Raw genomic sequence first — 112,798 nt, forward strand, 5'->3', positions numbered from 1 at the left:
AGCCCACCCTGCTGCGCGACGTGCCCAAGGACGCGCGGGCGGTGCGGGAGGAGATCTTCGGCCCCGTGGCCCCGGTGGTGACCTTCTCCGACGAGGACGAGGCGGTGGAGCTGGCCAACTCCACCGAGTACGGGCTGGCCTCCTACGTGTTCACCGAGAACATCTCCCGCGGTCTGCGGATCGGGGACCGGATCGAGTTCGGCCTGATGGGCCTCAACGTCGGGGTGATCTCCAACGCGGCGGCCCCCTTCGGCGGGGTCAAGCAGTCCGGGCTGGGCCGGGAGGGCGGGGCCGAGGGCCTGGCCGAGTACACCACCACCCAGTACATCGGCATCGAGAACCCCTGGAGCCAGGTCACGGCCTGACCAGCGGGAGAACTCTGCCGGGAGAGCAGGGCCGAGGCGCCGTCCGGATGGTCTCCGGACGGCGCCTCGTCGTGATCCTGCCGTTGCGGACGCGGCGACGATCCTCGCCGTCGCGGTGGACCGCCCCGACCGTGAGGCGCATCATGGTCGGGGCGCGCCCCGTTCGTCCCGCCGCCCAGAGAGGCACCCCGATGGACCTCACCGCCTCCTTCAAGGACGCGCCCATGACCCCGTTCCAGGTCAGGGCCGTCGTCATCTGCCTGATCCTGATCATGATCGACGGCTTCGACGTCCTGGTCATGTCCTTCGCCGCTCCCGCGGTGTCACGGGACTGGGGCATCGAACCGGTCCTGCTCGGCTACCTGCTCAGCGCCGGCCTGTTCGGCATGGCCTTCGGCTCGATCTTCCTCACCCCGCTCGCGGACAGGATCGGCCGGCGCCGGCTGACCCTCATCTGCCTCGTCGTCATCTCGGTGGGCATGACGTGGTCCTGCGTCGCGTGGGACCCGATGTCCCTGCTGGCCTCCCGCGTGCTGGCGGGCATCGGCATCGGCGGGATGATCGCCAACCTCTCCGTGATCGTCTCCGAGTACTCGAACCGCCGGCGGGCCGGGCTCGCCATGGGCATCTACACGGCCGGCTACCCCATCGGCGCCACGGTGGGCGGCTTCCTCTCCGGGTTCCTCATCCAGGAGTTCGGCTGGCGCGGCGCGTTCGTGCTCGGCGCCGCCATGACCGTGGTCATGCTCGTCGTGTGCTTCTTCCTGCTCCCGGAGTCCTTCGAGTACCTCATCGAGAAGCGGGACGCGAAGTCGCTGCCCCAGCTGAACCGGATCATGGCCCGCATGGGCCGCGAGCCGCTCTCCGAGCTGCCCCCCGCCCCCGTGCACGAGGGCGCCGAGAGCGTGGTCGGCGAGGTGTTCGGCGCCCGGGTCCGGTCCCAGACGGCCCTCGCGTGGATCGGCTACGCCACGCTCATCGCGGCCTTCTACTTCGCCAACACCTGGACCCCGAAGATCCTGGCGGAGGCCTCGGGGGACCCGCAGACAGGCGTCACCGCCGGTGTGCTCGTGAGCCTGGGCGGCATCATCGGCGCCGTCGGGTTCGGGGTCGTCTCCACCTGGTCCCGTCCCCGCTACGTCCTCACGACGGCGCTGCTCCTGGCGGCGGTGGCCTACGTGGTCTTCGCCTCGTCGTTCGACCGGATCGGCCTCGCCCTGGTCGTGGGCGTGTTCCTGGGCATGCTGACCAACGCGGGGGTCTCCGGCTACTACACCGTGACCCCGCCGATCTACACCGCCAAGGCCCGGGCCTCCGGGTTCGGCTGGATGATCGGCGCCGGACGCCTCGTCTCGATCATCGCGCCCATCATGGTGGGCTACCTGCTGGCCGGCGGCATGCGGCCGACCTCCATCTTCTACCTGTTCGCGATCCCGCTCGTGCTCTCCGCGGTGTGCGGCTTCCTGCTCGGCCCCGCCCTCCGCCGGCGCGACGCCCGGGACGCCCGGGCCGGCCGCAGGGGGACGGTGGAGGTGCGCTGAGCCCCCTGGGCTGCCGTCCGCCGCCGGGCATGTCCGGGTGGCCGGCGGCGGACCGGACGTAACATTCTGCTGCGCCCCAGCTCACTGTGCTACGTCATGTGACCTGCTCGTGGATCCGACGACCCGGGCGTGCGTAGGGTGCTTCGGTGCTCATCTCAGGTCTGATCATCGGCGCCGCTCTCGGGTTCGTCCTCCAGCGCGGCCGTTTCTGCGTCACCGGCGCGTTCCGCGACATCTGGATCGCGAAGAACACCTGGTGGCTGTCCGCCTTCTTCGTGGCCATCGCGGTCCAGTCGGTGGGGGTGTGGGTGCTGGACGCCCTCGGCGTGATCACCCTCTCCGCCTCCGACTTCCCGTGGCTGGCCACGATCCTCGGCGGCTTCATCTTCGGCTTCGGCATCGTGCTCGCCGGCGGCTGTGCCACAGGCACCTACTACCGTGCGGCCGAGGGGCTCGTGGGCTCCTGGTTCGCGCTGCTCTTCTACGCGCTCTTCGCCTCCATCTCCAAGTACGGCCCCCTCGGGAGCACCACCGAGGCCCTGCGCGGGATCACCGTCGAGGGCCAGGGCACCCTGCACGAGACCTTCAACGTCTCCCCGTGGCTGCTCGTGGCGCTGCTCGTGGTCGGCACCACCCTGTGGGCCCGCCACCACATCACCAAGCCCCGGCTGAAGTTCGCGACCCTCCCGCCGGAGAAGACCGGCCTCGCCCACGTCCTGTTCGAGAAGGCGTGGAACCCGTTCGTCACCGCCGCGGTCGTGGGCCTCATCGCGATCGCCGCGTGGCCGGCCAGCTGGGCCACCGGGCGCGAGTCCGGCCTCGGCATCACCACCCCCTCCGCGAACATCGCCACCTACCTGACCACCGGCGACGTCGAGCTCGTCGACTGGGGCGTCTTCCTGGTCCTCGGCATCTTCGTCGGCTCGCTGATCGCGGCCCTCGGCTCCGGGGAGTTCAAGCTCCGCGTCCCCGACGCCCAGACCATCGTGCGGTCCATCGCGGGCGGCGCCCTGATGGGCGTCGGCGCGGCGTGGGCCGGGGGCTGCACCATCGGCAACGCGCTCGTGGGCACCTCCACGTTCTCGTGGCAGGGCTGGGTCAGCCTGGTCGTCATGATCCTCGGCACCGGCGTGGCCGCGAAGCTGTTCATCGCCCCCCGCAAGAAGACCGCTGCCCCGGCCCAGGTGCCGGCCGGCGTCTGATCCCCGCACTTCTCCCAGGAGGTAACCCCATGGCACAGCACATCCTCGAGACCGACGGCCTGGTCTGCCCGTTCCCCGTGGTCGAGGCCAAGGCCGCGATGGCCGAGATGCCCGCCGGTGACGAGCTCGTCATCCACTTCGACTGCACCCAGGGCACCGAGGCCATCCCGCGCTGGGCGGCCGAGAACGGCTACCCCGTCACGGACTTCACCAAGCGCGGCGCGGCCGAGTGGTCCATCACCGTGCAGAAGGCCTGATCCGGCCCGTCCGTCCTCCAGCACCCCGCCGTCCCTCCCGGACGGCGGGGTGCTGCGCTGTCCGGGGCCGCCGGGGTTGACTCTGTGGAACACGTCACGTCCAGGTCTTCTAAAATGAATGTCAGTCATTTAGGGTTGACGGCAACCGTGCACCTGACCCCAGAGAGGACCCAGCATGAGCGAGCTGCTGCAGAACTTCGTCGACGGCGCCTTCGTCGACGCCCACGGGACCGCCCGGATCGACGTCGTCCACCCGGCCACGGGGACGGTCGTGGCCGTCTCCCCGGTCTCCGACGCCGAGGACGTCGACGCCGCCTTCGCCGCCGCCAAGAAGGCCCTCCGGGCCTGGCGGCGGACCACCCCGAGCGAGCGCCAGCTGATGCTGCTCCGCCTCGCCGACGCCCTCGAGGCCCACAGCGCCGAGCTCGTCGAGGCCCAGCACCGCAACACCGGCCAGCCGAGGCGGCAGATCGCCGACGAGGAGGTCGCCGCCGGCGCCGACAACCTCCGCTTCTTCGCCGGCGCCGCCCGCACCCTCGAAGGCAAGGCCGCCGGGGAGTACCTGGGCGACCACACGTCCTACGTGCGGCGCGAGCCCGTCGGCGTCGTCGCCCAGGTCACGCCCTGGAACTACCCGCTGCTCATGGCGATCTGGAAGCTCGGTCCCGCGCTGGCCGCCGGCAACACCGTGGTGCTCAAGCCCTCGGACACCACCCCGGAGTCCACCCTGGTGCTGGCCCGGCTGATCGGCGGGATCTTCCCCGCCGGCGTGGTCAACGTGGTCCTGGGGGACGCCTCCACCGGCGCGCTCATGACCGGGCACCGGGTCCCGGCCATGCTCTCCATCACGGGCTCCGTGCGCGCGGGCCGGGCCGTGGCCCTCGCCGCGGCGCAGAACCTCAAGCGCGGCCACCTGGAGCTGGGCGGCAAGGCGCCCGCCGTCGTCTTCGCGGACGCGGACCTGCCCGCCGCGGCCAGGGCCCTCGTGGAGTTCGGCACCTTCAACGCCGGGCAGGACTGCACCGCGGTGACCCGCATCCTGGTCCAGGACAGCGCCCACGACGAGTTCGTGCGGCTGCTGGCCACCGCCGCCCGCGAGATCGTCACCGGCGACCCGGACGAGTCCAAGAACTTCTACGGCCCCCTCAACAACGCCGACCACTTCGGCACCGTGTGCCGGAAGCTGGCGGAGCTGCCCGAGCACGCCACGGTGGTCACCGGCGGCAAGCCCGTCGAGGGCACCGGGGGGTTCTTCTTCGAGCCCACCGTGGTGACCGGCGTGCGCCAGGACGACGCCCTGGTGCAGGAGGAGACCTTCGGACCGGTGCTGACCGTCCAGTCCTTCGCCACGGAGGAGGAGGCGCTCGAGCTGGCCAACGGCGTCGACTACGCCCTCGCCTCGAGCGTGTGGACCACCGACCACGGCACCGCCATGCGGGTCTCCCGGGACCTCGAGTTCGGCTGCGTGTGGGTCAACACCCACGTCATGCTGACCTCCGAGATGCCCCACGGGGGATTCAAGAGCTCGGGCTACGGCAAGGACCTCTCGCTCTACTCGGTCGAGGAGTACACCCAGGTCAAGCACGTGATGCACGCGCTCGACGTCTGAGGCCGCGCGGCGGGCGGCCGGGCGGGCTCAGCCCCGCGCGGCCGCCAGGCGGGCGCGGAAGCCGTCCAGCATCGCCGTGAGGGCGACGTCGAAGGCCGCGTCCGCGGCGGCCCTGGCCTCCGCGGGGCGCGCCCGGACGGCCTCGCTGAACACCGGGGCGAGCTCGGCGAGGTCGCCGGGGTCGAAGATGTCGGCGGGGGCGGTGGCGTCGTAGGCGGCGCCGAAGACCAGGGACTCGACCGCCACGATCGTGTTGACGATCCAGGCCTGCTCGAAGCCGGCGTCGGCCAGGCCGCGGGCCACCGTCTCGTACATCTGCAGGGTGTGCGGGGAGTTCGCGACCGGCAGCACGGCCATGATGGGGATCATCGCGGTGTGCTGGGCGTAGCAGTTCCGGTAGGACCGGGCCCAGCGCTCCAGGGCCTCGTCCCACGGGAGGGTGCCGAAACCGGAGCAGTCGATGCCCCGGTTGATCCGGTCCTGCACCCGGATCAGCACCTCCCGCTTCGAGGGGGCGTGGTTGTACAGCGCGGACGCCGAGACCTTCAGCTCCCGGGCCAGCTCCGTCATCGTGAGGTGGGGATAGCCCCTGGTGGTCACGATCTTGATCGCGGCGTCCGTGATCCGCTCCGGGGACAGGACGGGCTGGGTGGGGCGGCCGCGCCGGCGAGGAGCGGTTCTGGCGGGGGCCATGGACGGGTCCTCCTGGGGTGGCTCGGGGGTGGGGGCAGGTGCTCCGAGTCTAGGGGGGAGGACGGTCCTCCGGGTCTTGACGGAAGCGCCTCCCGTCCCTCTTAATGAATAGCATTCATTTCTTTGTGAAGGAGAGCACAGTGACAGATCAGCGAACCCTGGGCAGCGAGACCGCGATCGAGCGGGACGTCGTCGTCGTCGGAGCAGGCCCCGCGGGGCTCATGGCCGCCCGCACGCTCGCGGCCGCGGGGAAGTCCGTGGCCGTCCTGGAGGCCCGGGACCGGGTGGGCGGGCGCACGTGGTCGAAGACCGTGGACGGGGCCTTCCTGGAGGTCGGCGGGCAGTGGGTCTCGCCGGACCAGACCGAGCTGCTCGCCCTGGTCGACGAGCTCGGCCTCGAGACCTTCCAGCGCTACCGCGAGGGCGCCTCCGTCTACATCGCCCCCGACGGCACCCGCCGCACCTACACCGGCACCGTCTTCCCGGCCGGGGAGGCCACCGTCGCCGAGACGGAGCGGCTCATCGGGCTCCTGGACGGGCTCGTGGCGGAGGTCGGCGCGGCCGAGCCCTGGGCGCACCCCCTGGCGCGGGAGCTCGACACCGTCTCCTTCCACCACTGGCTGCGGGCCCGGTCCGCGGACGAGGACGCCTGCACCAACATCGGCATCTTCGTGGCCGGCGGGATGCTCACCAAGCCCGCCCACGCGTTCTCCGCGCTGCAGGCTGTGCTCATGGCCGCCTCCGCCGGGTCCTTCTCGAACCTCGTGGACGAGGACTTCATCCTGGACCGCCGCGTGGTCGGCGGCATGCAGTCCGTCTCCGAGGCCATGGCGGCGGAGCTGGGCGAGGACGTCGTGTTCCTGGACACCCCGGTGCGCACGATCCGCTGGGGTGAGGAGGGTCAGACCTACGCCGAGCACGTCCCGGGCACCCCCGTCACGGTCTGGTCCGACCGGCTGACCGTGGTCGCGCAGGACGTGGTGGTGGCGGTCCCGCCGAACCTGTACTCCCGGATCTCCTTCGAACCTCCCCTGCCGCGGCTGCAGCACCAGATGCACCAGCACCAGTCCCTGGGCCTGGTCATCAAGGTGCACGCCGTCTACGAGACCCCCTTCTGGCGCGCGAAGGGCCTCTCCGGCACCGGCTTCGGCGCGAACGAGCTCTCGCAGGAGGTCTACGACAACACCAACCACGGGGACACCCGCGGCACCCTGGTGGGCTTCGTCTCCGACGAGAAGGCCGACGAGGTCTTCGCCCTGCCCGCCGAGGAGCGCAAGCGCCTGATCCTCGAGTCGATCTCCCACTACCTCGGCGAGGAGGCGCTGGAGCCGGTGGTCTACTACGAGTCCGACTTCGGCTCCGAGGAGTGGACCCGCGGCGCCTACGCCGCCAGCTACGACCTCGGCGGCCTGCACCGCTACGGCGCCCACCAGCGCACCCCGGTGGGGCCGATCCGCTGGGCGTGCTCCGACCTCGCGGCCGAGGGCTACCAGCACGTCGACGGCGCCCTGCGCCAGGGCCGGCTCGCCGCCGCCGAGGTCCTCGGCGCCGGCTCCCCGGCGACCGTGCTGCAGGGCGCGGGGCGATGACCACCGCCGGCCGCCGCTACGTCGTCGGCTACAGCGGCGACAAGCGCAGCAAGGACGCCCTCCGGCTGGGCGTCGCGCTCGCCCGGGCGTCCAGGGGCGAGCTCGAGCTCGTCCACGTCGTCCGCACCGACGACCCCTTCCAGCCGGTCTACCCGCCGGTGGGCGACGTCACCCCGATCATCCGCCGACAGGCCCGCACCCGGCTGGAGGAGGCCGCGCGGACCGTCCCCTCCGACGTCGTGGCCCGCACCCACGTGCGCGAGCACGAGTCCGTGGCCGCCGGTCTCGTCGCCGCCGCCGAGGAGCTCGGGGCCGGCCTGGTGGTCGTGGGCGCCGGCGGCGGCGCCGGCCGCTTCGCCGTGGGGCCCGTGGTCGGCGCCCTGCTCCACAGCTCCACGGTGCCGGTCGCCCTCGCCCCGCGCCGCTACCGGGGGGACGCGCCCCTGACCCGGCTCTACGCCGCCGTGGGCACCCGCCCCGGTGCCCATCTCGTGATCGACGAGGCCCTGGCCGCCGTGGAGCGCTCCGGGCTGGAGCTCGTGCTGATCTCCTTCCTGTCCGGCGAGGACGGGGAGGACGACGGCGCGGCGCGGCGCGCCGTCCAGGAGCACCTCGAGCGTGCGGCCGCCGAGGCCCGCCGCCACCAGCCGGTCACCGTGCACGTCGCCGCCGGCCGCACCCTCAAGCAGGCCGTCCGGGACGTGGACTGGGTGCCCGGAGGGCTGCTGCTCATCGGGTCCTCCCGCCTCGCCCGGGGCCGCCAGACCTTCCTCGGCACCACCGCCGCACGGCTGCTCAAGCACATCCCGGTCCCGATGGTCGTCGTCCCGCGACCGGCCCGCACGGAGGAGAACTGATCGTGAACGCAACCGACATCCAGGCGCCCGCCCAGCGGGACACCGACAAGGGCCTCAGCAAGGGCTCCGTGGGGCTGCTCGGCTCCGTGGTCATCGGCGTCTCCTGCATCGCCCCCGCCTACACCCTCTCGGCGGCCCTGGGCCCCACCGCCGCCGAGGTCGGCACGCGCCTGCCGGCGATCTTCCTGGTCGGCTTCCTCCCCATGCTCCTCGTGGCCGTGGGCTACCGGCAGCTCAACCGGGCGATGCCCGACTCCGGCACCACCTTCACCTGGGTCTCCAAGGCCTTCGGGCCGTGGCTCGGATGGATGGGCGGCTGGGGCCTGCTCGCCGCGACCATCCTCGTGCTCTCCAACCTCGCGGGCGTGGCCGTCGACTTCCTGTACCTGGCCCTCGCCCAGATCACCGGCAACGACGCGATCGCCGAGCTCGCGGCCAGCGTGCCGGTCAACGTGGGGACGTGCCTGGCGTTCGTCGCGGCCGCCGCCTGGATCTCCTACCGGGGCATGGAGACGACCAAGGTCGTGCAGTACGTCCTCGTCGCCTTCCAGCTGCTCGTCCTGCTGTGGTTCTCCGCCGCCGCCTTCGGCCACGTCGCCGCCGGCACCGCGTACGAGGGGCTGACCGTGCGCGCCGAGTGGTTCAACCCGTTCGGCGTCGAGTCCTTCTCCGCGTTCGCGGCGGGGGTGTCGCTGTCCGTGTTCATCTACTGGGGCTGGGACGTGGTGCTGACCATCAACGAGGAGACCCGCGGGGCGGCCACCACGCCGGGCCGCTCGGCCATCGCCACGATCCTCGTCATCGTCACCCTGTACATGACCATCGCCCTGGCCGTGCTCAGCTACTCCGGGGTCTCCGACCAGGGCTACGGCATGGGCAACGAGGAGATCCAGGAGAACATCTTCGCCGCGCTCGCCGGACCCGTCATGGGGCCGTTCGCGATCCTGATGTCCATCGCGGTGCTCTCCTCCTCGGCGGCGTCCCTGCAGTCCACCTTCGTCTCCCCGGCCCGCACCATGCTGGCCATGGGCTACTACGGGGCGCTGCCGGGGAAGTACGCCCGGGTCACCCCGCGCTTCCAGTCCCCGGGCTACGCCACGATCGCGGCGGCCGTCATCGCCTCCGGCTTCTACGCGGTGATGCGCGTGGTCTCGGAGAACGTGCTGTGGGACACGATCACCACGCTCGGGATGATGGTGTGCTTCTACTACGGGGTCACCGCGCTGGCCTGCGTGTGGTACTTCCGGCGCGAGGCGTTCCGCGGGGTCGGGTCCTTCCTCACGAAGTTCCTGGCGCCGCTGCTCGGCGGGATCCTCCTGCTCGTCTTCTTCGTCCAGACGTCCTACGACTCGATGGACCCGGAGTACGGCTCCGGGTCGGCGATCGGCGGGGTGGGCCTCGTGTTCGTCCTCGGAGTGGGCATCCTGCTGCTGGGCGTCGTGATGATGCTCCTGCAGTACCGGCGCAACCCGTCCTTCTTCCGGGAGCGCTTCGAGACCACGGAGCTGCCGGTCCTCGACTGAGGCTTCCGCCCCGCGCGTCCGGTAGGGGACGCGGCCGCCGGCCCCGCCACGCCGGTGACGTCACAGAGCGGGCGGTGCTCGGCGCCGTGGTCCTCCTGTTCCAGGATGAGCCCACGGCGTCGCACCGGCATCGCACCGGCGGCAGCCGGAGGCCAGTCGAGGAAGGGGGGGCGCATGCGCCACGAGGACCCGCTCCCACCGCCCGCCGCCCGGCGCGCGCGGGGGGAGGCCCGCAGGCCGATCGGACGGCGGGCCGCCCTGGGGCTGGGCGCGGCGCTGGGCGTGCCGGCGCTCCTGGGCGCGTGCGGGGCGCTGCCGGGTCCGCGGCCGCGGGAGGCGGGGGAGCCCGTCCGGGTCCCCTACGCCCGGGCCTCCGCACGGCAGTTCGGCCACCTCCACCTCCCGCCGGGGACGGGCGAGGACAGGACGCGTCCCCTGCTCCCCGTGGTCGTCGTGGTCCACGGCGGCGGCTGGTCGAGCGGCTCCCACCTGACCGGGACCACCGACATCTCCCGGGACCTCGCCTCGCACGGGGCCGCGGTCTGGAACATCGAGTACCGGGGGGACAGCGGCTTCGGCAGCTGGCCGCGCACCTACGAGGACGTGGCCGCGGCCGTCGACTTCGTCCCGCTGCTGGGCGCGTTCGCCCCCTTCCGGCCCGACGTGGGTTCCGTCCACGTCACCGGCAACAGCGCCGGCGGCAGCCTCGCGGCGTGGGTGGCCTCCCGCACGGCCCTGCCCGCGGGCGCGCCCGGGGCCCGGGTCCGGCAGCGGGTCCACAGCTGCGTGCCCCTGTGCGGGGTGTACGACCTGGCGCTGGCGTACCGGGAGGGCGACCGGTACGTCCGCAGCCTGCTCGGCGGGACGCCCGAGGAGCGTCCGCTGGAGTACCGGCTCGCCTCCCCGGCGGCCCACGTCCCCACCGGCATCCCGGTCACAGTGCTGCACGGGCGGGAGGACGACGTCGTGCCGGTGCGCCAGGCGGAGACCTACGCCCGGGCGGCGCGCCGCGCCGGCGACCCCGTGGAGCTGGTGCTGATGGACGGGGTCGGCCACGGCGGCTGGACGGACCTCGGCTCCCCGGTCTGGGAGGCGTCCCGGGCGGCGATCCTCGGCCACCTCCGGCGGTGACCGGCCCGCCGGCCTACCAGATGTGCACGCGCTCCTCGGTCGCCAGCCACAGCCCGTCCCCGGGCCGGGTGCCGAACGTGGCGTGGAAGGCGTCCATGTTGCGCACCACGCCGTTGCAGCGGAACTCGTCCGGGGCGTGCGGGTCCGTGGCCAGGCGGTTGACCAGCTCCTGCTCGCGGGCGGTGGAGCGCCACAGCGCCGCGTACGCGTAGAAGAACCGCTCCCGGCCCGTCAGCCCGTCGAGCACCGGGGCGGTCTCCAGGTCCAGGCCCTGCTCGAGCAGGGACATCCGGTACGCCACCAGGGCGATCTCCAGCCCGCCCAGGTCCCCGATGTTCTCGCCGACGGTGAAGGCGCCGCTGACGTGGTGCTGCGCCGGGTCCAGGCCCTGGGGGACGCAGCCGTCGTACTGGGCGACGAGGGCGGCGGTGCGCCGGGCGAACTCGGCCCGGTCCTCGTCCGTCCACCAGTTCGCCAGGTGGCCCGCGGCGTCGTACTTGGCGCCCTGGTCGTCGAAGCCGTGGCCGATCTCGTGGCCGATGACGGAGCCGATCGCGCCGTAGCAGACGGCGTCGTCGGCCGCGGCGTCGAAGAACGGCGGCTGCAGGATCCCGGCGGGGAAGACCACCTCGTTGAGCACGGGGTGGAAGTAGGCGTTGACCCAGTGCGGGTAGAGGAACCACTCGCCGCGGTCCACGGGCGTGCCCAGCTTCCCCACGGTCCGGTCGTGCTCGAGCGCCAGGCCCGCCCGGACGTTGCCCAGCAGGTCCGCGGGGTCCAGGCGCAGCGACGAGTAGTCCCGCCACGCGTCGGGGTAGCCGACCTTGACGGTGAACGTGGACAGCTTCTCCAGGGCCCGGGCCCGCGTGGCCTCCGACATCCACTCCAGGCGCCCGATCCGCTGCCGGTAGGCGGCCAGCAGGTGCTCCACGAGCTGCTCCACCCGCGCCCTGTGGGCCGGCGGGAACCAGCGGGCCACGTAGGCGCGCGCCACGTCGTCGCCCAGGACGCGGGTGACGAGGAACTCCGCGCGCTTCCAGCGCTCCCGGGGGCGGGTGATCCCGGACAGCGCGGTGCTGTAGAAGCGGAAGTTCTCCTCGACGAACGGCCGGGGCAGGAAGGGCGCCCGCTTGGAGACCACGCGCCAGGACTGCCAGATCCGCACCTGCTGCTCGGTCCACTCCTGCCACAGCGCCCCGAGGCCGGCCACGAACGAGGGCTGGCGCACGATGATCCGGTCGAAGACCTCCGCCCCGCGCCCCGGGGTGGTGCCCTCGAGCCACGCCCGCCACGGGAAGCCGGGCGCCATGGCCTCGAGGCCGGGGACGTCCACGGGGTTGTACATCTCCTCGACGTCCCGTGCGGCGACCGGGTCCCAGTGGGCGGCGGCCAGCTGCGTCTCCATGGCCGCCACGGTGGCGGCGGCCTCCGCGGCCGGCACGCCCCAGCGCTCCGGGAGGCCGGCGAGCTCGAGCATCGCCGCGACGTGGTCCGTGAACGCGCTGCGCAGCCGCTCGTGCACGGGGTCGGTGTAGTAGGACTTCGCGGGCAGGGACAGCCCGTCCTGGCGCAGGAAGAAGGAGTAGCGGGAGGAGTCGCGCGAGTCGTTCTCCACGAAGAAGGACAGCGGCCCGTCCACGCCGGTGCGGTGCAGGGCCGCGCAGGCGCGGGCGAGGCCGTCCTTGCCGTGCGCGGTGTCGAGCACCGCGAGGTCCGGGTCCAGGGCGGCGAGGCCCCGGCGCTCGACCTCCTCCTCGGCCATGAACGACCGGTACAGCGCGCTCATCCGGGACCCCTGCGGGGCCTCCTGGACGATCCCGTGCACCCGCTCGGTCGTGAGGTCCGTGAGGATCGCGGACGCCCCGTCGAAGGCGCGGTCCTCCGGCAGCCGGTGCGCCTCGATCCAGCCGCCGTTGACGTGCCGGTAGAGGTCGTCCTGCGGGCGGACCGCGGGGTGGACGTGCTGGAGCTCGAGGCCGGAGGAGGTCGTTACTGGCTCATCCGTCACGGGCTCATCCCCTGTCGTCGTGGGCGTCGTGCCCGCCGCGGGACCGGCGCCGGCCCCGTGCCCAGCCTACGGACGGCGACGCCGTGGCCCGCCTCGCGCGGGCCACGGCGTCCGTGGCGCTCGTCACACCGCCCGGCGGTGTGCGGGCCCCGGCCCTCGGCCGGCTCAGCCCTCGGTCGGCTCGACGCTCGCCGAGCCCGCGGCCTCCCCGGTGCCCAGCCACTTCGCCTCGAGCTCCTCGAGGGTGCCGTCCTCGCGCATGGATGCCAGCGACTCGTTGACCTGGTCCAGCAGCGCGGTGTTGCCGGTCTTCACGGCCAGGCCCAGCTGCTCGCCCGTCTCGATCTCCTCGACCAGCTTCAGCTCGGGGTTGTCGGTGATGGCGGGGCCCGTCACCGAGATGTTGCCGATCACGGCCTCGACGTCGCCGGTGTTGAGACCCTGGATCATCAGCGCCGAGTCCTCGTACTGCACGACCTCGGCGCCGTTCTCCTGCGCCTGGGTCTCGCCCGTGGTGGCCTGCTGCACGCCCACGCGCTTGCCCTGGACGTCGGCCACCGACTGGATGTCCGAGTCGGGGGAGACCAGCAGGGCGAGGTTGTCGTCGAGGTACGGCTCGGAGAAGTCCATGACGGACTCGCGCTCCTCGTTGATGGTCATGCCCGAGGCCGCGAGGTCGCACTGGTCCGAGTCCAGCGCCACGCCCGACTGGATGCCCTCGAAGGCGGTGCGGATGAACTCCGTCTGCACGCCCATGTCCTCGGCGATGCCGTTCACCAGGTCGATGTCGAAGCCGACGGTCTCCCCCTCCTCGGTGTACTCGAAGGGCCGGTAGGGGATGTCGGAGCACACCGTGAGGACGCCGGGCTTGATCAGGCTGACCTCCCCGCCGCCCGCCTCGCCGCCGGACTCCTCGCCGCCGCCGGTGCTGGTGCACGCGCTCAGGGCCAGCGCGGAGACGGCCAGCACGGACAGGGTGGCCGCCCCGTGGAACCTGCTCTTCATGGATCTGTCCTTCCCTCGGGCGAGGCCGGCCGGCGCGCCCGGCACGGCGACGTGCCCGGGCGGTCGGGAGGCCGCTGAATGTGCCTCAGTGTAGGGGCAAAACCGTTACCGCTGTGTTGCAGGCCACTCGTCGGTAGCAAATTACGGGCAGCGCGTTCTGCGTCCCCTCCGGCATCCGGGCGGGGACCCTGCGGCGGGGGTCCGGCACAATTTCGGCACAATGGAGCGCATGACCCGGACCGACGACCCCCAGAGCCAGGCGGCCTCCCCGCGCGCCGCCGCGCCGGCGGACGGCGGCGACGCCGTCCGCCCGCTCCACCCGCGGTGGGCGGCGTGATGGCCGCGGCGGCCCCCGCGAGCGTGCGCGTGGACGTGTGGCTGTGGGCGGTGCGCGTGTTCAAGACCCGCTCGGCGGCGACCACCGCGTGCCGGGCGGGGCACGTGAAGATCGACGGGGTCTCCGTCAAGGCCGCCCAGCCCGTCCGGCCCGGCCAGCGCGTCGCCGTGCGCCGGCCCGGCCACGAGCAGGTCCTGGAGGTCGTGCAGCTGCTGACCAAGCGCGTGGGCGCGCCCGTGGCCCAGGCCGCCTACGTGGACCACAGCCCGCCCCCGCCCCCGGCCCAGCACGCGGCGGTGCCCCGCCGGGACCGCGGCGCCGGCCGGCCCACCAAGAAGGACCGGCGCGAGATGGACCGCCTCCGCGGTCTGTGACACGCCACCCCGACCTGCGTTCCGGGTGGTCTCCCAGGAAGCCGCAGAATAATCCCGAGCGACGATGTGTCGCAGGTCACCGCCCCGGGGCGGGGCCGCGCCCGGGACGAAGGAGAACGATCGATGGCACTGCTCGACTCACCGGTGTGGACCGGCAAGATCTATGTCAACGGATGGCGTGAGGGGCGCGGCGGCACCGAGGACGTGAAGAACCCCTCGACGGACGAGACGATCGCGCAGATCGGCTTCGCCTCCCCGGAGGACGTCTACGAGGCGGCGGAGAGGGCCGCGGCGGCCCAGAAGCTGTGGGCCGCGCTGAAGCCCTCGGAGCGGGCCGGCGTGCTGCGCCGGGCCGGCGACCTGTTCCAGGAGCACACCGAGGAGGTCATGGACTGGGTGGTCCGGGAGAGCGGGGCGATCCAGCCCAAGGCCGGGCTGGAGGCCTCGGTCGCCGTGGCCGAGTGCTACGAGGCCTCGGCCCTGCCGACCCACCCGCACGGGGAGTACCTGCCCTCGGACGCCCCGCACTGGTCGCTGTCCCGCCGGGTGCCGGTGGGCGTGGTCTCGGTGATCTCCCCGTTCAACTTCCCCCTGATCCTCTCCATCCGCTCGGTGGCCCCGGCCCTGGCCCTGGGCAACGCGGTCCTGCTCAAGCCGGACCCCCGCACCTCGGTGTCCGGCGGGGCGCTGATCATGCGCGTGTTCGAGGAGGCCGGCCTGCCCGAGGGCGTCCTGCAGCTGCTGCCCGGCGGCGGGGACGTCGGCGCCGCGACGGTCGAGGCCCCGCAGGTCCGGGTGGTCTCCTTCACCGGCTCCACGGCCGCCGGCCGCCACGTGGGCGCGGCCGGGGCCCAGCACCTCAAGCGCGTCCACCTGGAGCTGGGCGGCAACAACGCCGTGATCGTCCTGCCCGGCGCGGACGTGGACCTCGCCGCCGGGGTGGGGGCCATGGGCTCCTTCTTCCACCAGGGCCAGATCTGCATGACCACCGGGCGGCACCTGGTGCACGAGGACCTGCACGACGAGTACGTGGAGAAGCTCGCGGCCAAGGCCGAGGCCCTGGTCGTCGGGGACCCCTCGGCGGGCCAGGTGCACATGGGCCCGATCATCGACGAGCGCCAGCTCAAGGCCATCGACGCGATCGTGCAGGAGACCGCCATCGCCGGGGCCCGGGTGGTCGCGGGCGGCTCCCACGACGGGCTGTTCTACCGGCCCACGGTGCTGTCCGACCTGACCCACGAGATGTCGGCGTGGAAGGACGAGATCTTCGGCCCCGTCGCCCCGGTGATGAAGGTCTCCTCGGCCGAGGAGGCCGTGGAGATCGCCAACGCCTCCGAGTACGGTCTGTCGGTGTCCATCATCGGCGACGTCGGGGAGGCCATGAAGGTGGCCGACCGGATCAACTCCGGCAAGATCCACATCAACGAGATGACCGTCGCGGACGAGGCCAACGCCCCCTTCGGCGGCACCGGCTCCTCCGGGACCGGCTCGCGCTTCGGCGGGCCGACGGCCAACATCGACGCGTTCACCGAGACCCAGTGGATCACCATCAGCCCGGACGTCCCGCGGTACCCCTTCTGAGCGGCCCCCGCTGAGCCGCCGCGGCCGGCGGGGGGACGTCGGTAGCCTGGTCCGGTGACGACGACCTCCCGCCCCCGCGACCTCAACCGGCAGATCCTCGCCCTGGCCGTCCCGGCGTTCGGGGCGCTCGTGGCCGAGCCGCTGTTCCTGCTCGCGGACTCCGCGATCGTCGGGCACCTGGGCACCCCGCAGCTGGCCGGCGTCGGCGTGGCGGCGACCGTGGTGCAGACGGTCGTGGGTCTCATGGTCTTCCTCGCCTACTCCACCACCCCGGCGGTGGCCCGCCACCTGGGGGCCGGCCGGCTCGCCGAGGCCGTGGCCGTGGGCCGGGACGGGCTGTGGGTCGCGGCGGGGCTGGGCGTCCTCCTCTCGGCGGCCGGCTGGACGCTGGGCCGGCCGCTGCTGGAGCTGATGGGCGCCCGCGGCGAGGTGCTCGAGCACGCCACCACCTACCTGTACTGGTCCCTGCCCGGGCTCACCGCGATGCTGCTGGTCCTCGCCGCCACCGGCGTGCTGCGGGGCCTGCAGGACACCCGGACCCCGCTGCTCGTCGCGGCGGCCGGCGCGGCCGCGAACGCGGTGCTCAACCTGGTGCTCGTCCACGGCGCGGGGCTCGGCGTGGCGGGCGCGGCGCTCGGCACCTCGGCCGTGCAGTGGACCATGGCGGGGGCGTACCTGCTCATGCTGCGCCGGCTCGCCCGCGCGCACGGCGTGGGCGCCGCGACCTCGCGGGCCCGGCTCCGCGGACACCTCACCGTGGGGTCGTGGCTGATGCTGCGCACCCTGTCCCTGCGCGTGGCGATCCTGGCGACCGTCCTCGTGGTCACCGCGCAGGGCGCCCAGAACCTCGCCGCGCACCAGCTGGTGATGACGGTGTTCAACTTCCTGGCGTTCGCCCTGGACGCCCTCGCCATCGCCGCGCAGGCGCTGCTGGGCCGGGACATGGGCGCCCGCGACCTCGCGGACCCCGCCGAGCGGCGGGCGATCCGCGGGCTCGTGGACCGGCTGGTGGCGTGGGGCCTGGGCTTCGGGGTGGCCACGGGCCTGCTCGTGGGCGTGCTGGTCGCCCGGCTGGGCTTCCTGCTGAGCCCCGACCCGGCGGTGCAGCGGCTGTTCGCCGCGGCCCTCGTCGTCGTGGCCGTGGGGCAGCCGCTCGCCGCGTACGTCTTCGTCCTCGACGGCGTCCTCATCGGCGCCGGCGACGCCCGCTACCTCGCGGTGGCCGGGGTGCTGAACCTCGTGGTCTACCTCCCCCTCCTGGGCCTCGTCGCGGCGCTCGCCGGCAGCGGGACCCCGGGGCTGGTGTGGCTGTGGGCCGCCTACGCCGGCGGCTACCTGGGGGCCCGGGCGCTCACCCTCGGCCTGCGCGCCCGGGGCGACGCCTGGCTGGAGATCAAGGCGCGGTAACAACCGCGATTCCCCGGGGCAACGTGGTCTGCATCACCTACGATTCGAGTATGAACAGTGAGCTCCGCACAGAGAACCAGCCCGCTGACGCCGCCGAGGGGCACGATGTCGTGCTCGTCGGCATCGACGGCTCCGACCAGGCCCGGCACGCCCTCGAACGGGCGATCGGCGAGGCCAAGGCGCAGAACCTCCGGGTCCGCCTGATCGGGGCCTATCCCGTCATCGGGGTCGGGGACCCGGGTCTCGAGATGCGCTTCACCGAGGCCGTGATGAAGGAGAACGCCGAGCACCTGGCGGAGGCCCGGCAGACCGCCGAGGCCGCGGGCGTGCAGGTCGAGGTCGTCGAGGCCGCCGGCGACGCCGCGAAGGCCGTCGTCGAGCAGAGCGCCGACGCCAAGCTGATCGTCATGGGCAAGCGGGGGCGCGGCGGCGCGCTGCGCGGCCGCCTCGGCTCCGTGTCCGCGGCCGTCGCCGCCCACTCGAAGTGCCCTGTGATCATCGTCCCCGACACCGCGGAGGCCCGCCACACCGAGCGCCAGGGGGGCGGCTCGACCGACTTCGCGCTCGAGGCGGAGGGCCCGGTCAAGGCGAGCGAGATCGACTTCACCGGCCGTGTGGTCGTGGGCCTGGACGCCCTCGGCTCCCGCAACCCCGCCCTGTGGAAGGCGGTGGAGTACGCGCAGCAGCACGGGCGCAAGCTCGCCCTCGTCTCCGTCAACGGCGTGCTGTCCGGGACCCCCAGCTGGTTCCAGGACGAGTTCAACCAGGCGCGCTACTTCCGCGAGGCGGACGACAAGCTCACCTCGATCTCGGACGAGATCGCCGCCGAGCACCCCGAGCTGGTCGTCGAGCACCACATCTTCGTGGGCCGCCCGGCCCGGATCCTGATGAACGCCTCCCCCGCGGCGGAGCTCGTCGTGGTCGGCTCCCGCGGCATCGGCGGGTTCCGCGGGCTGCTGCTGGGCTCGGTCTCCCAGGCCGTGCTGGAGAACGCCGCCGGCCCCGTCATGGTCGTGCCCTCCGCCCGCCGCGACTGAGCCCGCACCGACAGCACGCGCCCGACCGCACGGGAGGAAGCAGCACAGCACATGGCAGAGCAGATCGTCGTCGGCTACGACGGCTCCGAGTTCAGCGACCGCGCCCTCGACTGGGCGGTCCAGGAGGCGGCCGCGCTGTCGGCGGACCTTAAGGTGGTCGTGTCCACCGGCCGGCCCGTCGCCGTGGACCCCAGCCTCTACGGGCCCTTCCTCGAGGCCATCGAGGAGGAGGCGGACAAGGTGGCCGAGACCGCCGTGGCCCGGGCCCGGGAGCACGGGGTCCAGGCCGTCGGGCTCGTCGAGCGCGGCGACGCCGCCGGGGTGCTCGTCTACGAGTCGGAGCGCGCGTCGGTGCTGGTGCTCGGCAAGCGCGGCCACCACGGCGTCCGCGGGCGCGTGGGCTCGGTCTCCGCCGCCGCGGCGGCCCACGCCAAGTGCCCCGTGGTCGTGCTCCCGGACCGGTGGGACCCCCGGGCCCGGGAGGGCCGCACCGACGGGGGGACCTTCGCGGGGCGCGTGGTGGTCGGCGTCGACAAGCTGGGCAGCGACAACCCGGCGGTGCTCGCGGCCGCGCAGTACGCCGAGCGGCACGGGCTCGGCCTGGGCCTGATCACGGTGGTCCCGGAGGCCAGGAGCGTGCCCACGGGCTCGGCCGAGCTCGACCGCGCGGTGCGCGAGCAGCTCACCGGGCCCGCCCAGGCCATGGTGGAGAAGGTCGCGGAGTCCGTCCGGGCCGAGCACCCGGGCCTGGCGGTCGAGGCGCACGTGCTCTCCGGGATCCCGGCGGACCAGCTCGTCGAGGCCAGCCGCTCCGCGGAGCTCGTCGTGGCCGGCAGCCGGGGCTACGGCGGGTTCCGGGGCCTGCTCATGGGCTCCGTGTCCCAGGCGGTGCTCAACGAGGGCGAGAGCCCCGTGATGATCGTCCCCACGCGGAAGAAGGACTGACGCCCGTTCCGCAACGCGGACGGACGCGAGACGGTCCCGTGCCGCAGGGCACGGGACCGTCTCGCGTCCAGGTGCGGGGCCGGCTCAGGCGGGCAGGCTCCGCCGCGCCTCGGCGAGCTGCAGCAGGCGCTCGTGCACCGTGGTCTCCCCGGTCAGCTCGGGGTGGAACGAGATCCCGATGACGCTGCCGCTCGCCACCGCGACCACCACGCCCCGGTGCCGGGCGAGGACCTCGACGCCCTCCCCGACCCGGGTCACCACCGGGGCCCGGATGAACGCGGTGCGCACGACGGCGCCGTCGTCGCCCCACGGCAGCGTCACCTCGGCCGAGTCGACCTGGGAGCCGAAGGCGTTGCGGGCGACCGTGACGTCCAGGACCTCCAGGGTCTGCTGGCCCGGGGCGGGGTCCTCGATCCCCGAGGAGAGCAGGATCAGCCCCGCGCAGGTCCCCAGGGTGGGCAGCCCGCCCAGGATCGCGTCCCGCAGCGGGTCCCGGAGGCCGAACAGGCGCAGCAGCCGGTCCAGGGTGGAGGACTCCCCGCCGGGCAGGACGACGGCGTCCAGCCCGGCGAGGTGCTCCGGCGTGCGCACGAGCACCGGCTCGGCACCGAGCTCCCGCAGCATGGCCGCGTGCTCGGCGACCCCGCCCTGCAGGGCGAGGACGCCCACGCGAGGGGCGGGGGAGGGGTTCACCAGCCGCGCTCCGCGAGCCGGTGCGGGGCGGGGAGGTCGCCCACGTTGATCCCGACCATGGCCTCGCCCAGGCCTCGGGAGGCCTCGGCGATCCGGGCGGGGTCGTCGTAGAACGCGGTGGCCTTGACGATGGCCTGCGCGCGGGCCGCGGGGTTGCCGGACTTGAAGATCCCGGAGCCCACGAACACGCCGTCGGCGCCGAGCTGCATCATCATGGCGGCGTCCGCGGGGGTGGCCACGCCGCCCGCGGTGAACAGCACGACCGGCAGCTTCCCGGTGCGGGCGACCTCGAGCACGATGTCGTACGGCGCCGCGAGCTCCTTGGCCTTCACGTAGAGGGCGTCGGGGGAGACCTTGTAGACGGCCTGCAGCTCGGCGATCTGGCCGCGGATGGTGCGGATGTGCTTGGTGGCCTCGGAGACGTCGCCGGTGCCGGCCTCGCCCTTGGAGCGGATCATGGCCGCGCCCTCGGCGATCCGGCGCAGCGCCTCGCCCAGGTTGGTGGCCCCGCACACGAACGGGACGGTGAAGCGCTGCTTGTCGATGTGGTTGACGTAGTCGGCGGGGGAGAGGACCTCGGACTCGTCGATGTAGTCGACCTTCAGGTGCTCGAGCACCTGCGCCTCCACGAAGTGGCCGATGCGCACCTTCGCCATGACGGGGATCGAGACGGCGGCCTGGATGCCCTCGATGAGGTCGGGGTCGGACATGCGGGCCACGCCGCCCTGCGCGCGGATGTCCGCGGGCACGCGCTCGAGGGCCATGACGGCCACGGCGCCGGCGTCCTCGGCGATGCGGGCCTGCTCCGCGGTGACGACGTCCATGATGACGCCGCCCTTGAGCATGTCGGCGAGGCCGCGCTTGACGAGCGGGGAGCCGGTGAGAGGGGTCGCGTCGGAGGCCGTGGGCTGGGCAGGGGTGGTCTGGAGATCGGTCATGGACTCCATCCTCCGTCCCGCCGGTGGACCAGCAACAGGTCCACCGGCGATAGGATTCGTTGGACCACTTCCGGAGCCGAGGAGGGAGGAGGGCCGTGCGCCACCCCCAGGACGTCGAGCTGCCCGTGCGCGTCGACCGCGCCGACCCCGCGCCGCTGCCCGCCCAGCTCGTCCGGCAGCTGCGCGCCCTCGTGGTCTCCGGGACCCTCCGCCCCGGGGACCCGCTGCCCTCGACCCGCGCCCTCGCCGCCCGGCTGGGGATCTCGCGCGGCTCCGTGGTCACCGCCTACGACCAGCTCCACGGCGAGGGCTACCTGCACGCCACCCGCGGCGCCACCGTGGTCCACCCGGACCTCGCCCGCACGCGGGCCGAGCACCCGGCCGGGCGGCCCGGCGCCCCGCGCCCGGCGGCGCCCCGGCGCGCCCCGCGGGGGCGGCCCATGATCGACCTCACCCCGGGGCGGCCCGACACGGGCCGCCTCGCCGGCCCCCAGTGGCGGGCCGCGTGGCGGGACGCCGCGGCCGCCGCCGGGACCGCCGCGCCCCCGCCACAGGGCTCCGCCGCCCTGCGCGAGCAGATCGCCGAGCACCTGCGGCTGATGCGCGGCGTGGTCCGGGACCCCGACGACCTGTTCGTGACCGCCGGCGCGCGCGACGGGCTCCAGCTGCTGCTCGCCGTCCTCCACGGCCACGCCGGCCGGCCGCTGCGGATCGCCGTCGAGGACCCCGGCTACCCCTCCCTGCGCCGGGTGCCGGAGCGGCTCGGCCACGAGGTGCTGCCCGTCCCGATCGACGACCACGGGCTGGACCCCGCCCGCCTGCCCTCGGGGGCGTGGGCGAGCGCGGGGCACTGGGAGGTCGAGCGGGCCCCGGACGCGGTGGTCGTGACCCCGAGCCACCAGTACCCGCTGGGCGCGTCGATGCCCGCGGCCCGCCGGCTGGAGCTGCTGGGGTGGGCCCGGCGGCACGACGCCCTGGTGGTCGAGGACGACTACGACTCCGAGCTGCGCTACGTGGGCGAGCCGCTGCCCGCCCTCGCCTCCCTCGACCGCCCGCCCGGGACGGACCCGGCCCCGCCCTCGCCCGGGCGGCTGCTGGGCCACGGCGGGCACGTGGCCACGCTGGGCTCCTTCACCAAGGTCCTCGCGCCGGGCCTGGGCGTCGGCTACCTGCTGGCCCCGCCCGCGCTCCGCGAGGACCTGCTGCGGCTGCGCACCGACCTCGGCAACCCCGCCTCCGCGGTGGTCCAGGACGCGATGGAGCGCTTCCTCGCCGGGGGCGGGCTGCGCCGGCACACGGCCCGGATGCGGCGGGAGTACCGCCGCCGCCGGGACCTGCTCACCGCGACCCTCGAGGGGGTGCCCGGGGTGCGGGCCGTGCCGATGGACGGCGGGCTGCACGCGGTCCTGGAGTTCACCGGCGAGGTCCCGCTCGAGGAGGGGGACGTGGTGGCGCGGGCCGCCGCGGCGGGGGTGAAGGTGGCGGCGCTGGGCTCCTACTGGGCCCAGGGCGCCGAGGGCGGGCGGCGCGGCGTCGTCGTCGGGTTCGGCGCGACCGGGACGGCCCGGCAGCCCGACGCCCTGCCCGACGCCCTCGAGGTCCTGGCCCGCGTGCTGGGCGAGCAGGGGCCCGACGGCCGGGCCGCGTCCAGGCCCGGTCGCTAGACTGTCCCCGGCCTCCGAGCCCCCGCACCCCTCCCGAAAGGCGCATCGTGCACCCCGACCCGAGCACCGGCATCCACCGCGACCTCTTCGCACCCACGCTGGTGCGCGCTCTCGTGGCGCTGGTCTTCGCCGCCGTGACCATCTTCTGGCAGGAGCCCTCGCTCACGGTCGTGGCGTGGGGCGTGGGCCTGTACCTGCTGCTCACGGGAGCCGCGAGCGTCTTCCTGCAGCTGCGGCTCAACGGCAACGACCACGTCGACATGGGGCCCAGCCGCCAGGTCCCGCAGTCCTACGGAGTGCTCTACATCCTCGGCGGGGTCTTCACGGTCCTCGGTGCGGACAGCCCCTCCTGGCTCGTGGTCTACGCGGCGTCCGTCATGGGCCTGGCGGGGATCACCGAGCTGGCGCTCGGGCTGAAGTTCCGCACGAGCTTCCCGCTGGGCCGGGACTGGACCATCGCGGGCTTCGTCACGGTGCTGGCCGCCACCGGCCTGGTGCTCGTCGTGGACCTCGGCGCCAAGGCGCTCTTCGGCGTGGTGGGCGGGGCCGCCGTGGTCATCGGGGTGACCCACCTCCTGGCGGCGCTGACCCTCCGGCACGAGGACCGGCGGGGCCGGGCGCCCGCGCCGACCGCGTAGACTGGACCATCGCACGGCGGGGCCCGTCCCGCCGGCGACCACCTGCTCACGAGGAGGACGAGTGGCACAGCGCAAGGGTTCGCGAGACGGCTTCCGGGCCGACGTCAAGGGACCCCTCATTCTCTCCGCGGTGATGGCGGTGGTCGCGTTCGTGGCCGTGGCCGTCTTCGCCAGCGGCGGCACCGCCAACACCCTCCGCCTCGACCTCGCCTTCATCGCCGCCGGCGTGGTGTTCATCGTGACCGTGGTCGTCAGCGCCACCCTCATGATCGTCGAGAAGCCCAACGACACCCACCTCGGCGAGGGCACCGGCGTCAACCGCTCCTCCGCGAAGCTCTACGCCGAGGCCCGCGCCAAGCGCCAGGCCCAGGCTCAGGCTCAGCGCACCGACGAGGCCGAGTTCGGCCAGCGCGTCCGCCCCGACACCGAGGGCGAGGACCTCCTCGGCCGGCGCTCCCCGGCGGACGGAACACCCGACGACGGGCCCGCCGCACCGCGCGCCTGACCCGGCGGGCACCCTCCCCGACCGGACCCCTTGGCCGCCGGTCGGCCGGTCAGTAGATTGGACCCGTCCGAGCAACAGGAACGGACCGCGCCCCGCGCGGGACCGGATGACGGGAGCCAGCATGAGCAACCAGTCGACCCCACCCACCGACTCCTCCGGTCAGCCGGAGGGCATGGACGCCGAGGGCTTCGAGCAGGCCGTCGACCGGCGCCTGGGCGAGCAGCACGACGGGCAGGAGACCACCGGCGGCGAGGTGGCGCAGGAGGAGAACAAGACGGAGCTGCCCCGGCTCGAGGAGCAGGAGGACAGCCCGGCGACCCCCGGCACCGCCGACGCCTGAGCCGCGCCCCGCAGACCGCGACGCAGACCACGACGCCCCGGGAGAGACCGCATGTCTCTCCCGGGGCGTCGTCCGTCGCCGGGGTGCGGGTCAGCGGCCGAAGCCGCGCAGCCGCAGGGAGTTCAGCACCACGAACACGGAGCTGAAGGCCATGGCCGCCCCCGCGATCACCGGGTTGAGCAGGCCCGCGGCGGCCACGGGGATGGCCACCACGTTGTAGGCGAACGCCCAGAACAGGTTGGACTTGATGATCGCCAGGGTCCGCCGGGACAGGGCGATCGCGGTGGGGACCGACCCGACGTCGTCGCGCACGATCGTGATGTCCGCGGCCTCGATGGCCGCGTCCGTCCCCGAGCCCATGGCGATCCCGAGGTCCGCCTGGGCGAGGGCCGCGGCGTCGTTGACGCCGTCGCCCACCATGGCGACCACCCGGCCGTCGTCCTGGAGGTCGCGCAGCACGGCGACCTTGCCCTCCGGGGACACGTCGGCGACGACGTCCTGGGCCGGGATCCCGACCTCGGCCGCCACGGCGCGGGCCACCGGCTCGTTGTCCCCGGTCAGCAGCACGGGGCGCAGCCGGAGCTCCCGGAGCCGGGTGATCGCCTCGCGGGCGCCGTCCTTGACGGTGTCCCGCAGGTCCACGAAGCCGGCGAGCACGCCGTCCACGGCCACGAGGATCGTGGTGAACCCGCCCTCCTGGGCGCGGCGCAGCGCCTCCCGCTGGTCGTCGTCCAGGCGCACCCCGTTCTCCGTCAGCCAGGTGGTGCGCCCCACCACGACCGAGCGGGAGCGCATCCCGTCCGCCACGTTCGCGCGGACGCCGCCGCCCGGGGCGGAGACGAAGCCGGTGGTCGCGAAGCGGTGCGGGGTGGCCGCCGCGACCGCCCGGGCGATCGGGTGCTCGGAGTACTGCTCCACGGAGGCCGCGAGGTCCAGGACCTGGTCCTTCGAGTACGCGGACACCGCGGTCACGGCGACCACCGACAGCTGCCCGCTGGTGACGGTGCCGGTCTTGTCGAGCACCACGGTGTCCACGGTGCGGGTGTCCTCGAGCACCTCGGCGCCCTTGATGAGGATGCCGAGCTGGGCGCCGCGGCCGGTGCCGGTGAGCAGGGCCGTGGGCGTGGCCAGGCCCAGGGCGCACGGGCAGGCGATGACGAGCACGGAGACGGAGGCCACGAAGGCCGCGTTCACGTCGCCGGTGAGCACGAGCCAGCCGATCAGCGTGAGCAGTGCGACGCTCATGACCACCGGGACGAAGACCCCGGAGATCCGGTCGGCGAGCCGGGCCACGGGAGCCTTGCTCGCCTGGGCGCGCGAGACCGTCCGGCCCATCTGGGCCAGCGTGGTGTCCGCGCCCACGCGGGTGGCCTCGACCAGGAGCCGGCCGTTGGTGTTGATCGTGGCGCCGGTGACGGCGTCGCCGACCTCCACGTCCACGGGCAGGGACTCGCCGGTCAGCAGGGAGGCGTCCACGGCGGAGCGGCCCTCGACGACCACGCCGTCGGTGGCGATCTTCTCGCCGGGGCGCACGACGATGCGGTCCCCGGGCTGCAGATGCTCCGCGGGGACCCGGACCTCCGCGCCGTCCCGCAGGACGGTCGCGTCCTTGGCGCCGAGGTCCAGCAGGGCGCGCAGCGCCTCCCCGGACCTCGCCTTGGCGCGGGCCTCGAGCCAGCGGCCGAGCAGCAGGAACGTGGTGACGAGCGCGCCGGCCTCGAAGTACAGCTGGTGCCCGCTCATGTCCATGGCGTGGCCGAGCATGGCGCCGCCCGTCATGCCGGGGTCGCGGAGCAGGTTCCACAGCGAGAACAGGTACGCGGCGGAGACGCCCAGGGAGACGAGGGTGTCCATCGTGGAGGTCAGGTGCCGGGCGTTGACGGCCGCCGAGCGGTGGAACGGCCACGCCGCCCACGTCACGACCGGCAGCGCCAGCAGCGCGGCCGCCCAGCCCCAGTGCGGGAACTGCAGGCCGGGGACCATCGAGATCAGGAACACGGGGAGGGAGAGGACGGCGGCCACCAGGAGCCGCCTGCGCAGGGCCTCGGGCGAGCGCAGGGACGAGGCCTCCCGGCCCGCGACCCGCTCCATGGCGGCGGAGCCCTCCGCGGCGGGGGCCCCGTCGTCGGCCCGGGGGCGGGGGGCGTTCTTGAGGACCGCCCCGTAGCCGGCGTTCTCGACGGTCCGGACGATCTCCTCATCGCTCACGCCCTCGGGGACCCGGACGGTCGCGGACTCGAGGGCGAGGTTCACGGAGGCGTCGACGCCGTCGAGCTTGCCCAGCTTGCGCTCGACCCGGCTGACGCACGAGGAGCAGGTCATGCCCGTGATGTCGAGCTCCAGGGTGCGCAGGGGGCCGGCGACCTCGGCCGGGACGGCGGTGCGGGTCTCAGGCAACCGAGTACCCCGCTTCCTCCACGGCCTCCGCGATCTCCTGCTCGCCCAGCTCGCGGGAGGAGGTCACGGTCACGGGGGAGACGCCGCCGGCGACCAGCTCGACGTCGACCGACTCGACGCCCTCCAGCTCGGTCAGCTCCTCGGTGACGGAGGCGACGCAGTGGCCGCAGGTCATGCCGGACACGTTGACGGTGGTCTTCACGGTGTTCTCCTCGAGTGGTTCGGTGGTGCGGTGCTGGAAGATGGTGGTCAGCTCTTGAGCAGGCGGGCGATCGCGGCGGACGCCTCCTGGAGCTTGTCGTCGATGCGTGCGGTGTCCCCGGACTCCTGGGCCGCCTCGACGGCGCCCGCCACGCAGTGGCCCAGGTGCTCGTCGAGCAGGCCGAGGCTCACGGCCTTCAGCGCGGACTGGATCGCGGAGATCTGGGTGAGGACGTCGATGCAGTACTTGTCCTCCTCCACCATCCGGTGGATCCCGCGCACCTGGCCCTCGATCCGGCGGAGCCGCTTCAGGTACGCGTCCTTGTCGTGGGTGTAGCCGTGCGGGGGAAGGTTCTCGGTCATGCGTCCTCCTCGGGGTCCTGCCGCCACTCTATACCCCCAAGGGGTATGTGTCGAGGGGGTGGCCGCCCGATGTGCGAATCTTGACGCATGGCTTCACTGATCGAGGACTACGCCCTGCTCTCGAACATGCGCACGGGTCCGCTCGTCTCCCGCACCGGGTCGATCGACTGGCTGTGCGCGCCCCGCTACGACTCGCCCTCGGTCTTCGGCGCCCTGCTCGGGGAGGCCGACCACGGCCGGTGGCTGCTCGCCCCGGCGTGCGCCGTGCAGGCGGAGGGCGGTGCCGACGCGTCCCCCGACGAGGACGGCGGGGCGCAGGTCGCCGAGCGCTTCTACGTGGAGAACACCTTCGTCCTCCAGACCGTGTGGGTCACCGACTCCGGCTCCGTGCGCGTCACCGACTTCCTGCCCCTCACCTCCCGCACGGACGTGGTGCGCCGCGTCGAGGGGCTCACCGGTGAGGTGGAGATGTACCAGGAGCTGCGGATCCGCTTCGGCTACGGCGCCGTGGTGCCCTGGGTCAGCCGCTTCGAGGGCGAGCTGGATCCCGAGGGCGAGGAGTCCGCGCCGCCCATGCTGGTGGCCATGGCCGGGCCGGACGCCGTCGTGCTCCGCGGCGAGCCCCTGCCCGAGGCCGCGGACGACGACGACGAGCGCCGCCACCGCGGGACCTTCAGCGTCTCCGCCGGCCAGGCGCGGGACTTCGTCCTGACGCACTTCCCCTCGCACCGGACGCCGCCCGCGCCGATCGACGTCAACGAGCAGCTCAACCGCACCATCGAGCTGTGGCAGGAGTGGTCCGGGCTGTACTCCCCGGCGGAGGGCGCGGCGGGGGAGCGGGTGCACATCGTGCCCGTGCGCGGGCACGCGGTGGCGAAGCGCTCCGACATCGTGCGGCGCTCGCTGCTCGTGGTGCGGGCGCTGATGCACCAGGAGACCGGCGGCCTCGTGGCGGCCCCGACCACCTCCCTGCCGGACGTGGTCGGCGGGGAGCGCAACTGGGACCACCGCTTCTCGTGGCTGCGCGACGCCGCCATGGGCCTGGAGGTGATGCTCGACCACGGCCACGACCGCGAGGCCGCCCAGCTGCGCAACTGGCTGCTCCGCGCCGTGGCCGGGGACCCGCACGACCTGCAGAACCTCTACGGGGTCTCCGGGGAGCGGCGCGGGCGCGAGCACCAGCTGGACCTGCCCGGCTACGAGCGCTCCCGCCCCGTCCGCGAGGGCAACGGCGCCGCGGGCCAGCACCAGACCGACGCCGTGGGCCACGTCATGGTCGTGTTCGAGAAGCTGCGCCGCCGCGGCGCCGTCGAGGACCACCTCTCCTGGCCCCTCCAGCAGGCGATGCTGCGCTCCGTCGTCGACAACTACGAGGTCCAGGACCAGGGCCTGTGGGAGATGCGCGGGGAGCGGCAGTACTACACGCACTCCCGCGTGCTCATGTGGGCGGCCCTGCAGTCCGGCGTCGACGCCGTGCGCGTGCACGGGCTGCCCGGGGACGCGCCCCTGTGGGAGCAGCTGCGGGACGCGCTCGCCGAGGAGATCTGGACCTCCGGCTACGACCCCGAGGCGGGCTCCTTCGTCCAGTACTACGGGTCGAAGGCCGTGGACGCGTCCCTCCTGCAGCTGCCGCAGGTCGGCTTCGTGGCCTACGACGACGAGCGGATGCTGGGCACCGTCCGGCGGATCGAGGAGGAGCTGCGCCACCCCTGCGGGCTGATCCACCGCTACCGCAACGTGCTGGGCCCCGTCGACCCGGAGGACCCGGACGCATACGCCGGGGTGATCGGGGCGGACGGGTTCGTGGGCCAGGACCACCCCCACCTCGGCGCGTCCCTGTGGCTGGCCGCCCAGTACGCCCGGTCCGGGCGGGTGGACAGCGCCGAGAAGCTCGTGGACCTGGTGCTGTCCAAGGCCAACGACCTCGGGCTGCTGTCCACCGAGTACTCGCCCGAGGAGCGCCGGATGACCGGCAACTTCCCGCAGGCCTTCGCCCACCTCGCCCTCGTCCAGGCCCTGGACGCGCTCGACGCCGCCCAGGGCCGGCGGACGGCCCCGGCGCCCGCCGGCGTCGCGGAGGGTGCCCGGTGAGCCATGCCGTCCCCCGGCCCCTGCGGTCCTCGCCGGGGGTGCGGATCGGGGTGTCCGTGGCCCTGGCCACCGGCCTCTACGGCATCTCCTTCGGCGCCCTGTCCGTCGCGGCGGGCCTCACGTTCTGGCAGACCGTGGCCCTGTCCGCGCTGATGTTCACGGGCGGGTCCCAGTTCGCGTTCGTCGGCGTGGTCTCCGGCGGCGGGGCCGGGGCCTCCGCCCTCGGCGCGGCCACCCTGGTGGGGCTGCGCAACGCCGTGTACGGGATGAACATGAACGCCCTGGTCCGTCCCCGCGGGTGGCGCCGGCTCCTCGCCGCCCACGTGACCATCGACGAGTCCAACGCGACCGCCTCCTCGCAGACCGACCCGCTCGAGGAGAGGCGCGGCTTCTGGGCCGCGGGGCTGGGCGTGTGGGTGCTGTGGAACTCGTTCACGGTCCTCGGCGCGCTGCTCGGCAACGCGCTGGGGGACCCCGGCCGGTGGGGGCTCGACGGCGCCGCCGTCGCCGCCTTCCTGGGCCTGCTGTGGCCGCGGCTCAGCGGGCGGGAGCCGGTGGCGGTCGCGGCCGTCTGCGCGCTCGTGACGGCGCTGGCCATCCCGGTGCTGCCCGCCGGCGTCCCGATCGTCGTGGCCGCCGTGGTGGCCGCCCTGATGGGCCGGTCCCGGCGGGACGGCGGCCGCGACAGGGTCGCGTCCGGCGGCGGGACGGAGGCCGCGGCATGACGATGTGGTCCTGGGTGCTGGCCGCGTGCGCGCTCGCCTACGCCCTCAAGCTCGTCGGCTACCTCGTCCCGGGCCGGTGGCTGGACGACCCCCGGGTGGGGCGGATGGCCGGGACGGTGACCGTGGGCCTGCTGGCGGCGCTGGTCGTGATGAACGCCTTCGGCTCCGGGCAGGCGCTGGCGGTGGACGCCCGCCTGGGGGCCCTGCTCGTCGCGGCCGTGGCCCTGTGGCTGCGGGCCCCGTTCCTGCTCGTCGTGGTCCTGGGCGCGGTCGCCGCGGGTCTCCTCAGGCTGCTCGGCGTGCCCTGAGCCGGGGACGCGCGAGCCGGTGGCGCCGGCTCAGGCCAGGGGCAGGACGGGCGGGATGATCCCGTCCTCGACCGCCCGCTTGTAGAGCTCGAGCTTGGTCCGGGCGGGGCGCTCCACCAGTGCGTACTTCCGGCGGATCCGCTTGAGGTGCTCCTCCACCGTGGACTCGGCGATGTGCAGCTCGGCCGCCACCTCCTGCTCCTGCATCCCGTCCACGTAGAGGCCGAGGACCTCCCGCTCGCGGCGGGAGAGCTTCGCGGGGGCCCGGCTGGGCAGATCCGCCAGCGCCACCTGGATCCGGTCGCTGAGGAAGTGGCCGAGCTGCCTGGTCAGCCGCAGGGTGCGGAAGACCGTCCTGAGCGACTCGCACTTGCACACGGCGCCGGAGGCTCCGAAGGCGAGCGCGGAGCGCACCCGGAGGACCTCGGCCGGTGCGGTCAGCATGACCACCGTGTGCTCGTGGGCCACCAGGTCGGCGACGTTCTGCGCGAGGGTCCGGCCGTCCTCGGTGCGCATGCTCAGCAGCACCACGGTCGGCTCGGTCCCGCCCTGGGCGAGGAACTGCGGGACGGTGGTGGCCACCGTCCCGATCCGCACGCCGTGCTCGGGGTGGTCCATGGCCTCGCGCTGCATCGCGATGCGTGTCATGGGCTGGGGGCTGATGACGGCGGCGTTCAACATGCTGGGACTCCTGGGTTCTTCCCGTCGGTGAGCTCGGCGGGTCCTCCGGGGCCGGTGGATCGCCCGGCCGGTTCCGGCGGTCGGGGTCCGGCGACGGCGGCCGGATCCCTCCGGTCCATCGTATGCCGTTCGCGGTATGCGAGGGTGGCCGGGGGGAGGCCGACACGTCGCCCGGGTCCCCGGGCGGGTCCGCCGGCGGAGATGGTGCGCTGTGTGGTTCCAGGTTCCCGGACGGCCTCGCGCGCGGGCAAGCGAATTCTGTGCGAACCTCCAACTCCGCACACGGCTCCCCGGCCCACCTGACACGATGCCTGCGGCGACCGGCGGGCAGGAGGCGTCCGGGGGAGTCTGGAACAATGGGCACGCCCACCGTCCGGAGCAGAAAGCGGTCCAGCATGCGCGTAGCGGTTCTCAACGACATCGGCCAGCCGGTCTATCACGTCGGGGACGAGGCGATGGCGCACGCCGCGGTCGCGCAGCTGCGGCAGCGGGGGGTCGAGGACGTCCTGCTCCTCACCCGGGACGAGGCGCACACGCGGGCACGGTTCGGCGAGGGGGTCTCGACGGCACGGGCGCCGGAGTTCCCCTGGGCGCCGGAGGACCGCGAGCGCTACCTGCGGGAGATCAAGGCCGTGGTCGCCGGGGACGCCGGGGCGCTGCCCGAGGACGACCAGGCTCACGCCCTGATCGAGACCCTGCGCACGGTGGACGCGCTGCTCGTGGCCGGCGGCGGGAACCTGAACTCCGCCTACGGGTGGCTCCTGCACGAGCGGGCCGCCGTGGTCCACATCGCCTCCGCGCTCGGCAAGCCCGTGGTGGTCAGCGGGCAGACGCTGGGCCCGGAGCTGTCGGAGGCCGACGCGGCGACGCTGCGGGACCTGCTGGACGCCGCCGCCCTGGTCGGGCTGCGGGAGTCGCGGTCCCTGGCCCTCGCCCGCCGGCTGAGCCCGGGGCACCCCGCGCTCCACGGGTGCTACGACGACGCCACGTTCCTCGCGGACGACGCGGGGGGCGCCGCGCCCGCCGCCGGCGACGCCGGGCGTCCGGCGGGGGACGGCTCCGGGGGGGGCCCCCGGATCGTCGCGACCTTCGCGCCGGGCAACGGTCCCTTCGGGCCGGAGGAGGCGGCCCCCGTCCACGCCGCGCTGCTGGACGCCCTCGTGCACCGCACCGGAGGCACCGTCACGTTCCTGCCGCACATGGCCGAGCCGGGGCGGCACGACGGGGACGAGGCGTTCCACGCCCGGGTCGCCGCGCTCATGGTCGCGGAGGCCGAGCTGCGGGAGATCGACGACGCGCGACGCACGGCCGAGCTGACCGCGGCGGCCGACTACGTCGTCACGTCCCGGTACCACCCCGCCGTGTTCGGGCTGGCGGGCGGGGCCACCGTGCTGCCGGTCGCCGTCGACACATATTCCGAAACGCGCATACAAGGGGTGCTCGACAACTGGGGCCTGGCGGAGCAGGCCGTGCCGCTCGCCGCGCTCCTGACCCCCGGGGACGCGGCCTGGGACACCCGCGCCGCGGTGCAGCAGTGGGCCACGGAGGCCGTCGAGCGGCACGAGGCCGTGCGGAGCGCCCTCGCGGAGGCGGCCCCGCACGTGCGCGCCGGGTTCGCGCAGTGGTGGGACGCCGTCGTGGCCGCCCTCGGCGGGGACCGGCCCGCCGGCCTGCCCGAGGCCGTGCACGCCGATCCCCGCGGGGTGGCCCCCGAGTTCCCGGCCGCGCTGCGCCGGCGGTACACGGCGCCCCGGGTGCCCGCCGAGCGGCGGACCGTGGCGGTCGTGATGCGCACCAAGGACCGCCCGGTCCTGCTCCGTCGCGCCCTCGACGACGTCCTGGCGCAGACGTTCGCCGACTGGCGGCTCGTGGTGGTCAACGACGGCGGGGCGCCCGGGCCCGTGGACGAGCTGGTCGCCCGGCGGGAGGACGCCCTCGCGGGGCGCGTCACGGTGCTCCACCACCGCCGTTCCGTGGGGATGGAGGCCGCCACCAACCGGGGCCTGCGTGCGGCGGAGTCCGAGTTCGTGGCCGTCCACGACGACGACGACCAGTGGCACCCCACCTTCCTGCAGCGCACCGTGGCCCACCTCGAGGACCCCCGCACCACCGACGACGGGGTGATGGTGCGCACGGAGATCGTCTACGAGCGGGTCGAGGGGGACGTGGTCCGGGAGGAGGGGCGGGAGTTGTTCTGGGCCGACCTCCACGAGATCACCCTGACTGACCTGCTGAAGATCAACCGGGCCGTCCCGATCTCCTTCCTCTACCGCCGCGCCGTGCACGGGGTCCTCGGCGACTACGACGAGTCGCTGCCGGTCGTGGGGGACTGGGAGTTCCACCTGCGGTTCCTGCAGACCTTCACCGTCGGCTTCCTCGACGGCCGGCCGCTGGCGTTCTGGAACCAGCGACCCGGGCAGGCGGGACCGCTGGGCAACTCGGTCACCGACCTCACCGACGCCCACCGCCGGTACGACCTCCTGGTGCGCGAGCGCCACCTCAAGCAGTGGACGGCGGAGAACGGCATCGGGCTGCCGCTGTACCTGACCAAGGCCCTGGAGCGCGAGGCGCAGGACCTGCACCACCGCCTGGACCGCTCCGAGGAGCTCGCGCGGGAGCTCGTCGACCTGGTGCGCCTGCAGAACGAGCGGATCGCCGTGCTCGAGAACGTGGTCGCGGACAACAGCTTCTTCGGCTACCTCAAGCGCACCTGGCGGAGGCTCCTCGGCCGCTGATCCCGGATAGCAGGTCGGCGGACGGGCCTCCACTTCGTGACGGACCGGCGCTGTCCCCACATGTGCGGGTTCACAAACGCATCGTTCTGGATTGAACTGTTCACGAACGCAAAAGGCGTTTGCATCAGCATCGCCATGGGGAACCGGCAGGCGGTGGGCAGAGCGGATCGGGCGATCCGCGCGCGCCGGTATCAGCAGCGAATCGGGGGAGTCGCATGTATCAGCAGGGAAGAAAGACGTCCGGGGCCGTCAGGATCGCCACGGGAGCGGTCGCGGTCACCATGCTGGCGGGGTTCGTCCCCGCCGTCGCGGCGCCCCAGGCGCCCGCGGCGGTGCCGCAGTCGATGGTCTCCATCGCGCGTGCCGTGCAGCTCAGCGACATCGCGGGCAACCCCTACCAGGTCCAGATCCAGTGGCTCGCCGACAGGGGCATCACCACCGGCTGGCCGGACGGCACTTTCCGCCCGTACCAGCCCATCAACCGTGACGCCATGGCCGCGTTCCTGTACCGGATGAACGGCTCGCCCGCCTACGATGCGCCGGCCCAGTCCCGGTTCAAGGACGTCCGCCCGGGCCAGCAGTTCTACAAGGAGATCCACTGGCTCGCCGAGAAGGGCATCACCACCGGCTGGCCGGACGGCACCTTCCGCCCTGTGCAGCCCATCAACCGTGACGCGATCGCCGCGTTCATGTACCGCTACGCCGGCAAGCCCGCCTACACGGCGCCGGCCACGTCGGTGTTCACGGACATCCGCCCCGGTCAGGACTTCTACAAGGAGATCCACTGGCTGGAGTCCAAGGGGATCACCACCGGCTGGACCGAGTCGGACGCGACGCGCACCTACCGTGCGCTGCAGCCGCTCAACCGCGACGCGATGGCCGCGTTCCTCTACCGGTACGAGAACCCGGCGAACGGCACTCCGACGCCCCTGACGGCCCTGGTCCCCACAACCGAGAGCACGGACTTCGTCTCCTGGGGGGACGCCGGCGTCAACGGGTCCACCTACGCGAACTCGGTCATGACCACCGCGCTCAACGACGACGACCCGCGCTCCATCTCGTACGACCTCGCGGCCAAGTACAACCGCTTCCAGGCCGTGCTGGGCGTCAGCGACATCAGCCTCAGCACCGAGGGCAGCTTCAAGTACGAGGTGTTCGGGGACGGCAGGCTGCTGGCAACCCAGCAGGTCGCCTTCGGCGCGACCGTGCCGGTGGACGTCCCCGTGACGGGCGTGAAGACGCTCGAGATCAAGGTGACCCGCCTGCTCGGCGGCGAGAGCAGCTCCGCGGGCGTCCTGGGCGACGTGCGCCTCGTCGTGGGCGTGCTCCCGCTGCCCACGGCGGCCGTCGAGGAGGCCCCGGCCGCGGGCTACCTCGCCGAGCTCGAGCGCGTCGTGGACGGCATGTTCCTCAACGGGGCCTACTCCATCAACGGCACCGCCTACCCGAACGCGATCACGCAGGCCATGACGGCGGAGAACTCCACCGCCACGGCGGAGTACAACCTGGGCCGGGACTACTCGACCCTCAGCGGCCGCCTGGGCCTGGACGACGAGCTCACCACCGACACCTCGGCGCGCTACACCGTGAAGTTCATCGTGGACGGCGTGGAGAAGCTCAGTCGGGAGGTCGTGGCGGGCGCCGGCGCGGACTTCTCCGTGGACGTGAAGAACGGCCTCCGGCTCAAGATCGAGGTCACCCGCACGGGCGGCGGCACCGGGGACTCCGTGCTGGTGCTCGGGGACCCGCGCCTCACGCCCTGACGGGCCGCGCGGCGCAGCGACGGAGGGCGGGGACCGGGTCCCCGCCCTCCGTCGTCGTGCTCCCGTGCCCTCGTGCGCCCGCCCCCCGGGGGCCTACCGATCGTCAGCACACTGTGAGATGCTTCACCTTCGTGCAGAGGGAGATCCTGGCTCAGCGCCGTCCCTCGGCCTGTCCGGCCGCAGCGCGTCGACACGAGGAGTGGGTCCATGGGATGGCTTGATCGTCAGCACACGGTGGCGCCGCCGGGCTTCAACCGCTGGCTCATACCGCCGGCCGCCCTGGCGGTGCACCTGTGCATCGGCCAGGCCTACGCGACGAGCGTCTACAAGACCGCCCTGGTCCAGCACTTCGACGCGAGCCTGACCCAGATCGGGATCATCTTCTCCATCGCGATCGTCATGCTCGGGCTCTCCGCCGCCGTCTTCGGCACCTGGGTGGACACCAACGGGCCCCGGAAGGCCATGTTCGCCGCGGCCCTGTTCTGGACGGGCGGCTTCCTGGTCGCGGCCGTGGGCATCTTCACCCGCCAGCTGTGGCTGGTCTACGCGGGCTACGGGTTCATCGGCGGCATCGGGCTCGGCATCGGCTACATCTCGCCGGTGTCCACGCTGATCAAGTGGTTCCCCGACCGCCCGGGCCTGGCCACCGGCATGGCCATCATGGGCTTCGGCGGCGGCGCGCTGATCGCCAGCCCCGTCTCCTCCGCCCTGCTCGGCCTCTACGACCCGAACTCGGGCACCGAGGGCTGGGTGGCGAGCGGGGACGCCGTCGGCAAGCTGTTCCTGACCTTCGCGGTCGTCTACTTCGCCTACATGATGTTCGGTGCGTTCACCATCAAGGTGCCCGCTCCCGGCTGGCGGCCCGAGGGCTTCGACCCCTCGGCGGTCAAGAAGCAGGCGCTGGTGACCACCAACCACGTGTCCGCCCGCAACGCGATCCGCACCCGGCAGTTCTGGCTCGTGTGGGTGGTGCTGTTCTGCAACGTGACCGCGGGCATCGGGATCCTCGAGCAGGCGGCCCCGATGATCCAGGACTTCTTCCGCCAGGCCGACGGCGCCTCCCTCGTGACGGCCGCCGTGGCCGGCGGGTTCGTCGGGCTGCTGTCCATCGGCAACATGGGCGGGCGGTTCGTGTGGTCCTCGACCTCGGACCTCGTGGGGCGCAAGCGGATCTACCTGATCTACCTGGGCGTGGGCGCGGTCCTCTACACCGTCCTGGCGCTGTTCGGCTCCGCCTCCACGATGCTGTTCGTGCTCCTGGCCTTCGTCATCATCTCGTTCTACGGCGGCGGGTTCGCCACGGTGCCGGCCTACCTGCGGGACCTCTTCGGCACGTTCCAGGTCGGGGCGATCCACGGCCGGCTCCTCACGGCGTGGTCCGCGGCCGGCGTGGCCGGGCCGCTGATCGTCAACGCCTTCCTCGACGCCCAGGGCACCCCCGGCGAGCTCACGGCCCAGGCCTACCAGCCGGCCCTGCTCACCATGGTGGCGCTGCTCGTCATCGGCTTCGTGGCCAACCTGCTGATCACGCCCGTCGACGCCCGCTACCACGAGCCCGTGGACCCCGCCACCGGCGCCCCGGTCCTCGCGAAGGAGAACTGACATGAGCCGAGCACGACTCGCCCTGGGCTGGGTGCTGGTGGGCGTCCCCCTCGCCTACGGCGTCCAGCAGACCCTCACGAAGGTCTTCGCCCTCTTCGGCGGGTAGGGCCCGTCAGGGATCAGGGATCAGGGATCAGGGATCAGGGATCAGGGATCCGGGGCCGCGGCAGCGGCCGGCGCTCCGGCCCCCGCGCCGGCACGGGCGCCGGCTGCGCAGAGCGGCTGCGCTCAGCGGGCCATCTCCTCCCGCAGCGCGTCCACGAAGCCCTGGACGTCCCGCGGCGAGGTGTCCCAGGAGCACATCAGCCGCACCTCCCCCGTGGCCTCGTCCCACACGTAGAAGGCGTAGCGCTCCTGCATCCGGGCGGTGACGTCCGCCGGCAGCACGGCGAAGACCGCGTTGGCCTGCGGGGCCTGGGTGACCCGCACCCCCGGCACCTCGGCGAGGCCGTCGGAGAGGCGGTGCGCCATGCTGTTGGCCCGGCGGGCGGCCGTGACCCACAGGTCCCCGGAGTACAGCGCGAGCAGCTGCGCGGAGACGAAGCGCATCTTGGACGCCAGCTGCGTCGAGAGCTTGCGCACGAACCGGGCCTGGCGCACCGCGTCCGGATTGACGACGACGACGGCCTCCGCCCCCATCAGTCCGTTCTTGGTCCCGCCCCAGGAGACGACGTCCACGCCGGCGTCGGTGGTCAGCTCCCGCAGCGGGACGTCGAGGGCGGCAGCCGCGTTGGCCAGGCGCGCGCCGTCGAGGTGGACGGTCATGCCCTTCCCGTGGGCGTGGTCGCACACCGCCCGCAGCTCCTCCGGGGTGTAGAGCGTGCCCAGCTCGGTGGACTGGGTGACCGTCACGACCCGCGGCTGGGCGTGGTGCTCGAAGCCGAAGCCGTGGGCCTCGCGGTCGACCAGTTCGGGCGTGAGCTTGCCGTCCGGGGTGGGCACGGGGAGCATCTTCACGCCGCCGACCTTCTCGGGGGCGCCGCACTCGTCGACGTGGGCGTGCGCCGTGGCCGTGCAGATCGCCGCGTCCCACCGGTCCGTCATGGCCGAGAGGGCGACGACGTTCGCGCCGGTCCCGTTGAACAGGGGGTAGCAGACGGCCTGCTCCCCGAAGTGGCGCCGGGCCACGTCCTGCAGGGCCTCGGTGTAGGGATCGGCGCCGTAGGCGCCCACGTGTCCTTCGTTGGCGGTCGCCAGCGCCTGGAGCACCTCGGGGTGGACCCCGGCGTAGTTGTCGCTGGCGAAGCCCCTGCGGGCGGGGTCGTGCAGGCGGGGAACGGCGGGCTCGGTCACAGGCATCCCTTTCGGACGGTCGGCGGTGCGCCGGACGGGCTTCGCACTCTATCGGAGCCCTCCGACCCGCGGTCCGTCACACCCGGACCGCATTGCGGTTCCCCTCTGCCGTCCCGGTGCCCGCTCGGCTACCGTCAGTGGTCCCAGGGCTGCCCGTCAGGGGCGGCCGGGGCACCGGACGGGGGAATGATGAGCGCGGAACAGCAACGGAGCATCCCGGGCTACGACTACGGCTCGGACGAGCTCGCGGCGTCGCCCGTGACGCTCGAGGACCTGGAGCTGCTCAAGCAGGCGGTCCTGTTCACGGGGGAGGACGAGCGGTACCTGAGGATGGCGGGCGACGTCCTCGAGAGCCGGACGGAGCAGGTCCTCGACGTCTGGTACGGGTTCGTCGGGGGCCACCCGCACCTGCTGCACTACTTCACCGACACGACCACAGGCGAGCCGGACGCCGAGTACCTGGCGCGCGTGCGTGAACGGTTCGCCCAGTGGATCCTCGACACCTGCCGACGCCCCTACGACCAGGCGTGGCTGGACTACCAGCACGAGATCGCCCTGCGGCACACCGACAAGAAGAACCGGACCGACGGTGCGCTCGGCACCCCGCCGCTCGTCCCGCTGCGGTATCTCATCGCCTTCGTCCACCCCCTCACGGCCACCATCAGGCCGTTCCTGGCGGAAGGGGGACACCCCGCCGACGAGGTCGAGAAGATGCACGGCGCGTGGTTCAAGGCGGTGACGCTCCAGGCGGCCCTGTGGAGCCACCCGTACGCCCGGGAGGGGCGCTTCTAGCGGTGCACCGGCGGGCCGGCCCGCGCGCGGGGCCCGGCACCGGACCATCCGGGCCGGGGGACGGTCAGTGCTCGGGGACCGTGGCGACCGCCTCGATCTCGACGAGAGCGCCCGGTCGTGCCGGTGCGACGGCCAGGACGGTCACGGCGGTGCGGCGGCCGCCCCACACCGACCCTGTCGCGGCGTAGGCCGCTCCGGGGTCGACCCCGGGGGCCAGGCAGATCGTCAGCTTGGCGACGTGCTCGGGGCCCGCCCCGGCCTCGGCGAGCACGGCGAGCACGTTGCGCAGGGCCTGCTCCGTCTGCGCCTCGAGTCCCTCGAGCAGGGCGCCGGCGCTGTCCGTGCCGTTCTGCCCGCCGACGTAGAGCGTCGGCCCGGCCGGGGCGATCATGCCCTGGGCGAAGGCGGGGCTGCGGTGCAGCTGTGGCGGGTCGACCGGCGTGGGCTCCGCGGCCATGGTGGTGTCCCTTCTCTCGGATGCTCCCCGAGTATCCCGCCGGTCACCGGCGCCGCACCACCCCTCAGCGGGGCCGGGCGGGAGCACCGCGGCCGGCCGTCCCGGGCAGGGCCCTCACCGGCCCGGCCGTCCCGGGCAGGGCCCTCACCGGCCCGGCCGTCCCGGGCAGGGCCCTCACCGGCCCGGCCCGGGACGGCCCACCGCGGCGGCGCCGTCACGTCCGCACGGGCGTCCTCTCCCTGTCGGCGGCCGCCGGTCCGCCGGTGGCGCACCCGGCGCCCACGAGGGCGGTGAGGAGGATGAGCGCCGTCAGCGTCGGCGACGACAGGGGCGGCACCGGTCCGTGGCGGACGACCTCCTCGCGGAGGGCCGGGCTCCCGGGCACGACGGTCGCGGCGGCGCCGTTCACGACGTCCCCGGCCGCGATCCTGACGTCCCCCGCGGTCGCCGGAGCGGCGGCGGCGCGGAGGACCTGGTGGTGGACGGCTGCCCCTGCCCAGGGGGCGGGCTCGGCGGCGCTCGCCGCGGAGGAGCCGGAGGCCGCCGTCCCGGCGGCCAGCACGAGGCCGCAGAGGCCGCGTCGGATGTCCTTGCGCATGGTTGAACTCCTGAGGTGCTGAGGGGTGCCCGGCCCTCAGGGCCGGGCGAAGGACTGCTGCTGCCGCTCAGAGGGCAGGGCAGTGCTCATCAGTCAGGAGTGCATCCGGGGTCGGAGGCGGGCGGAAGCGGAGGCTCGTCGGCGCCCCGGGCGCGGGCGGGCTCCCCGTCGGCCGCGGTCCCGCCGCAGAACTGCACGGAGAAGCGGTCCGCGGGCATCCCGGTCCAGGGCCCGGTCTCGGCGTCCCCGGACGGGGAGCCGGAGCCGCCGGAGGACGCCCCGGCCGGTCCGGGGAGGGACGTGCTGCCGGCCCCGGGACCGGATCCGGGGCCGCCGTGGAACGGCGCGGCCGCCGCGGCCCGGTCCGCCGGCGGGTCGGGGACGGCGCCGGCCGGCGCCCAGGCATGGCCGGGCGGGAACGCCGGCTCGACCACCGGGCGGTCCGCGGCCGTCCCGAGGGCCGCGCGGGGAGAGGACGGGGGAGCCGGGGGAGCCGGGGGTGCGGCGGGGTCGGCGCCGTCGACGCCCTCCGGGCCGGTGAGGGCCGGCGGGCCGGGCGCCCTGCCCCCCGCCGGAGCAGCCCGGGGCTCCAGATCGGGCTGCGTCCCGGACGGCGTCGTCGGGCCCCCGGCCGTCGGCGCCGCAGGGGCCGGGCCCGCGGGGACGTCCGGGAGCCCGATCGTCGGCGGCGACGGCGCTGCGGGCGGCACCGTGGCCGGAGGCGGCGACGGGACCACGTCGCCGAGGACCGGCGGGACGACCTCCCGGACGGCGGGCTCGAGGACGTCCTGGGCGACGGGTTCGACGACCTCCCCGACGACAGGCGCGGTGACGGTGTCGTCGACGACCGCCGTGACCGGGGCCGTGACAGCGCGGACGCCGTCCGTGACGTGGTCCGCGGTCTCCAGCGTGTCCCGGACGGTCGTGGCGGTGGGAGCGGGAGGCAGCATCTCCCGGACGACCGGGGCCGTGCCGAGGGTCTCGTCGATGACGGCCGTGACCGGTTCGGCGACGGCACCGGCCGTGCCGGTCGCCTCGTCGACAGGGGCCGGCGGGTCCTCGAGGAGATCCCCGGCGTCATCCCCGGCGTCGCGGACGGTCGAGGTGGTGGTCTCCGGAGGGACGACGTCCTCGGCGACGTCCTCGGCGGCGGGCGCGGAAGGCACGACGTCCTCCACGGCCGCCGTGACCGGCTCCTCCGCCGGAGCCGGGACCGGGTCCGGCACCGGGTCCAGGACGGGGCGCACCAGCTGGGTCACGGAGTCCTCGGCGGGCGCCGGGCCTGGGAGCTCCGCGGCGTCGGCACCCGTGGCGCCGACCAGCAGCCACCCCGCGGCGGCCAGGCCCGAGGCCGCCGCCAGGCGCAGGGAGGCTGCGAAGGAACGGCGCTTCGGGCTCTTCACTGCGGCACCTCCTCGGGGGCTCGGCGCCCGTCGGGCAGGACGGGGGTGCTCCCAGGCTATGAGGGCGCCGACCGGAAACTCAATGTGGTTCGATCCACCGGTGTGCAGAAGACAATCCGTGACTCCGGGACGGCCTGCGCCGGGCTCTGCTAGCTTCGGCCCATGCGCACCGTCCTGGCCGCCGCCGCGGTGATCACGCGCGCGGACGGCAGCCTGCTGCTGGTCCGGCGCGGGAAGGCGCCCCAGCGGGGCCGGTGGACCGTGCCGGGCGGCTCGGTGGAGATCGGCGAGACCCTCGAGCAGGCGGCCGCGCGGGAGGCGTTCGAGGAGACCGGCGCCCGGGTGCGGGTCGAGCGGGAGCTCGGCACCGTCCTGGTGCCCGGAGGGGCGGACGTCGTCTACGAGGTGCACGACTTCGCGGCCACCTGGACGGGCGGCGCCGTGCGCGCGGGCGACGACGCCGACGCCGTCCGGTGGGTGCTCCCGGAGGAGCTGCCGCTGCTGGAGACCACCGACGGTCTGCTCGGCCACCTCCGCCGCTACGGCGTCCTGCCCGGCTGAGCCGGCCGCCCCGGCGCGCCGGGCGGAGTGTCCGCCGAGAACCCCTCGTTCCGACCGCGAACGCGTGCTTGGATGGGCGCATGGCACAGACACGCGGCTTCTACGTCGACACCGTCGAGCGCACCACCACCGCGGGACAGGACGCGGTCTGGGCGGTCGTCGAGGGCATCGGCGGCGAGCGCGGCTGGTACAGCACGGACCCCGTGTGGTTCGCCCGGGCCGCGGCCAACCGGCTGCACCTGCCGCCCTCACGGCTGCGCCACCGCGCGGACCCGGACCGCCTCGCCGAGGGGGAGCGCCTCGACTGGTGGACGGTGGAGGCCGTCGAGCGCCCGCGCCGGCTGCGGCTGCGCTCCGTGGTGCGGATGCCGGGCCAGGCCTGGCTGGACATCAGCCTCGAGCCCGGCCCGGACGGCACGCTCGTCTACCGCCAGACCACGGTCTTCCGGCCCGCGGGCGCCGCCGGCCGCGCCTACTGGTACGCGCTGCTGGCCCCGCACCGGGCGGTCATGGCCCGCCTCGCGGCGGACATCCTGCGGCACGCCGAGGGCTGAACCTCTTCCCCGCGGGTCCGCACGGTCGTAGCGTGGACGCACCGGCCACGCTGACGCCCGGCGCATGCGGCCGGCGGCCGAGGGAGTGCCTCGTCCCCGCCGCCGGGCGGACCCGCAGGAGAGTGCCGCCATGCCCGCCGACGCCCCGTCCGATCCCCGCGCCCTGGCCGACGACGCGGCGGCCCTCGTCCGGCAGTGGCTGACCCGCGCGGACCACGGCCGCCGGCGCCGGGACGCCGCCGCCGACCGGCTGGCCACCGTCCTGCAGGACCCGCACGGCCTGGAGTTCACCGTCGGCTTCGTGGACCGGGTGGTCCGCACGGAGGACGTGCGCGCCGCCGCGCGGGCCCTGCACGCGCTCGCCGGGATCGTCCCGCACGCCCTGACCACCGCGGACCGCGCCCAGATCCGCGCCGGGGCGGCGCTCGCCCACACGGCCCCGCACGTCGTCGTCCGCGCGGCCCGGGCGCGCCTGCGCGCACTGGTGGGGCACCTGATCGTGGACGCCCGGTCCAAGCCCTTCGGGGAGGCGGTCCGGCGGCTCACGGCGGAGGGCCACCGGCTGAACATCAACCTCCTCGGCGAGGAGGTGCTCGGGGCGAAGGAGGCGGACAAGCACCTCGAGGACGCCGCGGCCCTGCTGGCCCGGGACGACGTCGACTACGTCTCCCTGAAGGTCTCCTCCGTGGTGCCGCAGCTGTCCCACTGGGGGTTCGACCGGACCGTGGAGCAGGTCGTGGAGCGGCTGCTGCCCGTCTACCGCACCGCGGCCTCGGCCCCCGGCGGCGCCAAGTTCATCAACCTGGACATGGAGGTCTACTCGGACCTGCACCTCACCGTCGAGGTCTTCACCCGGCTGCTCGAGCACCCCGAGCTGCGCGGCGTCGAGGCCGGCATCGTGGTGCAGGCCTACCTGCCGGACGCGCTCTCGGTCGTGCAGCGGCTCTCCGGGTGGGCCGCGGAGCGCGTCGCCGCCGGCGGGGCGGGGATCAAGGTCCGGCTCGTGAAGGGCGCCAACCTGCCCATGGAGCGCGTCGACGCCGAGCTGCACGGCTGGCCGCTGGCCACGTGGCCGTCCAAGCGCGAGACGGACACCAACTACAAGCGGGTGCTGGACTGGCTGTTCGTGCCCGAGCGGATGACCGGGCTGCGCCTCGGGGTGGCGGGGCACAACCTCTTCGACATCGCCTTCGCCCACCTGCTCGCCGAGCGCCGGGGCGTGGCGGAGCGGATCGAGTTCGAGATGCTCCAGGGGATGGCCGTCGAGCAGGCCCGGGCGGTCAGCGCCGACGTCGGGGACCTGCTCCTCTACGTCCCCGCCGTGCGCCCGGCCGAGTTCGACGTGGCCGTCTCCTACCTGGTGCGCCGGCTCGAGGAGAACGCCTCCCACGAGAACTTCATGTCCGGGATCTTCGAGCTCGCCCCGGACAACGAGATCTTCCACCGCGAGGAGCAGCGCTTCCGCGCCGCCCTCGAGGCCCTCGACCCCGGCGGCGCCGCCCCGGCGCCCTTCCGCGTCCAGGACCGCTCCGCGGCCGGCGCCGGTTCCGCCCACCTGCCCCTGGACGAGCCGTTCCACAACGAGCCGGACACCGACGTCTCGGTGCCCGCCAACCAGCGGTGGGCCGCCCGGATCGCCGCGCAGATCGCGGACCGCGCCTGGTTCGAGGCGCTGCCCGTCCCGGACCCGCTGGGACCGGAGGACGTCGAGCGGGTGGTCGCCACCGGCCGGGCCGCCGCCGAGCAGTGGCGCGCCCGCGGAGCCCGCGAGCGCGCCGAGATCCTCAACCGCGCCGCCGACGTGCTGGCCGAGCGCCGCGCGCACCTGCTGGCCGTGGCCGGCGCGGAGGCGGGCAAGACCCTGGACCAGGGGGACCCGGAGGTCTCCGAGGCGATGGACTTCTGCCGCTACTACGCCCGCCGCGCCCTCGAGCTGGAGGAGGTCGACGGCGCCCGCTTCGTCCCGGACCGGCTCGTGCTGGTCACCCCGCCGTGGAACTTCCCGCTCGCGATCCCCACCGGCTCCACGGTCGCGGCGCTCGCGGCGGGCGTCGCCGTGGTGCACAAGCCCGCGCCGGAGACCCGGCGCTGCTCGACCGCCGTGGTCGAGGCGCTGTGGGAGGCCGGCGTCCCGCGCGACGTGCTCCAGCTCGTCGACTCCGTGGAGGGGGACACGGGCCGGGCGCTGGTGGCCCACCCCGGCGTGGACCGGATCGTGCTCACCGGCGCCTACGAGACCGCCAGGATGTTCGGGACCTGGCGGGCGGGCCGTGCCCTGACCGCGGAGACCTCCGGCAAGAACGCCATGGTGATCACCCCCAGCGCGGACCGGGACCGGGCCGTGTGGGACCTCGTGACCAGCGCCTTCGGCCACGCCGGGCAGAAGTGCTCGGCCGCGTCCCTCGGCATCCTGGTGGGCAGCGTGGCCACGTCCGCGCGGTTCCGCCGGCAGCTGCTGGACGCCGCGTCCTCGCTCGTCGTGGACTGGCCGCAGAACCTGCAGGCCAAGGTGGGGCCGGTGATCTCCGAGCCCGGGGACACGCTCCGCCGTGCCCTGACCACCCTGGAGCCGGGGGAGCAGTGGCTGCTCGAGCCGGAGCCCCTCGACGGCACCGGGCGGCTGTGGCGGCCGGGGATCAAGACCGGCGTGGCGCCGGGCTCCTTCTTCCACCGCACCGAGTGCTTCGGGCCGGTCCTGGGGCTGATGGCCGCCCGGGACCTGCCCGAGGCCCTCGCGCTGCAGAACGCCGTGGACTACGGGCTCACCGCGGGGCTGCACTCCCTCGACCCCGAGGAGATCAGCGCCTGGGTGGACCTCGTGCAGGCCGGCAACCTCTACGTCAACCGCGGCATCACCGGCGCGATCGTCCAGCGCCAGCCGTTCGGCGGGTGGAAGAAGTCCTCCGTGGGGCTCGGCGCCAAGGCCGGCGGCCCCAACTACCTCGCGCAGCTCGGCACGTGGGAGAAGGCGCCCTTCGACGAGCGCGCCGGCACCGGCGCCCGTCCCACCGACGAGATCCTCCAGCGGCTCGAGGAGCTGCGCCCCCTGGTCCCGGAGCCCGACCACGACTGGCTCACGGCCTGCGCCCAGCAGGACCAGGCGTGGTGGGAGCAGGAGTTCGGCCGCGCCCACGACCTCACCGGCCTCGAGCACGAGGCGAACGTGTTCCGCTACCGCCCGCGCGACGTCGTCGTGCGCGCCGCCGAGGACGCCCCCCTCACGGACGTCGTCCGCGTGGGCCTGGCGGCGGTGCGCTCGGGCTCGCGGGTGGTCCTGGTCCCCGCCACCGATCTGCCCGGGGAGGTCCGCGAACTGTTCCGCTCCGTCCTGGACCCGTGCTCCGACGCGGCGTTCGCCCGGGTCGCGGCGGACTGGGCGGATCCCAGCGGCGCGGGGCGGATCCGGGTGGTCGGCACCGCCCCCGGGCTGGCCGAGGCGCTGGCCGAACGACCGGAGATCGCCCTGCTGGCCGGGCCGGTCGTGGGCGCCTCCCGCGTGGAGATGCTGCCGATGCTCGCGGAGCAGGCGGTCTCCGTCACCATGCACCGGTTCGGCAACCCGTCGGCGGACGCCGAGACCGTGGTGCGGCACCTCATCGCGACCACGCAGCCCGTGGGGGCGCCCGCGCAGCCGGCGGCGACCTGAGCGCCGCTCCGGCCGGGACCACGGCGCCGGTGCCGGCCGGCGCCGGCTGCGCCCTACGCTGGGACCAGACAGCGGTCCCCGGACCGTCCCGCCGGACCCAGGAGGAGACCGTGTTCAGCCACGCCCCCGCCGAACGCCCCAGCCCGTCCGACGCCGCCCCCGGCAGTCCCGCCCTGGACGCCCGGTGGCGCGCCGCCACCGCGGGCTGGCGCCCGTCCTCGATCCGGTCCGTGGACCAGGACCGCACCTGGGCCTGGGCGCGCCACGCCTGGGAGGGCGTAGTCGTCCCCGCCCCCGGGGCGGAGGACGACGACGCGGACGCCGGTGCCGGCGGCGGGGACCTCGCCGCCGGGCCGGACCAGCGGGTGCGGGACCTGACGACCGTGGCGGCGCTGCTCGAGCTCCAGCGGCGGTTCCTGGCCGTCGCCGCGGGCGACACGCACGAGGACGAGGTCCCCGACCCCCGCCCCGACGGCGCCCCGCTCGGGGACGACGAGGCCCTGGCGGTCGTGCGGGGGACGTGGGAGATCGACCCGCAGGAGGCCGAGGCGGACCCGGAGGGGTTCGCGGCGGAGGTCTCCGGGTTCCTCCAGGACCACCTGGCCGAGCTCGCCGAGGACGTCCGCGAGCGCCTGCTGGCCCTGCGCGGGCCGACGCAGGTGTTCGCCGAGCTGTGGAGCCTCGACCACGGCGACGAGCTCGAGCCGGCGCCGGACGGGCAGGCCCGGGCGCCGTTCCCCCTCTCCACGGACGACATCGCGTGGATCGTCAGCGGCGTCCCCGGGCCCGAGAAGCACACCGCCTGGGAGTGGCTCATCCGCTGACCCGGAATAAGGAGGCGCACCGGCAGCTTTTATGGATAAGTCAACAAAATCGCGACCAGGAGCGCTCCATGACCATCCAGCTCGGCCTCAACACCTTCGGCGACATCTACCCCGGCCCCGACGGGCAGATGCTCAGCGGGGCGCAGGTGATCCGCAACATCGTGCAGGAGGCCGTGCTGGCCGACCAGGTGGGCCTGGACTTCTTCGGGATCGGCGAGCACCACCGCGAGGACTTCGCGGTCTCCTCCCCGGAGACCGTCCTGGGCGGCATCGCGACCGTCACGGAGCGGATCCGCCTCGGCTCGGCCGTCACCGTGCTCAGCTCCGACGACCCGGTGCGCGTCTACCAGCGGTTCGCCACGGTCGACGCCCTCTCGGGCGGGCGGGCCGACGTCATCCTGGGCCGCGGCTCCTTCACGGAGTCCTTCCCGCTCTTCGGCTACCCGCTCGACGAGTACGAGGCGCTGTTCGAGGAGAAGCTCCAGCTGTTCGACCAGCTGCGCACCGAGGGCGTCGTCAACTGGTCCGGCAGGCTGCGCGCCCCGATCAAGGACCTCGAGGTCTACCCCAAGACCGAGTCCGGGGCGCTGCGCACGTGGATCGCCGTGGGGGGCTCCCCGAACTCGGTGGTGCGCGCCGCCCACTACGGGCTGCCCGTGATCTTCGCGATCATCGGCGGCCGGCCCGCCGCCTTCGGGCCGTTCGCCGACTACTACCGCGAGGCCCTCGCGCACTTCGGCAAGGAGCCGCAGCCGGTGGCCTTCCACTCCCCGGGCTACGTGGCCGAGACCGACGAGCAGGCCCGCGAGGAGTTCTTCCCGCACCAGGCCTACACCCACGCCAGGATCGGCCGGGAGCGGGGCTGGGGCCGGCTGAGCCGTTCGGAGTTCGACGCCATGTGCGGGCCGGAGGGCGCCTACTTCGTGGGCTCCCCCGAGACGGTCGCGCGCAAGATCGTGGCGTCGGCGACGACGCTGGGCGCCTCCCGCTTCGACCTGAAGTACGCGGTGGGCACCCTGGACCACGCCCGGATGACGCGCAGCATCGAGCTGTTCGGCACCGAGGTGCGCCGCTACGTGGACGACATGACCGCGGACCTCCCGGAGGACGCCACCGCCGGCTGAGCCGGTGCCCCGTGGCCCGGCTCAGCCGCGGAGCCGGGCCACGGCGTCGGCCTGGTCCAGGATCTCCTGGCGCATCTCGTCCGCCAGGAACGCGAGCAGGGCGCGGGACAGCTCCGGGTTCTCGGAGGCCACGGAGTCCCGGGCCACGGCGGCGCGGAAGTTGTGCGCGAACGCGTCGACGGCGGTCTGGGACACGCAGCTGTGCGTCGAGATCCCGCAGAGCATCACGTGCGTCACGCCCAGGTTGCGGAGCCGGGCCGCCAGGTCCGTGTCGAAGAACGCGCTGTCGCGGGTCTTCACGAGCCCCACGCCGCCCTCGGTGTCGAGGCCGGCCACGTACTCCGCCTGCTCGGTGCCGGGGAAGGCGAAGCCCTCGCCGTCGTCGTGCATGTTCACGGTCCACGTGGAGCGGTCCCGCTCGTGCTGGGTGCGGATCAGCACGATCGGGCAGTCCCCGGCGCGGGCGGCGCGGATCAGCTCGTTGACCTTCCCCGTCACGGACTCCCGCTGCTCCTCGAGCTCGGGGAACTCGAAGTAGGAGTTCTGCATGTCGACGACGAGCAGGGCCGTCCGGCCCTGGGAGCGGTGCTGGTTCATGGGGCCCTCCTCGGCGCGGGCGGATGAGCGGTCCGGTCGGTGCGCTTGCTGCCTCCCCAGACTACGGGCTCACCCCGCAGGACGGCTCGGGTAGCCTGAGGCGCATGGCTTACCACGCGGACGCCCTCGAGCTGGAGGGCAAGGAGATCCTGACCTGGGAGGGCTTCGGCGAAGCGACCCAGGAGCTGGCCCGGACCGTCGTCGAGAGCGGCTTCGTGCCGGACATCATCATCGCGGTGGCCCGCGGCGGCCTCCTGCCCGCCGGCGCGCTGTCCTACGCGATGGGGGTCAAGCTCTCCGACGCGATCAACGTCGAGTTCTACACCGACGTCCACCAGACCCTGCCGGACCCCGTGCTCCTCGCCCCCATGCTGGACACCGAGTCCATCGCGGGCCAGAAGCTCCTCGTGGTCGACGACGTCGCCGACTCCGGGCGCACCCTGGCCCTGGTGCTCGAGCTGCTGCGCGAGTTCGGCGCCGAGGCGAAGTCCGCGGTGATCTACAGCAAGCCCCGCTCCGTCGTCGAGCCGGACTTCATGTGGAAGGCCACCGACGAGTGGATCGTCTTCCCGTGGTCCGCCGAGCCGCCGATCACGGCGTCCTCCGCTCCCGCCGGGGCGTAGCGGGCGAACACACGCCGCAGGGGCGGTGCCGGCCGAGGATCCACGGGTCCTCCGCCGGCACCGCCCCTGCGGCGTGCGCGGGCCGGGTGCTACGGGGTCTCGGTGCCCTCATCGGCCGGGTCGTCCGTGGGCTCGTCGGTCGGGTCCTCGGTGGGCTCGTCCGTGGGGTCCTCGGTGGGCTCGTCGGTCGGGTCCTCCGTGGGCTCGTCCGTGGGGTCCTCGGTGGGCTCCTCCGTCGGTTCCTCGGTCGGCTCGTCCGTGCCGTCGACGACGGTGAAGCCCTTGTCGTCGAAGCGGTAGAGGAACGCGGCCATCGCGTCGCGCTTCACGGGCTGGAGGGGACGGAACGTCTTGTCCTCCGGCCAGCCGGTGGAGATGCCGGTGTGCGCGAGCCACGCCACCTCCTCGTAGTGCTGCTCACCGAAGTTGATGTCGGCGAAGGGGGAGGTCTCGGGAGCCGCGAACTCCGGGGAGCCGGCGAGGCGGTAGAGGAACGCCGCCATGGCGTCGCGGTTGATCGGCTGCAGCGGGCGGTAGGTGCGGGTCCCGTCGTCGGCGGTCCAGCCGTTGGCGATCTTCTGATCGGACAGCCAGGCGACGGCCTCGTAGTGCTGGTCGCCGGGGTGGATGTCCTCGAACGGGGACTCCTCCGGCGCGGTGTACTCGGGGGAGCCGGCCAGGCGGTAGACGAAGGCCGCCATCGCGTCACGGTTCACCGAGTTGAACGGGCGGTAGGTGCTGGTCCCGTCGTCGGCGGTCCAGCCCTTGGCGATGCCGTTCTCGGCGAGCCACAGGATCTCGGCCCGGAACTGCAGGCCCTCGGGGACGTCCGTGAACTGGACGGGCTCGTCGGTGGGCTCGTCGGTCGGGTCGTCGGTCGGGTCCTCGGTGGGCTCGTCGGTCGGGTCGTCCGTGGGCTCGTCGGTCGGATCCGGGGTGGGGCTCTTGGTGGGCTTGGCCTTCGTGGTGACGGACTCGGGAGCGGTCTGCTCCGCGTCCACGGCGTGGGCGGCGGGAAGGGCGCCGCCCATCAGCAGAGCCGCCAGGGCCGCGGCGGTGTACACGTTCTTGGGGGTCATAGGATCTCCTTGGGGGAATGCGAAAGCAAATACGTGCTTCCGTCCCAAGGACTACCAACATCGTCCTGCCCCGCGCCAGGGTTCCGCCCGGGAGCGCCCACCCGAGGCCTGCGGCGTCACGTCGCCGCAGGTGGGAAAGGCCTGGCCGGAGGACGGGCCCCGATCGGCGGTCCGTCATGCGACGCCGCAACAGCCGGCGGGCGCGGGCGGACGTCCACCCGGGCGGGGACACCCCGAGGCGCGCTCCTCGGGTCCCCGGACCGTGCTGCGGGCCGGACGGTCAGCGCAGCGCGGCGCGGACTCCCGGCTTGCTCGCCACCACGAGCCAGAGGACGTTGACCGCCACGAGCAGCAGGGTGCTCAGCCCGACCAGCAGGCTGCCGCCCAGGAGGTAGACGATCAGGCTGAACGCGTCACCGAGCACGGCCAGCGAGCAGAACACGAGGCCCAGCACCCAGCCCCACTGCCGCTGCTCCCGCAGCGGGAAGTACACGAGCGCGTAGAGCCCGGCCGTGAGCAGCACGCCGAAGAGCGTGGCGACCAGGGCCAGGCCGGTGTCCTGGAGACCGGGCACCTGGCCGAAGCCGTCCAGCCCCGGGATCGTGGTGGGCGCCGCGAAGACCTCGATCACGCTGTTGAGGACGCTCAGCCCGAGGGAGACGAGCGTCAGCCTGAGCAGCAGCCGCAGCTGAACGGTCATCGGGGGGCGGGGCGGGACCGTCATGCCGCCCGGAGTGCCGGGCCACGGCGGCGGTCCGCCCGCGCCCGGGTGGCGCGGGGGCTGCCCGGGACCGGGACGCCCGGGGTCCGGGGAGCCGTCGGGGTTCTGGGTCATCGCTGGTGCCTCCTGGTGCGAGCACGGTACGGAGTCCTGCCGCCGAACCTACCGCTCCTGGGTCGTGTCGGCACGGGGTGACGCCACAGTGGGGACGGGCCTGCCCGGCGATCGCGGGGCCGGGTAGTGTTGTGGCACACAGGACCGACGGGGCGCCCGGCCGTCGGTCGTGCGCGCCCTCCGTACGACTTCAGAGTCAGGGGATCGACCATGACGCCGCACGACCGCTCTGCCCGCCCCACCCCCAGCACCGCCGGAGTCATCGACGCGCCGCTGCGCGCGGACGTCCGCCGGATCAGCACCCTGCTCGGCGAGACCCTGGCCCGCCAGCGCGGCCCGGAGCTGCTGGAGCTGGTCGAGCAGGTGCGCCTGCTCACCAAGGAGGCCAAGACCTCCGGGGACGACGACGACGCCCGCCGCGTCCGCGAGCTGCTCGGCTCCCTGCCGCTCGAGCAGGCGACCGACCTGGTGCGGGCCTTCGCCCACTACTTCCACCTGGCCAACGCGGCCGAGCAGGTGCACCGCGTGCGCGTGCTGGCCCGCCGCCCCGAGAAGGAGGGCTGGCTCGAGGAGGCGGTGGCCCACGTCGTGGAGGAGGCCGGCACGGAGGCGCTGCGGGAGGCCGTGGACCGGCTGGACGTCCGGCCGGTGTTCACGGCCCACCCCACCGAGGCGTCGCGGAGGTCCGTGCTGACCAAGATCCGCCACCTCTCCGACATCCTCGCGCAGGAGACCCCGGCGGACACGGCCGCGCGCCGTCGCCAGGACCAGCGGCTCGCAGAGCTGATCGACCTGCTGTGGCAGACGGACGAGCTGCGGCAGAACCGCCCCACGCCGCTGGACGAGGCCCGCAACGCCCTGTACTACCTGCGGGAGGTGCTCACCGAGACCATGCCGGTGCTGCTCACCGACATGGAGGACCTGCTGGCGCAGCACGAGGTCCACCTGCCGGCGGGCGCCCCGCCCCTGCGCTTCGGCTCCTGGATCGGCGGGGACCGGGACGGCAATCCCAACGTCACGCCCGAGATGACCCGGCAGGTGCTGCGGCTGCAGGGGGAGGCCGCCGTCGACGTCGCCCTCGGGTTCCTCGACCTGCTGGTCTCCCGGCTGTCCTCCTCGACCGCCATCGTGGCCGTGGAGCAGGAGCTGCTGGACTCCGTGGCCGAGGACGTGGCGCACCTGCCAGGCCTGGACCCGCGGGTCCTGGAGCTCAACGCGCAGGAGCCGTACCGGCTGAAGCTCACGTGCATCAAGGCGAAGCTGCTCAACACCCGCCGCCGGATCACCGAGGAGACCGCGCACGAGCCCGGCCGCGACTACCTCCGCACGAGCGAGCTCGTGGCCGACCTCGACGTGGTGGCCCGCTCCCTGCGGGAGCACGGGGGCGGGCTCGCCGCCGACGGCTCGCTCGCGGCCGCGACCCGCACCATCGCCGGCTTCGGGCTGGGTCTGGCCACCCTGGACGTCCGCGAGCACGCCGACGCCCACCACGAGGCCGTGGGGCAGCTGATCGACCGGCTGGGGGAGCGGGAGGGCTCCTACGCGGACCTCGCCCGCGACGCCCGCACCCGCGTGCTCTCTGCGGAGCTGGCCGGCCGCCGCCCCATGGCCCCTCCCGGGCTGGCGACCGGCGCCGTGCAGCTGGACGGGGACGCCGACCGGACGTTCGCGGTCTTCCGTGAGATCGCCCGGGCGCAGGAGACCTACGGCGAGGAGGTCGTGGAGACCTACATCGTGTCGATGACGCGGGGTGCGGACGACATCCTCGCCCCCGTGCTCCTGGCCCGCGAGGCCGGCCTGGTGGACGTCACGGGCGAGGAGGCGCGCGCGACGATCGGCTTCGCGCCCCTGCTGGAGACCGTGCACGAGCTGCGCCGCTCCGCGGAGGTGATCGACGAGCTGCTCTCCGACCCCGTCTACCGCGAGGTCGTGCGGGCGCGCGGCGACCTCCAGGAGGTCATGCTCGGCTACTCGGACTCCAACAAGGAGTCCGGGGTGCTGACCAGCCGGTGGGAGATCCACCGGACGGAGCGGCGGCTGCGCGACGTCGCCGCCCGCCACGGGGTGCGGCTGCGGCTGTTCCACGGCCGTGGGGGATCGGTGGGCCGCGGCGGCGGTCCCACCCACGACGCGATCCTCGCCCAGCCCAGCGGGGTCCTGGCCGGGGAGATCAGGTTCACCGAGCAGGGCGAGGTGATCAGCGACAAGTACTCCCTGCCCGCGCTGGCCCGCGAGAACCTCGAGCTGTCCCTGGCCGCGGTGCTGCAGGCCACCGCCCTGCACCGGGACCCGCGCTCCACGGAGGAGGAGCTGGCCCGCTGGGGCGAGGTCATGGACGTCGCCAGCGACGCCGCCTACGCGGCGTACTGCGGCCTCGTCGAGGACCCCGACCTGCCCGAGTACTTCGTGGCCGCCACCCCCGTGGAGCAGCTGGGCGCGCTGAACATCGGCTCGCGCCCGTCCAAGCGCCCGTCCTCGGAGAAGGGGCTCTCCGGCCTGCGGGCCATCCCGTGGGTCTTCGGGTGGACGCAGTCCCGGCAGATCGTGCCCGGCTGGTTCGGCGTGGGCTCCGGCCTGCGGGCCGCCCGGGAGGCGGGCCGGGAGCAGGACCTGCGCGACATGCTGGAGCGCTGGCACTTCTTCCGCTCCGTGGTCTCCAACGTGGAGATGACGCTGGCGAAGACCGACCTGGAGATCGCCGCCCACTACGTCCGGGCGCTGGTCCCGGAGCGGCTGCAGCACCTCTTCGACACGATCCGCGAGGAGTACGAGCTCACCCTCGACGAGCTGGCCCGGCTCACCGGCCAGGAGCGGCTGCTGGACGACAACCCGAGCCTGAAGCAGACCCTGGCCGTCCGCGACCAGTACCTCGACCCCATCTCCTACCTGCAGGTCGAGCTGCTGCGCCGGATCCGGGAGGCGGGCGGGGAGCCCGACGAGCAGCTGCAGCGGGCCATGCTGATCACCATCAACGGGGTGGCCGCCGGCCTGCGGAACACCGGCTGACCCGCGGCCGGGACGCGGCGGTCAGCGCGCGGGGCGGCCGCCGTGCCGTTCCACGAGGGCCGCCGTGGCCTCGGCGATCGCCCGCTCCTCGTCGGTCGGCACCACGAGCACCTCCAGGGCGGATCCCGGCGCCGAGATGCGGCGCACCTCCTGCGACCGGACGGCGTTGGCGTCGTCGTCGACCCGGACCCCGAGCGCGCCCAGCCGGTCGCACACGCGGCGGCGGAAGGGCGCGGCGTTCTCGCCGATGCCCGCGGTGAACGCGAGGGCGCGGGCGCCGCCCACGGCCACGTGGTAGCCGCCGACGTACTTCGCCAGGCGGTAGGCCGTCATCTCCAGGGCCAGCTCGGCGCGCTCGTCGCCGCCGTCCGCGGCCTCCTGCACGGTGCGCATGTCGTGGTCGCCGGCGATCGCCTTGAGCCCCGACTCCTTGTTGAGCATCGCGTCCAGCTTCTCGGGGGTCATCGAGGGGTCCCGGCGCATGATGGCCGTGACCACGGAGGGGTCGAGGTCGCCGGAGCGGGTGCCCATCACGAGGCCGGCCAGCGGGGTGTAGCCCATCGACGTGTCGTAGGAGCGGCCCCCCTTGATGGCGGTGACGGACGCGCCGTTGCCGAGGTGCGCGACGACGCCGTCGAACTGCTCGCGCGGGACGCCCAGGAACTGCGCCGCCCGGCCGGTCACGTAGTCGTGGGAGGTGCCGTGGAAGCCGTAGCGGCGCATCCCGTAGCGGACGTACATGTCCTCGGGGATGGCGTAGCGCCAGGCGTGCTCGGGCATGGTCCGGTGGAACGCGGTGTCGAACACGCACACCTGCGGGAGGCTCGGCCACTTCTTCTGCACGGCCCGCAGCCCCAGCACGTGGGCGGGGTTGTGCAGCGGCGCCAGCGGCGCGAGGCGGTCGATGGCGCGGATGATCTCGTTGTCGACGAGCACCGGGGCGGAGAACCGCTCGCCGCCGTGCACCACGCGGTGGCCCGCGGCGTCGATCGTGCGGCCGCCCAGCTCGTCCCCGAGCCGCCCGGCGAGCAGTTCGAGGGCCTGGGTGTGGTCCCGGATCGCGGGCCCGCCGATGTTCTCGATCAGCCCGGACGTCAGCACCTCCCCGCCGGTCCCGCCGGCCGGGGCGGGGACCACCTCGCGGACCTGGTACTTGAGCGAGGACGAGCCGCAGTTGACGACGAGCACGAGCATGGGCGGGAACTCCTGGGACGAAGGGGGCGGGGGCGGGCAGGGGCGCGGGCTACATGCTCTGGGCCTGGATCGCGGTGATCGCGACGGTGTTGACGATGTCGTCGACGGTGCAGCCGCGGGAGAGGTCGTTGACGGGCTTGCGCAGGCCCTGCAGGACCGGGCCCACGGCCACGGCGCCGGCCGACTGCTGGACCGCCTTGTAGGTGTTGTTGCCGGTGTTCAGGTCCGGGAAGACGAACACGGTGGCCTGCCCGGCCACGGCGGAGCCGGGCAGCTTGGACGCGGCGATCGAGGCGTCCACGGCGGCGTCGTACTGGATGGGGCCCTCGACCTCGAAGTCCGGGCGCATGCTCTTCACGATCTCGGTGGCGGCGCGCACCTTGTCCACGTCCTCGCCGGTGCCGGAGACGCCGGTCGAGTAGGAGAGCATGGCCACCTTGGGCTCCACGCCGAACTGGCGGGCGGTGCGGGCGGAGGCGAGCGCGATGTCCGCCAGCTGCTGCTCGTCCGGGTTCGGGTTCACGGCGCAGTCGCCGTAGACGAGCACCCGGTCCTCCAGGAGCATGAAGAAGACGGAGGAGACGATCTTCACGCCCTCGGCGGTCTTCACGAACTCGAGGGCCGGGCGGATCGTGTTGGCCGTCGTGTGGGCCGCGCCGGAGACCATGCCGTCCACGTCGCCCATCTGCACCATCATGGTCCCGAAGTAGGAGCCGTCCAGCATCCGCTCCAGGGCCGTCTCCTTCTGCACGCCCTTGTGCGCGCGCAGCCGCACGTACTCGTCGGCGTACTTGTTGCGCAGCGCCTCGTCGTGCTCGAAGTCGATGAGCGTCAGGCCCTCGTCGTCGAACTCGAGGTTGATGCCCTCGGTCTGGCACAGCTGGGCGATCCTCTCGGGGTCGCCCAGGATCGTGAGGTCGCAGAAGTTGCGGCGGTGGATCATCTCGGCGGCGCGCAGGATGCGGGGGTCCTCGCCCTCGGGCAGGACGATGTTCTTCCGGTCCGCCCGGGCGGTCTCGACCAGCTCGTGCAGGAAGCGCAGCGGGGTGCGCTTCACGGGCCGCGGCAGGTCGAGGCGGCTCACGAGCTCCTCGCCGTCCACGCGCCGGGCCCACTCGCCCAGGGCGGCGGCGACCTTGCGCGGGTGGGCGCCGGAGAGGGTGCCGCGGGAGCGGGAGACGGCGCGGGCGGCGTGGTAGGTGTCCAGCTCCGTGGTCAGCACCGGGAAGGGCGCCGCGGCGGTGAGGTCCTGGATCCGGCCCTCGGTGGCGAAGCCCCCCGTCAGCAGCATCCCCGAGGGGACGGGCAGGGAGGGGGAGAGCGCGGAGGCCAGGGAGGCGACGACGATGTCCGCGCGGTCGCCCGGCGTGATGACGAAGTCGCCGTCGGCCAGCTGGTCCAGGTAGTGGCCCACCGTCATCGCGGCGACCTTCACGCCCTTGACGTCGCGGTCCATGGAGACCTGGGCCGGGCCGCTGCCGAACCCGTGCCGGTCCCGCAGCTCCGCCACGGTGGGGGCCGCCACCGCCGCGTTCTCGGCGATGACGTAGACGGGAAGCCCGCGCACGCCCCGGGCGGCGTTGTGCTCGATCCGCTCGACCCAGTCGGGCCGGGCCCGGTTCACGATGACGGCGAAGATGTCGCACCGGGCCTGGTGGAGCTCGGCGCGGGTGACCTCGATCGCGTTGAGGACGTCCTCGGGGCTCTCGGACTCGTCGGCGCCGATCACCGCCAGGACGGAGGCGCCCAGGTTGTTGGCCATCCGGGCGTTCATGTCGAACTCGGCGGTGGCGGCGTTGTGCGCCAGCAGGTCGGTGCCGTCCACCACGATCACGTCGCAGTGCCGGGCCATCTCGGAGTAGACGGTCACGGCCATCGCGTCGAGCTCGTCGTGGTCCCCGGCGGCCAGCAGCTGCCGGGTCCGGGCGAGCGGGAGGCCGCCGCGGCAGCGCTCGTCCTTGAGCCCGAAGTTGCGCTTCATCAGCTGCACCATGGGGTCGTCCGCCGGGCTCTCGCCCAGGTGGACGGGGCGGAAGTAGCCCAGGCGGTCGGTCTTGCGGAACAGCGAGTCGGCCAGCCCGAGAGCCACCAGGGACTTCCCGGACTGCGGCGTCATCGCGCTGACGTAGATGCCTTGGGTCATGGTGGGGCGTCCTCCGGGGCGGCTCGGGGCTGGGATGCTCGTCCCCAGTGTATGGCCGCCCTCCGGAGGCCCGGGCGGGCCGGGAATCAGGCCGCCGCCCGGACCGTTGACCGGGGCAGGAGGATCGGCCCGGGCCGGCCGGTCCGGGCCGATCAGGCCAGGGAGAGGAACATCTTCTCCAGCTCGGCCTTGTCGAGGGCCGGGTTCTCGGAGCGCAGGCACTGGTCGAGGCCCGTGGCGATGATGCTGAAGCCGGCCTTGTCCAGGGCGCGGGACACGGCGGAGAGCTGGGTCACCACGTCCTTGCACTCGCGGCTCTCCTCGAGCATCCGGATGACGGCGCCGAGCTGGCCCTGGGCCCGCTTGAGGCGGTTGATGGTGGCGGTGAGGTCCTGGGGGTCGAGTTGCATCGGGAGCTCCTGGGTGAGTGGGTCGGCTGAGAACATTCTATACCCCCCGGGGGATCTTGCATACCCCTGGGGGTATGGTGCACACTGGTGTCACACGCTTCGTGACGAAAGGAACTGCCCCATGACCTCCAAGGTCTCCCCCGCTGAGCTGAAGTCCTGGATCGAGTCCGGCGAGGAGGTCGCCGTCCTCGACGTGCGCTCCGCCGCCGAGTACGCGGCCGAGCACATCGACGGCGCCTACAACGTCCCCGTCGACCTCGTGGCCGACCACGCCCGGGACATCGCCGCGGCGCTCGGCGGCAAGGTCGCCCTGATCTGCCGCTCCGGCGCCCGGGCCTCCCGCGCCCAGGAGATCCTCTCCGCCGTGGGCACCGAGAACACCTACGTCGTCGACGGCACCGTGGACGAGTACGAGAAGGCCGGTGGCGCGGTCGTGCGCGGCGGCTCCACGTGGGCCATGGACCGCCAGGTCCGCATGGTCGCCGGCTCCCTGGTGCTGGCGAGCGTCGTGGGAGGCCAGTTCGTCTCCCCGAAGCTGCGCGCGGTCGCCGCGGGCGTCGGCGGCGGCCTCGCGTACTCCGCGCTGTCCAACACCTGCGCCATGGCCGGCGTCCTGTCGAAGATGCCCTGGAACCAGGGCGCGAAGGACCCCTCCAAGGACGCCGTCCTGGAGCAGCTCTCCGCCAAGTGAGCCGCTGAGCCCGCGTCCGGCCCCGCCGCCACGGTTTCCCGTGGCGGCGGGGCGGGCGTCGTGCCCGGGGTGTCGCACGACCGGCCGGGGTGGGAGACTGGGGGCATGCTGGTTGCTTTCTCCGTCTCCCCGTCCGGTGGCGACAACCCGAGCGGCTCCGTCCACGACGCCGTCGCCGCCGCCGTGCGCGTGGTCCGCGAGTCCGGGCTGCCCCACGAGACCGACGCCATGTTCACCACGATCGAGGGCGAGTGGGACGAGGTCATGGACGTCGTCAAGCGCGCCACCGAGGCCGTGGGCGCCTTCGGCCCGCGCGTCTCCCTCGTCCTGAAGGCCGACATCCGCCCGGGCCACACCGGCGAGATCACGGGCAAGGTCGAGCGGCTCGAGGCCGCGATCCGGCGGCAGGCGACCGGGTCCTGAGCGTTGCCCCCGCCGCGGTCCGGATCCTGCCCGCGGACGACTCCGACGCGCCCGCGTGGTCCGCCCTGCACCTGCGCTGCCTCGACGAGGCCTACCGGCCCATCTTCGGCGACGCCTTCGCGGACCGGCAGCGCGCCGCGGGGGACCGCACGGCCGGCTACGACCGTGCCCTCCTCGCCGACCCGGCGGTGCGCACGCTCCTGGCGGTCGACGACGACGGGACCGCCCTCGGGCTGGTCGCGGCGGGACCGGCCCCTGCCGCCTGGGAGGAGCGCGCAGGGGTGCCCGCGCCGGTCCTCCCGCTGCAGCTGTTCCAGCTCTACACCCTGGCCCGCACCCACGGCACGGGTCTGGGCGCCGTCCTGCTGGAGGCCGCCATCGGCCCCGCGGACGCGTACCTGTGGATCATGGACGGCAACGCCCGCGCCGAGCGGTTCTACGCCAAGCACGGCTTCCGCCCCCTCGCCGAGTCATTCCCCGCCGGCGGGCCGTGGGCGGGACAGCACATGCACCGGATGGTGCGTGCCGCAGCCGGCGGGGCCGCCGGGGGCACCGCGTGAGCCGGCGCTCCCGCCGTCCGCCGCGCGGGGCCGAGCCCGCCGCGCCCGGCCCGTCCGCCGGTCCCTCCGCCGGGCGCTTCGAGATCTCCACCGGCACCGCCGAGCTCGTGCCGGACGAGTACGCCCCCGGTTCCTGGGTGCTGCACGTCAACGGCGTCCCGTCGTCCCACGTGGACCCCGAGCACCCCGAGCGGCTGGACTTCGAGTACATGCGCTGGATCGCCGCGCTCGTGGACACCCACGTCGGCGCCCACCTCGACCCCGGCCGGCTGCGGGTGCTGCACCTCGGCGGCGGCGCCTGCTCCCTGGCCCGGTGGGTCGCGCACGCGTACCCGGCGGCGCGGCAGGTCGTCGTGGAGCTCGACGGCCGGCTCGCCGAGCTGGTCCGGACCTGGTTCGAGCTCCCGCGCGCCCCGCTGCTGCGGATCCGGGTGGGGGAGGCGCGGGAGGTCACCGAGTCCCTGACCCCGGCCACGCGGGACGTCGTGGTCCGGGACGTCTTCGCCGGTGCCGTCACGCCCGAGCCGCTGACCACGGTGGAGTTCACCCGTCACGTCGACCGGGTCCTGGCCCCGGGCGGGCTGTACGTGCTCAACTGCGGCGACACCCGCGACCTCGCCGGGGCACGGGCCGAGCTCGCCGCGCTGTCCGAGGTGTTCGAGCACGTCGCGGCCGTGGCGGACCCCGCGATGCTCAAGGGCCGCCGCTACGGCAACATCGTGCTGGCCGCCTCCCACGCCCCGCTGCCGCTGGAGGGCTCGCCCGAGGCCGCCGCCCTGACCCGGCAGCTGCTCGGCGGGGCCGTCCCGGCGCAGTACAAGGACGAGGCATGGGCGCGCTCCTTCGCGGGCGGCACGCCGCCGCGCCGGGACCCCTGACCCGCTGCCCGGCGGGCCCGGTCGTGCCCGGACCTCCTACGACGCGGTGCGGCGGCGCGGCGCGGTGCGGGGGACGAGGTCGAGGCTGCGGGACAGCGGGGTGTGCAGGACAGTCGCCGCGTCCAGGAGGTAGTTCTGCCGCACCCGCCACGGCCGGCGGTCGCCCTGGCGCGGGAACGCGGCGATGGAGCGCAGGACGTAGCCGGAGCTGAGCTCCAGCAACGGGTGCCCGGCCATCCGGGGAGCGGTCTTCGGCACCACGGCGACGGCGTCGTGGCGGTCCATGTGCCGCAGCACCTTGCAGACCAGCCGGTGCGTGAGGTCGGCCCGCAGCGTCCAGGACGCGTTGGAGTAGCCGAAGCACAGCGCGAAGTTCGGCACGCCCGTGAGCATCGCACCGTTCCACACGAACTGCTCCGACAGCTCCACCGGCGTCCCGTCCACCGAGACCGCGACCCCGCCGAGGGGCAGCAGCCTCAGTCCCGTGGCGGTGACCACGACGTCGGCCTCGAGCACCCGGCCGCTGCCGAGCCGGATCCCCTCGGGCACGAAGGTGTCGATCGTGTCGGTGACGACCTCCGCCCGCCCCTTCCTCAGCGCCGTGAAGAGGTCGGCGTCCGGGACGGCGCACAGCCGCTGGTCCCACGGGTCGTAGGACGGGGTGAAGTGCTCCGCGACGAGCTCCGCCGAGCCCAGGGCCCGGGCCGCGCGGCGGGTGAGGAGGGCGCGGGCGGCGGCGGGGCGGCGCCGGCAGAACTGGAAGAACGCCGTGCTGAACAGGATGTTCTTCGCCCGGATCGCCCGGTGCGCCAGCGCCGGGGGCAGGACGCGGCGCAGCGCGTCCGCCCGCCGGTCCCGGCCGGGGACGGCGGCGACCCAGGTGGGGGAGCGCTGCAGCATGGTCACGCGGGCGGCGCCGGCGGCCATGGCGGGCACCAGGGTCACGGCGGTGGCGCCGCTGCCGACCACCACCACGCGGCGGTCCGTCCAGTCCAGGTCCTCCGGCCAGAACTGCGGGTGCACCACGCGGCCGCGGAACGAGTCGATCCCCGGCAGCTCCGGGGCGTGGCCCCGGTCGTGGTCGTAGTACCCGGCGCACGCGTAGAGGAACGAGCAGGTCAGCGTCCGGCCGCGGACCGACCCGTCCTCGGCGCGCTCCTCGACGCCGAGCGTCCAGCGGGCGTCCGCGGAGGACCAGTCGGCGGACACCACCCGGGTGCGCAGGTGCACGTGGCGGTCGACGCCGAACTCCCGCGCCGTCTCGTGGATGTAGGCCAGGACGGACGGCCCGTCGGCGATGGACTGCGGGTCCCGCCACGGCTTGAACGAGTAGCCCAGGGTGAACATGTCCGAGTCGGAGCGCACACCGGGGTAGCGGAAGAGGTCCCAGGTCCCGCCGAGGCGGTCGCGGGCCTCCAGGAGGGCGAAGGAGCGGCCGGGGTGCTCGGCCCGCAGCCGGCAGGCCGCACCGATCCCGGACAGGCCGGCGCCCACGACGACGACGTCGAGGTGCTCCGGCGCGGTGGCGTCCCCGGACGGGGAGAGGTGGTCGGACATGGCTCCAGGATCGCCGACGAACCTGGGCGGTGTGCGGGCGGCCGGCCCGGGGGGCGTCACGGCGCCCGGCCGATGACGCGGTCCCGGCCCACGCCCAGGGAGAAGCCGCACAGCGCCAGCATCAGGCCGGCGGTGACGACCAGCGGCAGCTCCCAGCGGCCGCCGGCGTCGTAGAGCGCGCCGAAGACGGCGGGCCCGGCCGCGGCCAGGGCGTAGCCCACGGACTGGGCCATGCCGGAGAGCGCGGCGGCCTGACGGTGGTCGCCCGAGCGGAGGCTGAACAGGGACAGCGCGACGACGATGAGGCTCCCGCAGCCCACGGCCCCCAGCAGGATCCACAGCAGCATCAGGCCCGGCGCGGCGGCCAGGCCCGCGAAGGTGACGAGCGCCAGCACGCTGCCCGCGAGGGCCACGGGGCGCTGGTCGCGGAACCGGCCCAGCAGCGAGCCCGTGGCCAGGCTCGCGGTCATGCCGACCACCAGGAACAGCGCCATGTGGGTGCCGGCGGCCGTGGCGGAGACGCCGTGGCTCTGCTCGATGCTCGGCAGCCAGGCCATGAGGACGTAGAACGCCACGGACTGCAGGCCCATGAACAGGGTCACCTGCCACCCCAGCGCCGACCGCCAGGGGGACCGGACGGGGCGGGGCTCCTCGTCGTGCGGTCCGGGAGGGGCGGCCCTGCGCCGCACCCAGGGCGAGAGCACCACCAGCGCGACCACGGCGAGCGCCGCCCACACCACCAGGGCGAGCCGCCAGCCGCCCGGACCGGCGTGGGCGATGGGGACCACCAGGGCGGATCCGGCCGCGGCCACCGCGCCCTGGACCGCGGTGTACACCCCGGTCACCTGGCTCACCCGCAGCGGGAACTCCCGCTTCACCAGCGAGGGCACCAGCACGTTGAGGAAGGCGATGCCGATCCCCACGACGGCGGTGCCGGCCCACACCGCGCCCTCGACCGGGGCGGAGCGGCCCAGGATCCCCGCCGCGAGCAGCAGCAGGGACAGCCACAGGGCCCGGTCCAGGCCCGTCCGGGCCGCGACGGCGGGGGCCACCGGGGAGAACAGGGCGAACATGGCCAGGGGCAGGCCGGTCAGCAGCCCCGCCTGGCCGGCCGAGATGCCCAGGTCGCGGCTGATCTCCTCGAGCAGCGGACCGACGGTGACGAACCCGACGCGCAGGTTCACCGCGACCAGCACGACGCCCACCCAGCCGAGAGCGGGGCGCAGCCAGGGGCGGGGAGCCGCCGAGGTGTCGATGAGCACGTGAACCTCTCTCGGGACAGGGCGCCGCGGCCCCGGTGCGGGCGCAGACCCGCCCTGCTGCGGGCGGGCACGGTGACTGCTTGGGACCCTAGCCCGCCCCCTCGCGGAGGGCCAGCCCCGTCCCCGCCGGCCCGTCCTCTCCCGGGGCCCTCCGCGGCGAGGAGTGCCGCGCACCGGCGGCGTCGTGCCGCCGGTCGGGCGCCGTGCCGCCGGGACACCGCAGACTGGAGTCGGCGCGTCGTCACCGGATCCACTCTCCCCGACCTCAGGAGCAGCTCATGGCCACTTCCGCACCCTTCCGCTTCCCCGGCTCGACGGCGGTGCTCACCGGCGCGGCCTCCGGCATCGGCGAGCAGCTGGCCTGCGCGCTGGCCGGCCGCGGCACGCACCTGGTGCTGCTGGACCGCGACGCGGAAGGCCTCGCCGCCGTCGCCGCCGCGATCCGCGACGGGCACCCCCGGGTCGCCGTGTCCACCGTGGTGGTGGACCTCGCCGACCTCGACGCGCTGCCCGGCGCCGTGGAGGGGATCCTGGCCGAGCACCCGCGGATCGACCTGCTGGTCAACAACGCCGGCGTGGGCCTGGGCGGGCTCTTCGAGCAGGTCACCGCCGACGAGTTCGACTGGCTCATGGACGTCAACCTCCGGGCGCCGGTGGCGCTCACCCGGCTGCTGCTGCCCGCCCTGCTCAGGTCCCCCGGCGGGCATCTGGTCAACCTCTCCAGCCTCTTCGGGCTCATCGCGCCGCCCGGCCAGGTGGCCTACGCCACGAGCAAGTTCGCGCTGCGCGGCTTCTCGGAGGGGCTGCGCCACGAGCTGGCCGGCCGCGTGGGCGTCACCGTGGTGCACCCCGGGGGCGTCCGGACCCGGATCGCGCGGTCGTCCCGCACCGCCGCGGCCGTCCCGGAGGAGGAGGCGCAGGCGGGCCTGGCGGCCTTCGAGGCCCTGCTCAGCTATCCGCCGGAGAAGGCGGCGGCCGAGATCCTCCGGGCGGTCGAGCGGCGCCGCGGCCGGCTGCTGATCGCCCCCAGCGCCGTGCTGCCGGACGTGCTGGCCCGGCTGCTCCCGGGCTCGTACTGGCCGGTCCTGCAGGCCGCCCTGCCGGTGCTGCTGCGGCGCTCGGCCCGGCGCGGCCCGCGACCGGGTCTGGCGCCCACCGGGCGCCGCTCCGTAGGCTGACGGGCATGACCAGCATCCTGTCCTCGGTGGTCGTCGACTCCCGCGACCCCGCCGCGCTCGCCCGCTTCTGGAGCGCCGCTCTCGGGTACGCCGTGCTCGAGGCGGACGAGGAGGGCGTCACCATCGGCCCCGCCGACGGCTCCTGGCCGGTGATCGACTTCGTGCCCGTCCCGGAGCCCAAGACGGTGAAGAACCGGCTGCACCTCGACCTGCGCGCCGACGACGGCGACCAGGCGTCGGAGGTCGCGCGCCTGGAGGCCCTCGGCGCCCGCCGCGCGGACGTGGGACAGGGCCCCGAGGTCAGCTGGGTGGTGCTGGCCGATCCCGAGGGCAACGAGTTCTGCGTGCTGCGGCTCTCCGCCGCCGAGGCCCGGGCCGAGATCGCCGCTGTGACCGGCGCCGGGACGAGCCCCGGCGGCGGCGCCGGGGCGGGGGCTCAGCCCAGCACGCCGTCCACGTAGAACCAGCGGCCGTCCTCGCGCAGGAACCGGGAGTTCTCCCGCTGCGCGCCCCTGGTCCCGCTGCCGGGGGCGCCGCGGTGGTGGGCGGTGAAGTCCACCCAGCCCTCGTCGTCGAAGGGGCCGCCGCGGCTGACGCCGTGGACGTCCAGCCGGTACCAGCGCAGCGAGGGGTCCAGCTCCAGGGACTCCCGGCGGGTGCTCGGGTGCCAGGTGGCCAGCAGGTGCTCGGCGTCCCCGGCGGCGAACGCGCTGAAGCGGGAGCGCATGAGCAGCTCGGCGGTGGGCGCGGCGGAGCGCCCGCCGTGGAACCGGCCGCAGCAGGCCCCGTAGGTCTCGCCGGTGCCGCAGGGGCAGCGGGCGTCGTCGTCGATCATGCTCCCGATCCTCCCACCCGGGCCCGCTAGGCCAGCCAGCCCTCGACCACGCCCTTGCCGAAGAAGACCACGAAGGCCGCCGCCACGGCGTACATCAGGGGGTGGACGTCCCGGCCGCGGCCCTGCACCAGGCGGATGAAGACGTAGGAGACGAAGCCCGCGCCGATGCCGTCGGCGATCGAGTAGGTGAAGGGCATCACGGCGAAGGTCAGGAAGGACGGCACGGCCACGCCCCAGTCCTCCCAGTCGATGTGCACGACCTGCTTGGCCATGAGGAACCCGACCACGACCATGGCGGGGGCCACCGCCTCGAACGGCACCACGTTGACGAGCGGGGTGACGAACATCGCCAGCAGGAACAGCACGCCGGTGACCACGTTCGCGAGGCCCGTGCGGGCGCCGTCGGCGATGCCGGTGGAGGACTCCACGAAGATCTGGTTCGAGGACACGGAGCCCGCGCCGCCGGCGATCGCGCCCGCGGCGTCGACGAGCAGGACGCGGTCCACGTTCTCGATCTTCCCGTCCCGGTCGACGAGCCCGGCCTGCTGGGACAGGCCCACCATGGTGCCCATCGCGTCGAAGAAGATCGACAGCAGGATCGTGAACACGAGCAGCGTCGCGGCGAGCACGCCGAGGTCGCGGAAGGCGGCGAGGGGGGCGGCGGAGCCGACGAGGGAGAGGTCCGGCAGGGCGAGCAGCGACTCGGGGGCCGCCGGCACGACCAGGGACCAGCCGGCGGGGTTGTCGACGGAGGACCCCGACGGCAGGAACGCCTCGAGGACGTGGGCGAGGACCGTGGTGAGGACCACCGCGATGAGGATCGCGCCGCGCACGTTGCGCACCATCAGCGCGACGGTCACCAGGAGCCCGACGACGAACGTCAGCGTCGGCCAGCCGAGCAGCGTCCCCCCGTTGCCGAGCTGGACGGGGACGGTGGTGCCGGCGGCGTCGGGGATGCGGCGCACGAACCCGGCGTTGACGAAGCCGATCAGGGCGATGAACAGGCCGATGCCCACGACGATCGCGGTCTTCAGCGAGGCGGGCACCGCGTTGAACACGGCGGTGCGGAAGCCGGTGAGCACGAGCACGAACATGATCAGGCCCGCCCACACGACCAGGCCCATCACCTCCGGCCAGCCGAGGCCGGGGTTGGTCGCGATCGTCACGGCGAGGAACGCGTTCACGCCCAGGCCGGTGGCGATGGCGAAGGGGGCCTTCGCCACCACGCCCATGAGGATGGTCATGACGCCGGCGACCATCGCGGTGACGGCCGCGACCCGCTCGGCGCCCAGGACGTTGCCGTCGCCGTCGGGGCCGTAGCCGAGCACGAGCGGGTTCAGGACCACGATGTAGCTCATCGCGATGAACGTGGCCACGCCGCCGCGCACCTCGCGGGGCACGGAGGAGCCGCGCTCGCTGATCCGGAAGAACCGGTCGAGGCCGTTGCGCGGCGGGCGGGAGCGGTCGGTCTCGACGGAGACGGGCGTGGAGGAGGCCATGGCTGTCCTTCGGACGGTCGACAGGGAGGGCGGGCGCGACGGCGGGCCCCCCCGAGTGTACGACCGTCCCCGCGGCCCCCGGTAACGGGGCCGGGCGTCACTCCTCGGCGCTGGCCTCCACGTCCCCGCCGGACTCGACGTACTCGTCGGGGTCCTTGTCGACGACCTCGACGCCCTCCAGGTGGTGGTTCATGAAGCCGGCGAAGCGCACCGCCATCTCGTGGCGCTCCTCGAGGGTGAAGTGCGTCCGCACGTCCGCGAGGCCCTGCCGCTCCTCCTCGGCCATGTGGTCCCCGTTGACCTGGTCGAGCTTCTCCACGGCCGCGAACCAGGAGGGGCTGGCGAGCTCCTGCTCGTCGACCATCCGGCCGGCGTCGCGGATCGCGTTGTGGTCCTCGATGGCGTCCTCGGTCTCCTCCTCGGCGCTGTCCGCGTCCGCGGCGCCCCGGCCCTTCCGCAGGAGCTCGGGGTAGAAGTACTGCTCCTCGGCCTGCGCGTGGGCGTCCAGCAGGTCCCGCAGCCGCCCCCAGACGGCCACGAGGGAGTCCGGGTGGCCGGGGCCGATCTCCTGGATCATGGCGAACAGGCGGCGCTGCTCGGCGTGGTCCTCGAGGATGAGCTGGGCGATGTCCATGGGGTGTCCTTCCGTCGGCGCGGCCTGTGGCGCGGGTCTCCAGGGTACGACCGCCCGCGGAGCGGGGCGCCCCGGGAAACGTCCCGGGAGATGTCCCGGGAGATGTTCCGGGCCGGAACACGTCCGCGTCACGGCGTGTTAAGCCTGGCGACGGACCATGGGGGTCCGACGCACCCGCGCGGCTCCCCGCAGAGCAACAGGAGTGATGCACCCATGAGCCAGCCCTCCCCGATCCCTCCCACCGCCTCCGGCAACTACCGGGTCCTGCGCACCGTGACCACCTACGACGAGGCGCAGCGGATCGTCGACACCCTCTCCGACGCGGGGTTCCCCGTCGAGCACGTCCGCGTGGTCGGCACCGGCCTGCGCTCCGTCGAGCAGGTCACCGGCCGGCTGACCAACGGCAGGGCCGCCCTCTACGGGGTGGCCTCCGGGGCGTGGCTGGGACTGTTCGTCGGCCTGCTGCTGGGCCTGTTCGCCGTCTCCAACTGGCTGACCGTGGTCATGTGGGGCCTCGTCCTGGGCTCCGTCTGGGGCCTGGTCTTCGGCCTGATCGGCCACGCCGCGACCGGCGGGCGCCGCGACTTCCGCAGCATCCAGGGCTTCGAGGCGGACGCCTACGACGTCCTCGTCGAGGCCGAGTACGTCGACGAGGCCGCCGCCAAGCTCTCCGGGGCGCGGCCCACCGCCTGACCCCGTGTCCGGCGGGCCCGCCCGGGCCCTCCCGCGCAGGCCCCTGCCGCCCGTGGCGCACGGACGGCAGGGGCCTGCGCATGCACAGTCCGGCCCCTGTGTCAATCCTCGTGACAGGGGATGACCCTTCATGGCGGTTTGTGACGCCCGGCGTGACGGGAGGGCGGAGCGGGCGAACAATCGAAGGCATGACTCAGACGACGCGCGCGCCCCGTGCTGCCCGCAAGCCGAAGCCCGAGGGGCAGTGGAAGGTCGACGGCCGGGAGCCGCTGAACCCCAACGAGGTCTTCAAGCAGGCCGACGACGGGCTCAACGTGCGCGCCCGGATCGAGGAGATCTACTCCCGGGAGGGCTTCGACTCGATCGACCCCAACGACCTCCACGGCCGGTTCCGCTGGTGGGGCCTCTACACCCAGCGCAAGCCGGGCATCGACGGCGGCAAGACCGGCTCGCTGTCCGACGCCGAGCTCGAGGACAAGTACTTCATGATGCGCGTGCGCCTGGACGGCGGTGCCCTCACCCGTGAGCAGCTGCGGGTCCTCGGGCAGATCTCCGCGGACTTCGCCCGCGACTCGGCCGACGTCACGGACCGGCAGAACATCCAGTACCACTGGATCCGCGTCGAGGACGTCCCGGAGATCTGGCGCCGGCTCGAGGCCGCCGGGCTGGACACCGTCGAGGCCTGCGGCGACGTGCCCCGCGTGGTCCTCGGCTCCCCGCTGGCCGGCGTGGCCGCGGACGAGATCATCGACCCCACCCCCGTGATCGAGCAGATCAAGCGCGAGTTCATCGGCTCCCCGGAGTTCTCCAACCTGCCGCGCAAGTACAAGACCGCGATCACCGGCCACCCGTCCCTGGACGTGGTGCACGAGATCAACGACTGCGCCTTCGTGGGCGTCGTCCACCCCGAGCTGGGTCCCGGCTACGACCTGTGGGTCGGCGGCGCCCTGTCCGTGGTGCCGTTCCTCGGCAAGCGCCTGGGCGCCTTCGTGACCGAGGAGCAGGTGCCCGAGGTGTGGAAGGGCGTCACGAGCATCTTCCGCGACTACGGCTACCGGCGGCTGCGCAACCGCGCCCGCCTGAAGTTCCTCGTCCAGGACTGGGGCCCCGAGAAGTTCCGCGCGGTGCTCCAGGACGAGTACCTCGGCTACGAGCTCGCCGACGGCCCCGCCCCCGCCCGCTCCGCGACGCCCGGCGACCACGTCGGCGTGCACCGGCAGAAGGACGGCCGCTTCTACATCGGCGTCGCCCCGCGCGTGGGCCGGGTCTCCGGGCAGAAGCTGCTCGCCCTGGCCGACGTCATGGCGAAGTACGGCTCGGACCGGCTGCGCACCACCCCGCACCAGAAGCTCGTGCTGCTGGACATCGAGGAGGCCGACGTCGAGAACGCCGTCGCCGACCTCGAGGCGCTGGACCTGCAGGCGAGGCCCTCCGCCTTCCGCCGCTCCACTGTGGCCTGCACGGGCATCGAGTACTGCAAGCTCGCGATCGTCGAGACCAAGCAGACGGCCTCGGACACCATCGACGAGCTCGAGCGCCGGCTCGACGGCGTGGAGCTGCCGCAGCCGATCTCGCTGCACATCAACGGCTGCCCCAACTCCTGCGCCCGGATCCAGACCGCGGACATCGGGCTCAAGGGCCAGCTGCTGCCCACGGACGACGGCGGGCAGAGGCCCGGCTACCAGGTCCACCTGGGCGGCGGGCTCACCGACGACACCCGCGCCGAGGCCGAGCTGGGCCGCACCGTGCGCGGCCTGAAGGTCTACGCCGACGACCTGGCCGACTACGTGGAACGGCTGGTCCGGCGCTTCCTGGCCCAGCGCACCGACAACGAGACCTTCGCCGAGTGGACCCGCCGGGTCGAGGAGAGTGAACTCGCATGACCGCCACCCCCACCGGACCCCGCGCCGGGTCGCACGCCGTGACGGGCCCCGCCCCCGAGAGCGGGCTGCGCGACGAGCAGGCGCTGCGCGAGCTCGCGGCCGCCGGCGCCGCCGCGATGCACGCCGAGCTCGACGACGAGGGCCGGGTGCCCGCCGACGGCGAGGCCTCCACCACCGAGGTGATCCGCTGGGTCGCCGAGAACTTCGACCTGCGCAAGGTCGCGGTCGCCTGCTCGATGGCCGACGCCGTGCTGCCCGCCCTCGTGGCCGAGCAGCTGCCCGGCGTGGACGTGCTGTTCCTCGAGACCGGCTACCACTTCCCCGAGACGCTGGGCACCCGCGACGCCGTCGCCCACGTCCTGGACATCAGCGTGGTCGACGTCCTGCCCGAGCTCACCGTGGCCGAGCAGGACGCGCAGCTGGGCAAGGACCTCTTCTCGACCGACCCCGCCCGGTGCTGCGGCATCCGCAAGGTGGACCCCCTCGCGAAGGCCCTCAGCGGCTACGAGGTCTGGTTCACCGGCGTGCGCCGCGACGAGTCCTGGACCCGCACCAACGCCCCCATGGTCTCCTTCGACGAGACCCACAAGCTGATCAAGGTCAACCCCATGGTGCGGTGGACCCTCGACGAGCTCGTGGAGTACTCCGAGAGCCACGGCGTGCCGGTCAACCCGCTCATGTCGGAGGGCTACCTCTCCATCGGCTGCGCCCCCTGCACCCGCCCGGTCGCCGCGGGCGAGGACCCCCGCGCCGGCCGCTGGGCGGGACAGAACAAGACCGAGTGCGGGATCCACCTGTGAGCGCCACGACGGACCGCGCAGCGAGCACGACGACGGACGGGACCATGAACACGACGACGCACAGCAGCCTCGACGCGCTCGAGGCGGAGTCCATCCACATCATCCGCGAGGTCGTGGCGGAGTTCGACCGCCCGGCCATGCTCTTCTCCGGCGGCAAGGACTCGGTGGTGATGCTCCACCTCGCGGCCAAGGCCTTCTGGCCCGGGCGCGTGCCCTTCCCGGTGCTGCACGTGGACACCGGCCACAACTTCCCCGAGGTCCTCGACTTCCGGGACCGCACCGTCGAGCGGCTGGGCGTGCGCCTGGTCGTCGCCGGCGTGCAGGACTACATCGACGACGGCCGGCTGCTCGAGCGCGCCGACGGCACCCGCAACCCGCTCCAGACCGTCCCGCTGCTCGACGCCATCGTCGAGAACAAGTTCGACGCCGTGTTCGGCGGCGGCCGCCGCGACGAGGACAAGGCCCGCGCGAAGGAGCGGATCCTGTCCCTGCGCGACGAGTTCGGCCAGTGGGACCCCCGCAACCAGCGCCCGGAGCTGTGGAACCTCTACAACGGCCGCCACACCGCCGGCCAGCACGTGCGGGCGTTCCCCATCAGCAACTGGACCGAGCTCGACATCTGGCGCTACATCGAGCGCGAGAACATCGAGCTGCCGCCCATCTACTACGCCCACGAGCGGGAGGTCTTCCGCCGGGACGGGATGTGGCGGGCCGTGGGCGAGTTCTCGATGCCCACCGAGGCCGAGGACGTCGAGCGGCGCACGGTGCGCTACCGCACCGTGGGCGACATGTCCTGCACGGGCGCCGTGCTCTCCGACGCAGCGACCGTGGCCGACGTCGTGGCCGAGGTCGCCGTGTCCACGCTCACCGAGCGCGGGGCCACCCGCGCCGACGACCGGATCTCCGAGGCCGCCATGGAGGACCGCAAGAAGGACGGGTACTTCTAGACATGACTTCCACCGACACCACTCCCGCGCCCGCCCCTGTGCCCACCACCGGGCAGGACACCGCGCACGCCCCCACCATCGACCCCGGGTCGCTGTTCCGCTTCGCCACCGCCGGCTCCGTCGACGACGGCAAGTCCACGCTCGTGGGCCGGCTGCTCTACGACGCGAAGGCGATCCTCGCGGACCAGCTCGAGGCCGTGGGCCGCACCTCCGCCGAGCGCGGCTTCGGCGGCGGCTCCGGGCGGCTGGACCTCGCGCTGCTCACCGACGGCCTGCGCGCCGAGCGGGAGCAGGGCATCACGATCGACGTGGCCTACCGCTACTTCGCCACGGACCGCCGCTCGTTCGTCCTGGCGGACTGCCCCGGCCACGTCCAGTACACGAAGAACACCGTCACGGGCGCCTCGACCGCCGACGCCGTGGTCCTCCTCGTGGACGCCCGGCACGGGGTGTCGGAGCAGACGCGGCGCCACCTCGCCGTCGTCGCCCTCCTGCGCGTCCCGCACGTGGTGGTCGCCGTGAACAAGATCGACCTCGTCGACTACTCCCGGGAGGTCTTCGAACGGGTCTCCGCGGACGCCCACGACGTCGCCACCCGGCTCGGTCTGGAGGACCTGCACGTGGTGCCGGTCTCCGCGCTCGAGGGGGACAACGTCGTCGAGCGCTCGGAGCGCACCCCCTGGTACGAGGGCCGCCCCCTGCTGCGGATCCTCGAGGAGCTGCCCACCGTCGACGAGTCGGGCCGCGGCACGCACCGCCCCCTGCGCTTCCCCGTCCAGTACGTGATCCGCCCCCAGGGCGGGCTCGTGGCGGGCGTGGACCCGGAGGAGTACCGCGACTACCGCGGCTACGCTGGCCAGATCGCCTCGGGCACCGTGGCCGTGGGCGACGAGGTCGTGGTCCTGCCCTCGGGCCGGCGCACCACCGTCACCGGGATCGACGTGGCCGGCACCGCCGCCTCCGTGGGCGGCCCCCTGCCCGGCGAGCAGCTGCCGGAGGCCGCCGCCCCGAGCTCGGTCACGCTGCGCCTCGCCGACGACATCGACATCGCCCGCGGCGACCTCATCGCGGGCACGGGCGACGACCTGCCCCTGCCCACCCAGGACCTCGCGGCCTCCGTCGCGTGGCTGGGGGAGCGGCCGCTGCAGCCCCGCGCCCGCGTGCTCGTCAAGCACGGCACCGCGACCGTCCAGGGCATGGTGCAGGAGATCGAGGGCAAGCTCGACCTCGACGAGCTGACCGTCCAGGACGCCGGTAGCCTGGAGCTCAACGACCTGGGCCGCGTCCGCATCCGCACGGCCTCCCCGCTGCCCGTGGACAGCTACGGGAGCCTCCGGCGCACCGGCGCGTTCCTGCTCATCGACCCGGTCACCGGCGCCACGCTGGCCGCCGGGCTCGTCCGGGACGCCTGAGGTGGCGCGGCGTCGTCGGGCCGGGGGCTGGACGCTCGTGCTCGGCGCGCTCGCGGTGCTGGCCGTCCTGACGGTGGCCGCCACCGTGCTGCGCGCCAACGGGACGCTCGAGGCCTGGGAGCAGGCCTCCGTGGAGACCTCCGACGCCTCCGAGCTGACCCTGGGCTACTTCGGCAACCTCACCCACGGCCCGGCCCTGGTCGGCGTGCAGGAGGGGCTGTTCGCCCAGGAGCTCGGGGACACGCAGCTGTCCACACAGGTCTTCAGCAGCGGCCCCACCGCCATCGAGGCGATGAACGCGGGAGAGGTCGACGCCGCGTTCGTGGGCCCGAACCCCGCGATCAACTCCTTCATCCAGTCCGGGGGCGAGTCCCTCACCGTGGTGGCCGGGGCGGCCTCGGGGGGCGCCCAGTTCGTGGTGTCCGGTGACGTCGCCGGGGAGGACGACCTCGGGGGCCGCACCTTCGCGACCCCCGACTTCGGCGGCACCCAGGACGTGGCCCTGCGGACGTGGCTCGCCGACCACGGGTACGCGGCCGACGGCGACGGCGAGCGCGCGGTCGGCATCACGCCCATGCCCAACGGGCAGGCCCTCCAGATGCTGCGCCAGGGCCAGATCGACGGCGGCTGGCTGCCCCAGCCCTGGGCCACCCGCGCGGTCCAGGAGGAGGGCGCGAAGGTGCTCGTGGACGAGAGCGAGCTGTGGGCGGACGGCCGGTACCCCACCACCGTGCTCGCGGTGCGCCAGGACTTCCTGGAGCAGCACCCGCAGACCGTCGAGAAGCTCCTGTCCGGCCTGGACGAGTCCGTCGGCTGGCTCCACGCGCACGAGGACGACCCCGTGCTGGTGGCGGACACGCTCAACGCCGCCCTCGAGGCCGCCGACACCGACCCGCTGCCGCAGACCACGGCCGTCGGGGCGCTCGGGGCGATCGAGTGGACCGTCGACCCCCTGGCCGACACCTACCCGGCGCTGCTCGAGCACGCGGTGCGCGCCGGCACCACCCAGGAGGCCTCCGTGGAGGGACTCGTGGACACCACCCTCCTCGACCGCGTCCGCTCCGGAGAGGAGGACCGATGAGCACCAGCACGACGCCCGCCGCCGGGCGGACCGCCGCTCCCGGCCCCGCCATCCGGCTCGAGGGCCTGACCAAGACGTTCGCCGAGGCGGACGGGCCGGTGCTGGCGGACGTGGACCTGGCCGTGGAGCCCGGTCAGTTCGTGGCCCTGCTCGGCGCGTCCGGCTGCGGCAAGTCGACCCTGCTGAACATCGTGGCGGGCCTCGAGGAGCCCACGGACGGGACCCTCACCGTGCCCGACGAGGGCGCGGCGCTGATGTTCCAGGACGCCGCCCTGTTCCCCTGGCTGACGGCCCGGCGCAACGTGGAGCTCGCCCTCGAGCTGCGCGGCGTGCCGCGGGCCGAGCGCGCGGGCCGGGCCCGGGAGCTGCTCGAGCTCGTCCGGCTGCCCCACGCCGAGCACAAGCGCCCCCACGAGCTCTCCGGCGGCATGCGCCAGCGCGTGGCCCTGGCCCGCGCGCTCGCCCAGGAGCGGGAGGTGCTGCTGATGGACGAGCCGTTCTCCGCGCTCGACGCCATCACCCGCGACCTGCTCCACGAGGAGCTGCTGCGGATCTGGCGGGCCACCGGCCGGACCATCGTGTTCATCACCCACAACGTGGGCGAGGCCGTCCGCCTGGGGGAGCGCGTGCTGCTCATGTCCTCCCGGCCGGGCCGGATCGTGGAGGAGTGGGACACCCGCCCCTGGAAGGACCCCGACGCCTACGGCTTCGAGGGCAACGCCCAGTCGCTCGACGAGACCCTCGGCGAGCTGACCCGCACCATCACCGGACGCCTCCGGGAGGAGATCAGCCGCCATGCCGCCTGAGACCGCCGCCCTGCCCGCCGTGGCCGGCACCCGCCCCGGCCCCGCGCCCACCACCGCCCCCGCCCAGGCCCGCCCGGCCGCCGCGGGGGACGAGCTCGCCGGGCTCGACGCCCTGCAGACCGAGCGGCCCCGCCGCGCCCCGGTCGGCCAGATCCTCCGCACCAAGGTGGCGCCGCCCCTGGTCGCCCTGCTGTTCGGGCTGCTGACCTGGCAGCTGTTCGTCGCCCTGCTGGACCCCCGCCCCGACGTCGTGCCGGGACCCTTCGACGTCGCCCGCCAGCTCGGCGTGCTGCTCGCGGACGGGACCCTGTGGGGGGCGCTGGGCACCAGCCTGTGGCGCGGGATCAGCGGCTTCCTGATCGCCGTCGCCGTCGCCACGCCGCTGGGCCTGCTCGTGGCGCAGCGGCAGGGGCTGCGCAACGCCGTCGGCCCCCTCATCTCGGGGCTGCAGGTGCTCCCGTCCGTCGCCTGGGTGCCGGCGGCGATCATCTGGTTCGGCCTCTCCGACGCCACCGTGTACTTCGTGGTGCTCATGGGGGCGATCCCGTCGATCGTCAACGGGATGCTCGCCGGCGTGGACCAGATCCCGCCGCAGCTGCGCCGGGCCGGCCAGGTGCTCGGCGCGTCCGGCTGGACCATGGCGGCCAAGATCGTCCTGCCCGCCGCCCTGCCCGGGTACGTGGCCGGGCTCAAGCAGGGGTGGGCGTTCTCGTGGCGCTCCCTCATGGGCGCCGAGCTGATCGCGATCGGCGGCTCCATCGGCTTCGGCCTGGGATCGCTGCTCGAACAGGGGCGGACGGTCTCCAACATGGCCGTGGTGATGGCCGCGGTGCTCGCGATCCTCGCCGTGGGCATCCTCGTGGAGCTGCTGTTCTTCAACCCCGTGGAACGGCGGCTGCTGCGGGGGCGGGGGCTGCTCGGCCCCCGCTCCTGAGCCTCGTCCCGACCCCTCCCCGTCCAGGAAGTTCTGCGCCGACTTCACTACCCTGGGACCCGGTCCCGCCGCGCACGGTGCACGCCGTGCGCGCTGTCGAAAGGAAACCCGTGGCTGACACCACCACCCGCCCCCTGCGCGTCGCCGTGATCGGCGCCGGCCCCGCCGGCATCTACGCCGCAGACATGCTCACCAAGTCCGAGGCCGTGAAGAGCGGCGAGCTCGAGGTCAGCATCGACCTGTTCGACCGCTACCCCACCCCCTTCGGGCTCATCCGCTACGGCGTGGCCCCCGACCACCCCCGCATCAAGGGCATCATCACCGCGCTGCGCTCGATCCTCGGCCGCGGCGACATCCGGTTCTTCGGCAACGTCGAGTACGGCACCGACTTCACGCTCGCCGACTTCGGCGCCCACTACGACGCCGTGATCTTCGCCACCGGCGCCGTCTACGACGCCCCGCTGAACATCCCCGGCACCGAGCTGGAGGGCGTGTACGGCGCCGCGGAGTTCGTCGCCTGGTACGACGGCCACCCCGACTTCCCCCGCACCTGGCCGCTCGAGGCCAAGGAGGTCGCGGTGATCGGCAACGGCAACGTGGCCCTCGACGTGGCCCGCGTGCTCTCCAAGCACGCCGACGACATGCTCGTCACGGAGATCCCCGCCAACGTCTACCAGGGGCTCAAGGCCTCCCCGGTCACTGACGTGCACATCTTCGGCCGCCGCGGCCCCGCCCAGGTGAAGTTCACGCCGCTCGAGTTGCGGGAGCTCGCCAAGTCGCGGGACGTCGACATCGTCGTGTACGACGAGGACTTCCAGTACGACGAGGGCTCCGAGCGGGCCATCGCCGAGAACAACCAGGCCAAGGTCATGGTCAAGACCCTCGAGAAGTGGCGGGCCGACGACTCCCCGAAGACCGCCTCCCGGCGCCTGCACCTGCACTTCCTGCAGAGCCCCCGCGAGGTGCTCGGGGAGGACGGCAAGGTCGTGGGCCTGCGCATGGAGCGCACCCGCCTCAACGGCGACGGCTCCGTGTCCGGGACCGGCGAGTTCGTCGACTACCCGGTGCAGGCCGTCTACCACGCGGTCGGCTACCTCGGCTCCCGGCTGCCCGAGCTGCCGTTCGACGACGGCCGCGGCGTGATCCCCAACGTGGAGGGACGCGTGGTCGCCGACAACGGCGCCGTGCTGCACGGCCTCTACGCCACCGGCTGGATCAAGCGCGGGCCCGTCGGGCTGATCGGCGCCACCAAGTCCGACGCCCTCGAGACCGTCACCCACCTGCTCGAGGACCGGCCGCTGCTGCCCGCCGCCTCCTCCCCGGACCCGCAGTCCGTCAACGACGTGCTCGAGGCCCGCGGCGTGCAGTACACCACGTGGGAGGGCTGGCTGGCCCTCGACGAGTACGAGCAGGGGCTCGGCCAGTCCTCGCACGACGCCGAGGGCAACCCGCGCGAGCGCGTCAAGGTGGTCGAGCGCGAGGAGATGGTCTGCGTCTCCCGCGAGGGCGTGGCGGACCCCGTCGCGACCCACGCCTGACCGGCGCCCCTTCTCTGACCGCGAGGGGTCGTTTTCCAACGGAACAAGTAGCTCATTCGGCCTGGAAACGACCCCTCGCGGTGCTGTGGGCCCTGAACGCGACCCCTCGCGGCGTTGTGGGCCCTGAACGCGACCCCTCGCGGCGTTGTGGGCGCTGAGCGCCACCCCCCGGGGCCGGAGCCGGCGGTGCAGCGGCGCCGGAGCGGCAGCTGCTGGGCCGTCAGAGGCCCAGCAGCTGCCGGGTGTGGTCGTTGAGGAGGACGCCGTCCGGGTCCACCTGGGCGCGGGCGTCGAGGAAGTCCTGGAACCGCGGGTACACGGAGTGCAGGTGCTCGGCGTCCTGCGTGTGCACGGTGCCCCAGTGCGGCCGCCCGCCGTGGGCCACGAAGATCTCCTCCGCGGCGGCGAAGGCGGTGGGGTCGTAGCGGCGCCAGTACTGCCGGAGCGCGATCCAGCCGGTGGCCCGCCCGTGGGCGGGGGAGAGCCAGGGATCCTCGGCGGCGGAGCAGCGCACGTCCACCGGGAAGGCGAAGTCGTCGCCGCGGCGCTCGATCAGCGCCTGCAGCTCACGGAACGCCACGGCCAGCTCCTCCACGGGCAGCGCGTACTCGGTCGAGACGAACCGGACCCGCTTCGGCACGGCGAACACCCGGAAGGAGAGGTCGCTGTAGGCCCGCGGGCTGTTGGTGAACGAGTCCAGGCGGTTGACCCCCGGCGTGGAGCGCGGCAGGACCGTGGCCAGCTGGTTGAGCCCGGCCGTGAGGGTGTTGCGCAGCAGGGCGTCATCGATCCGGCGGACGGCGCGCGCCACCGGGGAGCCGGGCCGGGTGTAGGAGTCCGGGAGCTTGTGCAGGCGCGTGAGGATGCGGGTCTGGGCGGTCGTGGTGCCCGGCATCCAGAAGAACTCGAAGTGGTCGGCCCCCTCCATGCGGCTCCCGAGGGAGTCGACGAGCGGGCCGAGCGGCTCCTTGATCTCCGCGGCGTGCAGCCGGAACGCCGGCTCGCACTGCAGGGTCACGGTCGCGAGCACGCCGACGACCCCCAGGCCCACCCGGGCCGCCTGGAAGAGCTCGGGGTGCTGCTCGGCGGAGCACTCGAGGAGCTCGCCGGCCGGGGTGACCAGGGTGAGGCCGACCACCTGCCCGGAGAGGGACTCGAAGCCCAGGCCGGTGCCGTGGGTGCCGGTCGAGACCGCGCCGCCCACCGTCAGCCAGGTGCTGTCCGGGAGGTTGGTCACGGCGAGGTCGTGCTCGTCGAGGGCCTTGTTGACGACGTCGAGCGTGGTGCCCGCCAGGACGGTGGCCCGGTGCCGGGTCGTGTCCACGCTCAGCACCCCGGACAGGCGGGTCATGTCGAGGTGGACGTCGGGCGCCAGGGGCAGGGCGGAGAAGCTGCACCCCGACCCCACGGGCCGCACGCCCAGGCCGCGCTCTGCGGCCGCGGACACGGCTCTGCTGAGCTCCGGCACGGAGGAGGGGCGGAGCACGTGCCGGGGAGTCACGGAGTGCGTCCTCCCCCAGGTGGCCCACTCCCTCGTCCCGGTCTCCCCGGGCAGGGTGTCGGGCAGCGAGACCTCGCTCATCGGCGGGACCGTCCTTCCTCGCAGGCGGGTGCGCTGTGCGTGCTCATCTTCTCACCCCGGAAGCGGATCGTCCGCCGCGCGCGCCGCGGATCCCGGTGCGTCCGCGCGTACCATCGGAGGCACAGCTCGCGGCCGGGTCCGCCCGGGCCGGGGCGAAGCCCTGAGCACAGGAGGCAGCACCATGACCGACCGACCGTCCCCGGACCGCGACGAGCGCCACGAACCCACCCTGGGGGAGGAAGCGGTGCGCCGCCGGAGGCCGGCCGGCGGCGAGGGCGCCGCCCTGGACGCCACGGGCGAGATCGTCGTGGGCGTCGACGGCTCCGAGCAGAGCCTCGGCGCCCTGCGGTGGGCGGCGCGGGAGGCCGTCCGGCGCGGCCGCGCCGTGCGCATGGTCACCGCCTACAGCCTGCCGGTGTTCTCCGGCTCCGGGTTCGACACCGGCTACGCCACCGTGGACGAGGCCGCCCTCACGAAGGGCGTCGAGGAGATGCTGGACCACGCCGCGGCGCAGGTCCGGAGCACCGGCGTGGAGCTGCGGGCCACGGTCGAGACGGGGGACCCCTCCGGGGCCCTGCTCGAGCTGAGCCGCACGGCCGAGCTGCTCGTCCTGGGCTCCCGCGGCCGCGGCGGCCTGCTGGGCCGGCTGCTGGGCACGGTCTCGACGGCGGTCCCGGCGCACTCCAGGTGCCCCGTGGGCGTCGTGCCCCGCCCGTGGGCCGAGGCGCACCTCGGGGAGGAGTCGCTCACGAGCACCGTGGCGCTCGTCGAGCGCGTCGTCGTGGGCTCGGACGGCTCCAGCCAGGCACGGGCCGCTATGCTCTACGCCGCGGAGGAGGCCCGCCTGCTGGGCGTGCCTCTGACCGTGGTCTGCGCGCTCCCTCCCGCGAGCGGGGCCCTCGCGTGGATGCCCACGTCCGTGGACTTCGAGGCGATGTACGACGACGTCGCGCGCGCCCTGAACGGCGGGGTCGCCTGGCTCAGGAGCTGGTTCCCGGACCTCGAGATCGGCTCGGAGCTCGCCGACGGCGCGCCCGTGCAGGTGATGGTCGAGCAGACCCGCCGCAACCGCCTCGTGGTGCTCGGCACCCGGGGCCGCGGCGGCTTCGCCGGGATGCTGCTGGGCTCCACGTCCCAGGGGGTGCTGCACAACGCCGCCGGGCCCGTGATCATCGTCCCGGACCGCCCCGACGAGCGGATCGAGACCCGCAAGGACTTCGACTTCGACGACGTCCGCCCCTGGGACGCCTGAGCGGGCCCGGCGCGGGGCTCAGCCCCAGCCGAGCTCGTGCAGGCGCTCGTCGTCGATGCCGAAGTGGTGGGCGACCTCGTGGATGACGGTCACGGTGATCTCGTCCACGAGCTCGTCGCGGTCCCGGCACATCCGCTGCAGGGGACCCCGGTAGACGAAGATCCGGTCCGGCAGGGAGCCCGCGCCCCAGCCGCCGTCCCGGGCGGTCAGGGGCACGCCCTCGTAGAGGCCCAGCAGGTCGGGGGCGTGGGCCGGGGGCTCCTCCTCGACGAGGATCACCACGTTGTCCATGGCCCGGAACAGCTCGTCCGGGATCAGGTCGATGGCGTCGTCGACGGCGCCCTCGAACTCCTTGCGCGTCAGCTCGATCACACCCCATTCCTACCCCACCCCCGCCTCACCGCGGGCCGCGCCGCTCCCGGCGGGCGCTGGGGGCGGGGGCGGAGAATTGTGGAAAACCGGGCCTGCCTCTAAGCTGTACTCGGTTTCTCCCGTGTCCAGATCGTGGCCGTCCAGGTCCTGGTCGTCGATGCGGGCGTTCTGGCCCCCATCGTCTAGCGGCCTAGGACACCGCCCTTTCACGGCGGCGGCACGGGTTCGAATCCCGTTGGGGGTACGCGAGGAAGTGGCTGGACCACCGATTTGCACAACCGGTGAGGATTGCTGGTAAGATCAATCCTCGTTGGAAACAGCAAGGCCCTGTAGCGCAGTTGGTTAGCGTGCCGCCCTGTCACGGCGGAGGTCGCGGGTTCAAGTCCCGTCAGGGTCGCTCAGGCGGCGTTCACATCGGAAGATGTTGCGCCGTCGCGGCATATCCGCTGCGGATGCGCCGGGCTCTGTAGCTCAGTTGGTAGAGCGTACGACTGAAAATCGTAAGGTCACCGGATCGACGCCGGTCGGAGCCACCACCGGAAACCGCCGGCCCCCAGGGGCCGGCGGTTTTTTCGTGCCCGGGGGCACCTCGTGCGTTCCCCCGGGCGGCGCCGGGGCGGTCCAGGGGCTGCTGCCAGCGGACGCCGAGGTTGCCGCCCTAGCCTGGGACGCGTGATCCGTCTGCCTCGTCGTCCGAGCCCCCGCGGGGCGGCGTTCGTGCTGTCCTGCCTCTGCCTGCTGGCCCTCGCGGGCTGCGGGTCCGGCCAGCAGCCCCGCGGCCTGGTCCTCGAGTCGGCGACCGGCACCCCCGGGCCCACTCCGTCCGCCGAGCCCGCCGCGGCCGCGGACACCTGCTTCGACGTCGCCGGCGCCTACACGGCCATGACCCTCCTGCCCCTGTCCACGGACGACGCCGACCCCGACTTCCACGCCCACGAGACCGTCTCCTCCGTGCGGGAGCTCGCCTCCCGGATGCCCGCCGAGCTGCGCCCCGCGTTCGACGACGCCGTGGTGGCGCTGGAGTCCGCCGGCGGCTCGGTGCAGCCGACCGAGCTCGCCGAGGTGCAGCGGGCCCTCGCACCCGTCGACGACTGGCTGGAGCGCCGGTGCTCGGAGCCCGTCCCGGGACGGTGATCCGCCCCTTCCTATACTGGGCCCACCACGCCCCGTCCAGGGGCCCGGAACGGAGGGAGCGACCATGAGCGGGAAGGACGACACCGCGAAGCACACTGCGCAGGATGCTGTGAAGGACACCGCGAAGGACGCCGTGAAGGACACCGCGCAGGAGCCCGAGCGGGATCTCGCGGAGGGCCAGCGCGAGGACGGCCTCGTCATCGAGCCGGGCGAAGCGCTGGACCGCGACCTGCGGGAGCACGAGCTGCCCGACAGGGCGGAGCAGGGCTGACGGCCCCCGCTCCCCGACGCCGCGGCGGCCCCGGCGGGAGCCGGGGCCGCCGCAGGACCTGAGGGCGGGCGCCCCGGGCGGGGCCAGGCGCAGTGCACCGGCCCCCGCCCGGCGTCGTCAGCGGACGAGCGGGGCCAGGCGCACCCACGCGGCGGACTCGGGCCCCAGGGCGCCGTCCGTGACGGCGCCCTCACGGCTGGTCACCAGCAGCTCGCCCTCGGGCAGGGCAACGGGCTCCTCGCCCATGTTCGCGGCCACCAGGACGCGCTCCCCGGCGGGGGTCGTGGTGACGAAGGCGAGCAGGCGGGTGGCGGCGTCGTGGGCCTCGTGCCAGGCGAAGTCCCCCCGGCCCAGCCCCAGCTCCCGGCGCAGCCGGATCGCCGTGCGGTACAGCGTGTGGGTCGAGTCGGGCACCCCCACCTGCTGGTCGGCGGCGAGCGCCGCGAAGGCCTCCGGCTGCGGCAGCCACGGGTCCTCCCCGAAGCCGTGTCCCGGTTCCCCGGCGGCCCACGGCAGGGGCACGCGGCAGCCGTCGCGGCCGATCTCCTCGCCCTGCGTGCGGGCGAAGGCCGGGTCCTGGCGCAGCTCGGCGGGCAGACCGGTGTGGTCGGGCAGGCCCAGCTCGTCGCCCTGGTACAGGTAGGCGGAGCCCGGCAGAGCGAGCTCGACCAGCGCCGCGGAGCGGCCCCGTGCCAGGCCCTGCTCGTGGTCGGGCTGCTCGTGCCCGGCGTCGATGCCCTTGGGGTAGGCGATCGGGTCGGAGAGGCCGAAGCGGGAGACGTGCCGGACGGTGTCGTGGTTGGAGAGCACCCAGGTGGTGGGCGCGCCGACCTTCGCGGACTCGGCCAGGGAGTCCTCGATGGCCCGGGACATGCGGGCCCAGTCCCAGCCGGCGATCAGGAAGTCGAAGTTGAACGCCTGGTGCATCTCGTCCGAGCGCACGTACATCGCGAGCCGGTGCGCGGGCTCGACCCAGGCCTCGGCCACCATCATCCGGTCGCCGTCGTACTCCGCGAGCACGCGGTGCCAGTCGCGGTAGACCTCGTGCACCCCGTCCTGGTCGAAGTACGGGCTGGTCCCGTGCATGGGGGTGTCGGGCTCGTCGTGCTCGGGGGCCTCGAACTCGCCCTCGACCATGTGCACCTGGTGGTCCCAGTCGGGCAGGCCCTCGGCCTTGACCAGCCCGTGGGCCACGTCCACGCGGAAGCCGTCCGCGCCGCGGTCCAGCCAGAAGCGCAGGACGGAGCGGAACTCCTCCCACACCTCCGGGTTCTCCCAGTTGAGGTCCGGCTGGGTGCTGTCGAACAGGTGCAGGTACCACTGGCCGTCCGGCAGCCGGGTCCAGGCCTCCCCGCCGAAGATGGAGCGCCAGTTGTTGGGCGGCAGCTCGCCGTCCTCCCCGCGGCCGTCGCGGAACATGTACCGCGCCCGCTCGGGGCTGCCCGGCCCGGCGGCCACGGCGGCGCGGAACCACTCGTGGTCGCTCGAGGTGTGGTTCGGGACGAGGTCCACGATGAGCCTGAGCCCCAGCTCGTCCATCCGCGCCCGCATCCGGTCGAAGTCCTCGAGGGTGCCGAAGCGGGGGTCGATGTCCCGGTAGTCGGAGACGTCGTAGCCGGCGTCGTTCTGGGGGGAGACGTAGAACGGGGACAGCCACAGGGCGTCCACCCCGAGGTCGGCGAGGTAGTCGAGCCGCTCGATGATGCCGGGGATGTCCCCCATGCCGTCACCGTTGGAGTCGTTGAAGGAACGCGGATAGATCTGGTAGATCACCGCGTGGCGCCACCACTCCCCGTCGTCGGTCGCGGGGGGCGTGTTGACCTGTTGCGTCATGTGGTCTTCCTTGGGTCTTCCTGGTCGGAGGATGTGCGCACCCACTCAACCACGTCCGGGCGTGGGAGGAAACGGCCGCCCGGGGCCACGGCCGGCGCAGCGCGGAGACTGCGGGAGACGGCACGGAGACTGCACGGAGACGGCGCGGTGCCGCCGGACGCGGGCCCCGGCTCAGCTGGCGCTCTCGAGGTGCGCCAGGGGCAGCCACCGGTGCATGAGCCGGCGGAACGCCACGGCCGCGCTGTGGGGGTCCTGGGAGGCGAGCAGCTCCACGGCGTCCTGGAAGTCCTGGGGGCTCTCGTCCGGCTGGAAGCGGTCCGCGACCGCGCCGTAGTGCAGCACCACCAGGGAGTTGGCGGAGAACGCCCCCAGCCACCGGCCCAGGTGCGTGAGGTCCTCGGCGAGCTCCTCGAGGTCCTCGCCCCCGGCGTCCTCGACGACCTGGGCGGCGCGCACCACCCGGCGGGTCGCGACGTCGACCGGCACCGCGCACCGGTGGACCCTGTTGCCGTGGTGGAAGCTCTCGACGTGGTCCTGCGCGGTGAACAGCGCGAACCACGCCATGGGCACCGTGAACGCGGACTGCCGGGCGTGCACGGGCGTGAAGTGCTCCCGGGCGATCCGCTCGCCCGCGGCCCGGATGGCGTCCTCGGGGATCAGGAGGTTCGGCAGCGGCTCCCCGCCCTCCTCCTCCGCGAGGGCCACGAGCCGCAGCGACCGGCGCAGCCGCTGCGGGGGGTGGTAGACGGGGAAGTCCCCGATCCCGGCGGCGAGCATGTCCCGGCCCCGGGGCGCGGCGGAGAACGGCAGGGTCCACAGCGGCTCCACGGCGGGCGGCAGCGGGTCGTCACCGGGCTCGGCGAGGCGGGCGAGCTGCTCGGTCAGCTCGTTGACGCCCGCCTCCTCCGGGGACAGCGCCCGGGGCAGGAGCGGGGCGTACAGGGCGTCGAGCTCCTCGGCGGGCACGTAGACCCGGAGGGCGAACTGGTGGGGGATCCCCGTGGCCGAGCGGAACGTCCGCCCGACCTGCAGCAGCTGGGACACGGCGGCTCAGGCGATCTCGACGACGACGGGGGCGTGGTCCGAGGCGCCCTTGCCCTTGCGCTCCTCGCGGTCGATCACGGCGTCCGTCACGCGCGCGGCCAGGGCGGGGGAGTAGAGCTGGAAGTCGATGCGCATGCCCTCCTTCTTGGGGAAGCGCAGGCCCTTGTAGTCCCAGTAGGTGTAGACGCCGGGGCCGGGGTGCCGCGGGCGGACCACGTCCTGGTAGCCGGCCTCCTCCAGGAAGGCGCGGAACGCGGCGCGCTCCGGCTCGCTCACGTGGGTCAGGCCGTTGTCGAGGAAGAACTGCATGTCCCACACGTCCTCGTCCTGCGGGGCCACGTTCCAGTCGCCCACGAGCGCCACCTGCGCCCGGGGGTCCTCCTCCACCCAGCGGCGGGCGTGGTCCTTGAGGACGCGCAGCCACTCCAGCTTGTACGGCATGTGGGGGTCGTCGAGCCCGCGCCCGTTCGGGACGTAGAGGGACCAGACCCTGATGCCGTTGCAGGTGGCGCCGATCGCACGGGCCTCCTGGACGGGATCCTGGCCGGGCTTGCCGAAGGCGGGCTGGTCCGGGAAGGTGCGCTGGACGTCCTCGATGCCCACGCGGGAGGCGATCGCCACGCCGTTCCACTGGCTCACCCCGAAGTGGGCGACGTCGTAGCCCATGAACTCGAACAGCTCCCAGGGGAAGCCCTCGTCCTTCGTCTTGGTCTCCTGCATGGCCAGGACGTCCACGTCCGAGCGCCGCAGCCAGGCCTCCACACGGTCGGCGCGGGCGCGGACGGAGTTCACGTTCCAGGTGGCGATCCTCATGGGTCCCACGTTACCGGCTGGCCCGCACGGGGGGGCTCGCGCCGGGCCTCCCGCGGCGCCACCCCTCTCGTATGCTTTTGCATAAATCAGTCCCGGGCCGGACCGGCCGGCCGGGACGAGAGCCACGGAGGACGTCATGCGGTGGATCCCCGGGCGAGCGCTGCTCGCCCTCCTGGTGACGGCGTCCCTCGCCCTGGGCGCGGTGCCCGCCGCCGGAGCGGCGGAGCGGGACGCCGGCCCCACCGGGAGCTCCGCCGCCCGCCCCCTGCAGGCGGACGCCCTGAGCGGCGGCAGCGCCGCCGCGTCCCCCGGGGGAGGCGGCGGCACCGGCGGCGCGGCGGCCGTGGACCCGGCCGAGGCCTCCGATGCTGATGCTGCTGCGGCGCCCGCGACGGCGTCAGCGGCCGCCGCGGCGGTGACGGGCTCCCTGCCGACCACGGCCGCGCAGGTCGCCGAGGCCTTCAGGATCGTCAACGACCACCGCCGCCAGGCCTACCGGGCCCCGCTCGCCTACAACTCGTCGCTCTCCGCGACCGCGCAGCGGTGGGCGGACACGACGGCGAGCGCGCGGACCCCCCTGGAGAGCCCGGTCCCCTTCCGCGACGTCCCGGCGGGCGCCCACCGGATGGACCAGTACTTCGGGAAGGGCGAGTTCACCGGCCAGTTCGCGGGCGCCGACGCCGTGGAGGCCATCACCCACTACCTGCTGGACTTCTTCCCCCGCAACGGCACCGACCAGTTCGCCCGGGACCTCACCCACGTGGGGATCGGGGTCAGCAGCGTCGCCACCACGGGCCCGGCGGGCCCGGGGTGGGAGACCTACGTGACGATCTGGTTCTACGCCTACCCGGCGGGCCAGGCGGTGCCCGGCACGTCCACGGACCCGCTCCAGGCGTTCGTCCGGCCCTGGGCCCCGCCGGCGGTGTCCCCGTTCCGGGACGTGTCCACCGGGCAGCTGTTCTACAAGGAGATGGCGTGGCTGGCGGCCCACGGCGTCTCCACGGGCTGGCGCGAGCCGGACGGGTCCCGCACGTACCGGCCGGGGCAGCCGATCAACCGGGACGCGATGGCGGCGTTCCTCTACCGGGCGGCCGGCTCCCCGGCCTACGACCCGCCGCCGGTCTCCCCGTTCGCCGACGTCTCCCCGGACCAGCGCTACTACAAGGAGATGGCGTGGCTGGACCACCGCGGCATCTCCACGGGCTGGCGCGAGCCGGACGGCACGAGGACCTACCGGGCGCTGCGGCCGATCGACCGCGACGCGATGGCGGCGTTCCTCTACCGGGCGGCCGGCTCCCCGGCCTACGACCCGCCGAGCACCTCCCCGTTCCGGGACGTGTCCACCGGCCAGCAGTTCTACCGGGAGATGGCCTGGCTGGCGCGCACAGGCGTCTCCACCGGCTGGACGGAACGGGACGGGACCCGGACCTACCGGCCGTGGCAGCCGATCGCCCGGGACGCGATGGCCGCGTTCGTCTACCGGGCGGACCCGGTGCTGTGACCGGGGACGACTAGCTCCGCCACCAGTCGTCGAAGAGGGTGACGGGCGTCGTGCGCTTGTGCCGGGTCCTCAGGTACTGCGCCTCGAGCCGCTCGGCCACGGCGTCGCCGACCTCCCGGCCCTCGAGGTAGTCGTCGATGTCGTCGTAGGCCATGCCCAGCTCGGCCTCGTCGGTCTGGCCGGGCTTCTCGTCGAGCAGGTCCGCGGTGGGCGCCTTGGCCCACAGCCGCTCCTCGGCGCCCATGGCCTGCAGCAGCAGCCGGTTCTGCCGCTTGTTCAGCCCGAACAGCGGCAGGATGTCCGCCCCGCCGTCGCCGTACTTGGTGAAGAACCCGGTCACGGACTCGGCGCCGTGGTCGGTGCCCACCACCAGCAGGTTGTGCTCCCCGGCGATCGCGTACTGGGCGATCATCCGCATGCGGGCCTTGATGTTGCCCTTGTTGAAGTCGGAGATCTCGCGGTCGGTGGCGCCCTCGAAGCCGTGCTCGAAGCCGTCCACCGCCGGGGCGATGTCGTAGGTGATGGTGCGGTCGGCGGCGACGAAGCGCAGGGCCGCCTGGGCGTCCTCCTCGTCGTGCTGCTTGCGGTGGGGCAGCCGCACCCCCACGAACTCCGCCTGCTCGCCCTCGGCGCGCAGCCGCTCCGCGGCCAGCTGCGCCAGCCTGCCGGCGAGCGTGGAGTCGAGGCCGCCGCTGATGCCGAGCACGAAGCCCTTGGTGCGGCTGGCCCGGAGGTAGTCGCAGAGGAACTGGACCCGCGTCTCGATCTCCTGCTGCGGGTCGATCTCGGGCTTGACGCCCATCTCTTCGATGATTGCTGCCTGGAGTTTCCGCATGCACCCATGCTAGCCGCGGGGCCTCGCCGGGCGGCAAGGGGCCCGCGGCTACGATCGGGCCATGTCCTTGCGAGACGCCGCCCCCGACGACGCACCACGACCCCAGCAGACCGGACCAGGAGACCAGGCATGAGCGAGAGCACCAGCGACCAGCACGACACCGTCCTCGTCGAGACCCGCGGGCGGGTCGGGATCATCACCCTGAACCGGCCGAGGGCGCTCAACGCCCTCGACGCCGCCACCCTGCGCGACGTCGTGGCGGCCGCCGCCGCGTTCGACGCCGACCCCGCGATCGGCGCGATCGTGCTCACCGGGTCGGAGAAGGCCTTCGCGGCGGGGGCGGACATCAAGGAGATGGCCGCCCGCAGCGGCCCGGAGATGTTCCTCGCGGACTGGTTCGCGGGCTGGGACGCCTTCACCCGGGTCCGCACCCCCGTCGTCGGCGCGGTCGCGGGCTACGCCCTCGGCGGCGGGTGCGAGCTCGCCATGATGTGCGACGTCCTGATCGCCGCGGACACCGCCCGCTTCGGCCAGCCCGAGATCAACCTCGGGGTGATCCCCGGGATGGGCGGGTCCCAGCGGCTGACCCGGGCTGTGGGCAAGGCCAAGGCCATGGACATGGTCCTCACCGGCCGGCAGATGGACGCCGCGGAGGCCGAGCGCTCCGGGCTGGTCTCGCGCGTCGTGCCCGCCGCGGAGCTGCTGGACGAGGCGCTGCGCACGGCGGAGACGATCGCGGCCAGGCCCCTGCCGGCGACCCTGGCCGCCAAGGAGGCCGTGAACGCCGCGTTCGAGACGACCCTGGCCCAGGGCGTGCTCTTCGAGCGCCGGCTCTTCCACGCCCTGTTCGCCACGGAGGACCAGAAGGAGGGCATGGCGGCCTTCGCGGAGAAGCGCGAGCCGCGGTTCACGCACCGCTGAGCGGGGCCCTTCGCTCCCGCTACCGTTGTCCCATGGTGAATCCCTCGTTCGAAGCCCGGGACTGGCAGGTCCGGGAGTCCTCCCTCGACCCGGACGCGCTCGGCGTCGTGGAGTCGGTCTTCTCGCTCGCCAACGGCCACGTCGGGGTCCGGGGCGTCCTCGAGGAGAGGCAGCCGAGCACCTCCCGGGGCACCTTCATGTCCGGCGTCTACGAGCACCACCCGCTGTCCTACCCCGAGGGCGGCTACGGGCACCCGGAGAACGGGCAGGCCATCATCGGAGTGGCCGACGGCACCGCGATCCGCCTGCTGGTCGACGGCGTCCCCCTCGACGTCCGGGAGACGCCCCCGGAGCGCCACGAGCGCACGCTCGACCTGCGCGCGGGCACGCTGCACCGCGAGACGGAGTGGACCACCCCCGGCGGCCGCCGGATGCGCCTGACCTCGACGCGGCTGGTGTCCCTGGTCCAGCGCTCGGTCACGGCGATCCGCTACGAGGTCGAGGCGCTCGACTCCGCCGTCCAGGTCGTGGTCCGGTCCGACCTGATCGCCAACGGCACGCCCCCGCAGGTGGAGAACCGCGACCCCCGCGTGGCCGAGGCCCTGGCGCGGCCGTTCCGCGCCCGCATCAGCCGCTGCCACGACACCGGCGGCGTCCTCGTCCACCGCACCCGCAACAGCGGGATCGGCGTGGCCGCGGCCGTCGACCACGCCCTGGACCTGCCCGGGGGCGCCGCCGTCAGCACCCAGTGCGACGACGACGAGGTGGTCACCACCGTGGTGGCCGACCTCCGGCCCGGGGAGCGCGTGGGCCTCGTCAAGCACCTCAGCCACGCGCGGTCGCCCCAGGACCCCGCCGACGACCTGCGGGACCAGGCGCTCGCCGCGCTGGACGGGGCCCGGCGGCGCGGCTGGGACGGCCTGCTCGCCGAGCAGCGGGCGCTGCTCGACGAGTTCTGGGACGGCTCCGCGGTGGAGCTCGACGGCGACCCCGAGCTGCAGCTCGCCCTCCGCTTCGACCTGTTCCAGGTGCTGCAGTCGGCGGCCTGCCTCAGCGGGGCGCCGATCGGGGCGAAGGGGCTGACCGGCTCCGGCTACAGCGGGCACACCTTCTGGGACATCGAGGGCTTCGTGCTGCCGGCGCTGGCGCTGCTGCGTCCCCTCGACGCGGCCCGGGTGCTGCGCTGGAGGGCCTCGACCCTCGAGCCGGCCCGCGAGCGCGCCGAGGTGCTCGGCCTGGCCGGGGCCTCGTTCCCCTGGCGCACCGTGGACGGGTGCGAGGTGTCGGCCTACTGGCCGGCCAGCACCGCGGCCATGCACGTCAACGCCGACATCTCCCGCGCCTTCCGCCTCTGGGCCGACGTCACGGGCCAGGACCTCACCGCGGTCGGCGGGGTCGAGGTCCTCGTGGAGACGGCGCGGGTGTGGGCCTCCATGGTGCACCGGGACCACGACGGCGCCGTCCACCTCCTCGGCATGACCGGGCCCGACGAGTACACCGGCGTGGTGGACGACAACGTCTTCACCAACCTCATGGCGGCGCGCAACCTGCGGACGGCCGCCGAGGCGTGCGAGGCGCACCCGGAGCGGACGGCAGAGCTCGCCGTGGCGGCCGAGGAGCTCGGGCGGTGGCGCGCGCTGGCCGACGCCGTGCACGTCCCCTACGACGCCGTGCTCGGCGTCCACCCCTCCAACGACGGGTTCACGACCTACCGGGAGTGGGACTTCGAGTCCCGCCAGGACGAGTACCCCGTGGAGAAGCACGCCCACTACGCGAAGATCTACCGCCGCCAGGTCGTCAAGCAGGCCGACCTCGTCCTGGCCCTGTGGTGGTGCTCCGACGCCTTCACCCCCGAGCAGACCGCCCGGGACCTGGACTACTACGAGCAGCGCACCGTGCGCGACTCGTCGCTGTCCGCCGCGGTGCAGGCCGTGGTCTGCGCCCGGGTCGGCCACCTCGACCTCGCGCTCGCGTACCTGCGCGAGGCCGCCCTCGTGGACCTGCGGGACATCCAGGACGACTCCGGGCAGGGGCTGCACCTGGCCTCCCTCGCCGGGGCATGGCTGGCGCTGGTCTGCGGGTTCGGCGGGCTGCGCACGGACGGCGAGACGCTGGAGCTGGCCCCGCGCCTGCCGGAACGGCTGACCCGGATCGCGTTCCGGCTCCGCTGGCGCGGCCGGCGCGTGGGCGTCGAGACGACCCGCGAGGGCACCGTGGTGCGCCTGCTCGACGAGGGCGACGGGGAGCTCCCCGTCCGGGTGGACGGGCGGGCGGTGACGGTGACCTCGGCGCGCCCGGCGACGGTGCCGCTGACGGTCCCCAGGCCCGCGGCGCCCACGCCCCGCCAGCCCCCGGGCCGCGCCCCGCGCGCCTGAGGGCCCCGCCGCCCGGACCTCCCCGTCCGGGGCGGCGCCCCGCACCGGCTACCCTGGCCGTGTGGGGACGACGTGGAGCGGGGCCGAGCCGCCGCCGGAGGGCCGGGCCGGGCGGGCTGCGGAGGATCCCGGGGAGCGGCACGGCCCGGGAGCGGCCCGGCCCGCGCCGCTCGAGGTGCTCACCCGCGTCTGGGGCTACGACGCCTTCCGCGGGCAGCAGGCCGAGGTCATCGACACGGTCGTCGGCGGCCGGGACGCGCTCGTGCTCATGCCCACGGGCGGAGGCAAGAGCCTCTGCTACCAGGTCCCCGCGCTCGTGCGGGAGGGCACCGGGGTGGTCATCAGCCCGCTCATCGCGCTCATGCACGACCAGGTCGACGCCCTCGAGCAGCTGGGCGTGCGCGCCGCGTTCCTCAACTCGACCCAGACGGCCGAGGAGCGCCGCGCCGTCGAGCGCGGCCTGCTGGCCGGCGAGCTCGACCTGCTCTACCTCGCCCCCGAGCGGCTGCCGGCCGTGGCCGGGCTGCTCGACCGCGCCCGCATCGCGCTCTTCGCCGTCGACGAGGCGCACTGCGTGGCCCAGTGGGGCCACGACTTCCGCCCCGACTACCTGGGGCTGACACTCCTCCACGAGCGCTGGCCCGGGATCCCGCGCATCGCGCTCACCGCCACCGCCACGGCCCAGACGCGCGAGGAGATCGTCCGCAACCTCCGCCTGGAGGACGCCCGCGTCTTCGTCTCCAGCTTCGACCGGCCCAACATCCAGTACCGCGTGGGCCCCAAGCAGGACGCCCGCCGCCAGCTGCTGGAGCTCGTGCGGACCGAGCACGAGGGCGAGGCCGGCATCGTCTACTGCCTCAGCCGCGCATCGGTCGAGCGCACGGCCCAGTGGCTGGCCGCCCAGGGCGTCCCCGCGCTGCCCTACCACGCCGGTCTGCCCGCCGAGCTGCGCCGGCACCACCAGGCCCGCTTCCTGCGCGAGGACGGCGTCGTCATGGTCGCGACCATCGCCTTCGGCATGGGGATCGACAAGCCCGACGTGCGCTTCGTCGCCCACCTCGACCTGCCCAAGAGCATCGAGGGCTACTACCAGGAGACCGGCCGCGCCGGGCGCGACGGGCTGCCGTCGACGGCGTGGCTGGCATACGGGCTGCAGGACGTCGTCCAGCAGCGGCGGATGATCGAGGACGGCGAGGGGGACCGGCAGCGCAAGCGCGCCCAGACGCTCCACCTGGACGCGATGCTCGCGCTGTGCGAGACGGTCCAGTGCCGCCGGCAGCAGCTGCTGCGCTACTTCGGCGAGGAGAGCGGGCCGTGCGGCAACTGCGACACCTGCCTCAGCCCGCCCGAGTCCTTCGACGGGACGGTCCCGGCGCAGAAGCTCATGTCCACGATCGTGCGGCTGGCCCGGGAACGGGGCCAGCAGTTCGGCGCCGGACACCTGGTGGACATCCTGCTCGGCCGGCGGACCGAGAGGGTGGTGCGGATGGGTCACGACGAGCTCACCACGTTCGGCATCGGCACGGAGCTCAGCGAGGCGCAGTGGCGCGGGGTGGTGCGCCAGCTGCTCGCCCAGGGCCTGCTCCAGGTGCAGGGCGGGTACGGCGTCCTCGCGCTCACCGACGCCGCAGGGGAGGTGCTGCGCGGGCAGCAGGAGGTGCGCCTGCGGCGCGAGACCGAGCGGGAGCCGTCGCCGCGCAGGCCACGGGCCGGTGCCGCGCGCCCGGTCCTCGACGAGCCCCAGCAGGAGCTCTTCCAGCACCTGCGGGCCTGGCGCGCCGCCACGGCGAAGGAGCAGGGCGTGCCGGCGTACGTCGTGTTCACCGACGCCACCCTCGCCGCCATCGCGCAGGCCCGGCCGGGCTCGCTCGAGGAGCTGCGCGGCCTCTCCGGCATCGGCGCCGCCAAGCTCGAGCGCTACGGCGAGGCCGTCCTCCGGGCGGTCGAGAACCCCTGACGGTCCGCATCTGCGGGTGTCACAAGGGTTTTCCGCCGCAGAATCGGATAGCGTTGGACCATGACAGAGCTCAGGATCGCCGATGCCGCCCGGTTCCTCGGCGTCAGCGACGACACCGTCCGGCGCTGGATCGACCAGGGCACGCTGCACAGCACCAGGAGCGGGACCGGACAGCTCGTAGTGGACGGACTCGAACTGGCCCGGCTGCTCAAGGAGCGCTCCGTCCGGCCGGAGGACCCCGCGCGGGTGGCCAGCTCGGCGCGCAACCGGTTCGTGGGGCTGGTCACCGACGTCGTCTCGGACACCGTGATGTCCCAGGTGGAGCTGCAGTGCGGGCCGCACCGGGTGGTCTCGCTGATGAGCACCGAGGCCGTCCGGGACCTGGGGCTGGAGCCCGGCGTCGTGGCCACGGCCGTCGTGAAGTCCACGCACGTGGTCGTCGAGACCCCGGGGACGTGAGGCCGGATGCGCCCCAGGACGGGCGAGGCCGTCGTCCGCGGCGGACGGGTCCGCGCATGACGGCCCCGTCGCGCCGCTCCCCGCGGGCCCGCGCCGCGGCCCTCGTCGTGGCCCTGCTGCTGACCAGCGCCTGCTCCGCCGCGCCGCCCGCGCCCGGCGGGACCGGTCAGGAGATCACGGTCGCGGCCGCCTCCGACCTGAAGTTCGCCCTGGACGAGGCGGTGGAGGTCTTCGAGACCGAGCACGACGGTGTGGAGGTGGAGGTCACCTACGGGTCCTCCGGGACCTTCGTCCAGCAGATCCGCAACGGTGCGCCCTTCGACCTGTACCTGTCGGCCGACATCTCCCTGGCCGAGCAGCTGGCCGAGGAGGACCGTGCCCGCCCCCAGGACGTCTTCGGCTACGCGGTCGGCCGCCTGGTCGTCTGGGCCGCCGAGGGCTCGACGGCCGACCCCCGGAAGGGCGTGGCCGGACTGGCCGAGGACGCCGTCACCACGGTGGCCATCGCCAATCCCGAGCACGCGCCCTACGGCCGGGCCGCCGAGGCTGCCATCCGCACCGCCGGAGTGGAGGAGGAGCTGGAGGGCAAGCTGGTGCTGGGCGAGAACATCGCCCAGGCCGCCGAGTTCGCCCGGAGCGGCAACGCCGACGCCGGGATCATCGCGCTGTCGCTGGCCCTGTCCCCCGGGCTGCGCGACGAGGGGACCTACAGCGAAGTGCCCCTCGAGGACTTCCCCACCGTGGAGCAGGGGGGTGTCGTGCTGGAGGGCGCGCCGCAGGAGGCCCGGGACCTGGCCGCCTTCCTCACCTCGCCCGACGGGCGTGGGATCCTGGCCGAGCACGGGTTCCACCCGCCCGCCGGCGCGGAGGGCTGAGCCCCCGTGGACTGGGACGCCGTCGCACTGAGCGTGCGCCTGGCCTCGGCCACGACCCTCGTCCTGCTCGTGGGGGCGGTGCCCCTGGCCGCCTGGCTGGCGTTCTCGCGCCGCCGGTGGACGGTGCTGGTCGAGGCGGTGGTGGCGCTGCCCCTCGTGCTGCCCCCCACGGTCCTCGGGTTCTACCTCCTGGTGGCGCTGGGGGAGGGCTCCCCGGTGGGGCGGTGGTGGTCGGAGACGACCGGCTCCCCACTGGTCTTCACCTTCAACGGCCTGCTCGTCGCCTCGGTCCTGCACAGCCTGCCCTTCGCGGTCCAGCCCCTGATGGCCTCCTTCGCCGGGGTGGACCGGCGTCTGCTGGAGGCCTCCTGGATCCTGGGCCGCTCCCAGGCCGCGACCGTGCTGCGGGTGGTGCTGCCGCTGTCCCGCCCCGGCCTGGTGACGGCGGCCGTGCTCAGCTTCGCCCACACGATCGGGGAGTTCGGGGTGGTGCTGATGGTGGGCGGCAACATCCCCGGCCGGACCCGCACGGTGGCGATCTCCGTCTACGACAGCGTCCAGTCCTTCGACTACGCCACGGCGGCCCGGACCAGCGTGCTCCTGCTGCTGTTCTCCCTGGTGGTCCTGGTCGCCACCTACGCCCTCAACCGCAGGGGAGGACCCGCGTGGCCCCGACCCTGAGCCTGCGGCTGCGCCACCAGGTCCTGGACGTGGACCTGAGCCTGCCCCTGGAGGCCGACGCCCCGGTCACCGTCCTGTTCGGCCCCTCCGGCGCGGGCAAGACCACCCTGCTGCGCTGCGTGGCGGGCCTGGACGCCCCCGCGCCCCCCGCGCGCGTGGTCCTGGACGGGGAGGTCTGGAACGAGGGCCGCCGCCGCGTGAACGCCCGCCGGCGCGGCATCGGCTACCTCTTCCAGGACCACGCCCTCTTCCCGCACATGGGGGTGGACGCCAACGTGGCCTACGGCCTCACCGGGCTGCCCCGTGCCGAGCGGCGTGCGCGCACCGCCCAGGCCCTCGCCGACGCCGGCGTCGCCCACCTGGCCGGGCGCGCGACCAGGGGCCTGTCCGGCGGCGAGGCCCAGCGCGTGGCCCTGGCCCGCGCGCTGGCGGTCCGCCCCCGCCTGCTGCTGCTGGACGAGCCCCTCTCCGCGCTGGACGCCCCCACCCGCACGGGCCTGCGCGCCGGCCTGCGCGCCGTGCTGGCGTCCTCGGGCACCCCGACCCTGCTGGTGACCCACGACCGGGCCGAGGCCCTGGCCCTGGGCGACCGGCTCGTGGTGCTGGTCGACGGCCGGGTCCACCAGCAGGGCCCGGTCCAGGAGGTCTTCTCCCGCCCGGCCACGCCGGAGGTGGCCCGGGCGGTCGGGACGGAGAACGTCCTGTCCGGCCGGGTCGAGTCCCGGGCGGGCGGGCTGGTGCGCGTCGGCGTGGCGGCCGGGGCGCTCGTCGCCCCCGACCCCGGCGGGCTGGTGCCGGGCGGACGCGTCCTGGCCTGCGTGCGGGCCGAGGACGTGGCGCTGGAGACGGAGGCGGCGCGCGCCGCGAGCCCGCGCAACCGCGTGGCCGCGACCGTGACCGCGATCGTGCCCGAGGGCCCGCTGGAGCGGGTGGAGCTGGACGCCGGCTTCCCGCTGACGGCCTACGTCACCCGGACGTCCCGGCACGAGCTCGGACTGGTCCCCGGATCACGGGTCCGCGCCGTCGTCAAGGCCGCCGCCGTGCACCTGATCCCCCGTACCTGAGCGGGGACGCCGACCCGGGGCGCCGGAGCGGCGGTCCTCCGCGCCCGGTGAGGTGGCTCACAGTACGATGTGCTCACCACCGTACGGTTCGACCCGGCCCCCACGACCACCCTCCGTGCCGGGCCGACGAGAGGACACACCATGACTCCGGTCCTGCGCGGGGAATCCCCGTCCGTGGAGCACGCCGTCGGCATCCCCTTCCCGGACGCCGACCTCTTCTCCTTCGCCTCCCTCCTCCAGCCGCCCGAGCGCGAGCGGCTGGAGGTCCTCCACGACTTCCTCCAGACGGAGATCCGCCCGGTCGTGGGGGAGTTCTGGGACCGGGAGGAGTTCCCCGCCCACCTGCTCCCGGAGCTGGCCGCCCACGGGCTGGGGGAGCTGGAGCTCTCCGGGGCCAGCAGGCTCTTCCGGGGCATGGCCTACGCGGAGGTCGCCCGGGCGGACGTGTCGCTGAGCGCCCTGGTCGGGATCCACAACGAGCTCATCGTCGACCTGATCGACGCGCTGGGCTCCGCGGAGCAGAAGGCCCGCTGGCTGCCCGACCTGCGCCGCTTCCGGGCCCTGGGCGCGTTCGCGCTCACCGAGCCCGAGCACGGCTCCGACATCGCCGGCGGCCTGGCCACCACCGCGACCCGCGACGGCGAGGAGTGGGTGCTCACCGGGGCCAAGCGCTGGATCGGCGCCGGGACCATCGCCGACGTCGCGATCGTCTGGGCCCGCGACACCGCCGACGGGAAGGTCAAGGGCTTCCTCGTGGAGACCGACCGGCCCGGGTGGTCCGCCACCAAGATCGAGCACAAGATCGGCCTGCGCATCATGCAGAACGCGGACATCGTCCTGGACGAGGTCCGGATCCCGGCCGCCGGCGCGCTGCCCGGGGCGCATGACTTCGCCGCGGCCAACGTGATGCTGCGCAACTCCCGCGCCTGGGTGGGCTGGCAGGGCGCCGGGGTCCAGCTCGCGATCTTCGACGTGGCCCGCGACTACGCCCTGGCCCGGAAGCAGTTCGGCCGCCCGCTGGCGAAGTTCCAGCTCGTGCAGGAGCCCCTGTCCCGGATCCTCGGCAACGCCACCGCCTCGCTGGGCCTGATGGCCCAGATCGCCCGGCTCCAGGAGGAGGGCGGCTTCGACATGCCCCACGCCGCGCTGGCCAAGGCCACCACGACCTCCCTGGCGCGGGAGTCCGCCGCCGCCGGGCGGGCCCTGCTCGGCGGCAACGGCGTCGTCACCGACCACGAGATGGCCAGGCTCTTCAACGACGTCGAGATCCTCTACACCTACGAGGGCACCTACGAGATCAACGCCCTCATCGTGGGCCGCGCCGTCACCGGCGTCTCCGCCTTCGTCTGAGCCGCCCGTCCGGCTCCCCGTCCGAGCCACCGTCCAACTCCCTGTCCGAGCCACCTCGTCCCCGAAAGGACCCCGCATGGACCTCACCGGCACCTCGGCCCTCGTCACCGGCGCCGCCTCCGGCCTGGGCGCCGCCACCGCCGCGATGCTCGCCGGCCGCGGCGTGCGCGTGACCGGCCTCGACCTCCCCGCCGGCCTCGAGAGGGCCCCCGCCGTCGACGGCGTCAGCTATGTGGCCGCGGACGTGACGGACCCCGACCAGGTGCGCGCCGCCGTGGACGCCGCCGCGGACGCCGGACCCCTGCGGACCGTCGTGAACTGCGCCGGCATCGCCCCGTCCGCCCGCATCCTGGGCCGGAAGGGGCCGCACGACCTGGCGCTGTTCGAGACGGTGGTCCGGGTCAACCTGCTGGGCACCTTCACCGTGCTGACCCTCGCCGCCGAGCGGATCGCGGCCACCGACCCCGTCGACGACGACGGGCAGCGCGGCCTCGTGGTCAACACCGCCTCCGTGGCCGCGTTCGAGGGGCAGGTGGGCCAGGCTGCCTACGCGGCGTCCAAGGGCGGGGTGCACAGCCTGACCATCACCGCCGCACGGGACCTGGCCGGCTCCGGGATCCGGGTCAACACGATCGCGCCGGGCGTCCTGGAGACCCCGATGCTCGCCACCCTGGGCGAGGAGTTCCGGGCCGGGCTGGCCGCCGGCGTGCCCTTCCCGCACCGGCTGGGCCGCCCCGAGGAGTTCGCCCGGCTCGTGGGCTCGTTCGTCGACAACGACTACCTCAACGGGGCCACCGTCCGCCTGGACGGTGCCCTCCGCATGGCCCCGCGCTGAGGGGTCGTCCTCGGAGCGGCTCCGGTCCGGCGGGTCGCGTCCTGCCGGAAAGAGGCTTTCTTTCTGGCGGGACGCGACCCTTCGCGGTGGGGGAGTGCAGGACGCGGCCCCTCGCGGCAGGGGCGGGCGGGGGCAGGCCCGTGCGGCCCATAGACTGGGGCCCATGACCACCGACTTCTCGCCCGTCGACCTCGAGACGGCCCGCGAACGCCTCCGCCAGCTGATCATCGACCTCGCCGTGGTGCGCGGAAAGGTGACGCTGGCCAGCGGCATCGAGGCCGACTACTACGTGGACCTGCGCCGCGTGACCCTCCACCACGAGGCCTCCCGCTACGTGGGGCAGGTGATGCTGGCGATGCTCGACGAGGCCGGGATCTCCTTCCAGGCCGTGGGCGGGCTCACGATGGGCGCCGACCCCGTGGGCCACTCCATCATGCGCACGGCCGGGGACCAGGGCCGGGCCGTGGACTCCTTCGTGGTCCGCAAGGCCCAGAAGAGCTACGGGATGGCCCGCCAGGTGGAGGGCCCCTCGGTGGAGGGCCGCGACGTCGTCGTCGTCGAGGACACCTCCACGACCGGGGGCTCCGCGCTCACCGCGGTGGAGGCCCTGCAGCGCGCGGGCGCCAACGTGGTCGCCGTGGCGATCATCGTGGACCGCCGGACCGGCGCCAAGGAGCGCATCGAGGAGACCGCGGGCGTCCCCTGCCTCTACGCGTTCACGAAGGACGAGCTCGGACTTGACTGACCCGGCGGCCGGGACGCCCGGGGCGCAGGCAGGGCCCGCCCCGGAGGTCGGCGTCGGCCCGTGGGAGGGCCCCTGGCCCGAGGGCGAGCAGTGGGACCCCGAGCTGCTGGCCCACGGGGACCGGCGCAACGTCGTGGACGCCTACCGGTACTGGACGATGGACGCGATCGTCGCGGACCTCGACACCCGCCGGCACGGCTTCCACGTGGCCGTCGAGAACTGGCAGCACGACCTCAACATCGGCTCCGTGGTGCGCACCGCCAACGCCTTCCTCGCCCAGGAGGTGCACATCGTGGGCCGGCGCCGCTGGAACCGCCGCGGGGCCATGGTCACCGACCGCTACCAGCACCTGCGCCACCACGCCGGCGTCGAGGAGTTCGTGGCGTGGGCCCGCGCCGAGGGCCTGCCGGTCATCGGGATCGACAACTTCCCCGACTCCCGGCAGCTCGAGACCTACGACCTGCCCGAGCGCTGCGTGCTGGTGCTCGGCCAGGAGGGCCCGGGGCTGAGCCCCGAGATGCACGCGGCCGCCGAGGTCACCCTGTCCATCGCCCAGTTCGGCTCGACGCGCTCCATCAACGCCTCCGCCGCGGCCGCCGTGGCCATGCACGCGTGGGTCCGGCGGCACGTCTTCGGCCAGCCCGTCGGGTGACCCGGCGCGTTCGGTCGTCGTCCACCGGCGTGCCTTTGACTAGAGTGGGACCCAGGCCACACCCGAACCGAAGGAGCCAGCATGCCCATCGCAACCCCTGACGTCTACGCCGAGATGATCGACCGCGCCAAGGAGAAGGGCTTCGCCTACCCGGCGATCAACGTCACCTCCTCGCAGACCCTCAACGCCGCCATCCGCGGCTTCGCCGAGGCCGGCTCGGACGGCATCATCCAGGCCTCGACCGGCGGCGCCGCCTACTGGTCCGGCTCCTCCGTGAAGAACATGGTCACCGGCTCGCTCGCCATGGCGGCGTTCGCCCGCGAGGTCGCCAGGAACTACGACGTCAACATCGCCCTGCACACCGACCACTGCCCGCAGGACAAGCTCGACAGCTTCGTGCTGCCGCTGCTCGAGGAGTCCGAGAAGGCCGTGGCCCGCGGCGAGGACCCGATCTTCCAGTCCCACATGTGGGACGGCTCCGCGATCGAGCTCGACGAGAACCTCAAGATCGCCCAGGAGCTCCTGGCCCGCACCAACAAGGCCAAGATCATCCTCGAGGTCGAGATCGGCGCCGTCGGCGGCGAGGAGGACGGCGTCGAGGCCGAGATCAACGAGAAGCTCTACTCCACCGTGGAGGACGGCCTGAAGACCGTCGAGGCGCTCGGCGCCGGCGAGAACGGCCGCTACATCACCGCCCTCACCTTCGGCAACGTGCACGGCGTGTACAAGCCCGGCGGGGTCAAGCTGCGCCCCGAGCTGCTCCAGCAGATCCAGGACGAGGTCGGGCGGAAGATCGGCAAGGATCGCCCCTTCGACCTCGTCTTCCACGGCGGCTCCGGCTCCTCCGCGCAGGAGATCGCCGACGCCGTCTCCTACGGCGTGATCAAGATGAACGTGGACACCGACACCCAGTACGCGTTCACGCGGCCGATCGCCGGGTTCATGTTCCAGAACTACGACGGCGTCCTGAAGGTCGACGGCGAGGTCGGCAACAAGAAGAAGTACGACCCCCGCGTCTGGGGCGCCCTCGCCGAGGAGTCCATGGCCGCGCGCGTGGTCGAGGCCTGCCAGAACCTCGGCTCCGCCGGGACCTCCGTCAAGTAGGTCCACCCGCTCCGCGGCGCCGGAGCCAGACGGCGGCGTCCTGCCCGAGGCGGGGCGCCGCCGTCGTCCTCCCCGCACGACCTCCCCGCGCCACCTCCCGGGCCGCCGCACCGCCGGCCCGCACCGTCTTCCGCACCGAAAGGACCCCGATCCATGAGCCTCGCCGGCAAGAACCTGCTCGACGGCCCCGAGCCCACCCTCCTCAGCGAGGACCCCGGCCTGTCCGAGCGCATCGCGGCGGGGGACGAGGCCGAGGACCTCGCCGCCCGCTTCCCCAAGGCGCCCCTGGCGTGGGCCATGTGCGCCGAGGAGGCCCTCCGCGAGGGCCGCACCCTGGAGGGCTACGCCTTCGCGCGGGTCGGCTACCACCGCGGCCTCGACGCCCTGCGCGGCCACGGCTGGAAGGGCCACGGCCCCATCCCGTTCGCGCACGAGCCCAACCGGGGCTTCCTCCGGGCCCTCGCGGCCCTGGGCCGGGCGGCGGCCGCGATCGGCGAGTTCGACGAGGCCCAGCGGATCCAGAAGTTCCTCAACGACTCCGACCCCACCGCCGCGGAGCAGCTCTCCCGCTGACCCGCCGCCCCCGCACGCCCCGGCGGGCGGGGGCGCCGTCCGGCTCGGGACCCGCCGGAGCGCCGTCACAGGTGCCCTTCCCGCGGGGACGGGAGCATGATGGCGTCCATGGACGCATCCCCGAGCCCCGCCCGCCCCGAGGCCTCCGACACCGCAGCCACCGCGGCCACCGCAGCCCCAGCCGGGGCCGCTGACCGCCCGGACGTGCTCGGGCGCCTGGCCGCCGCCGGGGTGGCCGCCGACGCGTCGCCGCGCCGGCTCGCCGAGTACTCCTACGACGCCTCCAACTACCGGGTGCCGCCGCTGGCCGTCGTGTTCCCGCGCACCGTGGAGGACGTGCTGGCCGCGGTCGCGGCGTGCCGCGGGACCGGCACCCCGCTGACCGGCCGGGGCGGCGGGACGTCCATGGCGGGCAACGCGATCGGCCCCGGCGTCGTGCTGGACTTCTCCCGGCACATGACCCGGGTGCACGCCGTCGACGAGGCCGCGGGCACGGTCGACGTGGACCCCGGGGTGGTGCTCGCCGACCTCACCCGCGAGGTGGAGCGTGCCACCGGGGGCCGGCTCACGTTCGCGCCGGACCCGTCGTCGAAGAACCGCGCCACTGTGGGCGGGTCGCTGGGCAACGACGCGTGCGGCAACCACTCCGTGCGCCACGGCCGGATCTCCGACCACGTGGTGGAGCTCGACGTCGTCACCTCCGACGGCGCCCGGCTCACGGCGACGGGCACGGGCCTGCGCGCCACCGATCCGGCCGACGACGCGTCCGCGGCCCGGGCCGCGGAGCTCGCGGACTCCCTGCGCGCGCTGGCCCGCGAGAACCTGGCCGCCTTCCGGCTGGAACTGGGCCGGATCCCGCGCCAGGTCTCCGGCTACCACCTCGAGAACCTCCTGCCGGAGAGGAAGTTGAACATCGCCCGGGCCCTGGTGGGCACCGAGGGCACCTGCGCGGTCGTGGTCCGCGCGCGGATGAAGCTGGTGCCCAAGCCGGCCAGCGCGCTGCTGGTCTGCCTCGGGTACGCCGACGTCGTGGACGCGGCCCGGGACGTCACGACGATCCTGGAGTTCTCCCCGGCCGCCGTCGAGGGCACGGACGAGGCCATCGTGGAGACCATGCGCTTCCGCCGCGGGACGGACTCCGTGCTCGGGCTGCCCGAGGGGCGGGCCTGGCTGTTCGTGGACCTGGACGGCGACGACCCTGCCTCCGTCGCGGCCGAGGCCGACCGGCTGCTGGCCCGGCTGGGGGAGAACGGGCGGCTCGTGGACGGCCGCGCGGTCCCGGACCTCGTGGAACGCGCCTCGCTGTGGCGCGTCCGCGAGGACGGGGCCGGGCTCTCGTCCCGGCTCGCCTCCGGCGGGGAGTCCTGGCCCGGCTGGGAGGACTCCGCCGTCGCCCCGGAGGACCTGGCGGACTACCTGGCGGACCTGCGGGTCCTCATGGCCGAGCACGGTCTCGGCGGCGTCATGTACGGCCACTTCGGCGCCGGCTGCATGCACATCCGGATCACCTACGACCTGCGCACTGAGGAGGGCCGCGCGGTCCTCCGCCGGTTCACCCGCGAGGCGGCCGAGCTGGTAGTCCGCCACGGCGGCTCCCTGTCCGGGGAGCACGGGGACGGCCGCGCCCGGTCCGAGCTGCTGCCGCTCATGTACTCGCCCGGGGTGCTCGCGGCCTTCGCGCGGTACCGCCGGCTGTGGGACCCCGCCGGCATCCTCAACCCCGGCTCGATCACCGCCCCGGACCCCCTGGACGCGAACCTCGCCCTCGCCGGGATCCCGGCCCGGGAGTGGCGCACGAGCTTCGACCTGCGCCCCCTCGGCGCCGGCGGCGGGTCGCTGGCGGAGACCGACGACCCCGCCCGCGCCCACGGTGCCGGCACGGACCCCTGGGTGCACGCCGTGCAGGGCTGCATCGGGGTGGGCCGCTGCCGGGCGGACACCGGCGGCGTGATGTGCCCCAGCTACCGCGCCACCCGCGACGAGAAGGACTCGACCCGGGGCCGGGCCCGCGTGCTCCAGGACATGGTCCGCGGAGCGGCCACGGTCCAGGAGGGGTGGCGGTCGGAGGAGGTGCGCGAGGTCCTCGACCTGTGCCTGTCCTGCAAGGCCTGCTCCACCGACTGCCCGGCGGGCGTGGACATGGCCACCTACAAGTCCGAGTTCTTCGACCACTACTACCGGGGCCGGCTCCGGCCCCTGTCGCACTTCTCGCTGGGGTGGCTGCCGCGCTGGCTGGCCCTCACGGGGCGGATCGCCCCGCTGGTCAACGCGGTCCTGGCGACCCCGCTGGCCAAGGCCGCCGCCGTGGCCGGCGGCCTCACCACGCGCCGCGCGATGCCCCGCTTCGCCGGGGCCGGGGAGTGGCGCCGCGAGGCCGCCGCCGCGGGCGTCCTCCCGCCCGGCGACCCGGCGGGGTCGGTGGTGCTGTTCGTGGACACCTTCACCCGGGGCTTCCGCCCCCAGGTGGCCGGGGCGGCGGCGCGCGTCCTGGCCGGGGCGGGCGAGAGCGTCGCGTGCTCCGCCGACGCCTGCTGCGGGCTCACCTGGATCTCCACCGGCCAGCTGGACACCGCGCGGAGGCTGCTCTCCCGGGCCGCGCAGGCCCTCGACGACGGCACGGAGCGGCCCATCGTCGTCGTCGAGCCCAGCTGCGCCGCGGCCCTGCGCAAGGACCTGCCCGAGCTCGTCCACACCGAGCAGGCCCGGCGGGTGGCGGCCCGCGTGCGCAGCTTCGCGTCCCACGCGGCCGACCTCGCCGCGGCGGGCTGGACCCCGTCCCCCGCGCAGCCCCTCCCCGGCCGGGTGGTGCTGCAGACGCACTGCCACGAGTACTCGGTCTTCGGCGCCGGCACCCAGCGCACCGCGCTGGCGGCCGCGGGGGTGCCCGAGGTCGTCGACGCCACCGGCTGCTGCGGCGTGGCGGGCAACTTCGGCTTCGAGCGGCAGCACTACGAGGTCAGCATGCAGGTCGCCGAGAACGCCCTGGCCCCGGCCCTGCGGAGCACCCCGCCGGGGACCGTGGTGCTCACCGACGGGTTCTCCTGCGCGATGCAGGTGGGCCAGCTCGACGCGTCCCGGGCCGGCCGGCACCTGGCCGAGCTCCTGGACCCGGGCCGGCCGGCGGAGGCCGGCTCGCCCTGACCGGCGGCCTGCCGCCGACGGCGGGCGGTCCCGGGGCTCACTTCCGGATGAGCGCCCGGGGGAACGAGGTCAGGGCCTCCACCCCGGTGCCCGTGACGCGGATCGACTCGGAGGCCACGTAGCCGACGCCGGTCATCCACATGCCGCAGATGACGTGGAGCGTCATGTTCTCGGCGAGGACGGTCTCGTCCTCCGAGCGGATGCTGACGGTGCGCTCGCCCCAGTCCGGCGGGTAGCCGATCCCGACGGAGTAGCCGAGGCGGCTGTGCTTCTCGAGGCCGTACCCGGCCAGCGTCCGGTTCCACGCACCGGCGAGCTCACGGGTGGGGACCCCGGCGGCCGCGGTGTCCAGGACGGCCTCCAGCCCGGCCGCCACCGCCTCCTCCAGGTGCAGCAGCGCGTCGGAGGGCGTGCCCAGCAGGACGGTGCGCGCCAGCGGCGCGTGGTAGCGGCGGTGCGCCCCGGACAGCTCCACGACCACGGCGTCGCCCTCCCGGAGCACGCGGTCCGACCAGGTCAGGTGGGGGGTGTCGGCGGAGGCCCCCGTGGGCAGCAGCGGGACGATCGCGGGGAAGTCCCCCCAGGCCTCGCCGACGCCCTCGGCCTGCGCCCGGGCGATCCGGGCGGCCACGAGGTGCTGGGCCGTCCCGGGCTCGACGGCGTCGATCGCGGCCTGCATCGCCGCCGTGGTGACCCTCGCCGCGGCGCGCATGCACCGGATCTCGGCGTCCGACTTCACGGCCCGCACCCAGTTCACCAGCTCGAAGCAGTCGACCAGGGTCCACTCGGGGAGGGCGTTCACCAGGGCCCGGTACCCCTTGGGGGAGAAGAAGTGGGCGTCCATCTCGAGCCCGACGCACCCGCGGGCGGCGGGCGCGATCCGGCCCCGCCGGCGCAGGTCGAGCGCGACCCAGTCGAAGGGGTGCAGGTGGGGGCGCTGCACGTACCGCTCGGGGTAGCCGATGATCTGCTCGGGGGGCAGCCACGACGTCCTGAAGGCGCCGTTCGCGTCCATCTCCCGCAGGAACAGCAGCATCTCCCCGTCCTCCGGCACGAACAGCAGCTGGGGGGAGTAGAAGGACCAGGCGTCGTAGCCGGTCAGGTAGAACAGGTTCGACGGATCCGTCACGAGCAGGGCGCTCAGGCCCTGCTGCGCCATCCGCTCGCGCACCGCTCGCAGCCGCCGGCCGTACTCGGCGGGGGAGAACAGCGCGGGACGGACGTCGGGGTCCTCCGGACACGGGGCCGAGGTGGTCATGGTCCATGATGGGAAGCGGAGCACGGATCGTCAACGACCGGGGCGGGGCGTACGGTGTCGGCATGAGCCGTGCGCGACGGCGAGGAGACCGCCCCGCACCGGCTGGGCCCGCCCGGCGGGCCCCGACGAGAGGAGAGCGGGCACCATGCGCGTAGCAGTTCCGACGGAGATCAAGCCGGCCGAGCGCCGGGTGGGGCTGGTGCCCGCCGGGGTGACCCAGCTCGTGCGCCACGGCCACGAGGTCCTCGTGGAGAGCGGGGCCGGGACGGGCTCCGGGTTCGACGACGACGCCTACGCCGCCGCGGGGGCCGAGGTGGTGGACCGGGAGACGGTGTGGGCGCGGGCCGAGCTGCTGGTCAAGGTCAAGGAGCCGGTGGCCGAGGAGTACGGCTTCCTGCGCCCGGACCTCACCCTCTTCGCGTACCTGCATCTCGCGGCCGACCGGCCGCTGACCGAGGCCCTCGTCGCGGCGGGCACCACGGCCGTGGCCTTCGAGACCGTGCGCTCCGGGCGGATCCTGCCCCTGCTCCAGCCCATGTCCGAGATCGCGGGCCGGCTCGCGGCGCAGTCCGCCGCGCACCACATGCAGACCAACGCCGGCGGGCCCGGCCTGCTGATGGGCGGGGTCCCGGGCGTCGCGGCGGCGAAGGTCGTGGTGGTCGGCGGCGGCACCGTGGGCACCCAGGCGGCCCTGATGGCCTCGGGCCTCATGGCGGACGTCACCGTGCTGGACGCCAACGGCGCGCGGATCCGCGAGCTGAACGACCTGCTGGGGCACCGGGCGCGGGTGCTCATGAGCGACGAGCACGTGCTGGAGGAGGAGCTCGCCGGCGCGGACGTGGTGATCGGGGCGGTGCTCATCCCCGGGGCCGCCGCGCCGAAGCTCGTGCGCCGCGAGCACCTGGCGGTCCTGCACGACCACGCCCTGCTCGTGGACGTGGCCATCGACCAGGGCGGCTGCTTCGAGACCTCGCACCCCACGACCTACGACGACCCCACGTTCGAGGTCGACGGCATCACCCACTACTGCGTGGCCAACATGCCCGGCGTCGTGCCGCGCACGGCGTCCCGGGCCCTGGCCAACGCCACCACGCCCTACCTGGTGCGCCTGGCTGACGGCGTGGAGCAGGCGCTGGCCGCGGACCCGGGCTTCGCGGCCGGGCTCAACGTGGCCGGCGGGACGATCCGGCACCCCGGGGTGGCGCAGGCGTTCCCGGACCTCCCCGCGCAGCCGGCCTGACCGCGCTGCGGGCCTCCGGCGCGGGGGAGCCCCGGTGACCACGCGGGATCGTGGTCACCGGGGCTCCCCCGGGTCGGCCGGCGCTGGGGTCAGGCCTGCACCCCGTGCTGGACCTGCAGCGGCGGGCCCGCCGGCGCGGCCAGCTGCTCGCGCGCGGTCCGGGCCGCGGCCACGAGGTGCTCGAGCGAGGCCCGGGTCTCGGCGTAGCCGCGCGTCTTCAGGCCGCAGTCCGGGTTGATCCACAGCGTGTCCGCGGGGACGTGGCCGAGGGCGCGCTCCACGAGCTGCTCGATCTCCTCCTGGGAGGGCACGCGCGGGGAGTGGATGTCCCACACGCCCGGGCCGATGCCGCGGGAGAAGCCGGCGGCCTCGAGGTCGGTCAGCACCTCCATGCGGGAGCGGGCCGCCTCGATGCTCGTGACGTCGGCGTCCAGGCCGTCGATCGCGGAGACCACCTCGCCGAACTCGGAGTAGCACAGGTGCGTGTGGATCTGCGTCTCGTCCCGCACACCGGAGGTGGCCACCCGGAAGGCGCGCACCGACCAGTCCAGGTAGGCGGGCTGGTCCTCCCGGCGCAGGGGCAGCAGCTCCCGCAGCGCGGGCTCGTCCACCTGGATGATCCCGATCCCGGCGGCCTCGAGGTCCGCGACCTCGTCCCGCAGGGCGAGCGCGACCTGCTCGGCGGTCCGCCCGAGCGGCTGGTCGTCGCGCACGAAGGACCAGGCCAGGATCGTCACCGGGCCCGTGAGCATGCCCTTGACCGGCCGGTCGGTGAGGGACTGGGCGTGGCCGATCCACGGGACGGTGAACGCCTCGCCGCGCACCCCGTCGCCCTCGCGGCTCACGTCGCCCCACAGGATCGAGGGGCGGGTGCAGCGGGAGCCGTAGGACTGGACCCAGCCGTGGACGGTGGTGGCGAAGCCGTCGAGGTGCTCGGCGAAGTACTGGACCATGTCGTTGCGCTCCGGCTCGCCGTGCACGAGGACGTCGAGGCCGAGCTCCTCCTGCAGCCGCACCACGCGCTCGATCTCCTCGCGCAGGAACCGGTCGTAGCCGGCCTGGTCCAGCTGCCCGGCGCGCGCCCTGGCGCGGGCGGAGCGGACCTCGGGGGTCTGGGGGAAGGAGCCGATGGTGGTGGTCGGCAGCGGGGGCAGGGGGCCGGAGGCCGTGAAGGACCGGCCCTCCTGCGCCCGGCGGCGCACCTCCGCGGGCGCCCGCCCGATCTCGGCGTCGGTGAGCGAGTCCGCCCGCTCCCGGACCGCGGCGTCACGGACCCCCGGCGCCTCGGCACGGGTGCCCCGGGCCTCGGCGGCCGCCTCGAGCTCCCCGGCCACCGCGTCCGGGCCCTGGGCGAGGCCGCGGGACAGGGTCACGATCTCGGCGACCTTCTGGTCCGCGAAGGAGAGCCAGCTGCGCAGCACCGGGTCCAGCTGCGTCTCCTCCTCGACGTCGTGGGGGACGTGGAACAGCGAGGTGGAGCTCGCCACGGAGACCTCCACCCCGGCGCGGGCGAGCTCCTCGAGCTGCGCGAGCCGCCCGGCGAGGTCGGCGCGCCACACGTTGTGCCCGTCCACCGCGCCGGCGACGAGCACCGGGGCGTCCTCGTCGCGGAACAGCGCGAGCTCCTCGGCGGAGGGGACCGCGCCCTTGACGAGGTCGAGGTGCAGGGCCTCGATCCCCGAGCCGGCCAGCGTGTGCAGCAGCGGGCCGGGGGAGCCGTAGGAGGTGGTCACCAGGAGCTGCGGGCGCCCGGCGGCGGGGGCGGTGAGGGCGGTGTAGGCGTCCCACACGGCCTCCGCGAGCGCGGCGCCGGGCACGTCCTGGTCGGCCACGAGCGCCGGCTCCTCCAGCTGCACCCACTGCGCCCCGGCGGCGGCCAGCTCGCGCAGCAGCTCGGCGTACACCGGGACGAGCTCGGCCAGGCGCTGCAGCGGGTCGAAGCCGGCGGGGGCGTCGTCGTCGGCCTTGGCGAGCAGCAGCCAGGAGACGGGGCCCACGAGGACGGGGCGGACGGCGAAGCCGTCCTCGGCGGCGCGGCGGACGTCCGCGACGAGCCGCTCGGGGCGGGCGCGGAACGGGGTGGCGGGGCCGATCTCGGGCACGAGGTAGTGGTAGTTGGTGTCGAACCACTTGGTCAGCTCGAGCGGCGGGCGCCCGGCGTCGCCGCGGGCCAGCACGAAGCTCGCGTCGAGGTCGAGCCCGCCGTCGGCGCCGGCGAGGTCCGCGAAGCGCGACGGGACGGCCCCGAGCGCGGTGGTGGTGTCCAGGACCTGGTCGTAGAGCGGAAACGCGGCCGGCAGCGAGGAGTCCTGGGCGCCCAGGCCCAGCTCCACGAGCCGGCGGTAGGTGGCCAGCTGCAGGTCGGCGGCGGCCGTCTCCAGCTCCTGGCGGCTGGAGCGCCCGGCCCAGTAAGCCTCGAGGGCCTTCTTGAGCTCGCGGCGGCGGCCGATGCGGGGGTAGCCGGTGATGGTGGCGGCGGGGAACGGGACGGTGGTCATGCGGATCTCCTGGAAGGTCTCGTGAAGCTGTCGAAAAGCGTCGGAAGGTGTCGGACGGTCTGGAGCGGTGGCTTCGGGTGGTGCGCGCGGCCGCTCAGGCGGGGAGCAGCAGGTCGTCGAGCGGGACGGGCTCGTGCGGGACGCGGGGGAGGTCCACGCGCTCCAGCAGGTCGAGCGCGGCCCGGTGCTCGTTGAAGGTGTAGAGGTGCAGCCCGGGGGCGCCGGCGTCGAGGGCGGCGCGGGCGAGCCGCGCGGCGAAGGCCACGCCCGCGCGGTGCCGCTCGGCGGGGCCGGAGGCGTCCTCGAGGGCGGCGGCCAGGCCCGGGTGGGGCGCGAGACCGGCCAGCCGGCACAGGGTCTGCAGCCGCCGCGGGTCGGTCACCGGCATGATGCCGGGGACGATCGGGATCGTCACCCCGGCCGCGCGGGCCGCCGCCACCAGGCGCTCGTAGCGCTGCGGGCGGAAGTAGACCTGGGTGATCGCGAAGTCCGCCCCGGAGCGCTGCTTGGCCAGCAGCACCTCGACGTCGTGCCGGAAGGACGGCGACTCCGGGTGCCGGGTCGGGTAGGCGGCCACGCCCACGGCGAGCCGGCCGGCGGCCAGCGCCGCGCTGTGGCGCCGCTCGACGTCGCGGACGAGCTCCACGAGCTCGCCGGCGTACCGGAGCTCGCCCCGGTCCGTCCCGGGGTCCTCCGGCAGGTCCCCGCGCAGGGCCAGGACGCCCCGGACGCCGCGGCGGACCAGCGCGGCCACGGTGTCCTCCAGCTCGGCCCGCGTGCTGCCCACGCAGGTGAGGTGCGCCAGGGGCCGCAGGGTCGTGCGGGCGATGAGGTGGTCGAGCAGGGCGAGCGAGCCGGCACGGCGGGCCTCGTCGCCGCTGTACGTCACGGAGACGTGGTCGGGACGGGTGGGCTCGAGCTCCTCGATGGTCCGCAGCAGCGTGTCGGCGCTCGCCGCGCTGCGCGGCGGGTAGAGCTCGTAGGAGAGGGACGGCGGCGGGGCCGTCCGCTGGGGTGGTGCTGTCACATGTCCTCCTGGGGTCACCCCGAGGGAGGGCGGCAGAGAGCACGGGCTGGACCCGGGCAGTCTGCGGCTGCTCCATCGGTCCTGGCGGGAGCACCGTTCCGGCCCCCCGAGCGTTCTCGGGCGGGCGGATGGTTGCTGCGGCGTCGACGAGCCAGGTCTCTCGGCCGCTCTGGATAGATGCACTGCCCATTTGACCGGTTCCGCGCCGGAAAGCCAACCCGGGCCGTCCGGAAGACGCTCGTGGCAGGACTGTGACGTGGCGGCCGTCATGTTGCGACACATGACGGGCGCCGGGGCGGCGCTCCCGTGTTGGGGCGGGACGGCGCGTCGGGAATAATGGGCGGAGCCCGCCCCCGACCCCCAGAAACGAGTGCCCCATGCCCTCCGCACCTCGCATCGTGGCCGTCGTGCCGTGCCACAACGAAGAAGCGGCGATCGCCAAGGTGGTCTCCGACCTGCGCACCACGGTGCCGGGCATCGAGGTCTACGTCTACGACAACTGCTCGACCGACAACACGGCCGAGGTCGCCCGCCGGGCCGGCGCGCACGTGCGCTTCGAGCACGAGAAGGGCAAGGGCAACGTGGTCCGCCGGGCCTTCGCGGACCTGGACGCCGACGTCTACCTCCTCATCGACGGCGACGACACCTACGACGTCGCCGACGCCCCCGCCATGATCGAGACGCTGCTGTCCGGGCCCTACGACCACGTGCTCGGCGTCCGCCGGCAGGCCTCCGCCACCGCGTACCGCTCCGGCCACGAGTCCGGCAACCGGTTCTTCAACTCCCTGGTCAGCTTCGCGTTCCGCCGCCAGGTCTCGGACATGCTCAGCGGGTACCGCGTGTTCTCCCGCCGCTTCGTCAAGTCCTTCCCCGCGCTCTCGCGCGAGTTCGAGATCGAGACCGAGCTGACCGTCCACGCCGTCAACGCGCGCGTGCCGCAGACGGAGCTGGAGGTCGGCTTCCGCGACCGCGCCGAGGGCACGGAGAGCAAGCTGCGGACCTACCACGACGGCTTCCGGATCCTCGGCATCTTCGCGCAGCTGCTCTTCCACGAGCGGCCCTTCCTCGTCACGGGCGCGATCTCCGGCCTGCTGTTCCTGCTGGGCCTGGGCTTCGGCATCCCGGTGGTCGTCGAGTACGCGACCACCGGCCTGGTGCCCCGCTTCCCGACGGCGTTCCTCGCCTCCGCCCTCGTGATCCTCTCCGGGGTGTTCCTGCTGATGGGCGTCCTGCTCAGCGGCCAGGCCAAGATCCGCCGCGAGGCCACCCGGCTGTTCTACCTCCGCCTGCCCGCCCCGCCGCCCGTCGAGGCGCTCGCGGCTCCGGAGGGCCCCGGGCGCCTCGACGGCTCGAGCGCCGCGGCGCGCCGCCCCGCCCCGGCGGAGGAGAGCCGCTGATGCCCGCGTCGACAGCGCAGGCGGCCCGTCGCTGGTGGACGCCCTGGGCCAAGGGCCTCGGGGCGCTCGTCGGCCTGCAGCTCCTCCTGTTCGGCCTGCTCGTCGCCGGGCAGGCGGTCCCCGACGAGCCCATCGCCGAGAACCTCGTGGCCTC

General features: G+C 74.1%; 102 protein-coding genes, 3 tRNA genes and 1 riboswitch (1 of these 106 cut by a window edge). Of the genes, 72 read left to right on the forward strand and 33 right to left on the reverse strand.

Going from position 1 to position 112,798, the window contains the following annotated elements:
• The 5 genes from IEW07_RS03665 to IEW07_RS03685 form a co-directional block, all read left to right on the forward strand.
• Window positions 1–365, forward strand: a 365-nt coding sequence (locus IEW07_RS03665; RefSeq protein ID WP_188534500.1) for an aldehyde dehydrogenase family protein, incomplete at its 5' end; no start/stop codon positions are given.
• A gap of 191 nt (window positions 366–556) precedes the next feature.
• A complete protein-coding gene (locus tag IEW07_RS03670; RefSeq protein ID WP_188534501.1) occupies window positions 557–1,906 on the forward strand; it encodes an MFS transporter in 1,350 nt (449 codons plus the stop codon).
• Window positions 1,907–2,052: 146 nt separating this feature from the next.
• On the forward strand, window positions 2,053–3,108 hold the full coding sequence (locus IEW07_RS03675; RefSeq protein ID WP_188534502.1) for a YeeE/YedE family protein: 1,056 nt from the start codon (window positions 2,053–2,055) through the stop codon (window positions 3,106–3,108).
• A gap of 29 nt (window positions 3,109–3,137) precedes the next feature.
• Window positions 3,138–3,365, forward strand: coding sequence for a sulfurtransferase TusA family protein (locus IEW07_RS03680; RefSeq protein ID WP_188534503.1), 228 nt, complete (start codon window positions 3,138–3,140; stop codon window positions 3,363–3,365).
• A gap of 175 nt (window positions 3,366–3,540) precedes the next feature.
• The gene (locus IEW07_RS03685; protein WP_188534504.1) at window positions 3,541–4,974 is read left to right on the forward strand and encodes an aminobutyraldehyde dehydrogenase; all 1,434 of its coding nucleotides are present in this window, start codon (window positions 3,541–3,543) and stop codon (window positions 4,972–4,974) included.
• Between the two features lie 27 nt (window positions 4,975–5,001).
• Here the strand turns inward: IEW07_RS03685 and IEW07_RS03690 are convergent, their stop codons facing one another.
• Entirely contained in the window at window positions 5,002–5,667 is a 666-nt protein-coding gene (locus tag IEW07_RS03690; RefSeq protein ID WP_188534505.1) for a TetR/AcrR family transcriptional regulator, read from the reverse strand.
• A 140-nt stretch (window positions 5,668–5,807) separates the two neighbouring features.
• Here IEW07_RS03690 and IEW07_RS03695 point away from each other — a divergent pair, with 140 nt between their 5' ends.
• From IEW07_RS03695 to IEW07_RS03710, 4 genes are all read left to right on the forward strand, one after another.
• A complete protein-coding gene (locus IEW07_RS03695) occupies window positions 5,808–7,256 on the forward strand; it encodes a flavin monoamine oxidase family protein (RefSeq protein ID WP_188534506.1) in 1,449 nt (482 codons plus the stop codon).
• The gene (locus tag IEW07_RS03700) at window positions 7,253–8,113 is read left to right on the forward strand and encodes a universal stress protein (protein ID WP_188534507.1); all 861 of its coding nucleotides are present in this window, start codon (window positions 7,253–7,255) and stop codon (window positions 8,111–8,113) included. The genes IEW07_RS03695 and IEW07_RS03700 overlap by 4 nt, the downstream gene beginning before the upstream one ends.
• Before the next feature lie 2 nt (window positions 8,114–8,115).
• Window positions 8,116–9,636 carry an APC family permease gene (locus tag IEW07_RS03705; protein WP_188534508.1) on the forward strand — a complete coding sequence of 507 codons (1,521 nt, stop codon included), beginning with the start codon at window positions 8,116–8,118 and terminating at the stop codon, window positions 9,634–9,636.
• 174 nt (window positions 9,637–9,810) lie between these two features.
• Window positions 9,811–10,767 (forward strand): alpha/beta hydrolase family protein, encoded by a 957-nt coding sequence (locus IEW07_RS03710; protein ID WP_188534509.1) that lies wholly within the window; start codon window positions 9,811–9,813, stop codon window positions 10,765–10,767.
• Window positions 10,768–10,780: 13 nt separating this feature from the next.
• Here IEW07_RS03710 and IEW07_RS03715 read toward each other — a convergent pair whose 3' ends face one another.
• Both IEW07_RS03715 and IEW07_RS03720 read right to left on the reverse strand, forming a co-directional pair.
• The gene (locus tag IEW07_RS03715; protein ID WP_188534510.1) at window positions 10,781–12,775 is read right to left on the reverse strand and encodes a M13 family metallopeptidase; all 1,995 of its coding nucleotides are present in this window, start codon (window positions 12,773–12,775) and stop codon (window positions 10,781–10,783) included.
• Window positions 12,776–12,940: 165 nt separating this feature from the next.
• Window positions 12,941–13,780: a transporter substrate-binding domain-containing protein gene (locus IEW07_RS03720; protein ID WP_188534511.1), complete on the reverse strand. Its 840-nt coding sequence runs from the start codon at window positions 13,778–13,780 to the stop codon at window positions 12,941–12,943.
• A gap of 336 nt (window positions 13,781–14,116) precedes the next feature.
• On the opposite strand from IEW07_RS03720, the gene IEW07_RS03725 reads away from it, so the two are divergent.
• The 5 genes from IEW07_RS03725 to IEW07_RS03745 all read left to right on the forward strand — a co-directional run bounded on the left by IEW07_RS03725 (window position 14,117) and on the right by IEW07_RS03745 (window position 19,461).
• Window positions 14,117–14,491, forward strand: a complete 375-nt coding sequence (locus IEW07_RS03725; protein WP_188534881.1) for an RNA-binding S4 domain-containing protein — start codon at window positions 14,117–14,119, stop codon at window positions 14,489–14,491.
• Between the two features lie 123 nt (window positions 14,492–14,614).
• Entirely contained in the window at window positions 14,615–16,072 is a 1,458-nt protein-coding gene (locus IEW07_RS03730) for a benzaldehyde dehydrogenase (RefSeq protein WP_188534512.1), read from the forward strand.
• 54 nt (window positions 16,073–16,126) lie between these two features.
• Entirely contained in the window at window positions 16,127–17,479 is a 1,353-nt protein-coding gene (locus IEW07_RS03735; RefSeq protein ID WP_188534513.1) for an MATE family efflux transporter, read from the forward strand.
• A 50-nt stretch (window positions 17,480–17,529) separates the two neighbouring features.
• The gene (locus IEW07_RS03740; RefSeq protein WP_229741551.1) at window positions 17,530–18,516 is read left to right on the forward strand and encodes a universal stress protein; all 987 of its coding nucleotides are present in this window, start codon (window positions 17,530–17,532) and stop codon (window positions 18,514–18,516) included.
• A gap of 51 nt (window positions 18,517–18,567) precedes the next feature.
• A complete protein-coding gene (locus IEW07_RS03745) occupies window positions 18,568–19,461 on the forward strand; it encodes a universal stress protein (RefSeq protein WP_188534515.1) in 894 nt (297 codons plus the stop codon).
• 84 nt (window positions 19,462–19,545) lie between these two features.
• On the opposite strand, the gene pdxT is transcribed toward IEW07_RS03745, so the two are convergent.
• Together pdxT and pdxS are read right to left on the reverse strand one after the other, a co-directional pair.
• Entirely contained in the window at window positions 19,546–20,154 is a 609-nt protein-coding gene (gene pdxT, locus IEW07_RS03750) for a pyridoxal 5'-phosphate synthase glutaminase subunit PdxT (protein ID WP_268235520.1), read from the reverse strand.
• On the reverse strand, window positions 20,151–21,092 hold the full coding sequence (gene pdxS, locus IEW07_RS03755) for a pyridoxal 5'-phosphate synthase lyase subunit PdxS (RefSeq protein WP_188534516.1): 942 nt from the start codon (window positions 21,090–21,092) through the stop codon (window positions 20,151–20,153). Before pdxS ends, pdxT begins: the two co-directional genes overlap by 4 nt.
• 95 nt (window positions 21,093–21,187) lie before the next feature.
• On the opposite strand from pdxS, the gene pdxR reads away from it, so the two are divergent.
• From pdxR to IEW07_RS03775, 4 genes are all read left to right on the forward strand, one after another.
• Window positions 21,188–22,756, forward strand: a complete 1,569-nt coding sequence (gene pdxR, locus IEW07_RS03760; protein WP_188534517.1) for a MocR-like pyridoxine biosynthesis transcription factor PdxR — start codon at window positions 21,188–21,190, stop codon at window positions 22,754–22,756.
• 47 nt (window positions 22,757–22,803) lie between these two features.
• Complete coding sequence (locus IEW07_RS03765; protein ID WP_188534518.1) at window positions 22,804–23,394, forward strand: DUF308 domain-containing protein; 591 nt, start codon at window positions 22,804–22,806, stop codon at window positions 23,392–23,394.
• Window positions 23,395–23,455: 61 nt separating this feature from the next.
• On the forward strand, window positions 23,456–23,899 hold the full coding sequence (locus tag IEW07_RS03770; RefSeq protein WP_188534519.1) for a hypothetical protein: 444 nt from the start codon (window positions 23,456–23,458) through the stop codon (window positions 23,897–23,899).
• A gap of 121 nt (window positions 23,900–24,020) precedes the next feature.
• A complete protein-coding gene (locus IEW07_RS03775) occupies window positions 24,021–24,239 on the forward strand; it encodes a hypothetical protein (RefSeq protein ID WP_188534520.1) in 219 nt (72 codons plus the stop codon).
• A gap of 90 nt (window positions 24,240–24,329) precedes the next feature.
• Here IEW07_RS03775 and IEW07_RS03780 read toward each other — a convergent pair whose 3' ends face one another.
• The 3 genes from IEW07_RS03780 to IEW07_RS03790 are packed head-to-tail and all read right to left on the reverse strand — an operon-like array spanning window position 24,330 to window position 27,200.
• Window positions 24,330–26,636, reverse strand: a complete 2,307-nt coding sequence (locus IEW07_RS03780; RefSeq protein WP_268235521.1) for a heavy metal translocating P-type ATPase — start codon at window positions 26,634–26,636, stop codon at window positions 24,330–24,332.
• Window positions 26,629–26,838 (reverse strand): heavy-metal-associated domain-containing protein, encoded by a 210-nt coding sequence (locus IEW07_RS03785; RefSeq protein WP_188534521.1) that lies wholly within the window; start codon window positions 26,836–26,838, stop codon window positions 26,629–26,631. Before IEW07_RS03785 ends, IEW07_RS03780 begins: the two co-directional genes overlap by 8 nt.
• A gap of 47 nt (window positions 26,839–26,885) precedes the next feature.
• Complete coding sequence (locus tag IEW07_RS03790; protein ID WP_188534522.1) at window positions 26,886–27,200, reverse strand: metal-sensitive transcriptional regulator; 315 nt, start codon at window positions 27,198–27,200, stop codon at window positions 26,886–26,888.
• An 87-nt stretch (window positions 27,201–27,287) separates the two neighbouring features.
• Here IEW07_RS03790 and IEW07_RS03795 point away from each other — a divergent pair, with 87 nt between their 5' ends.
• Genes IEW07_RS03795 through IEW07_RS03805 form a run of 3 tightly spaced genes read left to right on the forward strand, consistent with a single transcriptional unit; the run spans window position 27,288 to window position 30,324 of the window.
• Window positions 27,288–29,291: a glycoside hydrolase family 15 protein gene (locus IEW07_RS03795; RefSeq protein ID WP_188534523.1), complete on the forward strand. Its 2,004-nt coding sequence runs from the start codon at window positions 27,288–27,290 to the stop codon at window positions 29,289–29,291.
• Window positions 29,288–30,016: an AzlC family ABC transporter permease gene (locus IEW07_RS03800; RefSeq protein ID WP_188534524.1), complete on the forward strand. Its 729-nt coding sequence runs from the start codon at window positions 29,288–29,290 to the stop codon at window positions 30,014–30,016. The genes IEW07_RS03795 and IEW07_RS03800 overlap by 4 nt, the downstream gene beginning before the upstream one ends.
• Window positions 30,013–30,324, forward strand: coding sequence for an AzlD domain-containing protein (locus tag IEW07_RS03805; protein WP_188534525.1), 312 nt, complete (start codon window positions 30,013–30,015; stop codon window positions 30,322–30,324). Before IEW07_RS03800 ends, IEW07_RS03805 begins: the two co-directional genes overlap by 4 nt.
• Before the next feature lie 30 nt (window positions 30,325–30,354).
• Here the strand turns inward: IEW07_RS03805 and IEW07_RS03810 are convergent, their stop codons facing one another.
• Window positions 30,355–31,005 carry a helix-turn-helix transcriptional regulator gene (locus IEW07_RS03810; protein WP_229741552.1) on the reverse strand — a complete coding sequence of 217 codons (651 nt, stop codon included), beginning with the start codon at window positions 31,003–31,005 and terminating at the stop codon, window positions 30,355–30,357.
• 395 nt (window positions 31,006–31,400) lie between these two features.
• On the opposite strand from IEW07_RS03810, the gene IEW07_RS03815 reads away from it, so the two are divergent.
• The 4 genes from IEW07_RS03815 (at window position 31,401) to IEW07_RS21845 (ending at window position 37,211) form a co-directional block, all read left to right on the forward strand.
• Complete coding sequence (locus tag IEW07_RS03815; protein ID WP_188534526.1) at window positions 31,401–33,740, forward strand: polysaccharide pyruvyl transferase family protein; 2,340 nt, start codon at window positions 31,401–31,403, stop codon at window positions 33,738–33,740.
• 215 nt (window positions 33,741–33,955) lie between these two features.
• Entirely contained in the window at window positions 33,956–35,503 is a 1,548-nt protein-coding gene (locus IEW07_RS03820; RefSeq protein WP_188534527.1) for an NPCBM/NEW2 domain-containing protein, read from the forward strand.
• 207 nt (window positions 35,504–35,710) lie between these two features.
• Window positions 35,711–37,105 (forward strand): OFA family MFS transporter, encoded by a 1,395-nt coding sequence (locus IEW07_RS03825; protein WP_188534528.1) that lies wholly within the window; start codon window positions 35,711–35,713, stop codon window positions 37,103–37,105.
• A gap of 1 nt (window position 37,106) precedes the next feature.
• On the forward strand, window positions 37,107–37,211 hold the full coding sequence (locus IEW07_RS21845) for an MFS transporter small subunit (protein ID WP_443093582.1): 105 nt from the start codon (window positions 37,107–37,109) through the stop codon (window positions 37,209–37,211).
• A gap of 122 nt (window positions 37,212–37,333) precedes the next feature.
• On the opposite strand, the gene IEW07_RS03830 is transcribed toward IEW07_RS21845, so the two are convergent.
• Window positions 37,334–38,404 (reverse strand): threonine aldolase family protein, encoded by a 1,071-nt coding sequence (locus tag IEW07_RS03830; RefSeq protein ID WP_188534529.1) that lies wholly within the window; start codon window positions 38,402–38,404, stop codon window positions 37,334–37,336.
• A gap of 180 nt (window positions 38,405–38,584) precedes the next feature.
• Here IEW07_RS03830 and IEW07_RS03835 point away from each other — a divergent pair, with 180 nt between their 5' ends.
• Window positions 38,585–39,190, forward strand: a complete 606-nt coding sequence (locus IEW07_RS03835) for a protoglobin domain-containing protein (RefSeq protein ID WP_229741553.1) — start codon at window positions 38,585–38,587, stop codon at window positions 39,188–39,190.
• A 64-nt stretch (window positions 39,191–39,254) separates the two neighbouring features.
• Here IEW07_RS03835 and IEW07_RS03840 read toward each other — a convergent pair whose 3' ends face one another.
• The 3 genes from IEW07_RS03840 to IEW07_RS03850 form a co-directional block, all read right to left on the reverse strand.
• Window positions 39,255–39,647 (reverse strand): RidA family protein, encoded by a 393-nt coding sequence (locus IEW07_RS03840; RefSeq protein ID WP_188534530.1) that lies wholly within the window; start codon window positions 39,645–39,647, stop codon window positions 39,255–39,257.
• Between the two features lie 214 nt (window positions 39,648–39,861).
• Window positions 39,862–40,245: a hypothetical protein gene (locus tag IEW07_RS03845; protein ID WP_188534531.1), complete on the reverse strand. Its 384-nt coding sequence runs from the start codon at window positions 40,243–40,245 to the stop codon at window positions 39,862–39,864.
• Window positions 40,246–40,334: 89 nt separating this feature from the next.
• Window positions 40,335–41,648, reverse strand: coding sequence for a hypothetical protein (locus IEW07_RS03850; RefSeq protein ID WP_188534532.1), 1,314 nt, complete (start codon window positions 41,646–41,648; stop codon window positions 40,335–40,337).
• A gap of 162 nt (window positions 41,649–41,810) precedes the next feature.
• Here IEW07_RS03850 and IEW07_RS03855 point away from each other — a divergent pair, with 162 nt between their 5' ends.
• The 5 genes from IEW07_RS03855 to IEW07_RS03875 all read left to right on the forward strand — a co-directional run bounded on the left by IEW07_RS03855 (window position 41,811) and on the right by IEW07_RS03875 (window position 48,357).
• Window positions 41,811–42,209, forward strand: coding sequence for an NUDIX hydrolase (locus IEW07_RS03855; protein WP_188534533.1), 399 nt, complete (start codon window positions 41,811–41,813; stop codon window positions 42,207–42,209).
• An 80-nt stretch (window positions 42,210–42,289) separates the two neighbouring features.
• The gene (locus tag IEW07_RS03860) at window positions 42,290–42,763 is read left to right on the forward strand and encodes a DUF2867 domain-containing protein (RefSeq protein WP_188534534.1); all 474 of its coding nucleotides are present in this window, start codon (window positions 42,290–42,292) and stop codon (window positions 42,761–42,763) included.
• A gap of 130 nt (window positions 42,764–42,893) precedes the next feature.
• On the forward strand, window positions 42,894–46,409 hold the full coding sequence (locus IEW07_RS03865) for a proline dehydrogenase family protein (protein WP_188534535.1): 3,516 nt from the start codon (window positions 42,894–42,896) through the stop codon (window positions 46,407–46,409).
• A gap of 110 nt (window positions 46,410–46,519) precedes the next feature.
• Complete coding sequence (locus tag IEW07_RS03870) at window positions 46,520–47,233, forward strand: hypothetical protein (RefSeq protein WP_188534536.1); 714 nt, start codon at window positions 46,520–46,522, stop codon at window positions 47,231–47,233.
• Between the two features lie 68 nt (window positions 47,234–47,301).
• Entirely contained in the window at window positions 47,302–48,357 is a 1,056-nt protein-coding gene (locus IEW07_RS03875; protein WP_188534537.1) for an LLM class flavin-dependent oxidoreductase, read from the forward strand.
• 21 nt (window positions 48,358–48,378) lie between these two features.
• On the opposite strand, the gene IEW07_RS03880 is transcribed toward IEW07_RS03875, so the two are convergent.
• Entirely contained in the window at window positions 48,379–48,954 is a 576-nt protein-coding gene (locus IEW07_RS03880) for a cysteine hydrolase family protein (protein WP_188534538.1), read from the reverse strand.
• Window positions 48,955–49,058: 104 nt separating this feature from the next.
• On the opposite strand from IEW07_RS03880, the gene IEW07_RS03885 reads away from it, so the two are divergent.
• Window positions 49,059–49,577 carry a phosphoribosyltransferase gene (locus IEW07_RS03885; protein WP_188534539.1) on the forward strand — a complete coding sequence of 173 codons (519 nt, stop codon included), beginning with the start codon at window positions 49,059–49,061 and terminating at the stop codon, window positions 49,575–49,577.
• Between the two features lie 89 nt (window positions 49,578–49,666).
• Here IEW07_RS03885 and IEW07_RS03890 read toward each other — a convergent pair whose 3' ends face one another.
• Window positions 49,667–50,656, reverse strand: coding sequence for an S-layer homology domain-containing protein (locus tag IEW07_RS03890; protein ID WP_188534540.1), 990 nt, complete (start codon window positions 50,654–50,656; stop codon window positions 49,667–49,669).
• Window positions 50,657–50,936: 280 nt separating this feature from the next.
• The gene (locus IEW07_RS03895) at window positions 50,937–51,491 is read right to left on the reverse strand and encodes a hypothetical protein (RefSeq protein ID WP_188534541.1); all 555 of its coding nucleotides are present in this window, start codon (window positions 51,489–51,491) and stop codon (window positions 50,937–50,939) included.
• A gap of 210 nt (window positions 51,492–51,701) precedes the next feature.
• Between IEW07_RS03895 and ppc the strand changes: the two genes are divergently transcribed.
• Window positions 51,702–54,497, forward strand: coding sequence for a phosphoenolpyruvate carboxylase (gene ppc / locus IEW07_RS03900; RefSeq protein WP_188534542.1), 2,796 nt, complete (start codon window positions 51,702–51,704; stop codon window positions 54,495–54,497).
• A gap of 21 nt (window positions 54,498–54,518) precedes the next feature.
• Here ppc and IEW07_RS03905 read toward each other — a convergent pair whose 3' ends face one another.
• The 3 genes from IEW07_RS03905 to IEW07_RS03915 form a co-directional block, all read right to left on the reverse strand.
• A complete protein-coding gene (locus tag IEW07_RS03905; protein ID WP_188534543.1) occupies window positions 54,519–55,691 on the reverse strand; it encodes an acetate/propionate family kinase in 1,173 nt (390 codons plus the stop codon).
• A 49-nt stretch (window positions 55,692–55,740) separates the two neighbouring features.
• The gene (gene pta, locus IEW07_RS03910) at window positions 55,741–57,834 is read right to left on the reverse strand and encodes a phosphate acetyltransferase (RefSeq protein ID WP_188534544.1); all 2,094 of its coding nucleotides are present in this window, start codon (window positions 57,832–57,834) and stop codon (window positions 55,741–55,743) included.
• A 152-nt stretch (window positions 57,835–57,986) separates the two neighbouring features.
• A complete protein-coding gene (locus IEW07_RS03915; RefSeq protein WP_188534545.1) occupies window positions 57,987–58,244 on the reverse strand; it encodes a metal-sensitive transcriptional regulator in 258 nt (85 codons plus the stop codon).
• A 121-nt stretch (window positions 58,245–58,365) separates the two neighbouring features.
• Between IEW07_RS03915 and IEW07_RS03920 the strand changes: the two genes are divergently transcribed.
• From IEW07_RS03920 to IEW07_RS03935, 4 genes are all read left to right on the forward strand, one after another.
• Window positions 58,366–58,935, forward strand: a complete 570-nt coding sequence (locus tag IEW07_RS03920; RefSeq protein WP_188534546.1) for a rhodanese-like domain-containing protein — start codon at window positions 58,366–58,368, stop codon at window positions 58,933–58,935.
• Between the two features lie 105 nt (window positions 58,936–59,040).
• A complete protein-coding gene (locus IEW07_RS03925) occupies window positions 59,041–59,358 on the forward strand; it encodes a thiamine-binding protein (protein WP_188534547.1) in 318 nt (105 codons plus the stop codon).
• Window positions 59,359–59,459: 101 nt separating this feature from the next.
• Complete coding sequence (locus tag IEW07_RS03930; protein WP_371870206.1) at window positions 59,460–59,918, forward strand: GNAT family N-acetyltransferase; 459 nt, start codon at window positions 59,460–59,462, stop codon at window positions 59,916–59,918.
• Window positions 59,915–60,796 carry a spermidine synthase gene (locus tag IEW07_RS03935; protein ID WP_188534549.1) on the forward strand — a complete coding sequence of 294 codons (882 nt, stop codon included), beginning with the start codon at window positions 59,915–59,917 and terminating at the stop codon, window positions 60,794–60,796. Before IEW07_RS03930 ends, IEW07_RS03935 begins: the two co-directional genes overlap by 4 nt.
• A 36-nt stretch (window positions 60,797–60,832) precedes the next feature.
• Here the strand turns inward: IEW07_RS03935 and IEW07_RS03940 are convergent, their stop codons facing one another.
• Complete coding sequence (locus IEW07_RS03940; protein WP_188534550.1) at window positions 60,833–62,353, reverse strand: flavin-containing monooxygenase; 1,521 nt, start codon at window positions 62,351–62,353, stop codon at window positions 60,833–60,835.
• Between the two features lie 56 nt (window positions 62,354–62,409).
• On the reverse strand, window positions 62,410–63,615 hold the full coding sequence (locus IEW07_RS03945; RefSeq protein WP_229741554.1) for an MFS transporter: 1,206 nt from the start codon (window positions 63,613–63,615) through the stop codon (window positions 62,410–62,412).
• Window positions 63,616–63,893: 278 nt separating this feature from the next.
• Here IEW07_RS03945 and IEW07_RS21395 point away from each other — a divergent pair, with 278 nt between their 5' ends.
• Together IEW07_RS21395 and IEW07_RS03955 are read left to right on the forward strand one after the other, a co-directional pair.
• The gene (locus IEW07_RS21395; protein ID WP_188534551.1) at window positions 63,894–64,793 is read left to right on the forward strand and encodes an SDR family NAD(P)-dependent oxidoreductase; all 900 of its coding nucleotides are present in this window, start codon (window positions 63,894–63,896) and stop codon (window positions 64,791–64,793) included.
• A 5-nt stretch (window positions 64,794–64,798) separates the two neighbouring features.
• Complete coding sequence (locus IEW07_RS03955) at window positions 64,799–65,254, forward strand: VOC family protein (protein WP_188534552.1); 456 nt, start codon at window positions 64,799–64,801, stop codon at window positions 65,252–65,254.
• On the opposite strand, the gene IEW07_RS03960 is transcribed toward IEW07_RS03955, so the two are convergent.
• From IEW07_RS03960 to IEW07_RS03970, 3 genes are all read right to left on the reverse strand, one after another.
• Entirely contained in the window at window positions 65,230–65,628 is a 399-nt protein-coding gene (locus tag IEW07_RS03960) for a YchJ family protein (protein WP_188534553.1), read from the reverse strand. The genes IEW07_RS03955 and IEW07_RS03960 overlap by 25 nt on opposite strands.
• Window positions 65,629–65,654: 26 nt before the next feature.
• Window positions 65,655–67,127 (reverse strand): NCS2 family permease, encoded by a 1,473-nt coding sequence (locus tag IEW07_RS03965; RefSeq protein ID WP_188534554.1) that lies wholly within the window; start codon window positions 67,125–67,127, stop codon window positions 65,655–65,657.
• A 97-nt stretch (window positions 67,128–67,224) separates the two neighbouring features.
• Window positions 67,225–67,761, reverse strand: coding sequence for a hemerythrin domain-containing protein (locus tag IEW07_RS03970; protein WP_188534555.1), 537 nt, complete (start codon window positions 67,759–67,761; stop codon window positions 67,225–67,227).
• Window positions 67,762–67,974: 213 nt separating this feature from the next.
• Between IEW07_RS03970 and IEW07_RS03975 the strand changes: the two genes are divergently transcribed.
• The 9 genes from IEW07_RS03975 to IEW07_RS04015 all read left to right on the forward strand — a co-directional run bounded on the left by IEW07_RS03975 (window position 67,975) and on the right by IEW07_RS04015 (window position 77,855).
• On the forward strand, window positions 67,975–68,454 hold the full coding sequence (locus IEW07_RS03975) for a YflT domain-containing protein (protein WP_188534556.1): 480 nt from the start codon (window positions 67,975–67,977) through the stop codon (window positions 68,452–68,454).
• A 188-nt stretch (window positions 68,455–68,642) separates the two neighbouring features.
• Window positions 68,643–70,337: a nitrite/sulfite reductase gene (locus tag IEW07_RS03980; RefSeq protein ID WP_188534557.1), complete on the forward strand. Its 1,695-nt coding sequence runs from the start codon at window positions 68,643–68,645 to the stop codon at window positions 70,335–70,337.
• A complete protein-coding gene (locus tag IEW07_RS03985) occupies window positions 70,334–71,137 on the forward strand; it encodes a phosphoadenylyl-sulfate reductase (protein ID WP_188534558.1) in 804 nt (267 codons plus the stop codon). The genes IEW07_RS03980 and IEW07_RS03985 overlap by 4 nt, the downstream gene beginning before the upstream one ends.
• A complete protein-coding gene (gene cysD / locus IEW07_RS03990) occupies window positions 71,134–72,084 on the forward strand; it encodes a sulfate adenylyltransferase subunit CysD (RefSeq protein ID WP_268235522.1) in 951 nt (316 codons plus the stop codon). The genes IEW07_RS03985 and cysD overlap by 4 nt, the downstream gene beginning before the upstream one ends.
• A gap of 2 nt (window positions 72,085–72,086) precedes the next feature.
• Window positions 72,087–73,496: a sulfate adenylyltransferase subunit 1 gene (locus IEW07_RS03995; RefSeq protein ID WP_188534560.1), complete on the forward strand. Its 1,410-nt coding sequence runs from the start codon at window positions 72,087–72,089 to the stop codon at window positions 73,494–73,496.
• Between the two features lies 1 nt (window position 73,497).
• The gene (locus tag IEW07_RS04000) at window positions 73,498–74,577 is read left to right on the forward strand and encodes an ABC transporter substrate-binding protein (protein ID WP_188534561.1); all 1,080 of its coding nucleotides are present in this window, start codon (window positions 73,498–73,500) and stop codon (window positions 74,575–74,577) included.
• Window positions 74,574–75,383, forward strand: a complete 810-nt coding sequence (locus IEW07_RS04005) for an ABC transporter ATP-binding protein (RefSeq protein ID WP_188534562.1) — start codon at window positions 74,574–74,576, stop codon at window positions 75,381–75,383. Before IEW07_RS04000 ends, IEW07_RS04005 begins: the two co-directional genes overlap by 4 nt.
• Window positions 75,373–76,317 carry an ABC transporter permease gene (locus IEW07_RS04010; protein ID WP_188534563.1) on the forward strand — a complete coding sequence of 315 codons (945 nt, stop codon included), beginning with the start codon at window positions 75,373–75,375 and terminating at the stop codon, window positions 76,315–76,317. Before IEW07_RS04005 ends, IEW07_RS04010 begins: the two co-directional genes overlap by 11 nt.
• 110 nt (window positions 76,318–76,427) lie before the next feature.
• Window positions 76,428–77,855 (forward strand): FAD-dependent oxidoreductase, encoded by a 1,428-nt coding sequence (locus IEW07_RS04015; RefSeq protein ID WP_188534564.1) that lies wholly within the window; start codon window positions 76,428–76,430, stop codon window positions 77,853–77,855.
• Between the two features lie 220 nt (window positions 77,856–78,075).
• On the opposite strand, the gene IEW07_RS04020 is transcribed toward IEW07_RS04015, so the two are convergent.
• Complete coding sequence (locus IEW07_RS04020; RefSeq protein WP_188534565.1) at window positions 78,076–79,437, reverse strand: D-arabinono-1,4-lactone oxidase; 1,362 nt, start codon at window positions 79,435–79,437, stop codon at window positions 78,076–78,078.
• 181 nt (window positions 79,438–79,618) lie between these two features.
• Here IEW07_RS04020 and IEW07_RS04025 point away from each other — a divergent pair, with 181 nt between their 5' ends.
• A complete protein-coding gene (locus IEW07_RS04025; protein WP_188534566.1) occupies window positions 79,619–80,689 on the forward strand; it encodes a universal stress protein in 1,071 nt (356 codons plus the stop codon).
• Between the two features lie 18 nt (window positions 80,690–80,707).
• On the opposite strand, the gene IEW07_RS04030 is transcribed toward IEW07_RS04025, so the two are convergent.
• On the reverse strand, window positions 80,708–81,061 hold the full coding sequence (locus IEW07_RS04030; RefSeq protein ID WP_188534567.1) for a metallopeptidase family protein: 354 nt from the start codon (window positions 81,059–81,061) through the stop codon (window positions 80,708–80,710).
• 171 nt (window positions 81,062–81,232) lie between these two features.
• On the opposite strand from IEW07_RS04030, the gene IEW07_RS04035 reads away from it, so the two are divergent.
• The 5 genes from IEW07_RS04035 to IEW07_RS04055 all read left to right on the forward strand — a co-directional run bounded on the left by IEW07_RS04035 (window position 81,233) and on the right by IEW07_RS04055 (window position 82,466).
• Window positions 81,233–81,305 (forward strand) — tRNA-Glu (locus IEW07_RS04035).
• Window positions 81,306–81,384: 79 nt separating this feature from the next.
• Window positions 81,385–81,458, forward strand: a tRNA-Asp gene (locus tag IEW07_RS04040).
• A gap of 63 nt (window positions 81,459–81,521) precedes the next feature.
• Window positions 81,522–81,597, forward strand: a tRNA-Phe gene (locus IEW07_RS04045).
• A gap of 136 nt (window positions 81,598–81,733) precedes the next feature.
• On the forward strand, window positions 81,734–82,195 hold the full coding sequence (locus IEW07_RS04050; protein ID WP_188534568.1) for a hypothetical protein: 462 nt from the start codon (window positions 81,734–81,736) through the stop codon (window positions 82,193–82,195).
• Between the two features lie 64 nt (window positions 82,196–82,259).
• Complete coding sequence (locus IEW07_RS04055; RefSeq protein WP_188534569.1) at window positions 82,260–82,466, forward strand: hypothetical protein; 207 nt, start codon at window positions 82,260–82,262, stop codon at window positions 82,464–82,466.
• 117 nt (window positions 82,467–82,583) lie between these two features.
• Here IEW07_RS04055 and IEW07_RS04060 read toward each other — a convergent pair whose 3' ends face one another.
• The 3 genes from IEW07_RS04060 to IEW07_RS04070 form a co-directional block, all read right to left on the reverse strand.
• Window positions 82,584–84,299: a glycoside hydrolase family 13 protein gene (locus tag IEW07_RS04060; protein ID WP_188534570.1), complete on the reverse strand. Its 1,716-nt coding sequence runs from the start codon at window positions 84,297–84,299 to the stop codon at window positions 82,584–82,586.
• 171 nt (window positions 84,300–84,470) lie between these two features.
• A complete protein-coding gene (locus tag IEW07_RS04065) occupies window positions 84,471–85,343 on the reverse strand; it encodes a DUF8083 family protein (protein WP_229741556.1) in 873 nt (290 codons plus the stop codon).
• A 6-nt stretch (window positions 85,344–85,349) separates the two neighbouring features.
• Window positions 85,350–86,156 (reverse strand): exodeoxyribonuclease III, encoded by an 807-nt coding sequence (locus IEW07_RS04070; protein WP_188534571.1) that lies wholly within the window; start codon window positions 86,154–86,156, stop codon window positions 85,350–85,352.
• Between the two features lie 1,066 nt (window positions 86,157–87,222).
• Between IEW07_RS04070 and IEW07_RS21855 the strand changes: the two genes are divergently transcribed.
• Window positions 87,223–87,657, forward strand: a complete 435-nt coding sequence (locus tag IEW07_RS21855; protein ID WP_443093583.1) for an S-layer homology domain-containing protein — start codon at window positions 87,223–87,225, stop codon at window positions 87,655–87,657.
• A gap of 10 nt (window positions 87,658–87,667) precedes the next feature.
• Here the strand turns inward: IEW07_RS21855 and nadE are convergent, their stop codons facing one another.
• A complete protein-coding gene (gene nadE, locus IEW07_RS04080) occupies window positions 87,668–88,492 on the reverse strand; it encodes an NAD(+) synthase (RefSeq protein WP_188534572.1) in 825 nt (274 codons plus the stop codon).
• 129 nt (window positions 88,493–88,621) lie between these two features.
• On the opposite strand from nadE, the gene IEW07_RS04085 reads away from it, so the two are divergent.
• The 14 genes from IEW07_RS04085 to IEW07_RS04150 all read left to right on the forward strand — a co-directional run bounded on the left by IEW07_RS04085 (window position 88,622) and on the right by IEW07_RS04150 (window position 105,224).
• Complete coding sequence (locus tag IEW07_RS04085) at window positions 88,622–89,413, forward strand: enoyl-CoA hydratase (RefSeq protein WP_188534573.1); 792 nt, start codon at window positions 88,622–88,624, stop codon at window positions 89,411–89,413.
• Window positions 89,414–89,445: 32 nt separating this feature from the next.
• Window positions 89,446–91,788: a glycoside hydrolase family 65 protein gene (locus IEW07_RS04090; RefSeq protein WP_188534574.1), complete on the forward strand. Its 2,343-nt coding sequence runs from the start codon at window positions 89,446–89,448 to the stop codon at window positions 91,786–91,788.
• 61 nt (window positions 91,789–91,849) lie between these two features.
• Window positions 91,850–93,745: a DNA helicase RecQ gene (gene recQ / locus IEW07_RS04095; RefSeq protein WP_188534575.1), complete on the forward strand. Its 1,896-nt coding sequence runs from the start codon at window positions 91,850–91,852 to the stop codon at window positions 93,743–93,745.
• A gap of 60 nt (window positions 93,746–93,805) precedes the next feature.
• Entirely contained in the window at window positions 93,806–94,204 is a 399-nt protein-coding gene (locus tag IEW07_RS04100) for a TOBE domain-containing protein (protein WP_188534576.1), read from the forward strand.
• A gap of 56 nt (window positions 94,205–94,260) precedes the next feature.
• Window positions 94,261–95,079: a molybdate ABC transporter substrate-binding protein gene (gene modA, locus IEW07_RS04105; protein ID WP_188534577.1), complete on the forward strand. Its 819-nt coding sequence runs from the start codon at window positions 94,261–94,263 to the stop codon at window positions 95,077–95,079.
• A 6-nt stretch (window positions 95,080–95,085) separates the two neighbouring features.
• Entirely contained in the window at window positions 95,086–95,760 is a 675-nt protein-coding gene (modB, locus tag IEW07_RS04110; protein WP_188534578.1) for a molybdate ABC transporter permease subunit, read from the forward strand.
• On the forward strand, window positions 95,745–96,824 hold the full coding sequence (locus tag IEW07_RS21400) for an ABC transporter ATP-binding protein (RefSeq protein ID WP_268235523.1): 1,080 nt from the start codon (window positions 95,745–95,747) through the stop codon (window positions 96,822–96,824). The genes modB and IEW07_RS21400 overlap by 16 nt, the downstream gene beginning before the upstream one ends.
• 141 nt (window positions 96,825–96,965) lie before the next feature.
• The gene (locus tag IEW07_RS04120) at window positions 96,966–98,174 is read left to right on the forward strand and encodes an acyl-CoA dehydrogenase family protein (RefSeq protein WP_188534579.1); all 1,209 of its coding nucleotides are present in this window, start codon (window positions 96,966–96,968) and stop codon (window positions 98,172–98,174) included.
• 76 nt (window positions 98,175–98,250) lie between these two features.
• Window positions 98,251–99,009, forward strand: coding sequence for an SDR family NAD(P)-dependent oxidoreductase (locus tag IEW07_RS04125; protein ID WP_188534580.1), 759 nt, complete (start codon window positions 98,251–98,253; stop codon window positions 99,007–99,009).
• A 163-nt stretch (window positions 99,010–99,172) separates the two neighbouring features.
• Entirely contained in the window at window positions 99,173–99,754 is a 582-nt protein-coding gene (gene pyrE, locus IEW07_RS04130; RefSeq protein ID WP_188534581.1) for an orotate phosphoribosyltransferase, read from the forward strand.
• Window positions 99,747–100,406, forward strand: a complete 660-nt coding sequence (locus tag IEW07_RS04135; protein ID WP_188534582.1) for a TrmH family RNA methyltransferase — start codon at window positions 99,747–99,749, stop codon at window positions 100,404–100,406. Before pyrE ends, IEW07_RS04135 begins: the two co-directional genes overlap by 8 nt.
• 81 nt (window positions 100,407–100,487) lie before the next feature.
• A complete protein-coding gene (fbaA, locus tag IEW07_RS04140; RefSeq protein ID WP_188534583.1) occupies window positions 100,488–101,510 on the forward strand; it encodes a class II fructose-bisphosphate aldolase in 1,023 nt (340 codons plus the stop codon).
• Between the two features lie 153 nt (window positions 101,511–101,663).
• The gene (locus tag IEW07_RS04145; RefSeq protein ID WP_188534584.1) at window positions 101,664–102,083 is read left to right on the forward strand and encodes a DUF3151 domain-containing protein; all 420 of its coding nucleotides are present in this window, start codon (window positions 101,664–101,666) and stop codon (window positions 102,081–102,083) included.
• 108 nt (window positions 102,084–102,191) lie between these two features.
• On the forward strand, window positions 102,192–105,224 hold the full coding sequence (locus IEW07_RS04150) for an FAD-binding and (Fe-S)-binding domain-containing protein (RefSeq protein WP_188534585.1): 3,033 nt from the start codon (window positions 102,192–102,194) through the stop codon (window positions 105,222–105,224).
• Between the two features lie 37 nt (window positions 105,225–105,261).
• On the opposite strand, the gene IEW07_RS04155 is transcribed toward IEW07_RS04150, so the two are convergent.
• Window positions 105,262–106,482, reverse strand: coding sequence for a M24 family metallopeptidase (locus IEW07_RS04155; RefSeq protein ID WP_188534586.1), 1,221 nt, complete (start codon window positions 106,480–106,482; stop codon window positions 105,262–105,264).
• A 145-nt stretch (window positions 106,483–106,627) separates the two neighbouring features.
• On the opposite strand from IEW07_RS04155, the gene ald reads away from it, so the two are divergent.
• Window positions 106,628–107,722 (forward strand): alanine dehydrogenase, encoded by a 1,095-nt coding sequence (gene ald, locus IEW07_RS04160; protein WP_188534587.1) that lies wholly within the window; start codon window positions 106,628–106,630, stop codon window positions 107,720–107,722.
• 89 nt (window positions 107,723–107,811) lie between these two features.
• Here ald and metE read toward each other — a convergent pair whose 3' ends face one another.
• A complete protein-coding gene (gene metE / locus IEW07_RS04165) occupies window positions 107,812–110,220 on the reverse strand; it encodes a 5-methyltetrahydropteroyltriglutamate--homocysteine S-methyltransferase (RefSeq protein ID WP_188534588.1) in 2,409 nt (802 codons plus the stop codon).
• A gap of 94 nt (window positions 110,221–110,314) precedes the next feature.
• A complete protein-coding gene (locus IEW07_RS04170) occupies window positions 110,315–111,247 on the reverse strand; it encodes a methylenetetrahydrofolate reductase (RefSeq protein ID WP_188534589.1) in 933 nt (310 codons plus the stop codon).
• 69 nt (window positions 111,248–111,316) lie between these two features.
• Window positions 111,317–111,427, reverse strand: a riboswitch (SAM riboswitch).
• A gap of 197 nt (window positions 111,428–111,624) precedes the next feature.
• Here IEW07_RS04170 and IEW07_RS04175 point away from each other — a divergent pair.
• Window positions 111,625–112,644: a glycosyltransferase gene (locus tag IEW07_RS04175; protein ID WP_188534590.1), complete on the forward strand. Its 1,020-nt coding sequence runs from the start codon at window positions 111,625–111,627 to the stop codon at window positions 112,642–112,644.
• On the forward strand, window positions 112,644–112,798 hold the 5' portion of the coding sequence (locus IEW07_RS04180; RefSeq protein WP_188534591.1) for a hypothetical protein. It continues 1,201 nt past the right edge of the window; only the first 155 of its 1,356 coding nucleotides appear in the window; its start codon is at window positions 112,644–112,646; its stop codon lies off the right edge, out of view. The genes IEW07_RS04175 and IEW07_RS04180 overlap by 1 nt, the downstream gene beginning before the upstream one ends.

The organism is Kocuria dechangensis, from assembly GCF_014636775.1.
In the GTDB taxonomy this organism is placed as follows: domain Bacteria; phylum Actinomycetota; class Actinomycetes; order Actinomycetales; family Micrococcaceae; genus Kocuria; species Kocuria dechangensis.

Coding starts and splice junctions, on each gene's coding strand:
- IEW07_RS03835 (WP_229741553.1), top strand. CDS start 38,585: ATGATGAGCGCGGAACAGCAACGGAGCATCCCGGGCTACGACTACGGC.
- IEW07_RS04010 (WP_188534563.1), top strand. CDS start 75,373: ATGCCGCCTGAGACCGCCGCCCTGCCCGCCGTGGCCGGCACCCGCCCC.
- IEW07_RS03700 (WP_188534507.1), top strand. CDS start 7,253: ATGACCACCGCCGGCCGCCGCTACGTCGTCGGCTACAGCGGCGACAAG.
- IEW07_RS04005 (WP_188534562.1), top strand. CDS start 74,574: ATGAGCACCAGCACGACGCCCGCCGCCGGGCGGACCGCCGCTCCCGGC.
- IEW07_RS04055 (WP_188534569.1), top strand. CDS start 82,260: ATGAGCGGGAAGGACGACACCGCGAAGCACACTGCGCAGGATGCTGTG.
- IEW07_RS03920 (WP_188534546.1), top strand. CDS start 58,366: ATGACCTCCAAGGTCTCCCCCGCTGAGCTGAAGTCCTGGATCGAGTCC.
- IEW07_RS03880 (WP_188534538.1), bottom strand. CDS start 48,954: ATGAACCAGCACCGCTCCCAGGGCCGGACGGCCCTGCTCGTCGTCGAC.
- IEW07_RS03810 (WP_229741552.1), bottom strand. CDS start 31,005: ATGTTGAACGCCGCCGTCATCAGCCCCCAGCCCATGACACGCATCGCG.
- IEW07_RS03730 (WP_188534512.1), top strand. CDS start 14,615: ATGGCACTGCTCGACTCACCGGTGTGGACCGGCAAGATCTATGTCAAC.
- IEW07_RS04155 (WP_188534586.1), bottom strand. CDS start 106,482: ATGACCACCTCGGCCCCGTGTCCGGAGGACCCCGACGTCCGTCCCGCG.
- IEW07_RS04025 (WP_188534566.1), top strand. CDS start 79,619: ATGACCGACCGACCGTCCCCGGACCGCGACGAGCGCCACGAACCCACC.
- IEW07_RS03820 (WP_188534527.1), top strand. CDS start 33,956: ATGTATCAGCAGGGAAGAAAGACGTCCGGGGCCGTCAGGATCGCCACG.
- IEW07_RS04175 (WP_188534590.1), top strand. CDS start 111,625: ATGCCCTCCGCACCTCGCATCGTGGCCGTCGTGCCGTGCCACAACGAA.
- IEW07_RS03815 (WP_188534526.1), top strand. CDS start 31,401: ATGCGCGTAGCGGTTCTCAACGACATCGGCCAGCCGGTCTATCACGTC.
- IEW07_RS21395 (WP_188534551.1), top strand. CDS start 63,894: ATGGCCACTTCCGCACCCTTCCGCTTCCCCGGCTCGACGGCGGTGCTC.
- IEW07_RS03860 (WP_188534534.1), top strand. CDS start 42,290: ATGGCACAGACACGCGGCTTCTACGTCGACACCGTCGAGCGCACCACC.
- IEW07_RS03710 (WP_188534509.1), top strand. CDS start 9,811: ATGCGCCACGAGGACCCGCTCCCACCGCCCGCCGCCCGGCGCGCGCGG.
- modA (WP_188534577.1), top strand. CDS start 94,261: ATGACGGCCCCGTCGCGCCGCTCCCCGCGGGCCCGCGCCGCGGCCCTC.
- IEW07_RS03795 (WP_188534523.1), top strand. CDS start 27,288: ATGGCTTCACTGATCGAGGACTACGCCCTGCTCTCGAACATGCGCACG.
- IEW07_RS21845 (WP_443093582.1), top strand. CDS start 37,107: ATGAGCCGAGCACGACTCGCCCTGGGCTGGGTGCTGGTGGGCGTCCCC.
- IEW07_RS03845 (WP_188534531.1), bottom strand. CDS start 40,245: ATGCGCAAGGACATCCGACGCGGCCTCTGCGGCCTCGTGCTGGCCGCC.
- IEW07_RS03925 (WP_188534547.1), top strand. CDS start 59,041: ATGCTGGTTGCTTTCTCCGTCTCCCCGTCCGGTGGCGACAACCCGAGC.
- IEW07_RS03965 (WP_188534554.1), bottom strand. CDS start 67,127: ATGGCCTCCTCCACGCCCGTCTCCGTCGAGACCGACCGCTCCCGCCCG.
- IEW07_RS04100 (WP_188534576.1), top strand. CDS start 93,806: ATGACAGAGCTCAGGATCGCCGATGCCGCCCGGTTCCTCGGCGTCAGC.
- IEW07_RS03825 (WP_188534528.1), top strand. CDS start 35,711: ATGGGATGGCTTGATCGTCAGCACACGGTGGCGCCGCCGGGCTTCAAC.
- IEW07_RS04125 (WP_188534580.1), top strand. CDS start 98,251: ATGGACCTCACCGGCACCTCGGCCCTCGTCACCGGCGCCGCCTCCGGC.
- ald (WP_188534587.1), top strand. CDS start 106,628: ATGCGCGTAGCAGTTCCGACGGAGATCAAGCCGGCCGAGCGCCGGGTG.
- IEW07_RS03955 (WP_188534552.1), top strand. CDS start 64,799: ATGACCAGCATCCTGTCCTCGGTGGTCGTCGACTCCCGCGACCCCGCC.
- IEW07_RS03855 (WP_188534533.1), top strand. CDS start 41,811: ATGCGCACCGTCCTGGCCGCCGCCGCGGTGATCACGCGCGCGGACGGC.
- IEW07_RS04060 (WP_188534570.1), bottom strand. CDS start 84,299: ATGACGCAACAGGTCAACACGCCCCCCGCGACCGACGACGGGGAGTGG.
- IEW07_RS03690 (WP_188534505.1), bottom strand. CDS start 5,667: ATGGCCCCCGCCAGAACCGCTCCTCGCCGGCGCGGCCGCCCCACCCAG.
- pyrE (WP_188534581.1), top strand. CDS start 99,173: ATGACCACCGACTTCTCGCCCGTCGACCTCGAGACGGCCCGCGAACGC.
- IEW07_RS03840 (WP_188534530.1), bottom strand. CDS start 39,647: ATGGCCGCGGAGCCCACGCCGGTCGACCCGCCACAGCTGCACCGCAGC.
- IEW07_RS03670 (WP_188534501.1), top strand. CDS start 557: ATGGACCTCACCGCCTCCTTCAAGGACGCGCCCATGACCCCGTTCCAG.
- IEW07_RS03805 (WP_188534525.1), top strand. CDS start 30,013: ATGACGATGTGGTCCTGGGTGCTGGCCGCGTGCGCGCTCGCCTACGCC.
- IEW07_RS03975 (WP_188534556.1), top strand. CDS start 67,975: ATGAGCCAGCCCTCCCCGATCCCTCCCACCGCCTCCGGCAACTACCGG.
- IEW07_RS04020 (WP_188534565.1), bottom strand. CDS start 79,437: ATGAGCGAGGTCTCGCTGCCCGACACCCTGCCCGGGGAGACCGGGACG.
- IEW07_RS03875 (WP_188534537.1), top strand. CDS start 47,302: ATGACCATCCAGCTCGGCCTCAACACCTTCGGCGACATCTACCCCGGC.
- IEW07_RS03790 (WP_188534522.1), bottom strand. CDS start 27,200: ATGACCGAGAACCTTCCCCCGCACGGCTACACCCACGACAAGGACGCG.
- IEW07_RS03775 (WP_188534520.1), top strand. CDS start 24,021: ATGAGCAACCAGTCGACCCCACCCACCGACTCCTCCGGTCAGCCGGAG.
- ppc (WP_188534542.1), top strand. CDS start 51,702: ATGACGCCGCACGACCGCTCTGCCCGCCCCACCCCCAGCACCGCCGGA.
- IEW07_RS03915 (WP_188534545.1), bottom strand. CDS start 58,244: ATGCAACTCGACCCCCAGGACCTCACCGCCACCATCAACCGCCTCAAG.
- metE (WP_188534588.1), bottom strand. CDS start 110,220: ATGACCACCGTCCCGTTCCCCGCCGCCACCATCACCGGCTACCCCCGC.
- IEW07_RS03960 (WP_188534553.1), bottom strand. CDS start 65,628: ATGATCGACGACGACGCCCGCTGCCCCTGCGGCACCGGCGAGACCTAC.
- IEW07_RS04070 (WP_188534571.1), bottom strand. CDS start 86,156: ATGAGGATCGCCACCTGGAACGTGAACTCCGTCCGCGCCCGCGCCGAC.
- IEW07_RS03895 (WP_188534541.1), bottom strand. CDS start 51,491: ATGACCCAGAACCCCGACGGCTCCCCGGACCCCGGGCGTCCCGGTCCC.
- pdxS (WP_188534516.1), bottom strand. CDS start 21,092: ATGACCGATCTCCAGACCACCCCTGCCCAGCCCACGGCCTCCGACGCG.
- IEW07_RS21855 (WP_443093583.1), top strand. CDS start 87,223: ATGGCGGCGTTCCTCTACCGGGCGGCCGGCTCCCCGGCCTACGACCCG.
- IEW07_RS03720 (WP_188534511.1), bottom strand. CDS start 13,780: ATGAAGAGCAGGTTCCACGGGGCGGCCACCCTGTCCGTGCTGGCCGTC.
- IEW07_RS03970 (WP_188534555.1), bottom strand. CDS start 67,761: ATGGACATCGCCCAGCTCATCCTCGAGGACCACGCCGAGCAGCGCCGC.
- IEW07_RS03890 (WP_188534540.1), bottom strand. CDS start 50,656: ATGACCCCCAAGAACGTGTACACCGCCGCGGCCCTGGCGGCTCTGCTG.
- IEW07_RS03885 (WP_188534539.1), top strand. CDS start 49,059: ATGGCTTACCACGCGGACGCCCTCGAGCTGGAGGGCAAGGAGATCCTG.
- IEW07_RS04090 (WP_188534574.1), top strand. CDS start 89,446: ATGGTGAATCCCTCGTTCGAAGCCCGGGACTGGCAGGTCCGGGAGTCC.
- fbaA (WP_188534583.1), top strand. CDS start 100,488: ATGCCCATCGCAACCCCTGACGTCTACGCCGAGATGATCGACCGCGCC.
- IEW07_RS03995 (WP_188534560.1), top strand. CDS start 72,087: ATGACTTCCACCGACACCACTCCCGCGCCCGCCCCTGTGCCCACCACC.
- IEW07_RS03940 (WP_188534550.1), bottom strand. CDS start 62,353: ATGTCCGACCACCTCTCCCCGTCCGGGGACGCCACCGCGCCGGAGCAC.
- IEW07_RS03725 (WP_188534881.1), top strand. CDS start 14,117: ATGGCCGCGGCGGCCCCCGCGAGCGTGCGCGTGGACGTGTGGCTGTGG.
- IEW07_RS03680 (WP_188534503.1), top strand. CDS start 3,138: ATGGCACAGCACATCCTCGAGACCGACGGCCTGGTCTGCCCGTTCCCC.
- IEW07_RS03745 (WP_188534515.1), top strand. CDS start 18,568: ATGGCAGAGCAGATCGTCGTCGGCTACGACGGCTCCGAGTTCAGCGAC.
- IEW07_RS03685 (WP_188534504.1), top strand. CDS start 3,541: ATGAGCGAGCTGCTGCAGAACTTCGTCGACGGCGCCTTCGTCGACGCC.
- IEW07_RS03985 (WP_188534558.1), top strand. CDS start 70,334: ATGACCGCCACCCCCACCGGACCCCGCGCCGGGTCGCACGCCGTGACG.
- nadE (WP_188534572.1), bottom strand. CDS start 88,492: ATGCGGAAACTCCAGGCAGCAATCATCGAAGAGATGGGCGTCAAGCCC.
- IEW07_RS03830 (WP_188534529.1), bottom strand. CDS start 38,404: ATGCCTGTGACCGAGCCCGCCGTTCCCCGCCTGCACGACCCCGCCCGC.
- IEW07_RS03980 (WP_188534557.1), top strand. CDS start 68,643: ATGACTCAGACGACGCGCGCGCCCCGTGCTGCCCGCAAGCCGAAGCCC.
- IEW07_RS04145 (WP_188534584.1), top strand. CDS start 101,664: ATGAGCCTCGCCGGCAAGAACCTGCTCGACGGCCCCGAGCCCACCCTC.
- IEW07_RS03865 (WP_188534535.1), top strand. CDS start 42,894: ATGCCCGCCGACGCCCCGTCCGATCCCCGCGCCCTGGCCGACGACGCG.
- IEW07_RS03740 (WP_229741551.1), top strand. CDS start 17,530: ATGAACAGTGAGCTCCGCACAGAGAACCAGCCCGCTGACGCCGCCGAG.
- IEW07_RS04120 (WP_188534579.1), top strand. CDS start 96,966: ATGACTCCGGTCCTGCGCGGGGAATCCCCGTCCGTGGAGCACGCCGTC.
- IEW07_RS04150 (WP_188534585.1), top strand. CDS start 102,192: ATGGACGCATCCCCGAGCCCCGCCCGCCCCGAGGCCTCCGACACCGCA.
- IEW07_RS03905 (WP_188534543.1), bottom strand. CDS start 55,691: ATGCTCGTGCTCGTCGTCAACTGCGGCTCGTCCTCGCTCAAGTACCAG.
- IEW07_RS04085 (WP_188534573.1), top strand. CDS start 88,622: ATGAGCGAGAGCACCAGCGACCAGCACGACACCGTCCTCGTCGAGACC.
- pta (WP_188534544.1), bottom strand. CDS start 57,834: ATGACCCAAGGCATCTACGTCAGCGCGATGACGCCGCAGTCCGGGAAG.